Origin of the sequence: Streptomyces sp. NPDC005402 (genome assembly GCF_040606575.1) — a bacterium.
Lineage (GTDB): Bacteria > Actinomycetota > Actinomycetes > Streptomycetales > Streptomycetaceae > Streptomyces.
In genome coordinates, this window is the sequence record NZ_JBEXFB010000024.1 from 55,705 (window position 1) to 139,648 (window position 83,944).

At 68.9% G+C, this 83,944-nt stretch carries 71 protein-coding genes and 12 pseudogenes (1 of these 83 cut by a window edge); 52 read left to right on the forward strand and 31 right to left on the reverse strand.

All coding sequences use genetic code 11. The features are described from left to right. Window positions 1-482 carry the 3' portion of an LLM class F420-dependent oxidoreductase gene (locus tag ABZT02_RS35930; RefSeq protein WP_356025275.1) on the forward strand. The gene continues 475 nt to the left of window position 1, outside the view, so 482 of the gene's 957 nt are visible here — the last part of the coding sequence; the start codon falls outside the window, past its left edge; its stop codon occupies window positions 480-482. Next, the gene (locus ABZT02_RS35935) at window positions 479-1,516 is read left to right on the forward strand and encodes a CoA transferase (RefSeq protein ID WP_356025277.1); all 1,038 of its coding nucleotides are present in this window, start codon (window positions 479-481) and stop codon (window positions 1,514-1,516) included. The genes ABZT02_RS35930 and ABZT02_RS35935 overlap by 4 nt, the downstream gene beginning before the upstream one ends. A gap of 25 nt (window positions 1,517-1,541) precedes the next feature. Here ABZT02_RS35935 and ABZT02_RS35940 read toward each other — a convergent pair whose 3' ends face one another. After that, window positions 1,542-2,309, reverse strand: coding sequence for a glucose 1-dehydrogenase (locus ABZT02_RS35940; RefSeq protein ID WP_356025279.1), 768 nt, complete (start codon window positions 2,307-2,309; stop codon window positions 1,542-1,544). 173 nt (window positions 2,310-2,482) lie between these two features. Here ABZT02_RS35940 and ABZT02_RS35945 point away from each other — a divergent pair, with 173 nt between their 5' ends. The 4 genes from ABZT02_RS35945 (at window position 2,483) to ABZT02_RS35960 (ending at window position 6,408) form a co-directional block, all read left to right on the forward strand. Next, window positions 2,483-3,244, forward strand: a complete 762-nt coding sequence (locus tag ABZT02_RS35945) for an SDR family oxidoreductase (RefSeq protein WP_107447309.1) — start codon at window positions 2,483-2,485, stop codon at window positions 3,242-3,244. Between the two features lie 49 nt (window positions 3,245-3,293). Next, window positions 3,294-3,950, forward strand: coding sequence for a TetR/AcrR family transcriptional regulator (locus ABZT02_RS35950; RefSeq protein ID WP_356025282.1), 657 nt, complete (start codon window positions 3,294-3,296; stop codon window positions 3,948-3,950). Between the two features lie 71 nt (window positions 3,951-4,021). Further along, window positions 4,022-5,347 carry an acyl-CoA dehydrogenase family protein gene (locus ABZT02_RS35955; protein WP_356025284.1) on the forward strand — a complete coding sequence of 442 codons (1,326 nt, stop codon included), beginning with the start codon at window positions 4,022-4,024 and terminating at the stop codon, window positions 5,345-5,347. Next, window positions 5,344-6,408 (forward strand): phosphotransferase family protein, encoded by a 1,065-nt coding sequence (locus tag ABZT02_RS35960; protein ID WP_356025286.1) that lies wholly within the window; start codon window positions 5,344-5,346, stop codon window positions 6,406-6,408. Before ABZT02_RS35955 ends, ABZT02_RS35960 begins: the two co-directional genes overlap by 4 nt. A 170-nt stretch (window positions 6,409-6,578) precedes the next feature. Here the strand turns inward: ABZT02_RS35960 and ABZT02_RS35965 are convergent, their stop codons facing one another. Further along, the gene (locus tag ABZT02_RS35965) at window positions 6,579-7,346 is read right to left on the reverse strand and encodes an SDR family oxidoreductase (RefSeq protein WP_307040286.1); all 768 of its coding nucleotides are present in this window, start codon (window positions 7,344-7,346) and stop codon (window positions 6,579-6,581) included. Window positions 7,347-7,399: 53 nt separating this feature from the next. Between ABZT02_RS35965 and ABZT02_RS35970 the strand changes: the two genes are divergently transcribed. Genes ABZT02_RS35970 through ABZT02_RS35980 form a run of 3 tightly spaced genes read left to right on the forward strand, consistent with a single transcriptional unit; the run spans window position 7,400 to window position 10,144 of the window. After that, window positions 7,400-8,833, forward strand: a complete 1,434-nt coding sequence (locus ABZT02_RS35970; RefSeq protein ID WP_356025288.1) for an AMP-binding protein — start codon at window positions 7,400-7,402, stop codon at window positions 8,831-8,833. Then, complete coding sequence (locus tag ABZT02_RS35975) at window positions 8,826-9,971, forward strand: thiolase family protein (RefSeq protein ID WP_356025290.1); 1,146 nt, start codon at window positions 8,826-8,828, stop codon at window positions 9,969-9,971. The genes ABZT02_RS35970 and ABZT02_RS35975 overlap by 8 nt, the downstream gene beginning before the upstream one ends. Next, window positions 9,968-10,144 (forward strand): hypothetical protein, encoded by a 177-nt coding sequence (locus ABZT02_RS35980; protein ID WP_159083364.1) that lies wholly within the window; start codon window positions 9,968-9,970, stop codon window positions 10,142-10,144. Before ABZT02_RS35975 ends, ABZT02_RS35980 begins: the two co-directional genes overlap by 4 nt. A gap of 438 nt (window positions 10,145-10,582) precedes the next feature. Here ABZT02_RS35980 and ABZT02_RS35985 read toward each other — a convergent pair whose 3' ends face one another. From ABZT02_RS35985 to ABZT02_RS36000, 4 genes are all read right to left on the reverse strand, one after another. Continuing rightward, window positions 10,583-11,920: a right-handed parallel beta-helix repeat-containing protein gene (locus ABZT02_RS35985; RefSeq protein ID WP_356025293.1), complete on the reverse strand. Its 1,338-nt coding sequence runs from the start codon at window positions 11,918-11,920 to the stop codon at window positions 10,583-10,585. A 65-nt stretch (window positions 11,921-11,985) separates the two neighbouring features. Beyond that, window positions 11,986-14,175, reverse strand: a complete 2,190-nt coding sequence (locus ABZT02_RS35990; protein WP_356025295.1) for a glycoside hydrolase family 2 TIM barrel-domain containing protein — start codon at window positions 14,173-14,175, stop codon at window positions 11,986-11,988. Window positions 14,176-14,423: 248 nt separating this feature from the next. Beyond that, window positions 14,424-14,546 carry a hypothetical protein gene (locus tag ABZT02_RS35995; protein WP_356025297.1) on the reverse strand — a complete coding sequence of 41 codons (123 nt, stop codon included), beginning with the start codon at window positions 14,544-14,546 and terminating at the stop codon, window positions 14,424-14,426. 173 nt (window positions 14,547-14,719) lie between these two features. Next, window positions 14,720-15,103: a hypothetical protein gene (locus ABZT02_RS36000; protein ID WP_356025299.1), complete on the reverse strand. Its 384-nt coding sequence runs from the start codon at window positions 15,101-15,103 to the stop codon at window positions 14,720-14,722. Between the two features lie 1,182 nt (window positions 15,104-16,285). Between ABZT02_RS36000 and ABZT02_RS36005 the strand changes: the two genes are divergently transcribed. The 8 genes and pseudogenes from ABZT02_RS36005 to ABZT02_RS36040 all read left to right on the forward strand — a co-directional run. Beyond that, window positions 16,286-17,827, forward strand: a complete 1,542-nt coding sequence (locus tag ABZT02_RS36005; protein ID WP_356025301.1) for a family 43 glycosylhydrolase — start codon at window positions 16,286-16,288, stop codon at window positions 17,825-17,827. A 421-nt stretch (window positions 17,828-18,248) separates the two neighbouring features. Continuing rightward, window positions 18,249-19,130 carry an alpha/beta hydrolase gene (locus tag ABZT02_RS36010; RefSeq protein ID WP_356025303.1) on the forward strand — a complete coding sequence of 294 codons (882 nt, stop codon included), beginning with the start codon at window positions 18,249-18,251 and terminating at the stop codon, window positions 19,128-19,130. Next, a pseudogene (locus tag ABZT02_RS36015) lies at window positions 19,109-19,426 on the forward strand (rhamnogalacturonan lyase); the annotation flags it as partial. The gene ABZT02_RS36010 and the pseudogene ABZT02_RS36015, both read left to right, overlap by 22 nt. A 323-nt stretch (window positions 19,427-19,749) precedes the next feature. Continuing rightward, window positions 19,750-20,775: a glycosyl hydrolase 53 family protein gene (locus tag ABZT02_RS36020; RefSeq protein WP_356025305.1), complete on the forward strand. Its 1,026-nt coding sequence runs from the start codon at window positions 19,750-19,752 to the stop codon at window positions 20,773-20,775. Between the two features lie 118 nt (window positions 20,776-20,893). Next, window positions 20,894-21,916: a rhamnogalacturonan acetylesterase gene (locus ABZT02_RS36025; RefSeq protein ID WP_356025307.1), complete on the forward strand. Its 1,023-nt coding sequence runs from the start codon at window positions 20,894-20,896 to the stop codon at window positions 21,914-21,916. 410 nt (window positions 21,917-22,326) lie between these two features. Further along, window positions 22,327-23,166, forward strand: coding sequence for a rhamnogalacturonan acetylesterase (locus ABZT02_RS36030; protein ID WP_356025309.1), 840 nt, complete (start codon window positions 22,327-22,329; stop codon window positions 23,164-23,166). Between the two features lie 67 nt (window positions 23,167-23,233). Next, entirely contained in the window at window positions 23,234-24,241 is a 1,008-nt protein-coding gene (locus ABZT02_RS36035; protein WP_356025311.1) for a pectinesterase family protein, read from the forward strand. Window positions 24,242-24,369: 128 nt separating this feature from the next. After that, window positions 24,370-24,515 (forward strand): annotated as a pseudogene (locus ABZT02_RS36040) (IS630 family transposase); the annotation flags it as partial. A gap of 138 nt (window positions 24,516-24,653) precedes the next feature. Here the strand turns inward: ABZT02_RS36040 and ABZT02_RS36045 are convergent. Then, window positions 24,654-24,794 (reverse strand): hypothetical protein, encoded by a 141-nt coding sequence (locus tag ABZT02_RS36045; RefSeq protein WP_356025413.1) that lies wholly within the window; start codon window positions 24,792-24,794, stop codon window positions 24,654-24,656. A gap of 563 nt (window positions 24,795-25,357) precedes the next feature. Between ABZT02_RS36045 and ABZT02_RS36050 the strand changes: the two genes are divergently transcribed. The 5 genes from ABZT02_RS36050 (at window position 25,358) to ABZT02_RS36070 (ending at window position 32,884) form a co-directional block, all read left to right on the forward strand. Then, window positions 25,358-26,437, forward strand: a complete 1,080-nt coding sequence (locus ABZT02_RS36050; RefSeq protein WP_356025313.1) for a LacI family DNA-binding transcriptional regulator — start codon at window positions 25,358-25,360, stop codon at window positions 26,435-26,437. Between the two features lie 130 nt (window positions 26,438-26,567). Further along, window positions 26,568-29,189 (forward strand): carbohydrate-binding protein, encoded by a 2,622-nt coding sequence (locus ABZT02_RS36055; RefSeq protein WP_356025315.1) that lies wholly within the window; start codon window positions 26,568-26,570, stop codon window positions 29,187-29,189. Between the two features lie 152 nt (window positions 29,190-29,341). Next, the gene (locus ABZT02_RS36060) at window positions 29,342-31,810 is read left to right on the forward strand and encodes an RICIN domain-containing protein (protein WP_356025317.1); all 2,469 of its coding nucleotides are present in this window, start codon (window positions 29,342-29,344) and stop codon (window positions 31,808-31,810) included. 442 nt (window positions 31,811-32,252) lie between these two features. Continuing rightward, entirely contained in the window at window positions 32,253-32,471 is a 219-nt protein-coding gene (locus tag ABZT02_RS36065; RefSeq protein ID WP_356025319.1) for a hypothetical protein, read from the forward strand. 176 nt (window positions 32,472-32,647) lie between these two features. Further along, window positions 32,648-32,884, forward strand: coding sequence for a hypothetical protein (locus ABZT02_RS36070; RefSeq protein WP_356025321.1), 237 nt, complete (start codon window positions 32,648-32,650; stop codon window positions 32,882-32,884). A 44-nt stretch (window positions 32,885-32,928) separates the two neighbouring features. Here ABZT02_RS36070 and ABZT02_RS36075 read toward each other — a convergent pair whose 3' ends face one another. The 4 genes from ABZT02_RS36075 to ABZT02_RS36090 are packed head-to-tail and all read right to left on the reverse strand — an operon-like array spanning window position 32,929 to window position 36,108. Then, complete coding sequence (locus tag ABZT02_RS36075; protein WP_356025323.1) at window positions 32,929-33,726, reverse strand: acyl-CoA thioesterase domain-containing protein; 798 nt, start codon at window positions 33,724-33,726, stop codon at window positions 32,929-32,931. Between the two features lie 10 nt (window positions 33,727-33,736). Then, window positions 33,737-34,594 (reverse strand): acyl-CoA dehydrogenase family protein, encoded by an 858-nt coding sequence (locus ABZT02_RS36080; RefSeq protein WP_356025325.1) that lies wholly within the window; start codon window positions 34,592-34,594, stop codon window positions 33,737-33,739. A 6-nt stretch (window positions 34,595-34,600) separates the two neighbouring features. Continuing rightward, window positions 34,601-35,695: an acyl-CoA dehydrogenase family protein gene (locus tag ABZT02_RS36085; RefSeq protein ID WP_356025327.1), complete on the reverse strand. Its 1,095-nt coding sequence runs from the start codon at window positions 35,693-35,695 to the stop codon at window positions 34,601-34,603. Then, a complete protein-coding gene (locus tag ABZT02_RS36090) occupies window positions 35,692-36,108 on the reverse strand; it encodes a nuclear transport factor 2 family protein (RefSeq protein ID WP_356025328.1) in 417 nt (138 codons plus the stop codon). Before ABZT02_RS36090 ends, ABZT02_RS36085 begins: the two co-directional genes overlap by 4 nt. 95 nt (window positions 36,109-36,203) lie before the next feature. Here ABZT02_RS36090 and ABZT02_RS36095 point away from each other — a divergent pair, with 95 nt between their 5' ends. The 6 genes from ABZT02_RS36095 to ABZT02_RS36120 are packed head-to-tail and all read left to right on the forward strand — an operon-like array spanning window position 36,204 to window position 41,730. Beyond that, on the forward strand, window positions 36,204-38,312 hold the full coding sequence (locus tag ABZT02_RS36095) for an ABC transporter permease (RefSeq protein WP_356025330.1): 2,109 nt from the start codon (window positions 36,204-36,206) through the stop codon (window positions 38,310-38,312). Continuing rightward, entirely contained in the window at window positions 38,290-39,009 is a 720-nt protein-coding gene (locus ABZT02_RS36100) for an ABC transporter ATP-binding protein (protein ID WP_319669924.1), read from the forward strand. Before ABZT02_RS36095 ends, ABZT02_RS36100 begins: the two co-directional genes overlap by 23 nt. Next, window positions 39,006-39,716: an ABC transporter ATP-binding protein gene (locus ABZT02_RS36105; RefSeq protein WP_356025332.1), complete on the forward strand. Its 711-nt coding sequence runs from the start codon at window positions 39,006-39,008 to the stop codon at window positions 39,714-39,716. Before ABZT02_RS36100 ends, ABZT02_RS36105 begins: the two co-directional genes overlap by 4 nt. After that, window positions 39,713-40,120, forward strand: coding sequence for a hypothetical protein (locus ABZT02_RS36110; RefSeq protein WP_356025334.1), 408 nt, complete (start codon window positions 39,713-39,715; stop codon window positions 40,118-40,120). The genes ABZT02_RS36105 and ABZT02_RS36110 overlap by 4 nt, the downstream gene beginning before the upstream one ends. Beyond that, window positions 40,083-40,403 carry a hypothetical protein gene (locus ABZT02_RS36115; protein ID WP_356025336.1) on the forward strand — a complete coding sequence of 107 codons (321 nt, stop codon included), beginning with the start codon at window positions 40,083-40,085 and terminating at the stop codon, window positions 40,401-40,403. Before ABZT02_RS36110 ends, ABZT02_RS36115 begins: the two co-directional genes overlap by 38 nt. A 25-nt stretch (window positions 40,404-40,428) precedes the next feature. Beyond that, window positions 40,429-41,730 carry an amidohydrolase family protein gene (locus tag ABZT02_RS36120; RefSeq protein ID WP_356025338.1) on the forward strand — a complete coding sequence of 434 codons (1,302 nt, stop codon included), beginning with the start codon at window positions 40,429-40,431 and terminating at the stop codon, window positions 41,728-41,730. Window positions 41,731-41,823: 93 nt separating this feature from the next. Here ABZT02_RS36120 and ABZT02_RS36125 read toward each other — a convergent pair whose 3' ends face one another. From ABZT02_RS36125 to ABZT02_RS36145, 5 genes and pseudogenes are all read right to left on the reverse strand, one after another. After that, window positions 41,824-42,501 (reverse strand): response regulator transcription factor, encoded by a 678-nt coding sequence (locus tag ABZT02_RS36125; protein WP_107447335.1) that lies wholly within the window; start codon window positions 42,499-42,501, stop codon window positions 41,824-41,826. Window positions 42,502-42,524: 23 nt separating this feature from the next. Further along, window positions 42,525-43,709 carry a histidine kinase gene (locus ABZT02_RS36130; protein ID WP_356025341.1) on the reverse strand — a complete coding sequence of 395 codons (1,185 nt, stop codon included), beginning with the start codon at window positions 43,707-43,709 and terminating at the stop codon, window positions 42,525-42,527. Window positions 43,710-43,800: 91 nt separating this feature from the next. Further along, window positions 43,801-45,996, reverse strand: a complete 2,196-nt coding sequence (locus ABZT02_RS36135) for an MMPL family transporter (protein ID WP_356025343.1) — start codon at window positions 45,994-45,996, stop codon at window positions 43,801-43,803. 672 nt (window positions 45,997-46,668) lie between these two features. After that, window positions 46,669-46,971, reverse strand: coding sequence for a DUF1330 domain-containing protein (locus ABZT02_RS36140; RefSeq protein WP_356025345.1), 303 nt, complete (start codon window positions 46,969-46,971; stop codon window positions 46,669-46,671). Window positions 46,972-47,060: 89 nt separating this feature from the next. Further along, window positions 47,061-48,670: pseudogene (locus ABZT02_RS36145) on the reverse strand (cation acetate symporter). Between the two features lie 29 nt (window positions 48,671-48,699). Here ABZT02_RS36145 and ABZT02_RS36150 point away from each other — a divergent pair. Continuing rightward, window positions 48,700-48,969 (forward strand): hypothetical protein, encoded by a 270-nt coding sequence (locus ABZT02_RS36150; protein WP_356025347.1) that lies wholly within the window; start codon window positions 48,700-48,702, stop codon window positions 48,967-48,969. A gap of 104 nt (window positions 48,970-49,073) precedes the next feature. On the opposite strand, the gene ABZT02_RS36155 is transcribed toward ABZT02_RS36150, so the two are convergent. The 4 genes and pseudogenes from ABZT02_RS36155 to ABZT02_RS36170 form a co-directional block, all read right to left on the reverse strand. Beyond that, a complete protein-coding gene (locus ABZT02_RS36155; protein ID WP_356025349.1) occupies window positions 49,074-49,793 on the reverse strand; it encodes an SDR family oxidoreductase in 720 nt (239 codons plus the stop codon). 98 nt (window positions 49,794-49,891) lie between these two features. Further along, complete coding sequence (locus ABZT02_RS36160; protein WP_356025351.1) at window positions 49,892-51,127, reverse strand: acyl-CoA dehydrogenase family protein; 1,236 nt, start codon at window positions 51,125-51,127, stop codon at window positions 49,892-49,894. A 169-nt stretch (window positions 51,128-51,296) separates the two neighbouring features. Further along, window positions 51,297-51,452: pseudogene (locus ABZT02_RS36165) on the reverse strand (ATP-binding protein); the annotation flags it as partial. Between the two features lie 13 nt (window positions 51,453-51,465). Further along, window positions 51,466-51,552: pseudogene (locus tag ABZT02_RS36170) on the reverse strand (PAS domain-containing protein); the annotation flags it as partial. A gap of 290 nt (window positions 51,553-51,842) precedes the next feature. Here ABZT02_RS36170 and ABZT02_RS36175 point away from each other — a divergent pair. The 13 genes from ABZT02_RS36175 to ABZT02_RS36235 all read left to right on the forward strand — a co-directional run bounded on the left by ABZT02_RS36175 (window position 51,843) and on the right by ABZT02_RS36235 (window position 63,235). Next, window positions 51,843-52,847 carry a helix-turn-helix domain-containing protein gene (locus ABZT02_RS36175; protein ID WP_356025353.1) on the forward strand — a complete coding sequence of 335 codons (1,005 nt, stop codon included), beginning with the start codon at window positions 51,843-51,845 and terminating at the stop codon, window positions 52,845-52,847. 217 nt (window positions 52,848-53,064) lie between these two features. After that, the gene (locus tag ABZT02_RS36180; RefSeq protein ID WP_356025355.1) at window positions 53,065-53,559 is read left to right on the forward strand and encodes a nuclear transport factor 2 family protein; all 495 of its coding nucleotides are present in this window, start codon (window positions 53,065-53,067) and stop codon (window positions 53,557-53,559) included. 19 nt (window positions 53,560-53,578) lie between these two features. Continuing rightward, the gene (locus ABZT02_RS36185; RefSeq protein ID WP_356025357.1) at window positions 53,579-53,866 is read left to right on the forward strand and encodes a hypothetical protein; all 288 of its coding nucleotides are present in this window, start codon (window positions 53,579-53,581) and stop codon (window positions 53,864-53,866) included. A gap of 7 nt (window positions 53,867-53,873) precedes the next feature. Then, the gene (locus ABZT02_RS36190; RefSeq protein ID WP_356025359.1) at window positions 53,874-54,536 is read left to right on the forward strand and encodes a response regulator; all 663 of its coding nucleotides are present in this window, start codon (window positions 53,874-53,876) and stop codon (window positions 54,534-54,536) included. A gap of 32 nt (window positions 54,537-54,568) precedes the next feature. Continuing rightward, complete coding sequence (locus ABZT02_RS36195) at window positions 54,569-56,083, forward strand: PAS domain-containing protein (protein WP_356025361.1); 1,515 nt, start codon at window positions 54,569-54,571, stop codon at window positions 56,081-56,083. Window positions 56,084-56,196: 113 nt separating this feature from the next. Beyond that, window positions 56,197-57,357 carry an acyl-CoA dehydrogenase family protein gene (locus tag ABZT02_RS36200; protein WP_356025363.1) on the forward strand — a complete coding sequence of 387 codons (1,161 nt, stop codon included), beginning with the start codon at window positions 56,197-56,199 and terminating at the stop codon, window positions 57,355-57,357. Between the two features lie 93 nt (window positions 57,358-57,450). Further along, window positions 57,451-57,834 (forward strand): hypothetical protein, encoded by a 384-nt coding sequence (locus ABZT02_RS36205; protein ID WP_356025407.1) that lies wholly within the window; start codon window positions 57,451-57,453, stop codon window positions 57,832-57,834. Then, window positions 57,831-59,096, forward strand: coding sequence for an aromatic ring-hydroxylating dioxygenase subunit alpha (locus ABZT02_RS36210; RefSeq protein ID WP_356025365.1), 1,266 nt, complete (start codon window positions 57,831-57,833; stop codon window positions 59,094-59,096). Before ABZT02_RS36205 ends, ABZT02_RS36210 begins: the two co-directional genes overlap by 4 nt. Beyond that, entirely contained in the window at window positions 59,086-59,610 is a 525-nt protein-coding gene (locus ABZT02_RS36215; RefSeq protein WP_356025367.1) for an aromatic-ring-hydroxylating dioxygenase subunit beta, read from the forward strand. Before ABZT02_RS36210 ends, ABZT02_RS36215 begins: the two co-directional genes overlap by 11 nt. Beyond that, a complete protein-coding gene (locus tag ABZT02_RS36220; RefSeq protein WP_356025369.1) occupies window positions 59,607-60,386 on the forward strand; it encodes an SDR family NAD(P)-dependent oxidoreductase in 780 nt (259 codons plus the stop codon). The genes ABZT02_RS36215 and ABZT02_RS36220 overlap by 4 nt, the downstream gene beginning before the upstream one ends. A 42-nt stretch (window positions 60,387-60,428) precedes the next feature. Continuing rightward, on the forward strand, window positions 60,429-61,382 hold the full coding sequence (locus ABZT02_RS36225; RefSeq protein WP_356025371.1) for a PDR/VanB family oxidoreductase: 954 nt from the start codon (window positions 60,429-60,431) through the stop codon (window positions 61,380-61,382). Between the two features lie 66 nt (window positions 61,383-61,448). Continuing rightward, window positions 61,449-61,973, forward strand: a complete 525-nt coding sequence (hpaC, locus tag ABZT02_RS36230; protein WP_356025373.1) for a 4-hydroxyphenylacetate 3-monooxygenase, reductase component — start codon at window positions 61,449-61,451, stop codon at window positions 61,971-61,973. 38 nt (window positions 61,974-62,011) lie between these two features. Next, a complete protein-coding gene (locus tag ABZT02_RS36235) occupies window positions 62,012-63,235 on the forward strand; it encodes an amidase (protein ID WP_356025375.1) in 1,224 nt (407 codons plus the stop codon). A gap of 335 nt (window positions 63,236-63,570) precedes the next feature. Here ABZT02_RS36235 and ABZT02_RS36240 read toward each other — a convergent pair whose 3' ends face one another. The 11 genes and pseudogenes from ABZT02_RS36240 to ABZT02_RS36290 form a co-directional block, all read right to left on the reverse strand. Continuing rightward, window positions 63,571-64,026, reverse strand: a complete 456-nt coding sequence (locus ABZT02_RS36240; protein ID WP_356025377.1) for an SDR family oxidoreductase — start codon at window positions 64,024-64,026, stop codon at window positions 63,571-63,573. A gap of 20 nt (window positions 64,027-64,046) precedes the next feature. Further along, window positions 64,047-64,523, reverse strand: a pseudogene (locus tag ABZT02_RS36245) (transposase); the annotation flags it as partial. A gap of 15 nt (window positions 64,524-64,538) precedes the next feature. Then, window positions 64,539-64,919: pseudogene (locus tag ABZT02_RS36250) on the reverse strand (transposase domain-containing protein); the annotation flags it as partial. 661 nt (window positions 64,920-65,580) lie between these two features. Further along, complete coding sequence (locus ABZT02_RS36255; RefSeq protein ID WP_356025379.1) at window positions 65,581-67,026, reverse strand: aldehyde dehydrogenase; 1,446 nt, start codon at window positions 67,024-67,026, stop codon at window positions 65,581-65,583. A gap of 378 nt (window positions 67,027-67,404) precedes the next feature. Next, the gene (locus tag ABZT02_RS36260; protein ID WP_356025409.1) at window positions 67,405-67,671 is read right to left on the reverse strand and encodes an ATP-binding protein; all 267 of its coding nucleotides are present in this window, start codon (window positions 67,669-67,671) and stop codon (window positions 67,405-67,407) included. Window positions 67,672-67,704: 33 nt separating this feature from the next. After that, a pseudogene (locus tag ABZT02_RS36265) lies at window positions 67,705-68,480 on the reverse strand (PP2C family protein-serine/threonine phosphatase). Window positions 68,481-68,632: 152 nt separating this feature from the next. Further along, window positions 68,633-68,710 (reverse strand): annotated as a pseudogene (locus ABZT02_RS36270) (hypothetical protein); the annotation flags it as partial. Between the two features lie 302 nt (window positions 68,711-69,012). Next, on the reverse strand, window positions 69,013-69,453 hold the full coding sequence (locus ABZT02_RS36275) for a hypothetical protein (RefSeq protein ID WP_356025381.1): 441 nt from the start codon (window positions 69,451-69,453) through the stop codon (window positions 69,013-69,015). A 670-nt stretch (window positions 69,454-70,123) separates the two neighbouring features. After that, a complete protein-coding gene (locus ABZT02_RS36280; RefSeq protein ID WP_356025383.1) occupies window positions 70,124-71,197 on the reverse strand; it encodes a maleylacetate reductase in 1,074 nt (357 codons plus the stop codon). A 43-nt stretch (window positions 71,198-71,240) separates the two neighbouring features. Beyond that, the gene (locus tag ABZT02_RS36285) at window positions 71,241-72,362 is read right to left on the reverse strand and encodes a muconate cycloisomerase family protein (protein WP_356025385.1); all 1,122 of its coding nucleotides are present in this window, start codon (window positions 72,360-72,362) and stop codon (window positions 71,241-71,243) included. 66 nt (window positions 72,363-72,428) lie between these two features. Beyond that, window positions 72,429-73,187, reverse strand: coding sequence for a dioxygenase (locus ABZT02_RS36290; RefSeq protein WP_356025387.1), 759 nt, complete (start codon window positions 73,185-73,187; stop codon window positions 72,429-72,431). Between the two features lie 261 nt (window positions 73,188-73,448). Here ABZT02_RS36290 and ABZT02_RS36295 point away from each other — a divergent pair, with 261 nt between their 5' ends. The 10 genes and pseudogenes from ABZT02_RS36295 to ABZT02_RS36340 form a co-directional block, all read left to right on the forward strand. Next, window positions 73,449-74,243, forward strand: coding sequence for an IclR family transcriptional regulator C-terminal domain-containing protein (locus ABZT02_RS36295; RefSeq protein ID WP_356025389.1), 795 nt, complete (start codon window positions 73,449-73,451; stop codon window positions 74,241-74,243). A 50-nt stretch (window positions 74,244-74,293) separates the two neighbouring features. Beyond that, window positions 74,294-75,340 carry a cyclase family protein gene (locus ABZT02_RS36300; RefSeq protein WP_356025391.1) on the forward strand — a complete coding sequence of 349 codons (1,047 nt, stop codon included), beginning with the start codon at window positions 74,294-74,296 and terminating at the stop codon, window positions 75,338-75,340. Continuing rightward, window positions 75,337-75,801, forward strand: a complete 465-nt coding sequence (locus ABZT02_RS36305; protein ID WP_356025411.1) for a transposase — start codon at window positions 75,337-75,339, stop codon at window positions 75,799-75,801. The genes ABZT02_RS36300 and ABZT02_RS36305 overlap by 4 nt, the downstream gene beginning before the upstream one ends. A gap of 207 nt (window positions 75,802-76,008) precedes the next feature. Further along, window positions 76,009-76,782 (forward strand): annotated as a pseudogene (locus ABZT02_RS36310) (IS630 family transposase); the annotation flags it as partial. Window positions 76,783-77,018: 236 nt separating this feature from the next. Beyond that, complete coding sequence (locus ABZT02_RS36315) at window positions 77,019-78,071, forward strand: IS110 family transposase (RefSeq protein ID WP_356025393.1); 1,053 nt, start codon at window positions 77,019-77,021, stop codon at window positions 78,069-78,071. A gap of 59 nt (window positions 78,072-78,130) precedes the next feature. Then, window positions 78,131-79,384 carry an IS256 family transposase gene (locus tag ABZT02_RS36320; protein ID WP_356025395.1) on the forward strand — a complete coding sequence of 418 codons (1,254 nt, stop codon included), beginning with the start codon at window positions 78,131-78,133 and terminating at the stop codon, window positions 79,382-79,384. 161 nt (window positions 79,385-79,545) lie between these two features. Then, a pseudogene (locus tag ABZT02_RS36325) lies at window positions 79,546-79,842 on the forward strand (transposase); the annotation flags it as partial. A 12-nt stretch (window positions 79,843-79,854) separates the two neighbouring features. Continuing rightward, window positions 79,855-81,093 carry a helix-turn-helix domain-containing protein gene (locus ABZT02_RS36330; RefSeq protein ID WP_356025397.1) on the forward strand — a complete coding sequence of 413 codons (1,239 nt, stop codon included), beginning with the start codon at window positions 79,855-79,857 and terminating at the stop codon, window positions 81,091-81,093. A gap of 241 nt (window positions 81,094-81,334) precedes the next feature. Next, window positions 81,335-83,161 (forward strand): AMP-binding protein, encoded by a 1,827-nt coding sequence (locus ABZT02_RS36335; RefSeq protein WP_356025399.1) that lies wholly within the window; start codon window positions 81,335-81,337, stop codon window positions 83,159-83,161. A gap of 338 nt (window positions 83,162-83,499) precedes the next feature. Beyond that, window positions 83,500-83,799, forward strand: a pseudogene (locus ABZT02_RS36340) (tannase/feruloyl esterase family alpha/beta hydrolase); the annotation flags it as partial. Window positions 83,800-83,944 lie beyond the last annotated feature (145 nt).

The window sequence follows — 83,944 nt, forward strand, 5'->3', positions numbered from 1 at the left end:
CGGTTCTGATGGCCGCGCTGGGCCCGGTGATGCTGCGCATCGCGGGGGAGTACACCGACGGCACGGTCCTGTGGATGGCGGACGAGCGGTCGGTCGCCGAGCACGTCGCCCCGACGATCACCAAGGCTGCCGAGACCGCGGGCCGTCCGGCACCCCGCATCGTCGCGGGAATCCCGGTGTGTCTGTGCGCACCACACGAGGTCGACGCCGCGCGCGAGCGGGCCAACCGCATCCTCGGCGAGGCCGAGGTGTCCCCCAACTACCAGCGCCTGCTGGAGTACGGCGACGCCCGCGACGTCGGCGACCTGTGCGCGGCGGGTGACGAGGCGGCCATCAGGGCCCGCTTCAGGCGGTTCGCGGACGCGGGGGTGACGGATCTGTCGGTACGGCTGCTGCCCCTGGGGAACGGGCGGGACGAACTGGTCGCCTCGAAACTGCGCACCCGTGACGCGGTGGCCGCGATCGCGGCGGACCTGCGGTGAACGGCCCGCTGGCCGGCCTGCGCGTGCTGGAGGTCGGCCACATCCTGGCCGGCCCGTACGCCACCATGCTGCTCGCCGACCTGGGCGCCCGGGTCACCAAGGTCGAACCGCCCGGCGGCGACCTGTCCCGGCAGGTCTCCGACGCCTACTTCGCCAGCCTCAACCGGAACAAGCGCTCGGTCCGCGTGGACCTGAGCGCCCCCGCCGGCCAGGACCGCCTGCACGAGCTGGTGCGCGACGCCGACGCCCTGCTGGTCAACCTCAAGCCGTCCGCCATCGAGCGCTTCGGCCTGACCTACGAGGCCCTGAAGCCCTACAACGAACGCCTGGTGTGCGTGGCCCTCACCGGCTGGGGCATGGACGCGGGCGACCTGCCCGCCTTCGACTACGTCGTCCAGGCGGCCACCGGCATCGCGGCCATGACGGGCGACCCGGACGGCCCGCCCGCGCTGCCCGGCTACTCCTCGGTCGACAACTCGGCCGGAATGGCAGCCGCGCTGGGCCTGCTGGCCCAGATCGTCTCCGGACGCGGCGGCCAGATCGAGGTGTCGCTGCGCGACGTGATGCTCTCGCAGCTGAACTACCACGCCGCGGCCTGGCTCAACGACGGCAAGGCTCCGCGCCGCCTGGGAGGCGCCCACGCCCACTACGTCCCCGCCCAGCTCTTCCCCACCGCCGAGGGACACCTGGCCCTCTTCATCACCCACGACGGCTTCTGGCGCTCCTTCGCCGCGGAGGCCGGCATCGAGGGCTACTTGACGATGGCCGAGCGCGCGGCCCGCCGCGACGAGGTGGTCGCCGCGGTGACCAAGGCGCTCGCCGCCGACTCGGCGGTGGACTGGGAACGTCGGCTGCGCCCGCTGGGCGTCCCCGCCGCAGCCGTACGCACGCTGCCCCGGGCACTTGTCGAGTTTCCCGACGCGGTCGTGCGGGCCGGCGAACACCGCCTGGTCGCAAGCCCGTTCCGGATCGCCGGGCACCAGCCGTCGTACGGCCCGCCGCCTCGCCTCGGGGAGCACGACGACACGGCTTAGAAGCCGCCCGGGCTCAGGGGGGCCGCTACGGCATCCCGCCGTCCACCCGCAGCGTCGCCCCGCTGGTGTACGACGAGGCGTCCGACATCAGGTACAGAGCGGCGCCCACCACTTCGTCGGGGGCGCCGACACGTTGCAGCGCGTGCGGGCGCACCCCCTCGGCGAGCTGTTCGGGGTTCTCCTGCCAGCCCCGGGTGGCCCACGTGGCGAACGGGCCGCACATCAGCGTGTTGACCCGCACCGTCGGCCCGAGCGCCTGTGCCAGACCCACGGTCACCGCGTTCAGCCCGGCCTTGGCGGCCGCGTACGGCACGATCGCCGGGCGCGGCCGGATCGAACCGGTGGAGCTGACGTTGACGATCGCACCGCCGCCGGCCTCGGCCATGCCCTTCCCGGCCAACACGGACAGGCGGAAGGGACCCTTGAGGTTGAGGCCCAGCACCGAGTCGAACATCTTCTCCGTGACCTCGCCCAGATCCTCGTACACGGGGGACATGCCCGCGTTGTTGACCAGTACGTCGATCCTGCCGAACCGCTCGTGGACCGCGTCGACCAGACCGGGCAGTTCGTCCCAGCGGCCCACGTGTACGGCGTACGGCAGTGCCGCACGCCCTGTCTCCTTCTGGATCTCCGCACTCACCGCGGCGCAGGCGTCGTATGTCCGGCTGGCGACGACGACGTCGGCTCCGCAGCGTGCCGCCGCGAACGCCATGGCCCGTCCGAGCCCCCGGCTGCCGCCGGTGACGAGGACCACCCGGCCGGTGAGATCGAACAACGCGTCTGCGTACCCCATCCCATTCCCGTCCTGTTGAAGTGCCCGAAGCCGCCTGTTCCCTGGCGCACTCCGGCGTGAGATTAGTATTCTCGGTATCGTAGAACATCATTCCCGCATTGTGATGATGGGCGTTCGCGGAAAGTTCAGGCGCTCGCCTGCCCGGGGAGCCCAGGAGAGCGGAGGCGGACATCGTGCGAGGTCTGAAGGACAAGGTCGTCCTGGTGGCGGGTGCGGCCACCGGGCTGGGTGCCGCCTCGGCGCGCAGGCTGGCGTGGGAAGGAGCCAGGGTCGTCGTCGGCGATCTGAACGCGGACGGGGCCGAGGAGACCGCCGACGCCATCCGCGCCGGGGGCGGCGAGGCGGTCGCGGTGGAGTTCGACATCTCCGACGACACCTCGGTCGGGCACCTGGTCGAGGCCACGCTGCGAACCTACGGCGGTCTGGACGCCGTGCACGTCAACGCCGGGGACATGGGCGCGGTCCAGAAGGACACCGATGTCGTCGACATGGACCTCGCGATCTGGGACCGCACCGTCGCCGTCAACCTGCGCGGTCACATGCTGGTGTCCCGTCACGCCGTGCCCGCGCTCCTCGCCCGCGGCGGAGGCGCGATCGTCTACACCTCCTCCATCGCCTCGTTCACGGGTGACGCCAAGCGGCCGGCGTACGCCGCGACCAAGGCGGGCATCAACGCGCTCACCCGCCACGTGGCCTCGCGCTGGGGACGGGACGGCATTCGGGCCAACGCGGTCGCACCGGGACTCGTCCTGACCGCCGACATCGAACGGGGCGCACCCCCGGAGATGTTGCGGAGCATGCTCGCCCGGACCCGCAGCACACGTCATGGCCGGGCCGAGGACATTGCAGGCATGGTGGCCTACCTGCTCTCCGACGAAGGCGAATGGATCAACGGGCAGGTCGTGAACGTCGACGGCGGGACGGTCCTTCGCTGACGCCGCTGGCCTGCGCTCCGATCGCCCACTTCCCGGACGGTGAGCGCCTATGAAATCCGAGACCAACTCATCCCCGCCGGTCCGATCGGCTGCGCCCGGCCGAGTTGGGGAGCCGGAAGAAGCCACCGGTGACGAGGCTGCTCTGGCGCTGCTGGACGCCGGGCTGGCGCTCATGGTGGCGGCCCCCGGGCGGCGCCCGCGCGTGGCCGACATCGTGGCCGCGGCCGGTCTGTCCAACGACGCCTTCTATCGCTTCTTCGCAAGCAAGGACGCCCTGGTAGAGGCCATCGTCGAGCGGGGCGCACGCACGGTCGTCGGCTATGTGCGCCACCGGATGGCGCGGGCGGCCGACGGTGGACCGGAGGCCAGGTTGCGCGCCGGGATCGAGGCGGCGCTGCGGCAGGCCTCCGACGAGGATCGGGCCCGGCAGACCCGGGCCGTCCTGTCCAACGCCACCGGCCACACGCCCCGAGCCGCGCACGTCACCGTCGCTCTCGTGGACGCCCTCGCCGCGCTGTTCGCGCAGCCCGCGGCCGAGTTGGGTGCGGGTGATCCGATGCGTGCCGCCCGCACCACGGCGGGTGGGGTCGTCGCGGCCTTGCAGTACTGGTCGTTCACTGAAGAGGCGCCCGGGCGCGTCGAGACCGAGCACCTGGTCGGCTTCCTCCTTGCAGGCGTGCGAGCCCCCGACTGCCGTCGGCGGTAAGGGTGATAGCTGTACGTGAGAATGGCATTCTGCTAAGTTCAGAATCGTATTCTGATGGAGGTGGGTGCGTCATGTGGGACTTCAGTACCGATGCCGCGTTCCAGGAGAAGCTGGACTGGGCCGCGGCGTTCGTCCGTGAGGAGATCGAGCCGCTCGACGTGCTGTTCCCGGGCAACGCCGAGCCGTACGACCGGGGCAGCGAGGTCTTCCGTGAAGTCGTCCGGCCGCTTCAGCGGCGGGTGCGGGACCAGGGGCTGTGGGCCGCCCACCTGCCGCCGTCGCTGGGCGGCATGGGCATGGGTCAGGTCAACCTCGGCCTGCTGAACGAGATCCTGGGCCGTTCGGGCTGGGCCCCGATGGTGTTCGGCACTCAGGCCCCCGACTCGGGCAACGCGGAGATCCTCGCCCACTACGCCACCAAGGAGCAGCGAAAGGAGTACCTGGAGCCGCTGCTCGACGGACGGATCGTCTCGACCTTCGCGATGACCGAGCCCACCGGCGGCGCCGACCCGGGCGGTTTCACCTGCCGCGCGGTCCGTGACGGCGACCAGTGGGTGATCGACGGCGAAAAGTGGTTCGCCTCCAACTACCCCCACGCCGCCTTCGTCATCGCCATGGTGATCACCGACCCGGACGTGCCCGTGCACAAAGGCGCGTCCATGATCCTGGTCCCGGCCGGCACCCCGGGCATGGAGATGGTGCGCGGCACGGGCCTGGCCGGCGAGCCACTCGGCCAGGGCGTCCACGCCTACCTGCGGTTCACCGGCTGCCGCGTACCGGCCGAGAACCTGCTCGGCGAGCCCGGCTCCGGCTTCCTGATCGCGCAGACCCGGCTCGGCGGTGGCCGGTTGCACCACGCCATGCGGTCGGTCGGCCAGTGCCGGCGTGCCCTGGAGATGATGACCGAGCGGATCGCCTCCCGCCGCACCCGGGGCGGCCCGCTCGCCGACCAGCAGTCCGTGCGCCACCAACTGGCCGACACCTGGATCCAGATCGAGCAGTTCCGCCTCCAGGTCCTGCACGCCGCCTGGCACATGGACCGGGCGAACGACACGGGCGACCCGGCGGACGCCCGCAGCGCCCGGCTCCACGTCTCCGGGGTGAAGGTCGCCACGCCCAAGGTGCTCGTCGACGTCGCCTACCGCGCCCTGCACCTGCACGGCGCGCTCGGCGTCTCCAACGAGCTGCCGCTGGCCAGGATGTGGCAGGCCGGTCCCACCCTCGGTGTCGCCGACGGCCCCACCGAGGCACACCAGGACGTCGTCGCCCGGCTGTTGCTGAAGGAAGCGGTCCCGGCGGACGACCCGCTGTTCGGCTCGGAACATCTGCCCACCCGGCTGGCCGCGGCCCGCGCGAAGTACGCGGACCGCCTGAACGAGACGACGGTGACCCGGTGACCTCGCAGAAGGAAAGCACCGCCGACGACACCACGCCCGACCTCGACCGTCTCAACGCCTGGCCCGGCCTCGCCGACCTTCCCGGTGACGGCCCCGTCACCGCCCTCGACACCCTCACCGGCGGGGCCCAGAACCTCCTGTTCACCCTCCGCCGGGCCGACGGCACCGAACTCGTCCTGCGCCGCCCCGGCCGCCACCTCCGGTCTGGCGCGTCCGACGCCTTCCGGCGTGAGAGCCGCGTCCTGACGGCTCTCGCCGACACCGACGTACCCCATCCGCGCCTTCACGCGAGCGTGCAGGACGATGCGGTGCTGGGCGCACCCTTCTCCGTCCTGGAGAAGATCGACGGCTTCATGCCCCGGGGGCAGCTGCCCGGCCGGTACGCGCAGGACGCCGGGTGGCGGCGCTCGGTCGCCTTCGCCCTCATCGACGGCGCCGCGCGCCTGGCCGCCGTGGATCCGTCCGCGCACGGCCTGGCCGACCTCGGCAGGCCGGAGGGCTGGCTGGAGCGGCAGACCCCCAAGTACCTGAGGATGCTGCACGGCTACCGCACGGAGCCCGCCTACCGCGAGACCGAGAACCCGCAGGTGGACCTCGTCGCCGACTGGCTCGCCGCGCACACCCCGAAGCAGGGCGCGACCGGGATCGTCCACGGCGACCTGCAGTTCGCCAACGTCATGTTCGCCCACGACGCCCCGCGCCTCGCCGCCATCGTCGACTGGGAGATGGCCTCCCTCGGCGACCCCCTCCTCGACCTGGCCTGGATCCTCACCGCCTGGCGCGAGAAGGACGACCCGACCGGCAGCGACCCTCAGTTCCAGCCTTGGGACGGGATGCCAGGCCGTGCCGAACTCGTCGCGCACTACGCCGAGTCGACCGGCCGGGACGTCTCCGCCTTCCGCTGGTACCAGGTTCTGGCCTGCTTCCGCCTGGCCGCCCTCCTGGAGGGCAGCTATGCCCAGGCGCTCGCCGGGAAGATGAACCGCAAGCTGGGCGACGGGCTGCACGCCTACGCGGGATGGCTGTGGGCCAAGGCCCGCCAGGAGATCGAGCGTGCCTGAGTCCTGCAAGGTCTCAGGCGCCGTTCGCCGGCGGTGCTGCGTCCGGCCGCCGACCGTCGTGGTGGGCGGCCCGTGCGGCCTCGCCGGCCTGCACCCCGGTGGTGATGCCGGCCAGGGCCACCAGGACGATGAGCCTCTGGCGCCGGTACCCAGAGACTCCTTCAGGGAGGCTATTTCGGTGGGAACCTCAACGCGCCGTCCAGGCGGATCACCTCACCGTTGAGGTAGTCGTTCTCGCACAGGTGCTGGACCAGTGCGGCGTACTCCTCCGGGCGTCCCATGCGCCGCGGATGCGGCACCTGGGGGCCCCAGTGCGCCTCCAGGCGGTCGGCTGCCTTTCCGTACGCGGGAGTGAGGACGGTGCCCGGGGCGACGGAGACCACACGGATGCCAAGGGGCGACAGGTCCCGGGCGGCGACCAGCGTCATGGCACTCACCCCGCCTTTCGCGGCGGCGTACGGTAGTTGGCCGATCTGGCCCTCGTACGCGGCGATGGACGACGTCGTGACGATCACGCCGCGCCCGCCGTCCGCGTCGTGGGGGGTGGTGCGTGCGAGTGCCGCCGCGGCCATGCGCATGACGTTGAAGACGCCGGTCAGATAAATGTCGACGGTGGCGCGGAAGCCGGCGAGATCCAGAGGTGAGCCGTCCTTGCCGACGAGCCGGCCGCCGCTCGCCGGGCCGCCGTGACAGTCGACGGCGATCCTGAACTCGCCCGCCTGCTCGGCCGCCGCCACCGCGGTCGCCACCGAGTCCTCGTCCGTGGCATCGGTGCGGACATATCCCGCGCCGAGTTCCTCGGCCAGGGCCTTGCCCTTGTCGTCGGCGAGGTCGGCGATCACCACCCGGGCGCCCGCCGCGCGCAGTCGCCGCACCGTGGCTTCACCGAGGCCGCCCGTGCCTCCGACCACCAGGGCCGCCGAACCTTCGATCCGCACGTCATTCCCCTCCCTTGCGAGTGACGCTCTGAGTGTATGAGAATGACGTTCTCATGAATATAGCCGTGATCCTGGAAATGGCCGCCTCCGCGGGGAGTCGGCCGGCCGTCACGGAGGGCGGCCGCTCGCTCTCCGCGGCCGAGCTCCATCGTCTCGCACAGCACGCGGCCGACCGCTTCCGTGGCCGCACCGCGGTTCTTTACCTGGGGCCGAACCACCTCGCCTACCCCGTCGCCCTGTTCGGCGCGGCGCTGGCAGGTATCCCCTTCGTCCCTCTCAACTATCGCCTCGCCGAAGAGCAGTTGGATTCCCTGGTCCTCCGGCATCCTGGAGCCGAGGTGCTGCACCCGGCCGATCTCGACGCGCTGCTGACTCCGCCGCAGGGGGAGGCCGAGCGACGACCCGTCCCCGAGGACCGCGACGCCACCGCAGTCGTCCTCTACACCAGCGGCACCACTGCCGCCCCCAAGGCGGCCCTGCTGCGCCACCGCCACCTGCTCGCCTACGTGTTCAACACCCAGGACTTCGGCTCGGCGGAGGTGACCGACGCGAGCCTGGTGGCCCTCCCGCCCTACCATGTGGCCGGCCTGATGAACCTGCTGACGAACCTGTACGCCGGCCGGCGCGTCGTCTACCAGTCGGCCTTCGGTCCCGCCGACTGGCTGGCCACAGTGCGCCGCGAGGGCGTCACCCACGCCATGGTCGTCCCCACCATGCTCGCCAGGATCACGGCGGAGCTGGGGGACGCGCAGGCCGGTGTGCCGACCCTGCGCAGTCTTGCCTACGGCGGAGCGCGCTGCCCCCGCCCGGTGGTGGAGCGGGCCCTGCGGCAGTTCCCGCAGACCGGCTTCGTCAACGCCTACGGGCTGACGGAGACCGCCTCGTCGGTCTGCGTGCTAGGGCCCGACGACCACTGGCGGGCGGTCGCCTCCGACGACCCGGCGGTGCGGGCCCGCCTCGGCTCCGTGGGCCGTCCGCTGCCCGGCGTCGAGGCTGAGATCCGGGGCGAGGACGGAAAACCCCTCGGACCGGGCGAGACAGGACTCGTCTTCGTGCGCGGGGAGCAGATCTCCGGCGAGTACGCGGAGACGAGCGGCAGCGACACGGACGGCTGGTTCGCCACCCGCGACCGGGGCCGGCTGGACGAGGACGGCTACCTCTTCATCGAGGGCCGCGCCGACGACACCATCATCCGGGGCGGGGAGAACATCGCCCCCGCCGAGATCGAGGATGTACTGCTCCAGTACCCGGGCGTGCGCGAGGCCGCCGTGCTGGGGCTGCCCGACGCGGAGTGGGGCCAGCGCCTGGTCGCGGTGCTGGTCGGGGTCGGCGATCCGGACGAGATCCGGTCCTTCGCGAAAGAGCGACTGCGCTCCTCCAAGACGCCGGACACAGTCGTCTTCCGCCCCGAACTGCCCCGCACACCCACAGGAAAGCTGCTGCGCCGCACCCTGGTCGCCGAACTGGAAGAGGCCACCGATGCCTGAAGCCGTGCTCGTCGCCGCCCTGCGCACCCCGATCGGCACCGCCTTCAAGGGGAGCCTGCGCGCCACGTCCGCCTACGACCTGGCGGACCGTGTGGTCACGGCCGTCGCCGAAGGGCTGGACCCGGACCTCGTGGACGACCTGATCCTCGCCGAGTCGCACTACGGCGGCGGGGTCGTCGCCCGCCACGCGGCCGTGACGGCGGGCCTGCCACAGGTGCCGGGGCTCGCCCTGAACCGGCACTGCGCGGCCGGACTCGCCGCGGTCTCGACCGCGGCGGCATCCGTCCGGGCAGGCATGGACCGGCTGGTGCTCGCCGGTGGCGTCAACTCCGCCTCCACCGCGCCCAGGCTGTCCTACCTGGGCGGTGAACGCTGGGTGCCACCCTCCCACCCGGACCGCCCGGACGCCCCCAACCTCGACATGTCGATCACGGTCGGCTGGAACACCGCCGTACGGGAGGGCCTCACCCGCGAGGAGATGGACGCGTGGGCGCTGCGCTCGCACCGCAACGCTGTCCGGGCACTGGACGAAGGCCGCTTCAAAGACGAGACCGTGCCGGTCGCGACCTCACACGGCCCCTTCGAGAGCGACGAGCACCCGCGGCGTGACACCAGCCCCGAGAAACTCGCCGCGCTCAAGCCGCTCCACCCGGAGATCGAGGGCTTCTCGATCACGGCGGGCAACGCGTGCGGCGCCAACGACGCGGCGGCGGCCGTGGCGGTGGCCGACGAGCGTCTCGCGCGGGATGACCTCGGACTGCCCACCCTGGCCAGAGTGCGGTCCTGGGCTTCCGTGGCCAGGGACCCGGCCGAGACCGGCCTGACCCCCACGCACGCCATCCCCAAGGCGCTCGGGCGGGTGGGCATGACGCTGTCCGACGTGGATCTGTTCGAGATCAACGAGGCGTTCGCCTCGGTGCCACTCGCCGCGGTCCGCCGCCTCGGCCTCGACCCGGACACCGTCAACGTCAACGGCAGTGGCTGCTCACTGGGCCACCCCGTCGCCGCCACGGGCACCAGGATGGTCGTCACGCTCGTCCACGAGCTCCGTCGCCGGGGCGGGGGTGTGGGCGTCGCGTCGATGTGCGCGGGCGGGGGGATGGGTTCGGCGCTGGTCCTGGAGGTGCCGGGGCTGTGACGGTACCTGAGGAGGGCGGGGCGTCACACGATCAGCAGGCTGGATTCGACCGCAACCTGCGGCTCCTCAGGCTTGGCCGTTCCTGTACAGGGCGTGACCGTGAGGGCGACTGCACCCGGCTGACCGGCGCGCTGAGTGACATCGACGAGGCGCTGCACGACGCCGCCGACTGACATCGCACGCGGCGGGGTAACGTCCGGGCGGTCCGACCGGGCGAGAGCGACCACGCCGACGCGGCTCCCGCACCACTCCCGGCACTCCGGTTCGACGTGTCCTCAAGAACCGGTTTCCGCTCGGTCTCGCCGGCTCGATGTGCTTGCCCGTGGCGAGGCCACGGGCGGGCCCGAAGTCCTGGCGGGCGGGCAGCGTGTATGTCTCGTCGGGGCCGGTGAGTCCATTGGGGGCCGCTGCCGAGGATCGTCGCCGTTGGGGAGCGGTTGCATGCCTGACGATGGCTCAGGACCGGCTTCGGGAAGCCGTACTCGGAGCGGGCGGCGGAGCCACCCCACCGAGCGGTCGGCACCAGCCCGTCGAACTCGGTCCTTCGCCCCGCGACCCCCGGGCGCGGTAGCGGTCAGGGCGTCCAGGGGCCGTCGTGCGGGCGGCGCGGGTCAGCGTTCGAAGGCGCCGAGGTCGGGGGCCGAACCGTTGAAGGGCAGGCCGACGTTGACGCCCTTGTCGATCAGGGCGCTGTTCGACGCGAGGCGCAGATACGGCAGTACCGGCAGGCTCCCGTCGGCTTGGCGGGACGCGTCCCAGCCTGATGTCGACACGCTCTGGAACTGGGAGTTGGACAGGTTGACGTTCAGATTCCAGGAGTTGTACGAGGCGCTGGTCCCGGTCATGTTCGACAACAGGGTGCCGGTGTAGGCGATGTTGTTACGCAGGTTGCCCAGGCCGATGGCGGCACCGGTCCGGGAGATACCGAGCATGTTGAAGTCGGGGTGGTTTCCGTAACTCGTGTTGTTGAAAAAGTCGTCCGCGACGGTGTGGTGGTTGGCGTAGAAGCCGGAAGACCGGTTGTTGAACGCCACGGAGGTGCGGACGGTGTGCTTGGCCCCGTTGGAGACGTACTTGCCGCCGTAGCCGCCGGCTTTGAAGCCGTTGCCGTTGCCGGACGGGGTGGTGGTCCCGGGCAGGTATCCGTTGAGCCATGCCCAGGAGTTCTCGATGGTGACGGACGAGAACGCGTTGATGAGGTCGAAGCCGTCGTCGGAGTTCCACCAGGCGCGGTCGCCGCGGAAGACGTTGCCGGGATGGTTGGCCGAGATGTGGGCGCCGAAACCGTCGGCGCTCTCGCCGGCCCCGTTGGAGGTGTGCGGGTCGTAGTTGTGGTGGGAGTCGGAGTTGAGGACGAGGTTGCCGCCGCCGTCCTGGATGAACAGACCGGGGCCCATGTTGTGGTGGAGGTCCAGCTGTTCGAAGGTGTTGTTGTTTCCGGAGATCCAGATTCCCCAGGACTCGTGGTTGAGGTTGTTGTTCTGCGGTACGCCGGTGACCGTCAGTCCCTTGAGTCGGATCCAGTTGCCGGTGACGTCGATGCCCTTGATCCGGCAGTCGTCCTTCATCTGCGAGAAGTCGAAGGCCGGCTTTTCTCCCGGATAGGCCACGTAGTTGATGAGGCTGCCCGAACTGCCGCTCTTGTTCAGGGTGATGGCGTCGACTCTGTCGGTCTGGCTCTTGCAGCCCGCGTTCGCGCGGGAGTAGGCGTACGTGCCGCCGCGGAAGTAGACCGTGTCACCGGCCTGCGCGACGGACTGGGCGTGGCCGAACGTCTTCCAGGGAGCCGCTTCGCTTCCGGCGGCGCTGTCGCTGCCGGTGGGGGAGACGTAGAAGACCTTCCCGGCTGCCGCGTTGCCGGATGCCGCCGACCCGACGACCGTCGTGGCGACGGCCGCCAGGACCGCGGCGACCGGGAGAGCGAGCCTCCCGTGCTTGGAACGTTTCATTGCTTTCTCCAGTTCGCTCGGAACGCAGGTGGGTGAACTTGGGTCCGGTGCTGCGCCGTTGTGGGTCAGTCGCAGGTTCCCGAGCACGGCACGAAGGGTGCCGTTGTGCCGGTCAGGGTGGTCGTGCCCAGGGTGAGGCCGTCCGCTCGGGCGGTGACGGTGATGGTGCCCGGCCCGGTCGCCCGGACGAGGGCGTACGCGAGCCCGTGGTAGGCCTTGCGTACGGTGCCGCGGTAGCTCTCCTGCGTCTGGCTGCCGCTGTCGACCGCCACGATCACGCCCGGCCCGCTGATGCTGAAGGTGACCGGAGCGGACGAACCGGTCACGACCCGGCCGGAGGAGTCGGTGACGGCGGCCTGTACATAGGAGATGTCGTCGGTGTCCGTCGATACGGTGCTGTGGTCGGGCTTGAGCACCACCCGGCCGGCCGTCGTCCCCGTAGGTGGCGGTGAGGTGTGGGGAGCGCCCCAAGTGCTCTGCCACGCGTACCCGATGGGCCGTACCGTGCCGACCGCGTCCATGAGACCGGAGCTGCTTCCCACGGTGGGCCACAGACCGTCGGCCTCCCCGAGGTAGTCGGCGCCGGTCCAGAGGAACTCGCCGATCAGGCCCGGGTTGTTCTTCACCGTCGTCCAGGACGAGGTGTCGGTGCCCATCTCGGTGAGCAGACCTGGTCGCTTGGGCGACATGCCCATCGCGGCCACCACCTCGTCGGGCCGGTAGTTGCCGCCGAAGACGTCCAGCGTGGTGCGGGTGGCGCCGGTGACGTCGCCGCTGTCCTTGGGCCGGAAGAGCGCCTGGGTGACAGGGCGGGACGGATCCAGGGCGTGCGCGATCGACACCATCCTGCTCAGCAGCGGCTGCCGGGTGGAGAGCGGGTCGCGGATCTCGTTGCCGGCGCTCCACATCACCACGCTGGGGTGACCGCGGTCGCGCATGACGATGCCGGTGGTGTCGACCTGGTACCAGGGCGCCGATCCGCTCGCGCCCGGGACGGCCGGTGTGCCGGTGGGCGAGGACGCCGTGCGGTTGAAGTAGGTGGCGTAGTCGCCGGCGTCGCTGTACTTGTGCTGTGTCCAGGTGTCGAAGAACTCGTCCAGGACCAGGAAGCCCATCCGGTCGGTGAGTTCCAGGAAGGCCGGGCTGGGGGGTTCGTGCGCGGTGCGGATGGCGTTGACCCCCAGGGCCTTGAGCTGGGCGAGCCGCCGCTGCATTGCGCGCTGCGGGGCGGCGGTCCCGAGGGCGTGGTAGTCCTGGTGCAGCGCGGTCCCCTGCAGCTTGACGCTGTGGCCGTTCAGACTCATCCCGCCGGTGGGGCTGAAGGCGAGGCTGCGGATGCCGACCGGAGTGAGGTCGTCGTCGACCGGGATGCCGCCGACGTCGATGTAGGTCGCCAGCTCGTACATATTCGGTGTTTTCAGGTCCCACAGCCTGGGGTTGGTGACGGGAATGTCGTAGCCGAAGGTGGCGGAGGCGCCCGCGGGGACGGTCCTGGCGGCCGTGGTGCCGGCGGGGAGCGCGGTGCCGTCAGGATCGCTCAGCACCCCTCGGACGCTGACGCTCGCAGCGGTGGTGCCGTTGTTCACCACGGTGGTCTGCGCGTGGACTGTGGCGGCGGAACTGCTGACGTTCGGCGTGGTGACGTAGGTGGCCCATTGGTCGATGTGCACCGGGTCGGTCGCGATGAGGCGCACGTCGCGGTAGATGCCGGCCCCCGTGTAGTACCGGGAGGCCGGCTGCAGGCTGGTGTCGGTCTTGACGGCGATCACGTTGTCGGTGTCGCCGGCCTTCACCGTGCCTGTGATGTCGTAGCGGAAGCTGGTGTAGCCGTTGGGATGGGTGCCGATCAGTTTGCCGTTGACGTACACGCTGGCATTGGCCATCACGCCGTCGAACTCGATGTACACCTTGCGGTCGGCAGGCACCCCGGCCAGTGAGAAGTGCTTGCGGTACCAGCCGATCCCCGAGGGCAGATAGCCGCCGCGGCCCGTGCTCGACGCCGTCTGGGAGAACGGGTCTGACGGCGGGGTCCGGCCTTCGATGCTCCAGTCGTGCGGCACACTCAGCCCGTGCCAGCCACTGTCGTCGTAGGAGGCGGCACTCGCGCCGCTCGTGTCGCCATAGTGGAAGAGCCAGCCGGGGTCGAAATTCGTGACCGTGCGGTACCTGGTCGCGGTGCCGGTGCTGGTCACAGCCGCGGAGGTGGCGCCGGCCGAGGCGGCGCCTGTCGTGCAGGCGAGGGCCAGCGGTGCCATCAGCAGGAAAGCGAGCGCGCAGACTCGGGCTCTCCAGATCAGGGAATCGGCGGGTGGGGTGCGAACTGCGAGCAGCGTTCGGCGGGTGATCCGCCCGGAACCTGACGAGGGGGATGGAGAAGGCACATCGGGTCCTTCCAGCCCGCCGATCGCGCGCGGTTGCGCGGTCGGCGGGCAGTTGGTCAGCGGGGACCGGAACGTCCGGAGTCCGGTCCGGCTCAGTGGGGGCCGCTGCCGTCAGGGCGTGGCTACCTGAGGTAGGTGGCGAGCGGGAGGTCCTTGCGGCGTATGTCGTCGGCGACAAGGCGGGCGATACGCTGAGCGCAGTAGGTTTCGAAGTGGGTGTGGTCGTTGCAGAAGAACGCGCCCAACGGGCCTGTTCCGTAGTCACCGTTGTTCGGGCAGAAGCGCAGGCTGTTGTCGAGCCAGACGCTCAGTGTCTCGAGGTCGACGACGGGTGCTTCGGTGGCTGTTCCGGCCGCGAACGTCTGGGGGACGAAGGCCCGGTTCTTGGTGGCCGTACCGCCGGAGCAGGTGATGGCGGCTACCGAGGTGAGCAGGATGAGGTGCGCGCCCGGGCCAGGGCGGCCTGCGCGATCATGGTCATCAGCACTTGGAAGCGGGGCCTGCCGACGTGCTGCGGGCAGGCCGAGGCGGTGTCGTTGATGCCGAACTGGATGAAGAGGTAGTCGCCGGGCTTCATCCCGGTGGTGGCGTTCAGCATTGACTGCCGGCGCGACGAGTACGCGTCGGACCTGAGCCGGCACTCGCCGTCGGGGCCCTTGGTGTTGCTCACGTTCGACTCGTACAACCAGGTCTGGATGCTGCGACCGCCGACGGCCCGGTTCTTGACGACGACTTCGCTGTTGAACAGGGCGTCGAACTGGCTGCCCCAGCCGACGGGGCAACGGCTACTGGGATTGGCCATGGTGGAGTCACCGGCCAGCCACACGGTGATCGGCCGGACAGGCGCCCACCCCGCCGGTGCCGCCGCAGGGCGGTACCGGAACAGTGTTTCGCGGCGCTGCCGGCCGCTGAGGCACCGCGGATGCCGAATGCCGACAAGGCGACCACCATCGTGGTCGTGAGAAGGATCCGAAGGCTCTTCATGGGTTCTCCGGGCGCGGGCACGGGTGCCGGTCTGTGAAGGCTGGACGGTCAGCGGCGCAGATTCAGCCCACCCAGGTCTGTGTTCGTTCACAGATCGGACCTGACGGTGGGGCAGAGCCCTAGGCGTCGATGAGCGTGGGATGTGTCACGCAGCTTCCCGGCAGGACGCGTACCTGTCAACGGGATCTGGCGGATTGGCGGGTCGCGCATTGCTTGAGAGCTGCTGGCGTAGCGCGGTGGCAAGGGGCCTGACTGGCTACGATCAGGAGAGGGAGGTGCAGGTCAGATGCACTTCGCAGGAGCACGGGATGATGGTGGGGCGCTGGTCTGCCGGGTGTCGTGAGTTGTCGCGTTCGAACATGACTGAACAGCAGAGTCGGACAAAATCCTTGACGACGTGTCGGAGCTTTCCTACTCTCACCGACGTGGGAACGCTCCCACGCCTCCAGAGTGAACGATCACCTCTCACCTCGGGTGCCGCGTCCACTCGCCCCCACATCGGAGGTCATCGTGCCTGATTCACGCGGGCGTTCACGCACGGTGTCGCGTTGGGCGCGCGCTGCGCGACGCGGCAGGTGGAGAACCTGTTCGCTCTCGACCCCGCCGGCGTGCGGATCGCGACGACGCTGACGCGCCGGCACATGAAGCTGGCACGACATGAGTCCAGCACCGCGACACGACAGTCGACTGCACACCGGTCCGCACTCAACTCGACGTCTGCGACCACGGATCACCTGTGACGACCGGATCACCGCATCATCCTCGGCACGTCCGTCGGCAGTAGGTGACGGGTGGCCGGAGAGACCGGTGCCGAGGCGGGCTCGCCAGCCATCGACACGGGCGTCAGCGTGACCGACAACGGCGGTGTCGACTACACGGGGGGCCACAGTCCACAACCGCCTGCCGGACATCGGGGCCTTCGAGAACCAGACCGGTACCGCCCACCATCTCGGAACCTCGACCGAACAGCCTGGAGAGCAACCGAAGCGGAGGATGTGAAATGCTGGAAAAACTTCCCCGATGGGCGATCGCTGCACTGCTGTTCTTCTGCGCGGTCGCCTTGGCCTTCTTCGGCGACTTCGCCGACGCGAGAGCCGCGGCCCCTCTGCCCCGGAAAGCATCGGCCGCTGCCGCCCCGGTGCTGCAGAACGACGTCTTCTGGAAGGACACCTCCGGGAACCCGATCTATTCCCAGGGCGGAGGCGTGCTGAAAGTCGGCAACACGTACTACTGGTACGGCGTGAAGTACAACGGAGCCGTCAGCTACTACAACAACCCCGCCGGCGGGAAGAACGGCAACACGTCGTTCAACGCCATCACCTGTTACTCCTCCACCGACCTGGTGCACTGGAAGTTCGAGGGAAACGCGATGACCTCCTCGGACATCGGCGGATCATCCTGGGTCGGCCGGGTGGGTGTCGCGCACAACCCCAACACCGGCAAGTACGTGCTGGTCTCCCAGCTCAACAGCGGGCTCGTGTTCGGCACGAGCAGCACTCCGGCGGGCCACTTCAGCCGCGCCGGCACGCAGTCGAGCATCGGCAACGTCAGCACCGGCATGTCCGGCGACCAGTCGGTCTTCACCGATGACGACGGACGGGCCTACCTGATCTTCAGCAACAAGAGCGGCCGCTCGAACCTGTACGTCGCCCCGCTGCGCTCCTCCGACTACCTGCACGTCGACAACGCCACACGGATCTACAGCAGTTCATCGGGCGGGCGTGAAGGCAACATCATGTTCAAGCATGCCGGGACGTACTACTTCTGCTCCTCCGATCTGCACGGCTGGAACGCGTCCCACACCTACTGCATCAAGTCGTCGAAGATAAGCAGCGGATATTCTTCGGAGTTCGTTCTCCAGGGCACGGACGCCGACTTCTCACATGTGACGCAGACGGGCCTGGCGTTCGAGGTGAGCGGTTCATCGGGATCGTTCGTCATGTTCGGAGGCGACCGCTGGAGCGACTTCGCCGGCAACGGCATCGGCTACAACCAGTGGGTTCCGGTCACCTTCGACGGGACGACGCCGGCCTTCCATTCACTGAACCAGTGGAACGTCGACGCCGCCGCGGGTACATGGTCCGTCGGCAGCGGCAACAACCACGTTCTGAACCCGAGCGTCGAGGCCGACCGGGTCTCCCAGCAGAAGCTGGCCGGCTGGACGAACTCGTCGAACATCAGCAGCGATCCGAACAGCAACCACCTCGGCGGACACACCGGACGCTGGGCGATTGCGCAGTCCTACGCCTCCGCCTACAAGGTCACCATGTACCAGAACATCACGGTCCCGAACGGCACGTACACGCTCTCGGCCTGGGTCAAGAGCAGCGGCGGGCAGAAGGCGGCGAACATCTTCGCCAAGAACTTCGGCGCCGGCGAAATGGACCGCGCGGTAAACCAGGCGATAGGCACCTGGACGAAGGTCGGCATCTCCGGCATCACCGTGACCAACGGGTCGATCCAGGTCGGCGTGGCCTCCGACGCGAATCCGGGCAACTGGGTGAACGTCGACGACTTCGAACTGGTGCAAACCGGCCAGTGATCTGGTCCTGAGTTCGCGTCTCGCCAGGTGAGGCGTGGTTCGTCTCGGTCCGGCCCGGTCGGTCACGGCAGCTGTCGGCTGCGGTCTGCTGGAGGAAATAGGCGACAGCAGGCTGAATCCGCTGGTGTTGACCGAGGACGAGCGGCTGACACCGCAGGGGTGAGCCAACCGCCGGCCAACCGCACAAGGTCCGGTTCTGTTATTCGACTGGCATGGGAGCGTTCACAGACATGTGGCGGGCGAGGCATCTCCATGTGTGTGTCACGGCAGGTCGGTTCGACCGTTGCGGTCGCGCCTGGACCGGCGAGCGCGTTGGCGAACGACGTCGTGACGGACTGCCTCAAGCGCGACGGGTGCTCACCCAAGAACCAGGCTCACATTCCCCCTCCGAGCAATCCCCCCACTCACACAGGAGTCATCCATGAGCATGCAACGGCGTACTTTCCTGACCCTGAGCGCGGCCGGAGTCGCCGGCGTGGGCGCGTCCCTGCTCGGCACCGGGCAGGCAGGCGCCCTCGTCAGGCCGCAGGGCGCGCCGACCACGCCGTATGCGGTTGGCGTGCGCCGGTACAACTGGACCCGCGGCAGCCGCCCGTGCACCACCTACGTCTACTACCCGGCCACCGGCACCCCCGGCGGCAGCCCGGTGACGGATGCCCCGGTCGCAGGCGGGGTCTTCCCCATCTACAACTTCACCCACGGCTACGGAAGCAGCCCGCAGAACTCCCTGTTCATCATCCGGGCCCTGGCCTCGGCCGGCTTCATCGTCCCCGCCCCGCACTTCAACCACAACTTCAACGACGTCAACAACGGCAACACCTCCAAGGACGTCTCGCAGATCCTCACCAACACCCTTGCGCTCAACGCGAGCGGACCGCTGGCCGGGCACATCAACACCGGCATCGGCGTCGGCGTCTCCGGCCACTCCCTGGGCGGCATGGTCACCCACGGTCTGCTGACCTCCTGGCCCGACAGCCGGATCATCTCCGCCAACCCGCAGTCCTGCACCGACATGGGCAACCCGTCCCGTTCGGTCTCCGCCAAGGTCCTGTTCGTCCACGGCGACCGGGACTCGACCACGCAGTACTCCTCTGCCCGGCAGGCGTACAAGGAGATCACCTGGCCCAAGGCGTTCCTCACCTTCGTCGGCGGCACCCACACCAGCTTCTGGAGCGACAAGCGCTTCCCGAACACCGTCGTCGACTGGGCGCGCTGGACCATGTACAGCGACACCGCCGCACGGGACCGCCTCCCTGTCGACGCGGCCGGGCCCAAGACCAAGTGGGAGTCCGTCCTCGGCTGAGGGTTAAACCGCTCACCGCCAGCGCACAGTATCAGGTCTCGGGCTTCCGGCTGCATCCGGTGGTCTACGCCGGCAGCCCGGGCGCCGACTCATGGTCCGCCTCCGACACCACCCCGCGCTCGACCGCCGGCGCCTCCCCGGGCCGGGAGCCGTCCAGCACGAACTTCGTCAGCCGGCGGCACGGCGACACGGTGCGCGAACTCCTCGGCGGCACCCACATCGACAAGTACGGCACGTCCAACGACACTCGCCCGCTGACCGGATCCGGGGTCCACTCAAACAACGGCACCAAGGCCAACCGTCTACACCCCTGAACCCCGCCGTGTGGCCGACCGTGCTGCACCGCATGGGCGGCCGACCAGGTGCGGGGCAGGGCGGTTCGCAGTGAGACCCGCTGCGGCCGTCGTATGGACGGCCCCTCAGAGGAGCAGCTCCGCCCTATCGGCGCGAAACACGTCCCACGGCGACCCACCGCCCCGCTCACCTGCACCAAGCCCTCGAAACACGCACCCCCAACCCAACCCACTATCAACCGCCCGTCGGCCGCCACGACTCACGTGCGGTCGTCGGGTGGAGAGGAGCGACCATGTCTCCGAGCCAGTCATCCGGCTCTGGTTCGATGAGCCGCCGTACTCTGCTCAAGGCCACCTCCGCGACGGCCGGTGCGATTGCCACCGCCGCCGCGTTCGCCGAACTCGAGACGCCGGCCAACGCCGCCGCAGCGCCTTTCGTGAAGGGCGTCGACGTCAGCTGGGCGCCGCAGATGGAGGCGCGCGGCTTCTCCTGGAAGAACGCGAGCGGTCAGAAGCAGGACCTGCTGACGATCCTCAAGGGGTACGGAATCACCGCCGTGCGGTTGCGCACGTTTGTCAATCCCTCCAGCAGCCCGACCGACGGGCACTGCGGCATCAACGAGGTCGCCGCCTTCGCCAAACGGGTCAAGGCCGCAGGAATGTCGATCATGCTCGACTACATGTTCGGCGACACCTGGAACTCCGTCGGCGTGCAGAACCCTCCGGCCGCGTGGAGGGGCATGAGCTACAGCCGGATGCTCACCGCGATGAGTACGTACGTGAACCAGAGCATGACGGTCATGAAGAGCAACGACGTGCTGCCCACCTGGGTGCAGATCGGCAACGAGACCAACAGCGGGATCTGCCGCCCCGTCGGCAGCGTCTCCAACCCGGCGCAGATGACCGGGCTGTTCAACACCGCCTACACCCAGGTCAAGGCGGTGTCGCCGGCCTCGACGGTGTGCATCCACCTGGCCCAGCCGCAGAAGTACGACTCGATGACGACGTTTTTCAGCCGCTACGCCGCGGGCGGCGGCAAGTGGGACATGTCGGTGTTCTCCTCCTACGGCAGCGCCAGCCTCGCCCCCGGGATCGTGGCGAACATGAAGAAGATCTCCGCCGCCTACGGCAAGCCCTTCATGCAGACCGAGTTCGGCGGACGGGTGGACAGAGCCTCCTCCACTCAGGCCGCGCTGGTCGCGTACATCAAGGCCCTGAAGGCCAACGGTGGACAGGGCATCTTCTATTGGGAGCCGGAGTGCATGTCCCCGTTCACCGGCTACGGCAACGGCGCCTGGGACTCCTCCACGCAACGGCCCACCGGCATCATGAGCGGCTTCACCCAGGCCTGAGCGTCGACCGTGAACCTCAACTCGGGCATCACCCGGTCAAGGATTGGAACTGGTGATTGAAATGCGTATGACATTCGGCCCGGAACGGTACGGGGTCAGACTGGGAGCAGCGGGTCTTTTGACCCTTGCGACGCTGGTCGGCACCGGTGCGGCGCATGCCTATGCGGCCACGCGGGCTGTGCCGGCCGGCTGTTCAGGCACCTCGCCGATCAAGTGTCACTACGCGGTCTCACCCGGCAACTACGACGTGACGGTCTCCATCGGGGGCGCCGCCTCCGCCGGGCAGACCGAGATGTGGGTGGAGGCCCGGCGCCTGATGCTTCCGGCGACCACGACGGCGGCCGGTGCCGTCGCCACGTACTCGTTCACGGTCAATGTGCGGCAGCCGGAAGGACAGCCGACCGGTCAGGGAGGCACCGGAAACCCGGGTCTGGACATCCGGTTCGCAGGATCCAACCCGCAGGTGCCGGCCGTCTCGGTGAGGCCGGCGACCCAGCCGCTGGTCGCCTACCTGGCCGGTGACTCGACCGTGTGCGACCAGCCGGCCGCCCCGTACACCGGATGGGGCCAGATGATCACGACTGCGGTGGGTCCCGGCGCCGCCGTCGCCAACTACGCCGACTCAGGGGAGAGTTCGGGCAGCTTCCTGTCCAACTCGGCGCTCTTCCCGGCCCTGCTGGCGAAGGTCAGGGCGAACGACGCGGTCTTCATCCAGTTCGGCCACAACGACAAGCAGACCACAGCGTCCGCTTTCCGGAGCAACCTCACCTCCATGATCACGCGGGTCCGTGCGAAGGGCGGCGTCCCGGTCCTGGTCACCCCGCCGGTCCGCCGGCTGTTCAACGGCAACCGGCTCACGCCCACGGCCCTGCACATCAACGGGGTCGGTGTGAACCTGCCCGCCGAGATGCGCGCAGTCGGCGCGGCACAGAACGTGCCGGTGATCGACCTGACCGCCAGGAGCAAGACGCTGGTCGAGTCCCTCGGCCCGTCCGCCTCCGCACAGCTCTACCTCCGCTCCTCCGTCGACGGCGTCACGGACAACACCCACTTCTCGCAGTACGGTGCGACGCGGATCGGCGGTCTGGTGCTCCAGAGCATCCGGGAGCAGCGTCTGCCCCTGGCCGCGTACCTGCGCTGACCGACGCTCGGCGGCGCCCGTCCGTGAGAGCAGCGGCGGGTTGAGGGCCGCGGCCCAGCAGTCGGCGTGCGCGCGGATTTCGAGCTGGACAGTGTCGCACAGGTTGTTGGGTCTGACCGGGGCGTCCTGCCGGGATTACTCCCGGTTAGTTTCCCTGGCCCGCTGCTGAACCTGGCGTGCGGTTGGGTAGGCCGCCGGCGAGGTGCCTGTGACCAGGCCAACCGGATCTCACAGGTGGCGGCACCAGACGCCGCGCCGTGCGGGGCCAGGCTGCCGGTCAAGTCGCCCGGCAGCGGCAGCCCCATGTCCCGGTTCATGAGCGCAGACCTGCTGCTCGTGTCATCCCTCCCGCAGACACCTCCGACAGTCCTTCTTCCGAAAGGTGGAACATGCCCTTCTCCAGACGCCCGTTGGGGCAACAGCCGGCGAGCCGACGGTTCGTCCTACGCGCCGCAGCGACCGGTGCCGCAGCCATCCTGGCGATCGCTCTGCCGGGCGGTGCTGCGGCGCGCGCCTCGGCGGCGACCCCCGTTCACGTCTACGTCGCGGGAGACTCCACGGCCTCCACTTACGTTTCCTCGCTGGCTCCCCGGGCCGGCTGGGGCCAGGCGCTGCCGGTGTTCCTCACCGCTGACGCCTCGGTGGTGAACATGGCCAAGTCGGGCGCCAGTTCCAAGAGTTTCATCGATCTGGGCCTGCTCGACCGCATTCTGGCTGTGATCAAGCGCGGTGACTATCTCCTCATCTCGTTCGGGCATAACGACGAGAAGATCGACGACCCAAGCCGTTACACCGAGCCGTCGACGACGTACAAGCAGTACCTCTCCCGGTACATCGACAAGAGCCGGGCCAAGGGTGCCATCCCCGTCCTGGTGACGTCCGTGGAACGGCGCCACTTCGACGGCGCGGGGCGCATCTGGCCGTCGCATGCCGCCTATCCGGCAGCGATGCGCGAACTCGCCGCGGCCAAAGGCGTATCACTGGTCGACCTGACCGCGTCCAGCACCGCGCTGTGGAACCGCGTAGGGGTGGAGGGAACGAAGAAGTACTTCATGATCCTCAAGGCTGGGCAGTACCCCAACTATCCCGACGGCAGCCAGGACAACACACACTTCCAGGCCTTCGGCGCGATCGAGGTCACTCGACTCGTGGCCACTGCCCTGCACAACCAGGGCGTCCTGCCGTCAGCCGATTTCCGGCGGCTGACCGACAACATCCCCACCAGTTCGATCGTGTGGCCCACGACTTGACCATAGCGAGGATCACCAACCGCTCACCGCGCTGACCACTTCCCCGAAGATCGACGAAAGGTCACACATGCACTCGCTCGGCAAACCACGGCCCCTCGTGGCCTGCGCCCTGGCCCTCTTACCGCTGGCCGCCCTTGGGCTGACCACCCCGGCGAACGCCGCCACCACGATAACGGTGGCGAGCGACGGCTCCGGAAGCTACACCACCATCCAGGCCGCGATCGCGGCAGCTCCCTCCGGCGCGATCATCAACATCAAGCCGGGCACCTACCGTGGCCAGGTATCCATTCCGTCGGGCAAGTCCGGCCTCACCCTGCGGGGCATGACCGGGACCGCGACCGACGTCGTGATCACGGGAAACGCTCCCGCGTCCACCGCCGGCACCTCGGGCAGCGCGACTGTACTGAACATGGCCAAGAACACCACGGTCAACGGCGTGACCATCGCCAACACCTACGACCGGCACGACAGTCAGGCACTGGCTCTGTATGCCGGCGGCGACCGGCAGGTCTATCGCAACGTACGGCTGCTGGGTTACCAGGACACGTTCCTCTCCTGGGGCGGTACGGGGAGTTCGCAGGTCCGTCAGTACGTCTACAAGAGTTACATCGAAGGCGCCGTCGACTTCATCTACGGAAATGGTGCCCTGGTCGTCGACTCCACGACCATCCGCTCTCTGGACCGCGGCAGCGCCAACAACGGCTACATCACCGCCGCGGCCACCAGCTCCAGCAACCGGTACGGCATCCTGATCACGAGGTCGACGCTGGTGAGTTCGGCCGCGCCGCGAACCGTCGCCCTGGGGCGCTGCTGGCATGCCGGTGGCGCGGCCGACGCGATCGGTCAGGTGCTGGTGCGTGAGTCGACGCTGGGGGCGCACATCCGTCAAGCCGGTGCCTGGCAGGACATGGGCGGTTTCTCCTGGAAGACCTGCCGGTTCAGTGAGTACAACAACACCGGTGCCGGAGCCGGTGCCGGCACCGGCGACCGTCCGCTGATGAGCAGCGCGACCGCGGCGAACTACACCGCGCAGAAGTACCTCGCCGGAAGCGACGGCTGGAACCCCGTGCAGTAGTCCGTCGCCGCTCGCCAGGCCCGCAACTCCGCGCGCTCCTGCGTTCTCCGTTCACGAGACGATGGCCACGTGCGTTGGCGTGCACGGTGGCGGCTGTCCGGGCGGTGTCGAAGATCGCGTCCATCTTCATGACGCCGCCCACCGCCCGTACCTGGCCAGGCGCGGACATACCCCGGTCATCCGAGTGCGGGGACGCTCTCGGCGGCGCTTCTCCATCGCCGCTTTGGCCTGCTACAAGCCTGTCGAGCGCTCACGGCAGATCTATCGGCCCAAGAGCTGCAGGTCGGCGGGTTTCCGGGCTGAGCCGGTACGGGCCGTCGAGGGCGAGGTCGGGATTTCGCTCCGAACTGTCACATCGGTTGGTGGCGCTGGTGGGCGGCCGGGCCGACCGTCCGTCAGGGACTGGATGAGATCACGGAAGCGGGATGGCCACCGCCTTGAACTCGGCGGCCGGATTGCCGATGTTGGAGAAGCTCTCGCCGAAGTTGGCGTCGACCACGTAGAGGCGGCCGCCGAACGTCTTGTCCGTAGACGGCCATGAGACACCCGGCACCTTGGTGGAGGACCTGTCCGGCGGTCAGGTCCGCCTGAGGGCGATCCCTGTCGGCCGGTAGTCACCCGTAATTGATCTTTGTGACACCTCTTGACGCCCAAAGTGTGAACGGTAACACTCGATCACGCCGCTGGCGGACAGCCGCGCAGCCGCACGCCGGCGTCTCGTCCGGCGTTTTCAGTCCCCCTGGTTTCCTGACCGTTGCTCCTTCCGAATTCGGACGGGCCGCTCGACGGAGCGAAATGTGACCGCTGACATTTCTACTGCCGCGTCTTCGCCAGCGGATCGCCGTAGTCGGTGTCCCAGGCATACGCGCCTTGCGGCGCGCACCGGAGGCGGGCCGGATCCGAGCGGAAGTGGAGACATACCTCTCCGCCACGTCAAGCAGTACGGCCTCGCCGTGTCGTACGACGTCCGGGCAGGACGCCTTCAATCAGACCCCTGGCTGGGCCGGCGGTCCGCAGGAGGGCGGCGGACCACGTGAACGGGAAGTCCAGCACCGCGGTCAAGCCGCAGCCGCGCACGAGTAGCCTCCGACGACCAGCTGGCAGGAGCCGACCGGCATGAGGGAAGCAACCCCGTCTCGCCGTGACGTGGAGCCGTCCAGGGACGGTGCGGAACGCCACCGGTCGGTGAGTCTCCGTGATGTCGCCACGGCGGCCGGAGTCTCCCACCAGACCGTCTCCCGCGTCGTCAACGGCAGCCCGAGGGTCAAGAGGGACACACGAGACCGAGTGCTCCGGGCCATCGAGGACCTGGGCTACAAGCCCAACCGCCTGGCTCGGGCGCTGGCCGGGGGACTGGTGCGTTCGGTGACCGTCCTCACCTCGGACACCACCCTGTACGGGGCTGCCCTCGCGCTGCGGGGCATAGAGGAGGCGGCGCGGGCGGAGGACTTCACCGTGTCGGTCAGCGTCCTCGACGAGCGGGCCCGCCTGACGCCGGACGACGTCGTCGACCGACTCGCCCGACCGGGGGAACCGGTCCTGGTCATCGCCTTCGACGCGGCCGGCGAACGGGCCTGGCGTGCGTTGCCCGCCGAGTTCCCGGCCGCCGCGGTGGTGGAGCGGCCGCAGCAGGAGCACCCCGGCGGCAGGCCGGAGGCATGGCTGGACGACCGTGCGGCTGCGGCCCAGGCCACCAGGTACCTGCTCGGCCTCGGGCACCGGACCGTCCACTACCTGAGCATCCCGTCGTCGACGGCCCGCGTCGGGCAGCGTGCCGTGGGCTGGAGGGACGCGCTCCTGAGCGCCGACCGTTTCGTCCCCGAGCTCCTGGAGGGCGGGTGGAGCCCTCGGTCCGGGTATCTGGCCGCCCGGAGTGTGGTCGCCGATCCGCAGGTCACCGCAGTGCTCTGCGGCAACGACGACCTGGCGCTCGGTGTGCTCCGGGCAGCCCGGGAGGCGGGCCGGGACGTGCCGGGCGACCTCAGTGTCATGGGCTTCGACGACGCGCTGTACGCGGCGTACACCCATCCCACCCTGACGACCGTACGGCTGGACTTCGAAGGGCTGGGGCGCGGCGCCTTCGGGATGTTGCACCGCTTGCTCGACCCGGACAACGCACCGACGTTACCGGCCTGGGACGAACCGGAGTTGATCGTCCGGGAGAGCACCGGCCCGGCGCCGCACCGGTTCCTCTGACAGTCGTCCCCAGGCCCACGGCCCTTGGCGGCCGACGCCTGCAGCGCCCGACCCGCTGTGCGAAATGTGAACGGTAACATCCCCCGATCCTTCCTCCCGCCGCGTCGTGGGAGGGGAAAGCCAGGCTTTCATGGCCCTCGTCACCCGCACCCCGGGCGCCGCCCGGCCCGGCCGTAGAAGAGCGACCTGGGTCAGAGCAGTGCTTGCCGTCACCGCCCTGGTGGGCACGGCCCTCGCCGTGCCCGAGACCGCCGAGGCCGCCGATCAGACGTTCACTGTCGACCTCGGTACGACCACCGGCAGCGTCCTGCGCGGCTCGAACGGCGCGCTCTACGGCCAGAGCGACGACGGCGTCCCCAGCGACAACCTGCTGGCGCCGCTGAAGCTCACCACCGGATCGCAGAAGCCCCCCAACGGCGCCCAGCACCCCAACGGGGACATCCTGGACGTCGCTCCGTCGTTCTTCCGCAACGGCGGCGGCACGATGTACACCAACATCCAGGACGAGTACTCCGACTGGCCGTACCAGAACCTCGGCATGACCGACTACCTGACCAAGGTCGATGCCGCGGTCAACGCGATCAAGGGGACCTCGTACGCCGGCAAGGTCGTCTTCGTCCCCTTCAACGAGCCCGATGGCAACTGGTACACCGGCCTCGGCAGCAGCGACACCACCGCCTACCAGAACGCCCTCACCAAGTTCGAGTCCGACTGGAGCACCGCCTACGACCGGATCCGCGGCGACCTGCCCGGCGCGAAGATAGGCGGACCCAACACCGCCAACTACCTCAGCAGGTTCTTCGGCGACTTCCTGACCTACGCCAAGTCCAAGAACCAACTGCCGGACGTCTTCACCTGGCACGAACTCGGGCCCGGCTCCCTCTCCTCCTACCGCGGCCACTACGCCACGTACCGGTCCCTGGAGAACGCCCGCGGCATCAGCCCGATCCCCATCAACATCGACGAGTACGCCAACCGGCGCGACCTGTCGGTGCCCGGACAGATGGTGCAGTGGGCCACGATGTTCGAGGACACCAAGGTCTACGCCCAGCAGCCCTACTGGGACATGGCCGGCAACATGGACGGCAACACCGTCCGCACCAACGCGGGCAACGGCGGATGGTGGTTCTGGCACTGGTACGCCGGGATGACCGGGCAGACCGTCAGGACGGCGCCGCCGCAGCCAAGCGTCCAGGACACGCTCCAGGGCATGGCCTCGCTGGACACCACCCGCAAGCAGGCCCAGGTGATCCTCGGCGGGTCGGCCACCGACACCAACGTGGTGATCAGCAACATCCCTTCCGCCACCTTCGGCAGCAAGGTCGAGGTCACCGTCCAGGCCCTGGACTGGAGTGGTTACGACGGTGCCGCCGAACCACCGCAGACCATCTCCCGCGCCGCCTACACCCCGTCGAACGGCTCCATCACCGTGCCGCTGACCCGCCTGAATGCCATGTCCGCCTACCGCATCACGGTCACCCCGAACGGCGGCGGCACGGCTGCCACGCCCAGTGTGCCGTGGAGCGCCTCCTACGAGGCCGAGAACGCCGTCATCACCAGCGGCACCATCGTCACCCAGGGCAACGGCGCCAATTACAACGAGGCCCAGAAGTATGCGACTTCCGGCACTAAGGACGTCGGTTACCTCTCGCAGAGCACCAGCAAGGTCGACTTCACCGTCAGCGTCCCGTCCTCCGGCTCCTACAACCTGCGCATCTTCTACGGCAACCAGAACGACTCGCCCTCCCAGCAGGTCCTGCGCATCGACGGCGCCAACCCCCGGTTCGTGAACTACCCGTCCACGCTGAACTGGCAGTACCGCTCCACCGTCACCGTGCCGGTCACTCTCAGCGCCGGCAGTCACACCGTCTCCCTCGCCGTCACCGACCCGACCCTCGGCACCTCCAAGGGACAGGTCACCCTCGACAAGATCGACCTTGAGACCGCGCAGAGCAACCCGGAGACGCTGTACGAGGCCACCTTCGCCGACACTAGCGGCAGCCCCAGCTGGTGGTACGGGAACGTGGGCGAGGGCGGGACCGGCGCCGTCGTCCTGGACTCCGGCGACAGCACCACGTTCGACGCCAACGCGCCCACCGACGGCTACTACACCGTGAAGACCGACTACTCCTCCACGGGCGGGACGGCCGCCCTGGCGCTGAACGGCACCACCGTCGCCACCCTGGCGAACACCAGCGGCGCCACGACCACCACGAGCAACCGTCTCTACCTGGTCGCCGGCATCAACCGGATCAAGGTCAGCCCGAACAGCGGCGCCACGGTCACCCTGCGGGACCTGAAGGTGGCCGGCTCGGGTGACACCACCGGCGTCACCAAGTACGAGGCCGAGAACGGCACCCGGGCGGGACAGGCGATGGTGCAGTCCGACACCTGGGCCTCCGGTGGCAAGAACGTCGGCTGGATAGGCAACGGCAGTGGCAACACGCTCACCTTCGGCAACGTCAGCGCACCGGCGGCGGGCCGCTATACGGTCGTCGTCCACTACGCCCAGAACGACCGCGCGGGCACCGGCAACTACAACACCAACGTCGAGTCCCGAACCGCGCAGCTCTCGGCCAACGGCAGCACCGCCAAGACCCTGGCTTTCCGCAACACTTACAGCTGGCACGACTACTGGACGCTGGCCACGACCGTCACGCTCAACTCCGGCACCAACACCCTGAAGCTTTCCAACCCCTCGGCCTGGGCGCCCGACATCGACTACATCGAAGTCGCCCCCGTGAACGGCTGACGACCCCACTTCCAGGGGTGCAGGACCGCGCCCACCCCGCGGCGCGGTCCTGCACCCCTGGTACCTCACACCCCCACCGCCCTTTCCCTCTCACCCGTGCGCCCCGTGCCGAAGCCCTGGCGCGGAAAGCAACACCCCAGGAGAACCCACCCATGCCCGACATCCTGCGTCTGCCCGACAGTCGCCTCAGACGGATAGCGACCGCCGCCGCCCTGTTCCTCACGCTCGCCCTGCTCTGCGGGCGGTTCCCGTCCACCGCGTACGCCGCCACCAACACCGCGATCACGGTGGACGGCACCAGCAGCGGCCGCACCTTCGACGGCATCGGCGCGATCAGCGGCGGCGGCGGCAACAGCCGCCTGCTGTTCGACTACCCCGCCACGCAGCGAAACGAGATCCTGGACTACCTGTTCAAGCCCGGCTACGGCGCCTCCCTGCAGATCTTCAAGGTGGAGATGGGCGGCGACACCAACTCCACCGACGGCGCCGAGATCAGCTTCCAGCACGCCCGCGGGCAGATCGACTGCAACGCCGGCTACGAGTGGTGGCTGATGGAGCAGGCCAAGGCCCGCAACCCCGATATCAAGCTCTACGCCATGCCCTGGGGCGCCCCCGGCTGGGTCGGCAACGGCACCTTCTACAGCCAGGACATGATCGACTACTACGTCTCATGGCTGGGCTGCGCCAAGCAGCACGGGCTGACCATCGACTATGTCGGCGGCTGGAACGAGCACGTCTACGACGCCACCTGGTACAAGAACCTGAAGGCGGCGCTGATATCGAACGGCTACACCTCCACCAAGCTGGTCGGCGGCGACAACTGGGGCACCAACGCCTGGACGATCGCCACCGGCATGAAGAACGACAGCGCCCTCTACAACGCCGTGGACATCGCCGGCGCCCACTACCCGTGCGGCGGCATCGGCGCGATGACCACCTGCACCTCCACCACCGACGCCCAGACCCTCGGCAAGCCGATCTGGGCCAGCGAGAGCGGTTCGCAGGGAGCCGAGGTCGGCGCGGCCCCGGTCGCCCGCGCCCTCAACCGCGGCTACCTCGACGCCAAGATGACCGCCTACATCAACTGGCCCATCGTCGCGTCGATCTACAACAACCAGTCCTTCAACTCCACCGGTCTGGTCAGCGCCAACCAGCCGTGGTCCGGCAACTACACCGTGGGCCGCACCGCGTGGGTCATCGGCCAGACCACCCAGTTCACCTCTCCGGGCTGGAAGTACCTCGACACCGCCGGCGGCTACCTCGGGGGCGCCCGCGCCAACGGCAGCTACGTCAGCTACGCCGCACCCGACAAGAGCGCCTGGAGCACGGTCTTCGAGACCATGGACGCCACCGCGTCCCAGACGGTCACCCTTAACGTCGCCGGCGGTCTGCCCGGAGGCACCCTGCACGAATGGTCGACCGACCTCTCGCAGCCCAGCACGGGCAACCCGCGCAGGGTGAAGAACGCCGACCTGACGGCCACCGGCGGCACCTACACCCTCACCCTCGACCCCGGTCACGTCTATACGGTGACCACCACCACGGGTCAGGGCGCCGGCAGCACCACGCCGCCCCAGCGCTCCCAACTGGCACTGCCCTACTCCGACTCCTTCGCCGGCTACAGCACCGGCCAGGAGGCCAAATACCTCGCCACCATGAACGGCGCCTTCCAGTCCGCCCCCTGCGCCGGCGGCCGCACCGGCCAGTGCCTGCGCCAGACGGCCCCGAGCACGCCGATCAGCTGGGTCAACCAGCCCAACCCCCAGCCCTACACCCTCATGGGCGACACGGGCTGGAGCAACTACACCCTCAGCTCCGACGTGCTGCTGGAGAAGAGTGGCAGCGCCGCGGAGATCCTCGGCCGGGTCGGCACCCAGGCCACCAACAACGGCGGGCTGAACGCCTATCACCTGCGGCTGTCCGACACCGGCGCCTGGTCGCTGCTGAAGACGAACGGCTCGTGGACGTGGACGACCCTGGCGAGCGGCACGGTGACCGCGCCCGGCACGAACACCTGGCACAAGATGGCCCTGTCCTTCCAAGGCAGCACCCTCACCGCCAAGATCGACGGCACGACCGTCGGCACGGTGACCGACAGCAGCTACGGCGGCGGCCTGGCCGGTCTCGGCACGGCCGGCTACTACCCCGTGCAGTACTCCAACCTGTCCATCACCTCCGGGACCCTGCCCGACCTCTCCGGCACCTACAAGATCGTCGGCGTCCAGAGCGGCAAGGCGCTGGACGCGGTCGGGGCCGCCACCGCCAACGGCACGAAGATCGACCAGTGGACCTACGGCGGAGGCACCCACCAGCAGTGGAAGCTGACCCGCAACACCGCCGGCTACTACAGCATCGTCGGCGTCGGCAGCGGCAAGGCCCTGGACATCGACCACGCCACCACCTGGCCCGGAACTCAGCTGCAGCTGTGGACCCCCACCGGCAGCCCGAACCAGCAGTGGCAGATCGCCCCGACCGACAACGGCAACTACATCATCGAATCCCGCCTGGACGGCTACCGGATCGACGTCCTCGGCAACTCCACCGCGGACGGAGGAATCATCGACCAGTGGCCCGCCGGAGGCACCACGAACCAGCAGTGGACCCTGGTGAAGATCGCCTGACCCGCACGCAGAGAGCCCCAGGGCGGGGCAGGACCGGGCCCCGCATGCCCCGCCCAGACGGCCGGTAGCAGAACCGGAGTTCGCACGTCGAATGCGTACCTTCACGGGAGGCGCTCGTTGGCCGACAACAGCCCCTGACCAGCACTCCTTCGGCCGCCGCACGGGCTGCCGTCACCCACCGGGCTGGCGTGGCACGCGGCGAGCCTCGGGCCGCTTCTCCTGGTGGTGAACCCCTGGGCGGATGACCCCCTAGTTTGTATACAGAAATGTGTGCGGAAGGATCAGCGAGGAGTTCCGTGGCTCGGGCAACCGGTAAGAGCGAGGCGGTCTACGAGCGGCTGAACACTGACATCGAGTCGCTGCGGCTGCGGCTGCGGCCGGGAGCCAACCTGAGCGAGGTCCAGCCGAGCGAGGAGCTGGGTGCCTCGCGATCGGGACGCCGGTGCGGGAGGCGGTCCGGCGGCTGGCCCGTGAGGGGCTGGTCGATTTCGTGCCGGGAGAGGTGGCTCGGGTGGCCGCGATCTCACTGGGTGGGGTGCGGGCCCTGTTCGAGTTCCGGATGCTGCTGGAGCCGCGTGCGGCCCATGAGCGCCTGCTGGTGCCGTTCCGTGAACTGCTGAAGCAACTGCAGGCGTTCGACGAGTCCTTCCGTGTGCGCTGAGCCCCTCCACGCAGGCGCGGTCCTACCAGGAGTTCTACGAAGACCTCAGGGTGACGCTCGATCGCCATCAGCTATGCCGGCGCCCAGGTCGCCGCACGCACGTGTTCCAGCCCGACTCGTGACCTCTGCAAGTCACGGCCCACCACCCCACCGGAGCCCGCAAGGCCGGACCACTGGTGGCACAGGACATCGCCGGTGACCTGATCGCCCGAGCCCGTCCCCTGCCCGCTCTCGCGGCGGACGATGTCATGGCGATTCTCGACATCGGCGCCTACTGCTTCTCCCCCTACCACTTCAACACTCTGCCCGAACCCGCCGTCCACGGAGTCCGCACCGGTCCTCGCGGAGATGTCCGATTCGAACTCCTCCGGCCTGCCCAGACCATCGACGATCTCCTCACCCGGAGTCGATGACCCACCTCGGCCCCGACGGGGAGCCGCACGGCGTTCGCCACTCTTCACGTGGTGAACCGCACCAACGCCTCCTGCGCGTACGACGCGAGCAGCGTGCCGTCCGCCGTCAGGACGTCCCCGCGGCCGAAGCACCGCCCGTGCGCGGCGAGCGGGCTGTGCTGGCGCAGCAGCAGCCAGTCCCCGGTGGTGAACGGCCGGTGGAACCATACGGTGTGTGCGGTGACGGCCGAGGTGAACGCACGGCCCGCGTCCGCCTGCGTCACGCCCTCCACTGGACGTAGCGCGGTGCCGATGGGCGTGAGGTCGGTGGCGTAGGCGAGGAGGCCGGGGGCGAGGGCCCGGGGAGCGTCCGGGATGTGGGTCCACAGCTCGTACTCGGGCGGCTCCGACTTCGCGGTGTCGAGATCGGCCGCCGCCCTCGACTCCCAGGGCAGCAAGCCCAGCGCGACGGCGCGTTCGGGCCCGGGCAGCGTCGGCACGGGGGTTGCCACCTGCCGGTCGGGCCCCTCCTCCCACACGTGCAGGTTCGCGTTCGCCACCGCGACGACTCCCCGCTCCTGGCGGGCGGTCAGCCGTACGGTCGCGAAGGTCCGCCCCTGCTGCGGCACCTCGGTCTCGTAACGCACCGGTTCACCCGTGCGCCCTTCCCGCAGGAACTGCGTGTGGAGCGACTTCAGCCCCTTGCCCGGCGCGGCGAGCTGTGCCGCCCCTGCGAACTGGGCGAGCAACTGTCCGCCGAACAGCCGCCGGTACTCCAGTTGTTGCGAGCGGCCCTCGTAGGTGCCCGGCCCGCAGGGAGCGAGGGCGAGGCAGCCGAGCAGGTCGCTCCACAGGTCGGTCACGAGGTGCCCCTCACAGGTCGACGAGGCGAGGGGCGCGCGTCTCACGCAGCAGCAGCCGACCGGCCTCGCGGGTCAGTTCACGGGTGGAGCCGAGCAGCCCGTCGAGCACCAGGGCACGTTTGACGTGCCGGTGGAGGGCGTGCTCGGCGGTGAAGCCGATACCGCCGAGCGCCTGCTGGCAGTGGCGGGCAGCGGTGAGCGCGGCCCGGCCGGCGGCGGCTTTGGCGAGCAGCGCGCCGGTGTGATCCAGGGCATCGACGCTGTCCGGCGCTTCGGTGTTCTCCCTGGCGGAGCGGTCCGTCTCCGGAGCCGCGGACGCGACCAGCACCGCCTCCGCCGCCTCCAGCGCCACGTACGTCTCCGCCAGCCGGTGCCGCAGCGCCTGGAAGGAAGCGAGGGGGCGGCCGAACTGCTCGCGGTCCAGCACATGTTCGCGGGCGAGCGCCAGCATGGCCCGTCCGGCGCCCAGCAGCCACCAGCCCAGAGCCCGGCGGCCCGCCGCCACGGCAGGTGCGGGAAGGTCACCGGGTTCGGCGTGGCGCAGCGGAAGTCCGGGATCCAGCGGACCGGTCGGCGCACCGTCCCCCCGGGCCCACCGCACCCAGGCCCCGCCCGCGTACGGCAGCGGCGGCGTACCCCCGAGAGGGCGGCCCGCCGCCAGCAGGACGACGTCGTTGAGGACCGGCGCCTGCGTGCCGGTCTCCCCGAGCAGCCGGAACACCAGCGGGATCGCGGTGTCCGGTTCCTCTGCGAGCATCTCCGCCCAGCCCAACTCGGCCAGGGCGGCGCCCGGTTCGGCTTCCGGCCTGCTCGTCGTCAGGGACTTGCGCAGGGCATCTTCCAACAGTGCGCGTTCAGCGGCGTCCACCGCGTCTCACTCCTTCCCGAGGTCCAGCAGACGGCGGGCGACGATGTTGCGCTGGATCTCGGCGGTGCCGCCGTAGATGGTCGCGGCCCTCGAGTAGAGGTACTCGGTGCGCCACGTCCCGTCCGGCGCCAGCTCCACCGACCCCGGCAGCAGGTCCCGCGCCGTGTCGAAGAGCCGTTGCTCGGCGCCGGCCAGCAGTATCTTGTTCACGGAGGTCTCCGGGCCCAGCCGCCCGCCGTCCGCCAGGGCCCGTTGGGTGGCGGCCGAGCGGCAGCGCACGCTGTGCAGGTCCAGCCAGACCGCACCCAGCGCGTCCGCGTCCGGCTCGCAGCCGTCGGCCAGGAGCCGGTCGAGGCGGCTGTAGAGGTGGGCCACGCGGTGCCAGAAGCAGGTGGACCGCTCGTGCGGCAACAGGTCCATCGCGAGGCGCCAGCCGTCGCCGGGGGAGCCCAGCAGCCGCCCCGCGGGGACCCGCACGTCGTCGAAGAACACCTCGGCAAACTCGTCCACGCCGTGCATCGTGCGCAGCGGCCGTACGGTGATGCCGGGGGAGTCCATGTCGACGAAGAAGGCGCTGATGCCGCCGTGCCCCGGCCCTCCCGTCCGGGCGAGCAGGACGCAGCGGGCCGCGTACTGGGCGAGGCTCGTCCACACCTTCTGCCCCGTCACCACCCAGTCGTCCCCCCGCGGGACCGCACGCGTGGACAGGGACGCCAGGTCGCTGCCCGAGCCGGGCTCGGAGAAGCCCTGGCACCACTGCTCCTCGCCGCCGAGCAGCCGGGGCACCATTTCGGCGGCGAGCGCGGGCGGCGCGTAGTCGATCAGTGTGGGGACCAGCACCTCGACCATCGACCACAGGCCGGGCTCGGCGAGGTCCCGCGAGGCGACCTGCTCGCCCAGTACCGCCCGCAGCACGCTCGGGCCGCCGAGTCCGCCGACCGCGTCCGGCCATCCGTGCCGCATCCAGTCCGCCGCCCACAGCTCCCGCCGGACGCGGGCCAGCTGCGCGACCTGGGCGTCCAGGGAGTGGTCCGTACCGGGGGACAGGTCGTGACGGTCCAGCCAGGCTCCCAGCGCCTGGCGGAACTCCTCGACCCTCACGAGCGGGTGCGCTCGAATGCGTGCGGGCGGCCCGAGTCGTGGGCGCCGCTGCGGCGGATGAAGGTCATGGCGCGGGTTCGCAGCCGCCAGCCGTCCGGGGTGCGGACGTAGGTGTCGTTGTAGTAGCCGATGCGCAACTCGTGCGTGGAGTGCTCGACGAAGCACAGCGGCTGAGTGCCGGTGGCCGCGTCACCGTCCAGCTCGATCACCGGCGTGCCCACGAGGAACAGCCCCTTCGGGGCGGCGGAGACGAGTGCCGGGAACTCGTCGAGCGGGTAGGTGTCGCCGAAGGCGCTGTAGCCGCCGTCCGGCGCGAACACGGCGAGCACCCGGTCCACGTCACCGCGGGTCATGGCGACCGCGTAACGGGCGAGGAGCTGTTCGATCTCCATCAGGTCGTCGGTGACGCTCAAGGGCCTCGTCCTCTCGTACGAGAATGTAATTCTCACTGAAGGAGTATTGCTCCGGATGGTTGCTTCTCCAATAGGGAGAAGCTAATTTCCAAGTCATGGATCAATTCCTGGCCTTCACGGTGGTCGGCCTGAGTACCGCCGCCGTCTACGCCGTGATCGGCACCGGTCTGGTGGTCACGCACGCCACCACCGGTGTGTTCAACTTCGCCCACGGCGCGGCCGGAATGCTGTCCGCCTTCGCCTACTGGCAGCTGGCCGTCGGCTGGGGCTGGCCGGTCCCGCTCGCCCTCGCCTTCGTCCTGCTCGTCCTGGCCCCCGCCTTCGGCCTGTTCGTGGAACGCGTGCTCATGCGGCCGGTGCAGGCGCTCGGCGAGGCCGAACGCCTCGTGATGACCGTCGCGCTGCTCACCGGGTGCATCGCGCTCGCCCGCTGGGTGTGGGACCCCAACACCGCGCGTCCGCTCACGCCGTTCCTCGCCGACCGGCCTGCACTGCGCCTCGGCCCGGCCGCCGTCACCTGGCACCAGGCGATCACCATGGCCGTCGCCCTGGCGATCGCCGCGGCCCTCTGGGCACTGCTGCACCGCACCCGCGCCGGCACGGAGATGCGCGCCTCCGTCGACGACCGGGCTCTCGCCGGCCTCACCGGCGCCGATCCGCTACGTGCCACCCGGCTCGCCTGGGTGCTCGGCATCCAGCTCGCCGCCGTCGGCGGCATCCTCATCGCGCCCGCCGTCGCGCTCGACGCCCAGCAGCTGTCGCTGCTCATCGTCAGCGCCTACACCGCCGCCGTCTTCGGCCGACTGCGCAGCCTGCCGCTCACCTTCCTCGGGGCCCTCGTCGTCGGCCTGCTGGAGGCCTATCTCGCCGGCTACCTGCCGCAGAACGACTACCTTCCAGGCCTGCGCCTGGCGGCCCCCGCCCTGCTGCTGTTCCTGGCCCTGCTCGCCTTCCCACACCGCAGACTGCGCGGCCGTGACCGCACCCCCGTACGGGTGCCGCTGCCGTCGGCACGCGGGAGCCTCCTCCTCGCGGGCTCGACCGTGCTGTTCGCGCTCGTCCTGGTGACGGTCCTGGCGGAGGACGCCGTCCTCTCCTACGGCACGCTCTTCCCGCTCGGCGTCATCGCCCTGTCCTTCGTGCCCCTGGCGGGATACACCGGGCAGATCTCCCTGTGCCAGCTGTCCATCGCCGGCATCGGCGCTGTCGTGTGGGGACACCTCGGCGCGCACGGCGAGCTGTGGGCGCTGCCCGTCGCCATGCTGGTCACCGCGGCCGTCGGCGCGCTGATCGCGCTGCCCGCCCTGCGCCTGTCGGGCATCTACCTCGCGCTCGGCACCGCCGCGTTCGCCGTCGTCCTCGACCGCTGGATCTTCACCTTGCCCGCCTTCGAGGTGCTGGGTGTGCGCGTCACCTTCTTCGACCAGGGTTCGGTGACCGTCACCGGCGCGGACCTGTTCGGCCTGCACCTCACCTCACCGGCCCAGCTGCTGGTGTTCTCCGCCGTGTGTCTCGCGCTCGTCTCGGTCGGCGTCGCCACACTGCGCCGGGGCCGGTTCGGCCGCCGACTGATCGCGCTGCGCGACAGCGAGGCCGCCTACGCCACCCTCGGCGGACGGCTCCTCGTCACCAAGACGGCCGTCTTCGCCCTGTCCGCCGGGATCGCCGGACTGGGCGGTGCCCTGTACGGCATGCAGCTGCAGACCGTCACCGCCGACCAGTTCAACCTCGTCGCCGGGCTGCCGATCTTCCTGATCGCGGTCATCGGCGGCCTCGGCGCGGTGGGCACGGGGCTGTTCACCGGCATCGCCTTCGTCCTGCCGGCGCAGCTGATGAGCGGCCTCGGCTCCTGGGTGCACGACGTGACCGCCCTGCTCGTCGCGCTCGCCGGCATGGGACTCGCGCACAGCCCGAGCGGCGTCCTGGTCCGGATGCGCGCCGAATGGGCGCCGCTGGGACGGAACCGTCCGCTGCTGAGCGGGCTGCTCGGCGTCCTCGGCGTGTGCTGGCTGCTCGCGGCGCTCGACGTGGCGGACGGATGGCTGCTCCTCGCGATCGCCCTCGTCACGGCCCTGCTGCTGCGCTTCCGCGCCGCCGCACAGCGGTCGCCCACCGACATCCCGCCCGAGTGGTGGGGCGTACGCCGCCCCTGGCGAGCCGAGGACGGGGAGGTGCTGAGCCGTGCCACCACTGCTGCGGGCTGAGGAGATCACCGTCTCCTTCGGGGGACGCCGCGCCCTCGACGGCGTGTCGCTGACGGCCGAGGCGGGCCGGGTAACAGGCCTCATCGGCCCCAACGGTGCGGGAAAGTCCACGCTGTTCGACGTGGTCTGCGGGCTGCGCCGACCCCGCACCGGCCGTATCCGTCTCGACGGCCGCGACATCACCCGGGAAGGCCCCGCCCGTCGCGCCCGCCGTGGGATGTCCCGCACCTTCCAGCACCTGGAGCTCTTCGGTCGTCTCTCCGTGCGCGACAACCTGCTCGTCGCCGCCGAACTCGGCCCGGGGCGCCGCCACGCCGCCCGCACGGCCGACGCCGTACTGGCACGGCTCGGTCTGACCGGCGTGGCCGACGACGCGGCCGACGCGCTCCCCACCGGCCTGGCCCGCCTGGTCGAGGTCGGCCGCGCCCTCGTCCTCGGCCCGCGCGTCCTGCTCCTTGACGAACCCGCCGCCGGCCAGGACGCGGAGGAGACACAGCGGTTCGCCGCGTTGCTGCGCTCCCTCGCCGACGAAGGCACGGCTGTCCTGCTCGTCGAGCACGACATGAGCCTGGTGATGAGCGTCTGCGACGAGGTGCACGTCCTCGACCTCGGCTCCGTCGTCGCCAGCGGCCCGCCCGCCCGAGTGCAGACCGACGAGACGGTCCTCGCCGCCTACCTGGGGGAGGCACGACCATGAGCGGACCCCTGCTGGAGCTGGACGGCATCCGCGCCGCCCACGGCGGCATCACCGTGCTGCACGGCGTGGACCTGGCCGTCGAGGAGGGCCGCGTGGTGGCCCTCCTCGGTCCCAACGGCGCCGGCAAGACCACCCTGCTGTCGGTCGCCGCCGGCGTGCACCCGCCCAGCGCCGGCCGGTTGCTGCTCGGTGGCCGGGACGCCACGGGCATCCACCCGCGCGCCATCGCCCGCGTCGGCGTCTGCCTGGTGCCCCAGGGCCGTGGTGTCTTCCCCAACCTGTCCGTGCGCGACAACCTCCGGATGATGACCTTCACGGGCCGCGCCCAGGAGGAGATCGAGGAGATCGCCTACGCCCGTTTCCCCATCCTCGGCACCCGGCGCGCCCAGCCGGCGGGCACCCTCTCAGGCGGCGAGCAGCAGATGCTCGCCCTCGCCCGCGGCCTCGCCACCGACCCCGCCGTCCTGCTCCTCGACGAACTCTCCATGGGGCTCGCCCCGCTGGTCGTCGCCGAGCTCTACGAACTCGTCGCCGGCGTCGCCCGGCAGGGCGTCGCCGTGCTCGTCGTCGAGCAGTTCGCCGCCGCCGTGCTGGCGATCGCCGACCACGCCGCCGTCCTCGCCCGCGGCCGCGTCCAGTGGCAGGGGCGCCCCGACAGCTCCCTGCACGCCGAACTCTCCTCCTACTACCTGGGGAGCCCGACATGACCGCACCTCCCGAAGCGCGTGCAGAACGGTTCGTCCGTGAACTGGCCGAGCTGAAGATCCCCGATCCCGCCGCCGCCCGCGCCACGCTCTGGCTGCGGCTCGGCGGACTGCTCATGGCCGCGGGACTCGTCCTCGGCGCGCTCGCCTTCCCCCTCGCCCACGCAACCGACAACTCCCTCGCTCAGGGCGACGCCCTCGCCATCGGCCTCGGCGGCATCGCCGCCGCCGTGGTGGGCGGAGCCCTGTTCCTGCGCTACTCGCTCACCGGCTTCCTGCGCTTCTGGCTCGCCCGCCAGTCCTACGACCTGGACCGGCTGGGGGAGAGGCTCACCCCACCGGCACCCGCACCCCAAGGAGAACCGCGCCATGCCGTCACCCCGCACACCGGCCCTGCGCCCCGGTGACCAACTGGCCTCGGCCACCGGCACCACCCGCGTCATCGTGATCCGGGCCCCGCAGGAGGTCACGGGCCCGGTCGAATGCGGTGGCAGCCCGATGGTCCCGGCCCAGGACGCGCCGGCCGCACAGCCGGCCGGTCAGACACCGGACACCCTCATCGGCAAGCGCTACGTCGACCCCGCCGACACGCTCGAACTCCTCTGCACCGTTTCCGGCACTGGCCACCTCACCTACGGAGGAGAGCCACTGGCGGTCAAACCGCCCAAGGCCCTGCCCGCCTCGGACTGATCCGCCCACAGCCACAAGGAGTCCCATGCACCGCGATGACATGATCCTCATCAGCGTCGACGACCACATCATCGAACCGCCGGACCTGTTCGCCAACCACCTGCCGGCCCGTTACAAGAAGGACGCGCCGCGGCTGGTGCACCGCGAGGACGGCAGCGACGTCTGGCAGTTCCGGGACGCCAGGATCGGCAACGCCGCGCTCAACGCGGTCGCGGGCCGTCCCAAGGAGGAGTACGGCATGGAGCCGCAGGGCCTGGACGAGATCAGGCCCGGCTGCTACGACGTCGACGAACGCGTCGCCGACATGAACGCCGGCGGTGTCCTCGCCCAGCTGAACTTCCCCTCCTTCCCCGGCTTCTCCGCCCGGCTGTTCGCCACCGAGGACTCCGACTTCTCGATGGCCCTGGTGCGCGCCTACAATGACTGGCACATCGACGAGTGGTGCGCCGCCCACCCCGGCCGGTTCATCCCCATGGCCCTCCCGGCGATCTGGGACGCCGAGCTGTGCGCCCAGGAGATCCGGCGCGTCGCCGAGAAGGGCTGTCACGCCCTCACCTTCCCGGAGAACCCGGTCCCGCTCGGCTACCCCAGCTTCCACTCCGAGTACTGGGACCCCGTATGGCGGGCGCTGACCGACTGCGGCACGGTCATGAACCTGCACATCGGATCCTCCGGCCGCCTCGCCATCACCGCGCCAGACGCCCCGCCGGACGTGATGATCACCCTCCAGCCCATCAACCTCGTCCAGGCGGCCGCCGACCTGATGTGGTCCCGCGTCCTCAAGGAGTACCCGGCCATCAGGATCGCCCTGTCGGAGGGCGGCACCGGCTGGATCCCCTACTTTCTGGAGCGTCTGGACCGCACCTACGAGATGCACGCCACCTGGACGCTCCAGGACTTCGGCGGCAAGGTCCCCTCGGAGGTCTTCCGCGAGCACTTCCTGACCTGCTTCATCAGCGACCCGATCGGGGTGAGGCTCCGTCACGACATCGGCATCGACAACATCTGCTGGGAGGCCGACTACCCGCACAGCGACTCGATGTGGCCCAACGCCCCCGAAGAGCTCCACGACGTACTGACCGCGAACTCCGTGCCGGACGACGACATCAACAAGATGACGCACGAGAACGCCATGCGCTGGTACTCCTTCGACCCGTTCGCCCACGTTCCCCGCGAACAGGCGACCGTGGGAGCCCTGCGCAGGGCCGCGGGCGGCCACGACGTGTCCGTGAAGTCCCGCAGCCGTCAGGTCGTCGCCCCCGCCGAGAAACTCGCCGTCTACCGCAAGAAGGCCGAGGCGGCGCTCGCCGCCGCGCAGCCGAAGTAAGGCCGACGGCCCGCTGAGGGGCACGTGCCGATGGCGCGTCCTTCCCGCGTGTTCTCCGGGAGACCTGGGAACCGGTCGTGGTCGGCCGGTGCCTCAGCCCTGTCGTTGGCCCGCGCGTACCAGGCCGGTCTCGTAGGCGATGACGACGAGCTGAGCCCGGTCGCGGGCGCCGAGTTTGGCCATGGCACGGTTGGCGTGCGTCTTGACGGTGACCGGGGTGACGAAGAGGCGTTCGGCGATCTCGTCGTTGGCCAGGCCGGTGCCCACCAGTGCCAGTACCTCCCGTTCCCGGGGAGTCAGCGTGGCCAGGCGACGGGGGTCGACGAGGTCGCCGGGTGAGGGCTGGGCGAGAACCCGGGAGATCAGGCCCTTGGTGGCTGCCGGGGAGAGAAGCGCCTCGCCGCCGGCCACCAGGCGGACGGCGTCGAGCAGTTGCGCCGGTTCGACTCCCTTGCCCAGGAATCCGCTCGCGCCTGCCCGGAGGGCCTCGATGACCAGGTCGTCCTCCTCGAAGGTGGTGAGGACGAGGACCTTGACCCCGGCCAGGTCCTCGTCCTGGGCGATCAGCCGCGTCGCCTCGATGCCGTCGACCTCGGGCATCCGGATGTCCATCACCACCACGTCGGCGCGCTCGGACCGGGCCAGTCGGGCTGCCTCCCGCCCGTCGGAGGCCTCCGCGACGACTTCCATGTCCGGTTGTGCGCTGATGAGCAGCCGGAAGGTGCCGCGGAGCAGAGCCTGGTCGTCGGCGAGCAGGACGCGAATGGTCATGTGCGGTGTTTCCTCACGGGGTGTCAGGCAGGTGCGGGAGAGAGCGAGACCGGCAACTCGGCTACGACCTGGAAGCCGCCTTCGGAACGCGGGCCGGCGGTGACGGTACCGCCGATGGCGGTGGCCCGCTCGTGCATGCCGATCAGTCCGTGGCCGGTGCCCGCGCCCTTCGGCGCGCCCGGGCGTCCGTCATCCGTCACCGTGACCCGGAGTGAGTGCACGCCATACTCCAGGACCACCGAGGCCGAGGAGGTGGACGCATGCTTGTGGGTGTTGGTGAGGGCTTCCTGGATGATGCGGTAGGCGGTCAGGTCGGTTGCGGGCGCCAGCGGCGAGGGGCCGCCCGTGCGGGTCACCGACACGGACAGGCCGCTCGCCTCGAAGCCGGTGACGAGGGCGTCGAGATCGGCCAGGCGCGGGATGGGGGCCCGCGAGCCCGGCGCGTCGTCGGGCTGGCGCAACAGGCCGACGGTGGCGCGCAATTCGTCGAGGGCGGCTCGGCTGTTGTCCTTGATGTGAGCGAGCGCCTCGTACGCCTGGTCGGGGTTGGCGCGCATGAGGTGGTGGGCCACACCGGCCTGGGCGTTGACCAGGGTGATGTGGTGGGCGACGACATCGTGCAGATCGCGCGCGATGCGCACGCGTTCCTCGGTGACCCGGCGCCGGGCCTCTTCCTCCCGGGTGCGTTCGGCGTGTTCCACGCGTTCCCTGGCCGCCGCGAGGCTCTCACGGCGGCTGCGGACGGTGCGGCCGAGCGCGGTGGCCGCGATCGCGAAGTCCAACCGCAACAGACTGGCCCCCGCCACCAGGGACTCGGAGTGGGTGGCGGCGTAGACACCGGTGATCGCCACGGCCGAGGCTACCCCGACCGTCCACGCGGTGCGCCGGCTGCCGAGGAGGGCGAGGGTATACAGGGCGATCAGGCTCGCTCCCGGGGCCGGCGAGATGTGTGAGGCGACGGCCATCAGCGTGAGGTCACCCGCCAGGGTGAAGAGGGCGACGCCCAGGGGCCAGCGGCTTCGGAAGGCCAGCGGCAAGCACGACAGCGTCGTCCACACGACCTCGTGCCAACGAGGCTCCTGCCAGGAGTCCTTGCCGACGGCGGCGGTCGCCGCCGCGGCGATCACGATCAGCGGTACCGCCGGCAGCGCGTCTTTGATCCGGTCATGACGGGCCAGCCACCGTTGCCACACCATGGGCAGTTCCATTCCCTCACTCTAAGCAGCGCCGACCGGTGGAAGGCGAGGTCCCCCCGCCTTCCACCGGCCCGCCTGCGATGTCGGTCCGTCGTGGCGACGGTCAGTTGGCCAGGCCGGAAGACTCCGGTTCCCGCACGGCGTACAGCGGATGCGCGGGCTCGTCGGCGGGGCCTTCCACGGACACGTTGGGCAGGGCCTTGTCCAGTCGGCGGGGCAGCCACCAGTTGGCCCGTCCGCACAGGTGCATGAGCGCGGGGACGACGATCATGCGGATCAGCAGGGCATCCACAGCGACCGCGACCGCGAGGCTGACGCCGAACTCGGAGATGACCCGCATGCCGCCGAAGACGAAGGAGCCGAAGACACAGACCATGATGGTGGCGGCGACGGCGATGACCTTGCCGGTCTCGGCCTGGCCGACCCGGACCGCGCGGTGGCTGTCGCCGGTGTGGGCCCACTCCTCGCGCATCCGGCTGACGAGGAAGACCTGGTAGTCCATGGACAGGCCGAACATGATGCCGACGACCAGGATCGGCACGAACGACTCGATCGGTCCGCCGGCACCGAGACCGAGCAGTCCGGCACCGAAGCCGTACTGGAAGACCACCACGATCGCGCCGAAGGCCACTCCGATGCTGAGGATGTTCAGCAGCGCGCCGACCGCCGGGATGAGCAGGCTGCGGAAGGCGACGGTCAGCAGCAGGAAGCCGAGCGCGGCGATCACCAGCACGAAGACGGGCAGCTTGCCCATCAGGACCGAGGCGAAGTCGTCGTTGCTCGCGGTGACGCCTCCCACGTAGACCTTCATCGACGTGCCCTGTTCGGCTTGCGGGATCACGTCGTCACGCAGGTGGTGGATCAGGTCGGAGGTGGCTTCGGACTGTGGGGAGGTCGTCGGGACGACGGAGACCACCCCGACGGTCTGTCCGTCCTTCATGGCCGCGGAGTTGGCACTGGCGACACCGTCGACCTTCTCGAGGGCGGTGACCAGTTTCCCCTCGGCGGCCTTGCCGGCGGCGTCGGGGGCCTGGACCGCCAGGACGAGCGGGCCGTTGAAGCCAGGCCCGAACCCGTCGGCGATCATGTCGTACGCCTGACGGTTCGTCGAGGTCGTCGGCAGGTTGCCGTCGTCGGACGCGCCCAGACGCAGCGACAGCGTCGGCAGCGCGAGCGCCGCGAGCACGGCCAGGGCGACGAGGGCCAGCGTCTTGGGCCTGGCCTGCACCCGCTCGGCCCACCGGCCCCACAGCCCGGTCCGGCTCGAGGAGCGCGGCCGGGTCCAGCCGGACATCTCGCGGCGCTGCTTGCGGCCGAGGACGCGCGGGCCGATCATGCCGAGCAGCGCCGGGAGCAGGGTGATGGCGGCCAGCACGGTCAGTGTGACGGTGATCGCCGCGCCGATTGCCATGCCGTTGATGATGCCGACGTTCAGGGTGAGCATGCCCAGCAACGCGACGACGACGGTCAGCCCGGCGAACACCACGGCCCGACCGGAGGTGTTGAGGGCCTTGGCTGCCGATTCGGCGACGCTCATGCCCGCCATGAGGTTGGTGCGGTGCCGGTTGACGATGAACAGCGCGTAGTCGATGCCCACGCCCAGACCGATCAGCGAACCCAGGGTGAGCGTGGTGTCGGAGAGCGTGATGACGTGGCTGAGCAGGATCACCGTGACCGCGGAGGTGCCGACACCGACGATGGCCGTGATGATCGGCAGCGCCGCCACCCAGACGGCCCGGAAGACGAACAGCAGCACGATGAAGGCGAGGACGATGCCCATGACGTCGGCGACCGGGTTGGGAGCGGGGTTGACGGTGAACGCCTGCCCGTTCAGCGCGATGTGCAGGGTCCCCGACTCCGGGCCGGTGGCGATTTCCTTCACGTGGTCGACCTGGGTGTCCTCCACCTCCCGGTCGAATGAGACCGAGGCGTAGGCCGTCTGGCCGTCCTTGCTGATCTGCCCCTTGCCGAGCGGTGTGTAGGGGCTGGTCACCTCGGCGACGCCCGGTGCCTCGGCTATCTCCTTCAGAGTCCGGGTCATCACCTGCTTGGCGGCGGGCTCGGTGACCTCACCGCCGTTCACCTGCCAGACCACCCGGCCGCTCTTGCCCGCCGCACTGTTGGAGGCTTGCCGGAGCAGTGCCGTCGCCTTGGCCGAGTCGGTGTCCTGCGAGGTGGGGCTGTCGCCGAAGGCGCTGCCGGCCGCACCGACTCCGGCGCCGAGAGCGAGCAACAGGCCCACCCAGACCAGGACGACGGCGAGCCGGCGCCGGTGGCACCAGCGGGCGAGAGGGGACATCGACGAGCCTTTCCAGGGGACTGTCATGCGTGCGGGCCGACGATCACGGCCCACTCGAACACTCGCAGTTCTCCGGTCTCTCGTCATTGGCCGTTCGCAGACACTTGCGTCTACTGCGATCGCAGCAGAGAGGGGGCAGGCGTCTGCCGTCGACGGCTCCGATCGGAGCACCAGAACGGCCCTTCCATGCGGTTGATCACGTAGGTGATGCCACTGTCGGGGATGTGAGGTCACCGACGAGCCGGAGTTGCCGGATCGCCTCGTCCGGGGCGGCGCGACAGTGATCGTGGTGAGCTGGTGAAGGCCGCTTACGAGGCGAGGTGTGCCGACTGCCAGTGCGGCCGGTTGACGGGTAGCACTCCGCTGGCTCCACGCCTCCCGGAGGGTCGACGACCGCATGGTGACCCCGGCCAGCCGGCTCCGTTCGCACGAGGAGTCACGTCGCCGCGCAGCGACTTGGGGACCGTGAACCGCTACAGCATCCGTTCGTCGACCAGGCGCGAGCCGCTGCCGGCATGCGATGGCTGAGAAGGCATCAGCCCAGGGGCGGGACCCTGGGCTGACACTTCGCCGGGCCGCGTGCGCGCGGCCACTGTGATCTGCTTCCGCCCCGGCGACCGCGCGTAACCGTCCTACCGGCTGCGCCACCGGGTTCCGGCCGGCGTCCGGTTGTCACTGGGCGTCGCGGAGCCCTTCCATGATGATGCCCGTGCCCTCGGCGCTGACGAAGCGCATCTGCTTCAGAGGCTCGTAGTCCGAGGATTCGTACCACGCCTTGGCCTGCTCGAACGAAGGGAACTCGATCATCACGAGGTGCGAAGGACTCCAGTCGCCCTCGACGACCGACGGATTCCCCCCCAGGACCCGGTACCTTCCGCCGAACTTCGCTATCGTGGCGGGTACCAGATCCTTGTATTTTTCCAGCTTTTCGTTGTCGATGATTTTCGTGCCCTCGAAGAGAACGAATGCGCTCACGTCAACACCTCGGTAATGGGAAAGTGCATGCGAGGTGGAATTCCTCGGGATGCACGACGGTCGACCAATTGTTTTTCGGGCGTCGTCGGCTAGGCGCCGTGGTGCGCCCGGGGTCGCAATCCGTGATCGGCAGTGGTTCGCCTCCGTGTGCCCACAGCATTTCCAATCGAACCCAGCAGGAAGGCTGTCGGAACCGAAATGAGGCTGGCGGTGTGCAGCGGGAACCAGGAGAAATCCTGATGGGGAAAGAGCGCGGCTCGTTCACCGGAGAAGACCGGAGAAAAGAACTGAAGGGCGAGCGTGCAGAAAAGCCCTCCGTACAGCATCGACAGCAGCCCGGCTCTGGTGCACCGGCGCCAGTACAGGACGTGCAGCACTGCGGGCAGTATGCAGGAAGCGGCAATCGAGAAGGCGATGTTCGCAAGCCAGCGCAGGTTCACCTCCACCGCCGCGACAGCCAGCATGATGCCGAGGGCACCGACGCCCAGCGCGTCGCCGAGACCTCGTGGGCCTGGTTGACCCTGCCCCCGCCCAGCAGCTTGGCGTACAGATCGTGTGAGATCGTCGTTGCCGCGGCGAGCGTGATTCCCGCCACCACCGCGAGTGTGGTGACGAATGTCCCGCAGGCTACGAGCACGATGAGCAGGGCGCCGCCCGTGGAACTGGACAGACCTCGTACCAACTCCATGATCAAGAGGTCCACCGTGGCGTTTCCGCTGGGGTCGGTGGCGATGATCGTCTCGTTGCCGACCAGAGCGGAGGCTCCCAGGCCCACCACTCCCACGAAGACAGCGAACACGGCGACGACGAAGATGCTGCGACGCACCATGGACTGCGCTCTACCCCCGTCCGACACGGTCGTCAGGTGCATGGTCACATGAGGCATGAACGCCGCCCCGAGAACCGTCGTGAGTACGAGACAGGCGAGGTCCAACCTGCTCAACGATCCATCGGAGTTGGAGAGCCCGAGGCCGGTCCGGAAGATGGCACCCGGTTGACCATTGCTGACGGCGGCTGAACCGAACAGTGTGCCGACGCCCCCGTCCAGGCGCCAGAACACCAGGAAGGCCAGTGTCCCAAGGCCCATGAACAACACGACCGTCTTGACGATCTGCGGGCTACGAGTGCCTCGCATCCCGCCGAAGATGGTGGCGAGGACAATCAGACTGCCGAACAGAACGATAACCGTCTGCTCGGCTCCCGTTCCGGACAGTCCGAGGAAGCGGGCGATGCTGACCCCACCCCCGACGAGTGTCAGGATCAGCAAAGGGAGGACGGCGCACAGAGTCACGACGGCTCCGGCGAGTCTCACCGCGGGCCCAGGAGCACGCTCGACGAGTAGATCGCCGAGCGTGTAGCGCAACCGCCCGCGCAACCGAGCCGTCAGCAGCAGAAGGACGAGCAGGGACATCACGCTGCACAGCGCGACGAACAAGCCGTCGTACCCCGAGAACGCGACGAAGCCTCCAACAGCCACGACCATGTCGGCGGAGACGAGCGCGCCGGCGATGGCGAGCGCCCCACCCAGCGCCCCACCTCTGCGCCCGGCCGTGTAGAAGCCGTCGACGTCGTTGCCCTCCGGGCCGATGAAGACACCCATGAACAGGATCGCCACGATGAATACCAGAAACACCACCAGGACGAGTCCACGGGTGTCGCTGTTCGTCGGTGAGACCGCGAGCAGGACGTCCGGTCTCATGTCCGCCTCTGCGTAGTGAGGGTGAGGCGGTGCCCGGTGGGACGGTCGTACCGGACCGCTGCGGCGAGCAGGAGAAGTACCTGCGCCGCCAGCAGGACGAGGCCGATGGTCACTTCGCCGAGGACACGAGTGCCCACGAAGCCCGGTGCCGTGAGGATGAGCAGCAGTTGTGCTGTGAGGAGGGCCCCGCTTCCCATGACGAGGGACACGCCCGGACGACGGGAGTGCTGCCGGTGACCGCCGAGCGGACCAGGCCCCGGTTGGGCGATCCCGGCCTGTTCTTGCTGATCCATCTGTAGCGATCCTCTGTGCGCTGGATCCTGGTCCAGCCCGTGTTGTTCCGTCTGGCGAGACGCACCGGACAGTTCTCGGTAGGGGAAGAGCGACCGACGTACCGCCGTTTTCATCGTTTTCCGCCGTCGACATCGAGGGTGATGCCGGTGGTGAAGGTGTTCTCCATCAGATAGAGAACGGAGTGGGCGAGTTCCTCGGCCGTTCCGGGGCGGCCGGCCGGGAGTTGGGCGGAGACCGCCTCGCGGAAGGCGCGGTGTTCGTCGGTGCTCATACGATGCGCATGAGTGTCCACGGGGCCGGGCGCGATGGCGTTGACGCGCAGCGGTGCGAGTTCGATGGCGAGAGACTTGACGGTGGCCTCGACAGCGCCGTTGACCGCGGCGAACGCGAAGCAGTTGAGTTCGATCTTCCGGTAGAGATATCCGGACGTCAGGGTGATCGAGCCTGTCTCCTTCGGTATGTGCGGAAGCGCGGCCATGACACACCGGTACTGCCCCCACCACTTGGTCTCGAAGAAGTCCCGAACCTGTTCTTCGCTCAGTTCGGTGAACGGGGCCATGGTGATTCCCGCTGCCGGAGTGAACAGGTGGTCGATGGTTCCGATCGATCCCATGACGTCGTCGATGGCATCGGAGTCCGTGACATCCAGCACGCGGTAGGAGGCACCGGTGCCGATTTCTTCCGCAGCCTCTTTGATGCGGTCCTCGGTGCGGTCAGTGAGAACGACATGAGCTCCGCGTTCGGCGGCGAGGTACGCGGTGGCCAGCCCGATCCCGGAGCCCGCACCCGTGATCACGACGGTTTTTCCGGACAGATTCCCGTTCAGCATGATTCGCACCCTTCTTACTGTTTGTGGAAAGAGGCCGGCTGCTCACTGAAAGTGTTCCGGCCTCACCCATGGGAATGTCTGGTGCAGCAGTCGGCGCGTCAGGACATGCCTGAGGCGGCCAGGGGGTCGTAGCCCGGCGTACGGAACAGCTCCTGCATCTGCCGGCGGCGCACTCCGATGTTGCTGCCCTCGATGATCGGGTAGGACAGCGCGTCCGCCAGATAGGCCAGGATCGGGAAGTTGTTGTCGTACGCCGAGACACCGACGACCTTGATGAGATCGTTGATCACCTCGACGCCGGTCTCCGACCCGTAGATCTTCGAGTGCAGTGCCAGCTCCACTGCTGCCGGGTGCTGTGACACCACGGCGTCCAGCGCACGCCAGGACAGAAGCCGGACGGCCTCGATCTTGCCCTTGGCGTCAGCGAGTGCATCGGAAACGGCCTGGTGATCGATGATGGGCACGAGGCCCCCGCGCTTCTCGCTGACCGCGAACCGGTAGGCGATGTCGAACGCCTGCCGCATGGCGGCAACGGCGAACGTACCGATGGATGCGCCACTGATGAGGAAGGCGTTGCGGGTCAGCGCCACGCCCTGGCCTTCCTCGCCGAGGAGGTTTTCGCGCGGCACGCGCACGTCCTCGAGCCGGATGCGCGTCGTCAGACACCCCTTGAGACCGGGCAGGTCGTAGTACTCCTCGACCTCGATGTGGCCGGCCAGGTGCTCTCGCTCGGCGACGATCAGCGAGACCCCTCCCGGAGTCCTGCAGACGATCGTCATGACGTCGGGGCCGTCGCCGTCCCAGCCGCACAGGTGCGATGACCACGCTTTGCGTCCGTTGATGACCCACTCGTCGCCATCGAGAACGGCCGTGGTGCGGGTCCCCTCGGCCGGGGCCTCGGCGTCGAAGTTCGCACTGCCCCCGGGCTCGCTGTAGGCCATGGCCGCGACCGGCGAGCCGGATTCGACCAGGAAGGGCGCGACGAACCGCTTGATCTGCTCGGGGGTGCCGACCTCGAACACGGGAGCCAGGGCGATCAGCGGTCCGGCGAAGGAGATCGTGAGGTCGGGGCTGTGACTGGCCCACTCCTCGATGAAGATCGCGGCGTCGATGCCGCTGGTGGCTCCGCCGCCGAAGGGAACGGGGATCAGACTTCTGAGGAAGCCTGCTGCGACGGCCTTCTCGAAGACCGGCCGCATCAGGAGGGCACGGGTCAGCGGGTCGGGCTCCGCGTTCACCCGCGCGGTGAGGTCGGCCAGGTGATCCTCGCCGAACCTGCGAGCGGTGGCCTTAATCTGCTCGTGCTCTGGGGAGAGCAGGAAGGAAACGGTCATGGTGTGACTCCTCGCTGAGGTCGAGGCTGCCCCTGAGGTGGATTGATCGGACGTTGGCCGTGAGCGGGTTCTGTCTGTGTGCGGTCAGCCTCATGGTTGGTGGGGTCCGCGACCAGTCAGGGAGTGCACGGTGAAGTCGCACAGCGTGCACAGAGGCGCCAGATGCCCTTCAGACGGCGTCCTGCTCGGCCCAGATGGTCTTGCCATGGTGGGAATGGCGTGTGCCCCACCGCTGGGTGAGCTGGGCGACGAGAAGAAGGCCGCGGCCGCCCTCGTCGAAGACGCGGGCCAGACGCAGGTGTGGTGTGGTGCTGCTGGCGTCGGAGGCCGACCGCCGGTCGCCCCAGCACCTCCTCCTGCCGATAGCCGAGCAGTTGCTCGGCTCCCTCGCTCCACCTGGTGATGACACCGCGCCCGCTGAGGGTTGCTGCGGCGGCGTATGCCTCATCAGCGGGCGCTGGTTGCTAAAGGCCACTAATCGTGAAATCTTACCAAGGTTCATTTATCTCTCCTTTGGTAGATTCCTCCAGTCGCCCGTCGTGGGCTGGAGACGGGCCCTTCCTCGGCGACTTCCAGACGGTGCGAGGGACGGCCCTGCGAGCCGGCCGCCGCGCCGGGGCGCCGCCGGGGATTCGCGTCCGAGGCCTATCGGGCGATCCCTGGGGAAAAGCTGAAGCTACGGTGAACATGCAACTTCGACAGGTGGAGCGCGTCCATGCAAACCGTCCTGACTACCGACCAAGTTTCCCCGGGTGAGCGCTTCGACTTCTGGTCCGACGAAATATCCCGCGCGATGCCCGTCTCTCTCGCCGCCCACCCGGGTGCGGCAGGCCCCTTCCACGCCAAGGCCATCAGCAGCCAGGTCGGCGCTCTGCAGCTCAGTTCCATGAGCGCGGCACCTCTGCGGGTGCGGCGAACGGCGGCGCTGGCGGCAAGGCGTCAGGAGGACTTCTACAAAATCAACCTGCAGCTTTCAGGCACCGGACTCGTCGAACAGGATGGCTCCCACGGCCGGCTGGGCCCGGGTGACCTGGCCATCTGCGACACCTCGCGCCCGTACTCGTTCACGTATGAGTGCGATTTCCGTGCCCTGCTGGTGCTTCTGCCGCGCCCGATGATCCCTCTGCGACCGGACATCCTGCGCGGACTGACGGGGCAGCGCATCGCGGCCAGGGAGGGCCTCGGGGCGATCGTCTCCCCTTTCCTGAGTTCACTTGGCGAGCAGGGTGCGAAGTGTGACGGCCCCGCGACGGCGCGTCTGGTCGACGGAGCCGTCTCCCTGGTGACCGCGCTGATGTTCGAGCGGCTTGATGTCGCGGCGCCGACGCCCCACCAGGCGATGACGCTCCGTATCCGTGACTACATCGAGCGTGGCCTCTCCGACCCCGATCTCTCGCCGGATGTCATCGCCGAGGCGCATGGCATCTCACGGCGTTACCTGTTCAAGCTGTTCGCGGCGGAGCAGACGACGGTCGCCGGCTGGATTCGCGCCCGGCGTCTGGTGCACTGTGCACGCGAGCTGGCCGAACCGGCGACCAAGGACCAGCCCATCGCCATGATCGCCGCGCGGTGGGGGCTCCTCGACGGCCGTCACTTCGCGCGCGTTTTCAAGGCGGCGTACGGCCACACGCCCCGCGAATACCGTCGGCAGGCGCTCCTGGGGCATGTGCCGGCACCGATGCCTGTGGTCATCGGTGACCGGCTTTCCGCTGGAGAGTGAACTGCCTGCCTTGGTACGCCCCTCCGTGACGGCTCGCCCGTTCCCGTGGGACGTGGCAGTCATACGGCGCCGACGCCGTCCACAGCGGTATCGCCGGCCGAGGTCCCCTGCGACGCCGCATGTGTGCCCAGCTCACTCGCGTGCGGTGCACCCATTGGCGACAGCCCGTGCACCCGGTGCGACATGATGCGTCGAGACCCGCCCTAGCGTTTTCAACATGTCTACGCACAATGACTCGGCGGCCGCAGCCACAGCTCGGGCGGTGGAGTGCCTGACCCGCTATCTGCGGCTGTGTGACCTGCCCGCCCCGGAGAAGCCCGACGCCGTGCTCGCCGAGCTGGCTCAGCTGTTCACCGAGGACGCTGTATGGGAAGGAATCGGCGGCCATTACGCCGAAAAATTTGGCCGCAGTGAGGGCAGGACGGACGTCATCCGGATGCTGGCCGGTTATCTCCCGCCGCACGACCACTTCGCTGCCAACGTCCATCTGCTGCTTCCCGGGACAACCGAATGCGACGGGTCCGTCGTCAGGGGGAACTGGCTCATGCAGCAGCTGGCCCGTTACGCGGACGGCAGCAGTGAGATCATCGTCGCCCGCCTCGACGTTGTTTTCCGAACGGGCCGGGCTCAGGCGCAGATCTCCGAGTTTCGCACCGAGCGGCTGTTCAGTGCTCCGCTCGGCGGCGAGTCCATGACACGAGGAACACGCTGAGCGAGGAGCTATGACCGGTATGGCAGAGGCTACCCACGGTACGGACGGGGCGGCGCACTCTCTTTTGCTCACCTGTTATGCCGACACCCACGGCTACGGCTGGCACCACGTGGATCTGTTCATGCACGACAATGCCGGCAACGAGGTCAATTGGGTGCACTGGCAGGTCGAGGAGGACGGCCCCGACGGTGCTGACGCCGCGACCGCGAAGGCCGAGCCCAAGCTTCGCCGCACATCCGAGTGGCAGCGTGGTATCAGTGCCGACGGCAGCGAGTACTGGACCGCGCGGGCGGCCTGGAGTCAGTGAGACGACCGTGACCGCATGGGCAGCCGAGAACGCCGGGGCGGCGCAGACCGACGAGCGTGGAATCGCCTACGTCCTGGACGACGACGAGCAGTTGTGCGCCTCGTTGGCATGGCTGCTGGACTCGGTGAACATCCGGGCGGAGTGCTTCACCGACGCCGCCTCGTTCCTCGCCGCCTTCGACCGGGAACGTCCCGCCTGTCTCATCCTGGACGTACGGATGCCGGAGGTCGGCGGGTTTCAGGTGCAGGAGATCCTCAACTCCTCGGGGATCCCGCTCCCCGTGATCTTCGTCTCCGCGCACGGTGACATCCGGATGTCGGTACGGGCGCTGCAGCAGGGTGCGGTCGACTTTCTGGAGAAGCCGTACGATCCCCAGCACATGCTCGAAGTGGTGCAGCGTGCCCTCGGCACCGCACGCGAACGTCATGCCGAGCTTGCCGGGCGGCGCGCGTTGGAAGACCGTCTCGCTGTCCTGACCCCCCGTGAACGGGAGATACTCCGACTGGTCGTCGTCGGCGTCCCCAGTAAGGCCATTGCGGGCCGGCTCGGGATCAGTCTGAAGACCGTCGACACACACCGGGCGCGTATCCGGGAGAAGACCGGAGCCGAGACCCTGGGCGCGTTGGTGGGGGACATACTCCGTTCCGGCGTGCGGCTGCCCGAGATGTGACCGCGAACCGCTCGTGTGCCGAAGGACATCCCATGCCTGACATCACGCTCGCCGACTGCGGACGGCTCTTCGCCGCGCTCCATTACTGCGTTCTGGTGCATGACGCAGACACGAAGGAGATCCTCTGGGCCAATCAGGCGGCCTGTGACGTCCTCGGCTTCACCCTTGACGAGATGAAGCCGCTGAAGGCGCCCGACATGAGTTCCAACGCCCGTCAGTACGCGCGCGAGATCGGCGTCAGCTGGCTGCAGCGAGCCGTCGACGAGGGCACCAGCGCCATCGAATGGTGCTACCGGTCCAAGTCCGGCGTGGATATCCTCACCGAAGCCATCGCCGCCCGAGTGGACCTGGAAGCAGGTCCGGTGGTGATGGTGCAGTTCCGGGACATCGCGGAGGAGAAGGCCACCCGGCGCGATCTGTTCCGCACGGAGGGGCGGCTGCAGGCCTTCCTGCGAAACCTCGACGAGGGCATCGTCGTGCTCGACGACAACGGGCGCATACTGTTCGCCAGCGAGTCCGCGGGTGCGCTGCTCAGCACCGATGCCGGCGCTCTCCTGGGTGAGACCTTCACGCGTTTCCTCGATCCGGAATCAGCAGAGGTGCTGCGCGCAGTCCTCGACACCACCTCGCAGAGTGGGCTACCGAGCAACCGGCGATTTCGGCTGAGTACTTCCGGTGAAGACAGCCGTTGGTTCGCGGTGCGATGCCAGCACATCGACATCGAGAACGATCTCCGCGGCCGGCTTCTGCTCTTCCACGACATCACGGACCGCGTCCGTGCGGAGGAGGAGCATCGGCGAGATGCCCAGTATCTCAACCATCTGGCCAGGTACAACGCCATGGGAGACATGGCGATGGCAATCGCCCACGAGGTGAGCCAACCAATCGCCGCCGCACACAACTTCGTGGCAGGCGTACGAAGGCGGCTGGACGCAGGCAGGACGGAACGCGAACCCCTGAGCTGGGGGCTGAAGAACGCCACCCTGCAGATCGACCGGGCGGCACAGATCATGTCGAGTCTGCGGCACTACGTCGTACGTCTCGAACAGTCGGAACAGGCCGCCGACCTCAACGACATCGTCGCCGACTGCGCCTACTTCGTCGACATACGAGCCCGGGAGAACGGCGTCGCCCTGCGCTGGGAGCCCACGTCCGAACCCCTCCCCGTACGGTGCGAGAAGGTTCTCATCGGACAGGTGGTGATGAACCTTGCCTTCAACGCCGTGGAGGAAATGGCCCGGTGGCCGGCCGAAACGCGGACGGTGACCGTGGCGACGCGCCGGAGCGGCGCATACGCCGAAGTCATGGTGCGTGACAACGGGGAGGGCCTGCAGGCCTTTCCGTCGGGGCAGATCTTCGACGGCGCCTTCAGCTCGAAGGACAGCGGCAACGGTATCGGCCTGGCCCTCAGCCACCGCATCATTACCCGTCATGGTGGCAGAATTCACGCGGTCGAGAACCTGCCCCGAGGTGCCGTGTTCAGTTTCAGGCTGCCCCTCATCGTCGGAGAAACGGCAGATCGTTCCCACAGCACCGGTCACACGTAGGGGAAATCCCCTACGCGGTTCATCGAAATCCCAATTTTCGCCCGCCGCTCCGCAGCATAGCCTTAGAGGAAGGCGGGAGGAGGAACCGCTCGGCAATGCGAGGAGAATTTCTTATGACGCAGACGCTGGATTCTCGGGGTTCACCCGGAGCCGGGTCGCCGTACCGGTCGAATTTCGACCACGTACTTGCGGTGGTGGCGGAGCGGCGCGCCGAATTCGAGGAGAAGCGGCATGTTCCGCGGGATGTGATCGCCGATTTCAAGAAGGCGGGGATCTACCGGGTCGGCACTCCGAAGCGATTCGGTGGGGATGCGTTGCCACCGGCCGAATTCCTCCGGATCATCGAGCGGATATCGATGGTCGACGGATCGGCCGGCTGGGTCGCCAGCTTCGGCTCGTCCCTGATCTATCTGGCGGCACTGCCCCTGGAGAGCCAGGCCCAGTTGTACGCCGACGGGCCTGACCTGACCTTCGCCGGCGGTCTGTTCCCCACGCAGCCCGCCGAACTCGTCGAGGGCGGGTACCGGGTCTCGGGTCGCTGGAAGTTCGCGAGCGGCTGCAAGGGCGCGGATGTCCTCGGCGTGGGCATCAAGGCCGACGGGGAGAAGCCCGGCCCGCCGTTGACCGCCGTGCTGCGACCCCAGCAGGTGCAGATCGCCGAGAACTGGGACGTCATCGGAATGCGGGGAACCGGCAGCCACGACCTGGTGGTCGACGGCGTCGTAGTGCCCGAGGAGTGGACGTTCGTCCGCGGCAGCGAGCCCACCGTCGACGAACCCCTTTACCGCTACCCGGCCGTCCCGTACGCCGCGCAGAGCCTGGCCGTCGTCGGCCTCGGCATCGCCCGAGCCGCCCTCGACCTGGCCATCGCCAACGGCGGCCGCACCGGCTACACCGGTGCCCCCAAGCCCGCCGAGCGCGCCACCTACCGCATCGCGGTCGGACAGGCCGAGGCCCAACTCCGCTCCGTACGCGCCTTCTTCTACGAGACCACCGAAGAGGTCTGGGCGACGGTCGAAGCGGGGAATCCCGCGACCGCTGGCCAGGCCAGCCTGCTGAGGCTGGCCTCCGCCCACCTCGCCAAGACCTCCTTCGAGGTCGTCCGGGCCGCATACCAACTCAGCGGCATCCCCGCCATCGCCGACGGTCATCCCATGCAGCGTTACCTGCGCGACGCGTCGGTCGTCCCGCAGCACGCCTTCCTCCAGGAGGGCATGTACGACGGCGCCGGCGCCGTCCTCATGGGTGCCCAGCCCTTCCCCGGCTACCTCTAGCCGCTCCTTCCCACGGCGTTCGCCACCAACGACTTCGCCACCAACGACAACGAAGGACTCTCCATGTCCCAGACTGCTTCCGCGCCCTTGCGAGTGCTCTTCTGCATCGGCGTCAACCAGAACTTCTTCGACTTGCCCACGGGGCAGACCGGTATGACCACGGGGCAGGACGGCATGGCCTGGGAAGGCTTCATCACCATGCTGACTGAACTGTCCCAGCTGCCCGGCGTCACCGTCCTCGGCACCATTGACGACGATCAGAGCGTGGTCGGCCCTGCCTACACCTGGCCGTGGACCTGTTACATCCTGGCCGAGGTGCCCGACCACCAGACGGTCGCGGCGGCCTGCAACCTCCTCCGCACCATCCAGGTCGGTGAGAGCGGCCTTTGGCGGTACATGAAGATCGAAGCCCGCGTCGGCCGCCCGCTGCCCGAACCGTGGACCAACGCGTCCGCTTCCGAAAAGAAGCCTTCATGACCACGACCCCCGACATCGACTCCCTCGCCCAGGACGACCGGGTGTCGTCCGCCCTCTACACCGATCCGGCGCTGTTCGACCTGGAGATGGACCGCATCTTCCACCAGACGTGGGTGTGGGTCGCGCACGAGAGCGAACTGCCCACGGCGGGCGACTTCCGGACGGCGTACGTCGGCCGACAGCCCGTGATCGTCACCCGCGACCGCCGTGGCGGGATCAACGTTCTGGTCAACCGCTGCCGGCACCGCGGCGCCAGCCTGTGCGAGGTGCCCAAGGGTAACGGCAACGGCTTCACCTGCCCTTACCACGCCTGGTCGTACGCGCTGGACGGCAAGCTGCGCGGCATCCCCTACCCGGACGGCTACGAGGACGTCCTGGAGAAGAAGGACCTCGGTCTACGGCGCCTCAAGGTCGGCGTCTACGCAGGCATGGTCTTCGCGAGCTTCAACGAGGACATCGAGCCCCTGGAGGACTTCCTCGGTGGGGCGCGGCTGTGGATCGACCGGTTCATGAAGCAGGGTGCCGGCTACCCGATCAAGGTGCAGGGCGAGCACCGGTTCCGCTTCCGGGGCAACTGGAAGATTCAGCTGGAGAACACCACCGACGGCTACCACTTCCCGATCGTGCACCGTTCCTGGATGGCCTCGGTGGACGCAGAGACGGCGAACATGCTGTCCTTCATGACCGACGAGAAGGCGGTCACCCACGCCCTGGGCAACGGCCACAGCGTCGCGGTGATGGTCCCCGAGCACGTCGACCTCGACGAGGACGACGGAACGGAGCAACTCCAGGCGCGCTTCGGACACATCATCGAGGAGCTGTCCCACGAGTTCGACCCTGACCGGGTCCGGCGCATCGTCCGGTCCCTTCACGGTGCCGGATTCAACCTCAATCTGTTCCCGAACGTCGCGATGTCGATGTCGTTCTTCCGCGTCCTGCGGCCGGTGTCCGTCACGGAGACCGAGATCCGGCACGTGGCCCTGGGCCTGGACGGCGGCCCGGAGATCGTCAACCGCGAACGCCTGCGCATCCAGGAGCACTTCCAGGGTCCCTTCGGCTTCGGCAGCCCCGACGACTCCGAGGCCTGGGACCGGGTGCAGCGCGGCGTCACAGGCGGCCCCAGCACACCGATCCTGGTCAATCGTGGCCTCGCCCGCGAGAAGCCCAACGACCTGGGACAGCCCACATCCCACACGACCGACGAGACCGGCATGCGGCAGGCCTACGCGATGTGGAAGAGGATGATGACCGATGGCAAGTGAAGCCCCAGGCACGGCCGCCCTGGACACCGCACTTTTCCTCGACGATCCGCGCGCCCTGGCCGCGGTGTCGCTGATCTGGCGAGAGGCCCACCTGCTGGACGCCCGCCGCTACGAGGAATGGGACGGACTGTGGGCCGAGGGCGGCGAGTACATCGTCCCCATCGACCGGGAGGCGACCGACTACGCCGCCCACCTCAACCTGGTCTACGACGACGACCGGATGCGACGGATGCGCATCGAGCGCCTCACCAGCGGTTTCTCCATCTCGGCGGCTGCTGCGGCCCGCACGGTCCGCTCGGTGTCCCGGTTCGTGGTCTCCGGGCACGAGGAGGATGCGATCGAGGTGTGCTCGGCACAGATCCTGGTCGGCTACAAGCGTGACGAGACCTTCGTCCTGGCCACCGACGTCACCCACCGCATCGTCTTCGGCGCGGACGGCCCCCGCATCTCCCGGAAGATCGTACGGCTGGTCAACTCCGATGAGGCGGTTACGGCATCGGGGTTCCTGCTGTGAGCCCGCAGGGAACCGCGGAGACCTGGGAGGACGACGCCCACCATGTCGCCCTCGTCACCGGCGCGGCGCGCGGCTTGGGCGCCTGCATCGCTGCCCGTCTGTACGACCGGGGCTATCGCGTGGCGCTGACCGACTTGGACGAGGAGGCCGCCGTGAAGACGGCGGCGGAGCTCGACCCGGAGGGCCGCAACGCCATCGGGCTCGCCCTGGACGTACGGGACAAGGACGCCTTCCTACGGGTCCGCGACCAGCTCGTCGACCGGTGGGACGCCGTCAGCGTCCTCGTGAACAACGCGGGGTACTACACGACCGAGTCGCTGATGGACATCACTGCCGACGACTTCACCTCGGTGGTGTCGACCAACCTCAACGGCACCTTCTTCGGCTGCCAGGTCTTCGGCGCCTACTTCGCCACACGCGGCTACGGACGCATCGTCAACATCGCCTCGCTGGCCGGTCAGAACGGCGGCACAGCGACCGGTGCGCACTACGCGGCGGCAAAGGGCGCGGTGGCCACCCTGACCAAGGTGTTCGCCCGCGAACTCGGTCCGCAGGGGGTGACGGTCAACGCCGTCTCCCCGGGGCCGCAGGACCTGCCCGTGGTCCGCCAAATGCTTGCCCCCGACAAGCTCGCCCAGATCGAGGCATCGATTCCCATGGGCCGGCTCGGCCGCCCCCAGTTCATCGCCGACATGGTCGTACTGCTGGCCGCCGAGCACGCGGACGCGGTCACCGGAGCGTGCTGGGACGCCAACGGCGGCCTGTACATGCGCTGACAGCCCCTCTTCAGCACCACCCACGAACGCGAAGGCAGACGGATGCTCACTGTCACCGTCACCGAGACCGTCCGGGAAACCGACGCGGTCAAGGTATTCCGGCTCGCCCGTTCCGACGGCGCCGCCCTCGCCCGTTACCCGGCCGGCGCGCACATCGACGTGACCGGGCCCACCGGGATCACCCGCCCCTACTCGCTCTGCGGGCCGCCGGACGACACCGGCAGCTACACCATCGCGGTCAAGCGAGAGGAGAAGTCGCGCGGTGGCTCGCAGGCCCTGCACGACAAGGTCGAACCCGGTACGGAGCTGACCATCGGTGAACCCCGGCAGCTTTTCGGCATAGCCCCGATCGCAGTCGAACACCACCTCGTAGGGGCGGGCATCGGCATCACTCCGCTGCTGGCGATGGCGTACGAACTGCATCGGCTGGGCGCGGAGTTCCGGCTGCACTATGTCGCGCGGAGCCGGGACGAGGCGGCCTTCGCGGGACTGCTCGAGAACTCCGCGTTCGCCGATCGGGTGGACTTCCACTTCGGGCGTGGCCGCGAGACGGTGGCCCGCGAACTCGCCGGAGAACTGGCGGAGCTACCGGCGGCCGCGCATGTGTACACATGCGGCCCACAGGGCTTCATGGAACAGGTCGCCGTGCTCGCGACCCGCGCCGTGCCGGCGGATCAGGTCCACTCCGAGTTGTTCCAGGCGGGCGAGCAGCCGGATGCCGCACCCTGCGAAATCTTCGAGGTCGAACTGGACACCGGTGAGGTGTACACCGTGCCCCCCGGCAAGAGCATCGCCGACGTGCTGGAGGAGAACGGCGTTCCCCTTGACACCTCCTGCCGCGAAGGCATCTGCGGAACCTGTGTTCTGCGGGTCATCGAGGGCGAACCGGACCATCGCGACCACTGTCTGTCGGCCAAGGAGAAGGCGGCCGGAGACCAGATCGCCGCCTGCGTCTCACGATCCAGGTCTCCTCGTCTCGTGGTGGAGCTGTGGTGAGCAGTGAGCAGGCCCGTCCGGCACATTGGCGGCACCGCAGATCGGCGCTGAGAGGAACAGATCACCGTGAACACGAATGAAGTCCAGCAGAGTCCCTCGCAGGCCGAGTTCCGGGAGGCGATGGCTCACCTCCCGACGGCCGTCAACATCCTGACGACGGACGGCCCCAACGGTCGCTGTGGCATCACCGTCAGTGCGGTGTGCTCGGTGACCGACGATCCGCCGACCGTACTCGTCTGTGTGAACCGCAAGAGCGCCATGCACGACGTCTTCCGTGCCAACGGCAGAGTGTGCGTCAACGTCCTCGGCGGTGATCAGCAGGAGTTGGCCATGCACTTTGCCGGAGCCACGAAGATATCCATGGAGGAGCGGTTCACCTGGGACGTCTGGGACCGCACCAAGGACGTGCCGGTGCTCAAGAACGCCCTGGTGACCGCGGTCGGCACCATCAAGGACACCATGCCCATGGGCTCCCACACCGTGCTCTTCGTCAACATCGACCAGATCAACACCCGGTCGGGGGGGCAAAGCCTCGTCTACTTCAACCGTAGCTTCCACCGCTTGGACTCGGCGCCGCCCGTGCCCTGTTGAGCACTTGGGCTCCAACCCTCTAACGAAAGCAGCTTGGAGTGTCCTCTCTCATATCCGTTGACCACGCCCCGTCAGATGCCGTTTCCAGAGCCCTCCGAAAGGTGCAGGAGACCGAAGCGACCATCCATGCCTGGACTCTGGTGGACGCGCAGAGCGCTCGCACGGCGGCCGAGCGTGTGGTCGACGGTCCGCTGCGCGGTGTGCCGTTCGGTGTCAAGGACCTTATCGACGTCGCAGGGCTGCCCACCGAATGCGGCTCGTCACTGCGCCGCGGACGGATAGCCCAGACCGATGCCTGGCTGGTGGACCGCCTGCGCGGGGCGGGCGCCGTGCCTCTGGGAAAGACGGTCACCACCGAGTTCGGCTACTTCCACCCCGGACCCACCCGCAACCCGCACAACCCGGCCCACACCCCAGGCGGCTCATCCAGCGGATCGGCTGCTGCCGTGGCGGCGGGGGTGGTGCCCTTCGCGCTGGGCTCGCAGACAGCCGGCTCCCTGACCAGACCCGCCTCCTTCTGCGGTGTCGCCGGGTACGTCCCCCCCGTCGGCGCTTGGTTCACGCGAGGCATCAGCGGACTGAGCCCGAGCCTGGACGCGCCGGGAGTGCTTGCCCCAGGAGTCGCCGATCTGGCGGTAGTGGTCAAGGCCGTCGACGGCACCACGGCCGGCGTCCCGGAATCCATCCGGGTGTTGGTGTGGCCAGGTACCGAACTGGCCGATATCGAACCGGCGATGCTCGACCTGCTCAACCGTACCGGCCAGGCACTGGCGTCAGCCGGGGCGCAGACCGACGACCTCGGAGGCCAGGGCCACACCCCCGAACTCGCCGATACCCACGCCACCGTCATGGCCTATGAGGCAGCGCGTTCCCTGGCCGCGGAAGCAGAGCATCCCCAGGCGCTGAGCAAGCCCCTGCGCGCACTCCTGGAACGCGGACGAACGACTCCGGATGCCGACTACCGGGCAGCGCTGGGCACTGCTCGTACTGCTCGTGAGCGCATCCTCGATCTACTCACCCGAGTCGACGTGATTCTCGGCCCGGCCGCCATCGGCCCTGCTCCGCGAGGGCTGGAGCGCACCGGAGACCCCGTACTCAGCCGCCCCTGGCAGTTGCTCGGCCTGCCCGTCGTCACCGTCCCCGGGCACCGGGACCCTCAAGGCATGCCCCTCGGTCTCCAGCTCATCGGCCACCCGGAACAGGTGGGACGCCTTCTCGGCATCGCGGAACACGTGGAGAACCTCATCCGCGGGGCCGTGTGAATTCAACGCCTCAGTCTCACGTTCGGTGGTGACGGAGGGTGGGCCATCCCGGCTTCCGGCGGTTCCTGGAAGCCGCCCAGCTCTTGTCGGTGGGACCAGGAGCCAAGGGCGGACGGCTCTCCGACCGGGTCGGCGTCCGTCTTCCTTCCGTGGACGAGTTCGACAGCGCGGAGCCCCACAGGCAGCGGCGGATGCTCGCCCACCGCAGCATCCGCAAGCCCGATGACGTCGCCTACCACGCTGCAATCCACACCGAACCCGGAAGGCCTTCACCCGTTCAAGATCCCTCAGCCGAGACCTCGCTCACCTGTCCACAACCTCCCCGGACAGAACACCTAGGGCATGTGCACGCCGCCGTTGACGTGCACATTCTGGCCCGTCATGAACCCACTGGCGTTACCGAGCAGAAAGGTGACGGCTCCGGCTACGTCAGCCGGTTCGGCCACCCGGCCGAGAGGCGTCTGCTTCGCTCGATCCCGGACGCTGTCATCGCTGAACAAGCCGGCGTTCATCTCCGTGTTGGTGAACCCGGGCGATACCGCGCTGACCCTGATGCCATGGCACCCCAGTACGCGTGCCGCGGCGCGCACCAGACCCAGCGCCCCTGCCTTGGCCGCCACACAATGCGCCTGATGCACCGGGCCGAGTCCGGCAGCCACCGACGACGCGACGTAGACGATGGGGCCGCCCCGGCCGCCCCTCGCGATCAGAGCACGGGCCATTGACCGGATGCACAGAAAGGCACCGGTCAGATGAACGGCGAGCATGTCATCCCACTGCGCGCGAGTCATCTCCAGAAGCGGCACGTGCAGGTCGCCGCTGCGTCCTCCTTGTCGGAGTGGGCGATCACGAGGACGCCGTCGAGATCGACGACGACCTGGCCGTCGGCGTCCGGGGCGTTCTTGCCGGCCAACGACCAGGCACGATGGCCAACTTCAGACCGTGCGGACCGGATGGCATGCAGGGCTTTGTCGCCGGAGGCGGCGAGGGTGTCGATCAGGCGGGAGATGGTCGGGTCGGAGGCGACCGGGCCGAAGACGGCCGGCTCGCACCGCAGCATCGCCACGTCCGCGAGGCAGTCCCCGCCCAGTGCGACCGCCAGGGCGACGTCCAGGAGGGCCTTGCCGGGATCGTGAACGGCCCGCGGTTTGCGCCACGGAGCCAGGGCCTGGGATATGGCCTGGTCGAGACCGGTCTTGCGGGCCGTTTCGACGAGCAGGACCGACCCGGCCTGGGAGACGACCTGGTGGCCCCCGTCCTGGACACGGACACGGGGGTAGGACCCGATTGAAGCTTCCCCTTGATCTTGGGCGACCGTGCGCCAGCGGCGGTAGCGCACTCCGGGTGTGGACGGCTGGGCCAGCGGCCCGGCCAGCACGTCGAACAGCCGCTTGAGCGGGGCCGCCCCGACCCGCGACGCAGATCGCGAAGTGCCTTCTCCGAGGGCTGCGGCACCCGGGTGGCCAGTCCGGCTGCGAGTTTGCCCCACACCAGTCCGGCGCCCAGATGCTCGAACAGCCCGAGCGCGAGGACGAAGTACACCCGGACGCGAGAGGGGAGCTTCCGAAGCCGTCGCTCGCGAGCCCCGGTCTCCTCCAGTAACCGCATCGACCAACTCGGGCGGGATGACCTGTGTTGACTCACCAATATGACCAAGCACGAACACGTCATCGGTTCCGCCCATGACAGACTTGGCCACTGGGCCTCTGCTTTCTCAGGAAGATCTTGGTCGATCCCCTGGATAGCAGAGGCCCCTTCTGTCTCCGGCACGCTTGGCACCGCCAACAGGGCCTTAACTTCGCGGCATTGGATGAGCGACCATCGCTGATGGCCGCCGACCGGTACGGGCTGTCCGGAGGGACGTGGCACACGCGATGCCTCCGGTAGGTCCGCCGCCGACAACGAGGCCGTCGGGCACTACATCTGCCTGGCGGCCTCGACCGGCAGTGCGAGTGACGCGCTGCGTGCGCCCGGGCTGCCGAGCCCCAGGAGTTGAGCCGGACGCTTCGCAGGCGCAGCTCCCTCGAGCGCCTCCGCAAGGTCCGCCGACCGGGGGCGGGCACGTTCTTCCTCGTTTCCCGGCATCTCTGCCACGAGGGTGTCACCCGGTTCGGCGTCACCAGCGCGAACACCTTCGTCACATCAGCGGCTCCACCCTCGTCGTGGCCAGGGCCAAGATGACGGCACGGGTGGTCCGGGCTTGTACGAAGGCGAGCACTGCCTCGGTCAGAGCCAGAGCGGACAGCTCGTCCTGTGCGGGGAGGGAGTCCCTGTCCGACTGGTCATCCGCGCCCGAGACGGTCCCGTCCGTAGGGCACTTCCCACCTGCGCCGTCACCGTGCTGCTCAGAGATACACCGACTGGAACTGGAGGTACGCTTCCAAGCCCTCCGGGCCGAGCTCGCTGCCCAGGCCGCTGGCCTTGACACCGCCGAAGGGAGCCGCCAGGTCGGGCAAGTAACGGTTCACACCGATGGTGCCGGTGCGCACCCGGCGAGCGACGGCTGCTCCGCGCTCGGGGTCCGAGGTCCACACGGTACCAGCGAGACCGAAGTCGGAGTCGTTGGCGATCCGGACGGCCTCGTCAACGCCGTCGTACGGCAGCACGCAGAGCACCGGGCCGAAGATCTCCTCCTGGGCTATGACAGAACGGTTGTCCACGTCTGCGAAGACCGTCGGCTCGACGAACCAGCCCTGGTCCAGACCCGCAGGACGGCCGCCACCGGTGGTCAGACGCGCACCCTCACTGCGTCCCTTCGCGATGTAGCTCTCCACCCGGTCCCGCTGCTGAGGCGTGGCCATCGGACCTACGAGAGTGCTCTCGTCGAGCGCGTTGCCGACGGGGAGGCTACGGGCGAAGTCGGTGAAGAGGTCGACGAACTCGGCGTACCGGCTTCGCGGAGCCAGGATGCGCGTGCTGAGGAAGCAGGTCTGGCCGTTGTTCACCAGTGTCGAGATCATCAACTCCTGTCCGAGCTTCGCCGGGTCCAGGTCTGCGTCCTCCAGGATGATCGCGGCTGACTTTCCGCCCAGCTCCAGTGTCACAGGCCGCAGCAGGCGCCCACAGACCTCGGCGATGGCACGCCCCGCCGCCGTGGATCCTGTGAAGGCGACCTTGTCGACCTGCGGGTGGGACACCAGGTGGGCACCCGCCTCCCGGCCACCCGGGACAATGTTGATCACGCCCGCAGGAACTCCCGCCACTTCCGCGGCCTCGGCGACCAGGAAGGCGTCCAGGACCGTCTCCGGGGACGGCTTGAACACCACCGTGCATCCGGCTGCCATCGCGGGCGCGATCTTGAAGGCGGAGAGCACCTGCGGGAAGTTCCACGGCACGATGGCCGCGACCACTCCGACAGGCACCTTGCGTACCTCGACAGAGCCCCCGAAGAATCCGCTTCTGACCTCGGAGAAGGGGATCTCGCGGGCCAGCCCGGCGTAGTAGCGCAGGACCGAGGCCGGCAAACCGCCCTCCAGCTGCCGCGAGGTCGAGATCGGCATTCCGTTCTGGCTGCTGACCGCCTGCGCGATGTTCCCGGCACGGGCTTCGAGCTCAGTGGCGAACGCCTCCATCACGTCGGCCCGGCGCGCCGGCTCCCACGTGGCCCAGCCGCCCGGCTCGTCAAACGCCCGGCGCGCCGCAGCGACCGCCGCGTCGACGTCCTGTTCCACGGCCTCGGGAACGCTGCCGAGCGAAACCCCGGTGCTCGGGTTGACCGGAGTGATGACACGGTCAGTGCTGGGGCGAACCCACTCGCCGCCGATGAACAGCTTTTCATAGCCGCGATCCATCAGTGCTCTCCTCGTGATCCGGACCCGCGCCGTCCTCGGGGATGCGGGTCTCGGCACGACCCTCACCCGAGTGGGACGTCGCAGGTCACCCCTGGGTGCACGGAGATCCGCCAGAGGATGCACAGGGGGTGCCGCCGTGAGCGGCGGTCCCGCATCACGGGGAAGCCGTGCCGGTCGGTATCCCGGCCGGTCAGGTACAGGGTTCCAAGCGAAGAGGGGAGCGGTGTCCCCTCCTGTCTGGTGAAGGGGGCACCCGGCGCTCGTCGGCCGCGGAGGCCGACTTCGGTCTGCCCCTGGTCTCTCTCCTGGTGGTCGGACTCCTCGGAAGGCGGCGGCCGAGTTCCGCACCCACGCGTCCCACACCCACAGGTGCCGGCACTACCGGAATGCCTGCTCCTGTGACAGCTTCACTTCGACCCAGATGGTCTTGCCGTTGCGCGTGTAGCGACTGCCCCATCGATGGGCGAGCTGAGCCACGATGAGAAGGCCGCGACCGCCCTCGTCGAAGACCCGGGCGCGCCGCAGGTGGGGTGCGGTGCTGCCGGCGTCGCTCACCTCGCAGATGAGCGCGGTGTCGCGGATCAGCCGTAGCCCGACAGGAGGGTGTCCGTAGCGGATGGCGTTGGTGAACAGCTCGCTGACGATGAGCTCCGCGGTGAAGGCGACTTCCTCAAGGTGTCAGTCGGCCAGGCGCGCGCAGGTCAGCTCACGCGCATGAGCGACAACCGCGGGGTCGGCGGTCAGCTCCCAGGAACCGACCTGATCGGTGCTCAACGTCTGCGTCCGGGCCAGTAGCAGGGCGGTGTCGTCGGCTCGACGTTCAGGGAGCAGGGCATGCAGGGCCCTGTCGCACGTCTCGTCCAGAGGGCGAGCCGGGTCGGCGAGCGCGTCACCGAGCGCGGCGCGTGCCGCGTCCATGTCAAGGTCCGGGCGTTCGATCAGACCGTCGGTGTAGAGGGCGAGGACGCTGCCCTCGGGACTTCGAAATCCGCGACTTCGAAGAGCAGACCACCCAGGCCGAGCGGTGGGCCGGCCGGAAGGTCCAGGAAATCCACGGTGCCGTCCGGAGTGATGAGCGCCGGAGCGGTGTGACCGGCTCGGGCCATGGAACAGCGCCGGGAGATCGGTTCGTACACCGCGTACAGACATGTGGCCCCCACCTCACCCGTAGTGCATTCGGCCGTGAGTTCGCCGTCCGACACCTCTTCGTCATCCAAGCGCAGCACGAGGTCGTCAAGTTGGGTGAGCAGCTCGTCGGGAGCCAGATCCACGTCGGCCAGGGTGCGGACCGCCGTACACAGACGACCCATCGTGGCGGAGGCTTGAATGCCGTGGCCGACCACGTTTCCCACCACGAGCGCGACTCTTGCCCCGGAGAGTGGGATGACGTCGAACCAGTCACCCCCGATACCGATGCCCGGATCGGCGGGCAGGTAGCGGGACGCGACCTCCACGGCCGCCTGGTGCGGCCCGTGGTGCGGCGGCGGAGACTTGCTTGCAGAGTGAGCGCGATTTCCCGTTCGCGGGTGTACCGGCGGGCGTTGTCGACGTACACCGCCGCCAGGCCCGCGAGCTCTTCGGCCAGCCGGAGGTCCTCGTCGTCGTAGGGCTCTGGTGTGCGGTGACGGCTGAAGAACGCAAGCCCCAAGGTCGTGCCCTGCGCGCGCAGCGGTACGACGATCACCGAGTGGATCCCGTGGGTTCGGATGCTCAGTGCCGAGTTCGGCCAGTTCCTCCGCGGTGCGGGTCAGACCGAGTGTGGTGCCGATGCGTGAGCCGGCCGCGATCAGCAGGCTCAGCCGCTGACGGGCGCGGAACTGCTCGGTCGAGTCCATCGCGGCGACCGACAGGGCGCGGGTACGTCCCGTGTGGTCCTTGACCGGGTACAGCGACGCCAGCCAGGCATGGGCGCGGGTCTCACCGGGGGTACGGACGTACGACTCCTGAAATACCACTTCTCCGGTCCGCCAGACCCACTCGGCGATCTCACCCAGGTTCTCCAGGCCTTTGATGGGCCGGCCTGTGTCGGAATGACCGAGGGGTACTCCGAGCAGTTGCGCTTCCGGCTTCCCCAATGATGCGTGTCATCGCCGTGTTCGCCGCGAGGCAGAGTCCTTGTCGGTCGAAAAGCGCCATGGGAAGCGGGAGCTGCTCCAGTGCCCACTGCTTGAGGACGGACGTGGCGGGTACGCCGTCCGCACTCGTGAGCGAATCCGCAGGCGCGCCGGGCAGAGAGACGGTGGCGAACCACCGCACTTCTCCCGACGCTTCCAGCAATGGCTGTGCCTGGCGGTGTATCCGCAGAGGGTGGCCCTCGCGGTGCAGCACGGTCAGCGGGGCGGCCCAGGCCTCCCGTTCCGCCCAGCAGCGCCGGACGGAAGGCGGAAGGGGCTCGGCGAGCAGCCGTGCCGCCGCCGTCCCCAGCACCTCGACCGGCTCGTATCCGAGCAGCTCACGTGCGCCCCTGCTTCAGGCGGTCACCACTCCCCGGGCATCCACTGCGAGCGACGCGGTCAGCCCCGGGAGCAGTTTCAGGTGGTGAGGATCGTCCGGTACGGTGACACGCTCGTTCATGACGCACCTCTCGCGGGGCTGCGCTGCCGCCGGTGATGCGGTCGTATCACCGCGGCCCTCACCCAGAGGGCTCTCCTCACCGTGTTTTCTCCAGCCATGGTGGGCGCAGTCGTGGCAGGACTCGGCCAGGCAGCTCGGACGAGGCGGTGACCTCGCCGGGCCGGATGGGGCGTGGACTCCTTGATCATCTAGGCGAGGTGTACGGGCAGCAGGCGGCCGGCCCTTCTGCCGGCGGGCAGAACCCGCACCAGTCAGACCAAGAGCCGGGTGCCTGTCAGCACCCGGCTCTTGGTCTGGGCTTCCCCGGAGATCCGCAACTTCCTGGGGAGGCACCGTCACGTGATCGGTGTGCGCCGCGCGCCATGCGACTGTCGGGCACGGGGCTGTACGGCCGAGGCCCACAGCACGTGTGCACACGCAGGGCCACGGTCGGGGGCGACGGAGAGAAACGTTTCCCGCCCCACCCCGCCGAGGCGGGGCGTCCCCTCTGTGAACGCGAAGTCGCACACTGTAGGCGGCGCCGCTACCCCTGACCAGGCCGTCGGCCATGGTAGGCGCCGTCCAGGATGAGCCGGAGCGCGGTCTCGTCGACAGCGCGGGGGTTCTCGTCGTAGCGCTTGGCCATGAGCAGGTCCACGGCATGCTCCACCTGGGTCGCCTGCATTCCCAGCGCAGCCAGGCTGGTGGACGCGCCGATCCGGTCGATGAGGCCGGCGATCCCCTCGGCTGCGGTCCGGGCGCCGAGTGCGGCCGCGATCCGGGCCGAGGCATCGACGGCCGCAGGCTCGTTGAAGGCCACGACATGCGGCAGCACGGCTGTGTGCACCTCGGCATGCGGAAGATCGAAAGCCCCACCGAGTACATGGCAGATCTTGTGGTGGAGACCGGAGCCGGTGGCCGCGAACGCCATACCGGCCAGGTGGGCACCGTAGAGAGCGTCCGAACGCGCTGCGACGTCCGCGCCGTCGCGGACGGCGGCGGGCAGCGCGCGGCCCAGTGCCAGCACCCCCTCCTCGGCGGTGAGGCGGGGGATGGGACCGATGTGGGGGAACCACAGGGCTTCGACACAGTGAGCGAGCGCGTTGACGCCGCTGGTTGCGGTGAGGGAGGGCGGGAGCGAGAAGGTGAGTTCGGGATCGTAGACAACCACGCGGGGCAGGACGGCCGGGTTCCGGCCGGTGGTCTTCTTCTCTCCGTCGGTGAGTCCCCACACCGGAGTCATCTCGGAGCCGGCGTAGGTGGTGGGTACGACGACGATGGGCAGGGGGAGGTCCAGTGCGATCGCCTTGGCGGTTCCCGTCGTCGAGCCACCGCCTATGGCGAGGACGCAGTCCGCGCGGATGTCCTTGGCCGCCGCGACGGCCGCCGCCGCGACGTCGACGGGAACATGGGGTCGGACGCCGGTGAAGATTCCGGCGACTCGTTCTCCGAGCGGGGCGGCGAGCTCTTCGGCCATGGGACGTTCGTGCTCCGTGGCCAGGAGCAGGATGTTCCGGGCTCCCAGATGGTCCATCTGGTCGGGCAGCGCGTGCCGTGCGGCGCCGGCGCCGAACACGACACGACCGGGCAGGGCATCGTAGGAGAAGGATACGGGCATATGGGGTTCTCTCGGCTTGTCTGGCGCGGACAGGTAGGGGAGGTCAGTTCCGGGTGTATTTGGCCATCTTCGCCTCGTCGAGGGAGACGCCGAGTCCCGGTGCCCGCGGTGGCCTGAGCTCGCCGTCGGTGTAGGTGATGGGGTTCTCCACGAGGTCATCGGCGAGCAGCAGGGGTCCGAAAAGCTCTGACCCGGCGCTGATGCCGGGTGCGGCGCAGAACAGGTGCACGCTGGCGGCGGTGCCGATGGAACTTTCGATGGTGGTGCCGCCGTGACAGGGGATACCGGCGGTTTCGGCGATGGTGGTGATCCGCTGGACCGCGGACAGGCCGCCGGACTTGGCCACCTTGACGGCGAAGACGTCGGCGGCACCTTCCTGGGCCAGCCTGGCGGCGTCCTGGGGGGTCAGGAGGCTTTCGTCCGCCATGAGGGGGATGGTCAGCTTCTGGGCGAGCCGGGCCATGGCAGCGGTGTTCCAGGCCGGTACGGGTTGTTCGATCATCTCGATCCCGGCGTCCTGCAGCTCCGGCAGCCAGCGCGTCGCTGCCAGTTCGTCCCACGTCCCGTTGAGGTCGACGCGCAGGCTGGTCCGGTGGGCCAGGGTCTTGGCCACGGTGGTGATGCGCCGTACGTCATCGGCCGGGTCCGCGCCCCCCATCTTGACCTTGAAACTCTGGTGGGCGCCGGTGTCCAGCCTGTGCTCGATCTCTTCGATCACCACGTCGGCGGGCTCTGCGCCGAGGGCCCAGGTGACGGGTATGGCGTCGCGGCTGAGCCCGCCGAGGAGTTCGTACAGTGGTACGCCGAGTGCCTTGCCCCGCGCGTCCCACAGAGCCATCTCGACCGCGGCCTTGGCGAAGCGGGCACCGGCGAAGGTCCGGTCGAGGAGACGGGCGAGTTGTTCGACGCGGCTTGCGTCACGGCCGGTCAGCAGCGGGGCCAGGTAGCCGTCGATGAGGTTCTTGACACCCTCGATGGACTCCCCGCCCCACCAGGGGCCGCCGGGGACGACGGCCTCACCGATTCCCTCGATCCCGTCGGCCGTACGGATCCGGACGATCACGAAGCTCTGGTGGGTGATGGTGGTGACCGCGACCTTGTGGGGCCGGATCAACGGCACGTCGAGCAGGGTCGTCCGGGCGGACTCGATCAGCAGAGAACTCATGGGTTCCCTTCCTTCGTGAGGAGTCCCCTGCGCGGTGCGCGGGGCGTGGGCGTGGTGCACCCCCGGTTACCGGCGCGGCGGCTCCAGCACGAAGTCGTAACGCGCCTCGTAGCCGCTGTCGGTCCGCTCCAACTCGACGACCAGGCCGTCGCGGACGGCGCTGGCGACATCGCTGCCGAGATAGTCCCCGTCCTTGAAGTAGAGCTGGGAGGTGAGTTCGCGGAACCCGTCGGCGCGCACCTTCAGGTGGAGGTGGGCGGGGCGGAAGAAGTGCCGGCCGAGCCCGTTCAGAACCCGGCCGGTCGGTCCCCCCTTGGGGATCTCATAGGGCGGCGGCACGATCGTGGTGACCTCGAACGAACCGTCCTCGGCGGTGGTGAAGCGTCCCCGGAGGTTCCAGTCGGGGATGTCGGGGTGGATGTTGGAGTACAGGCCGTCGGCGTCCGCTTGCCACATGTCGAGCTCGGCGCCGGCCAGCACGGTGTTGTCGGGGGTGCGGACGGTGCCCCGGAAGACCAGGGTGTCGCCCTTCTCGGCGGGTCGCTGCGGCAGGACGTGCGGGGCCTGGAGCAGCGGTGCTCCCTCCAGGTAGAACGGCCCCTCGATGGCGGCCATGCTGCCTGCCAGGTCGGCGTTGTCCACGTCGGTGGCCCCGGCCTCGAAGAACACGTCGAGGAGCAGCGACTCCTCCCCGGCCTTGATGCTGTCGATGATCAGGTCGGTCGCCTGCCGGTACTCGCTATGGGTGACACCGTGCTTGCGGATGAAATCGAGGAGCGTTCGTTCGAGATCCTCGACCACCTCGACGAATCGGGAGTTGCTCATGGCGGGCCCTTCTGCATGGGAGGGGAAAGGAGTGCGCGGGGCCGGTGCGCTGCTGGAGCCTGTCGATCCTAAAGACGCCGTCGGGACGATCCGCTCGAGGCGGGTGCGCAACTCGCGTGCGCGGGTGGCCACTGTCGTCGGTTTCCTTCGTCGCATTGCAGAACACACCTTCCGTGTGTACGCTAGGCGGACGAATAATCCGCTGTGCGTACGTACAAGCTCAGTGGAAGGCCTGTCACCATCGACTGTCAAGGGGGTCCGATGCGGAAGCCGGATGAGGAGAAGGATCTGATCCGGGCGTTGTCCCGGGGCCTTGACATGATCCTGGCCTTCTCTCACCATCGAGTCCGCATGACGCTCACCGAGGCGGCGGAAGCCACCGGGCTGAGCCGACCCACCGCCCGGCGGATCCTGCTGACCCTGCAGGACCGCGGCTATGTGCGCACCGACGGCAAGACCTTCGCGCTCACCCCGCGCGTACTGGCGCTCGGATACGCCTACCTCAGCTCGCTGAACCTCACCGAGATCACCCAGCCCTTCATGGAACGCGTTGTGCAGGCCACGGGGGAGGGCTGCTCCCTGGCGACCCTCGACGACACCGACGTGGTGTACGTGACCCGGGTTCCCACCCACCGGGTCACCAGCATCACCTTGGCGACCGGTACCAGGCTGCCCGCCCACGCCACGTCCCTCGGACACATCCTGCTGGCCGACCTCACCACCGCCGAACTCGACCGTTACCTGTCCCGCGCGGACCTGCGCCCACTCACCGCACGCACCATCCGAACCCCCGCCGAACTCATCGAACGCCTGAACCTGGTCCGCGAACAGGGCTGGGCCATGGTCGACCAGGAACTTGAGGAAGGCCTGCGCTCGATCGCCGCACCGGTGCGTGACGCCAACGGGCGGGTGATCGCGGCCATGGGCCTGTCGTCCCTCATCGCCACCACCGACGCGGACGCCGTGCGGGAGCAACTGCTGCCACCACTGCTGACCGCCACGAACGGCGTCAGCACCGAACTCGGCGCCGGACTCAACCGGATGGGGGAGCGCTGAGCCGACTGTGAGGCGAGCCATGGGACAGGCGCCGACAGAAGGAATCATCCATGCCCGACACCGACGATCACCATCCGGCCGTGAACAACAGCGCCTTCCGCGGCTTTCCCAGCTATGCCGAACTGCGTAGCCGTACTGATGCCCCCGCCGGCTCGGCCTGGGGCGTGTTCGGCTCCGACGACGAACTCGGCACACTCAACCACCTCACCCCCGAGCGCGTCCGGGCCGCGGCAGGCCTGGTACGGACCGGTGACGTCATCACGCTGGACCACCCTCTTGACGCCTTCACGCCGCCGCTGGTCCCCACCCGCAAGCCGGTGCGGCACACCCTGTTCGCCAACAACCCGTGTCACCGCGACGAGTACCTCGACAGCTTTTACACCCAGTCCAGCAGCCAGCTCGACGGCTTTCGGCACATCGGCCACCCCGAGGCGGGCTTCTACAACGGGGCCGACCCCGCCCGCTTCGTCGAGGGAGAACCGTTCCTGGGGATCAACCGCTTCACCGAGCACGGCATCGTGGGGCGTGGCGTGCTGATCGACGTCGACCGCTACCTCAAAGACCGCGGCAGTCCCATCGACCACGCCGCCGGCGAGGCCATTCCCATCACCGCGGTCGCGGAAGCGACAAGGGCGCAGGGCACCGAGCTGCGCGTCGGTGACATCCTCATGATCCGCACCGGTTGGGCTCGCTACCACCTGCACCAGCGCAGCCTTGAAGAGAGGCGGCGGAGCACCGGTCCGATCAGAGCTTCCGGGCTGGAGGCCGGCCATGACACGGTGGAATGGCTGTGGGACAACCGGTTCTCGGTCGTAGCCACCGACAACTTCGCCGTCGAGGCCTGGCCGGCCCCACCGACGTCCCCTTTCGTCACCGACTCCGAACGTCGCGGCGACATCGCCCGAGACGGGCACACCGGCCTGATGCACCGCGTGCTCATCCCCCTCCTGGGTATGGTCCTCGGCGAGCTCTGGGACCTGGACGCCCTCGCCACCCGCTGCGCCGCAGACGGCCGCTGGGACTGCATGGTGGTCTCCGCACCGCTGCACCTCACGGGTGGTGCGGGATCACCCAGCAACACGGTGGCCATTAGATAGGAGACCTTCTTGGGCACCGCCCGCGGACCACAGCCGAGGAACGCGTCCGCGCCGCGGAGGCCACGGGCCTGAGTGCCCCTCCGCTGCGTGACGGCGTCCAGAACCAGATCTGGCTGGACATGGTTCAGATCGCTCTGGGCCTGCTGGCCCGGATGCCGATGCCGACCGGCGCCAGCGGCTGGCGGGAACCCCGCTTCCTGCGACTGCGGCTGTCCTCCGCCGCTGTCCGGCTCGTCACCAGCGGCCGTCGCCACATCCTCCGCCTGGCACAGCACCAGCCCTGGACCGACAACGTGAACCGCCCCGGGTTCGCACAGACAGAGCACAGCGGCCCGGGCAGTTGCGCATCGGCGTCCCGTCTGGTTCCGAGGCCGAACAACCGGCAGTTGCGCCGGAGTCCGCCCGGTGACCGGCCCCCCGCTGTCGTCCCGCCGGCCCCGATTCCGGACGGCCCGCCGTGAGCGAGGCTCGCCCCACCAGCCGTGAGCCGTTCGCGCTGAACCAGACCTCCGCGCCGCCCGCCTTACAGGCGGTAAGTGGTGCCGCGGCGCGTGCATTGTTGGATGAGCTTGCCTTCATCGCCTACTAGTGTCCTGCGCCAGTAGTTGATCGTTAGTAGTTGCGTGACTTCTGCTGCTGGTGCGTCAGTTTCTCGTCGGGGCCCGAAGCTGGAACCGTTGCTGCTGTCTGATGACGAGCGGGCGGTGTTGGAGCGGTGGACACGGCGGGCGTCCTCGGCTCAGGCGCTGGCCCTGCGCGCGCGGATCGTGCTGGCGTGCGCGGGACCGGAGATCCCTCCGATCGTCGCGGTCGCCCGCGAATTGCGGGTGACCGCCGACACCGTCCGTAAGTGGCGGCGCCGGTTCCTCGCCGAACGGCTGGACGGCCTGGTCGACGAACCGAGGCCGGGCCGGCCACCCACCATCGGCGTCGACCAGGTGGAGTCGGTCGTGGTCACGACGCTGGAGGAAATCCCGAAGAACGCCACCCACTGGTCGCGGAAGTCGATGGCCGAACACAGCGGGCTGTCGAAATCCACCGTCGGCCGGATCTGGCGGAAGTTCCAGCTCAAGCCGCACCTGACAGACACGTTCAAGGTGTCGACGGACCCGCTGTTCGTCGAGAAGGTCTACGACGTCGTCGGCCTGTACTTCAACCCGCCCGAGGGCGCGGTGGTCCTCTCGGTGGACGAAAAGTCCCAGATCCAGGCGCTGGACCGGTCGCAGCCGGTGCTGCCGATAATGCCGGGGATGCCCGAGCGGCGCACCCACGACTACGTCCGCAACGGGCTGACCACCCTGTTCGCCGCGTTCGATGTCGCCACCGGCGAGGTCATCAGTGCCCTGCACCGCCGGCACCGGGCGGCGGAGTTCAAGAAGTTCCTGATCAGGATCGACAAGGAGGTGCCCGTACACCTCCAGGTCCATCTGATCTGCGACAACTGTGAGACTCGTGGGGTGCCGTCGGGGGCCGGAGCCTGACCCGTGCGACAACTGGCCTCAGCTGCCTTGGAGTAGATCTGTCGGCTCCGGTCCCCTGCGGCGCGCGCTGCCGCCGACCCGCTGGACGTGTCCCGATAGGGGCTTTGCTGCACAAAGCACCGTCACAGTTCTGACCGCCCACCGGACCGGCGTCGGCCACCAGCCCCAGTCCGAGGAGCCTTGTGACCGTCACCAGCATGCCCCAGCCCACGCTGCCGACGCAGCATGTCCCGGACCTGGCAGAGGACGTGATCTTGGGGGTCGATACCCACAAGGACGTCCACGTCGCGGCCGTGATCACCACGCTGGGAGCCTCACTCGCCCACCAGGAGTTCCCCACCACCGCCGTCGGATATCGCCAACTCATTGCCTGGGCAGGGTCGTTCGGCGTCGTGCGTCGTGCCGGTGTCGAGTGCACTGGATCTTACGGGGCCACACTGACCAGGGCTCTGAGTCGGGCGGGCATCGACGTCGTCGAGGTCAACCAGCCCGACCGCGCCACCCGGCGCAAGCGCGGCAAGACCGATGCCATCGACGCGGATGCGGCCGCTCGCGCAGTCCTGTCGGGACGCGCCACGGTCACCCCCAAGACCGCGGACGGCCCTGCGGCGGACATGCGTGTCCTGCGGCTGGCCAAGGAATCGGCGATCAAGGCCCGCACTCAGGCGATGAACCAGCTCAAGGCCGTCCTGCTGGACATCGACCCCAACCTGCGCGATCTGCTCACCGGCCTGACCAACCCGGCTCTGGTCGCCACCTGCGCGGCACTCGTCGACGAGCGGGACGCGGCAGTCTTCACCATGCGCCTGCTCGCTATACGGATCCAGCACCTGTCCGCGGAGGTCAAGGAGCTGACCCGCCGCACCACCCAGGCCGTCCGCTCCTGCCGACCTCAGATGCTGGACCTGGTCGGCGTCGGCCCCGACAGCGCCGCCGTCCTACTCATCGCCGCAGGTGACAACCCTGACCGCCTCACGGACGAGGCATCCTTCGCTGCACTGTGCGGCGTCAGCCCGGTCGAACAGTCCTCCGGCAAGACCCAGCGCCGGCGCCTGAATCGCGGTGGTAACCGGCAGGCCAACGCCGCCCTCTACCGCATCGTGATGACCCGCATACGCTGGGACGAACGCACTCAGGCCTACCTGCAACGACGCACCGCCGAAGGCATGTCCAAGCGCGAGAGAGCAATGCTCAGGACTTGTGGATCAGCTCCTCTGGAGGACGCGCGAAGGGCGTACCTTCCCGAGTGAGTGATCGTCAAGTCACCGAGTAGGCCCGCGCTGCGAACGCGGGTCGGGAAGGCACGCCCGTGCTCAGCGTAGTCAACGAAGACGGCACCACCGAGGCCGGTTCCCTGATCGACGAGATCGTCCGCGAGGGTGCTCGGCGGATGCTGGCCGCCGCCCTGGAGGCGGAGGTGGACCAGTACATAGCCGAGCTCGCCGGGCAGCGTGACGAGGCCGGTCGCCGGCTGGTGGTCCGCAACGGGCGGCACCGGCCGCGGACCGTGACCACGGCTGCTGGGCCGGTCGAGGTGGCCGTCCCGCGCGTGAACGACAAGCGGGTCGACGAGACGACGGGTGAACGTCAGCGGTTCTCCTCGAAGATCCTGGCGCCGTGGTGCCGGAAGTCCCCGAAGATCAGCGAGGTGCTGCCGCTGCTCTATCTCCACGGCCTGTCGTCGGGCGACTTCGTGCCCGCGATGGAACAGTTCCTGGGCTCCTCGGCCAGGCTGTCGCCGGCCACGGTGACCCGGCTGACGCAGCAGTGGACCGCCGACCACGCCGCCTACCAGCGCCGTGACCTGGCCGGATCCGACTACGTCTACGTCTGGGCCGACGGCGTCCATCCCAAGATCCGCTTGTCCCAGACGCACTCCTGCCTCCTGGTCCTGATGGGCGTCCGCGTCGACGGCACCAAGGAACTCATCGCGATCACCGAGGGCCTGCGCGAGTCCACCGAGTCCTGGGCGGACCTGCTGCGCGACTGCCGGCGGCGCGGGATGCGCGACCCGATGCTCGTGGTCGGCGACGGTGCGATGGGCATGTGGAGGGCGCTGGCGGAGGTGTTTCCGCAGGCCAGGCACCAGAGGTGTTGGGTTCACAAAACAAGGAACGTCTCGAACGCGCTGCCGAAGTCCGCACAGCCCGGCGCGAAGAAGGCTCTGCAGGAGATCTACAACGCCGAGGACCGTGCGCACGCCGAGAAGGCGGTCACCGCGTTCGAGAAGGCGTACGGGGCGAAGTTCCCCAAGGCCGTCAAGAAGATCACCGACGAGGTCGACGAGCTGCTGGCGTTCTACGACTTCCCCGCCGAGCACTGGGTCCATCTCAGGACGACGAATCCGATCGAGTCGACCTTCTCCACCGTGAAGCTTCGGACCAAGGTCACCCGCGGCGCCGGCAGCCCGGCCGCGGCCCTCGCGATGGTCTTCAAACTCGTCGAATCCGCCCAGGCCCGCTGGCGAGCGGTCACCGCACCGCACCTCGTCGCCCTCGCCCGAGCCGGCGCCCGCTTCGAGAACGGCCTCCTCGTTGAACGAGACGAGACCCACGCAGCGTGATCCACCTCAACTGATCCACAGGTCTTGACAATTACTCGCGCGAGAGAGATCACCCGCTGCCTCAAACGGTATGTGGCCCGCGAGCTCTACCGGCACATCCAGCCTCCGCCGGTCACACAGGCACCTTCAGCCGCTTGACGAAACATAGGGGCATCTACGGCACCCACAAGACCCCCGCGGTCAAGACCTGGCTGGCCAGACACCCGCGGTTTCACATGCACTTCACTCCGACCGGATCCTCCTGGATCAACTAGGTCGAGCGGTGGTTCGGCTTCCTGGCCGACCAGAAGATCCGCCGCGGCGCACACAAGAACGTCCAGACTCTCGAGGCCGACATCCGCGCCTGGGTCAAGGAGTGGAACGAGGACCCCAAGCCGTTCATCTGGACCAAAACAGCCGAGGAAATCCTCGAATCCCTCGCCCGCTTCTGCCGACGAATCTCTGGCGCAGGACACTAGGCTGAGGCCGTGATGCGCCGATCAGGTCAGGCGGCCGCCCTCAGCGAGGTGGCCGACATCATCGCCGCTCAGCGGCAGTCGCTGGCCGAGGCGGCTCTGGAGGCCATGCGGGCAGAGATTCCCGGCTACGCCGCCCTCGCGAACGAAGCGCTGCTGGCCGACGTGGTGGCCCACGTGACGGAGGCGGTCGACGCGCTCAGCGACAGCCTGGCTCGCGGCCGTCCGGTCACGGACGACAACGTGGCGTTCGTCCGCCCGCATGCCGCGCGGCGGGCCCGGCAGGGCATGCCCCTCGTCGATTTCATGCACGCGCTGCGCATCGCGCACCGCCTGATGTGGGAGGCGATCGCCGACTGGGCGGTGCACACGACCGGCGGGCGTGACGTTGCGCTGGAAGCGTGCGGACTGGTCATGGAACTGATCAATCGGGGCAGTACGGTCGCGGCCCGGGCTTATCTGACCGAGGAACAGTTCCTGGCCGTGGAAGGCGACCGGGTGCGCCGGGACCTGCTCGAAGATCTGATCGCAGGACGGGAGCCGACGCCGGGACCACGACTGACCGCGGCCACGAAGGCCGGGCTGCATCCCGACACGGCGTGCGCCGTGGTGGTCGCGGTCCCCGTGGGTCCCGTCGACGACCCCTACAGCCTCCGCTCCGCCGCCTCGCTTCTGGGGCAGGCCACAGGCGACCCGGCTCGTGCGCTGACCGTGCTGCGGCAGGACGAGATCGTGATCGTGCGGGCCCTGCGTGACGGCGCCGGCAGCGTGTCCGGGGAACCCGTGAGGACGGCCTGGCGGACGCTCGCCGACCGGGGGACACGGCTGGCGGTGGGCATCAGCACGCGGTACGACACCGTCATCGACCTGGGGAAGGCGTACCACGAGGCCGTCTCCGCGCTGGGCACTCTTCCGCCGGAGGGTGGTGTTGTCTGCCTGTCCGATCTCAGCGTGCTCGACTACCTGACGCTCCGAGCGGACGAGACCGCCGCTCGGATCGTGCCGGCGGCGCTCCGCACCTTCGTGGCCGAGGACTCCAGGGGAGACGGCACCCTGATCAGGACCGTGGAGGAGTACGCGGCCAGCGATCTGAACGTGAAGGCCGCGGCCCAGCGACTCGGTGTCCACATCAACACCGCGCATCACCGTCTGGCCCGTGTCGAGGAACGGACGGGGTGCGACCTGCGCAGACTCACCGACCTCCAGCAGTTGCTGATCGCGATCAAACTGTTCGGGTGCGGCTCCGGGGGGTGACCCGATCACCTCAACCGGTGGAGGCCCGATCACTTCCCTCCACAGTGGTGTGATCCGATCACAGCGCATCGGCTGCTTTGTTGGGTGTCATGCCCGATGCCCTGCGCGCCACGGATGTCTAGCGTTGCCGTCGTCGAACCCGCGCGTCACGCCGCGGCTCTGTCGGCGCCGCCGTATCCGTGCGCGTCGGGCCTGTCGAGCGTGAGTTCCGGGACGAGTCGATCGACGGGAACCGAGCCAGATGACCGACCCCACCTCCGTACCCGCCTCGCTGTGCGACGCCTTCCAGCGCACGGCAGCCGTCGCGCCCGACACGGTGGCTCTGCGCACCGTGAACGCGACGCTGACCGTCACCTGGCGGGCCCTCGCCGAGGACGTACGCCTCCTGGCGGCCGGACTGGCCGAGCTCGGAGTCAGGCGCGGTGACACCGTCGCACTGCTGATGACCAACCGGGTCGAGTTCTTCCCCGTCGACCTCGCGGCTCAGCATCTGGGCGCCATCCCCTTCTCCGTCTACAACACTCTGCCGGCGGCCCAACTGGCCCACGTCCTGCACAATTCCGGAAGCAGGGTGTTGGTGTGCGAAACCCAGTACCTCCCCGTCGTCCGGGAATCCGGCATAGCCGTCGAGCACCTCATCCTGGTGGACGACGAAGAGGCGAAGCCGGCGGCAGGCACCCTCAGGTTGGAAACCCTCCGTGCCCGGGGCCGGGCGAACACCTCGTTCGACTTCGACGCGGCCTGGCGCGCCGTCCAGCCGGACGACGTGCTCACCCTGATCTACACCTCGGGCACGACCGGCCCATCGAAGGGCGTCGAGATCACGCACGCCAACGTGCTCGCCCAAGCCGCGGGAGTGGCACAGGTACTGGACTTCCGCTTCGGCGACCGGACCACCTCCTACCTTCCTTCCGCGCATGTCGTCGACCGCTTCACCTGCCTGTACGCACAGGCGATCTTCGGTGTGCAGGTCACGGTGGTGCCCGACATCAAGGAGATCGGCAAGGCGCTGCCGGACTGTCGGCCGACGATCTGGTGCGCTGTTCCCAGGGTCTGGAACAAGATCAAGCAGGCCGTGGAGCTGGGCATCGAGAACGAGCCGGACGCGGCCCGGCGGGGGGCTGTCGGGACGGCGCTGGAGACAGGCCTCAGACGTACGCGCCTGCTGCAGGCGGGCAAGCCGGTCGACGACGAGCTCGCCGCCGCGTATGCCGAGGCGGACGCCGGCGTCCTGTCGGCCCTGCGGTCCCGTCTGGGGCTGGACCAGGTGCGGTGGGCGGTGACCGGCGCGGCACCCACGCCGCCGGCGACCCTCGAATTCTTGGCGGCGCTCGGCGTCCCCATCTGCGAGGGCTGGGGCATGTCCGAGCTCAGCTGCTTCGGTGCCGTCAGCCCGCCCGCGCGGGCACGCTTCGGCACCATCGGCACGCTGCTGCCCGGCCTGGAAGCACGCCGGGCCGCCGACGGCGAACTCCTGGTGCGGGGGCCGTCGATGGCGAAGGGGTACCGCAACGACCCCGACCGGACCCGCGAAGCCTTCGACCGGGACGGCTGGTTCCACACCGGCGACGTCATCGTGTCCGACGCAGACGACTACCTGACCATCGTCGACCGCAAGAAGGACCTGATCATCAACGAAGGGGGCAAGAACATCTCGCCCGTCACGGTCGAGACGGCCCTCACCACCGCCAGTCCCCTGATCGGCACCGCAGTGGCCATCGGCGACAGCCGCCCCTACATCACCGCGCTGCTCGTCCTGGACGCCGAGGCGGCAGCGGCCTTCGCCGCCGGGCACGGGCTGCAGCCGGACCCGCGCTCCCTGGTCCGCAACCCCCTGCTGATCGGCGCCTTGCGAGCCGCGGTGGCCGAGGGCAACAGCCGGCTGGCACGTGTGGAGCAGGTCAAGCGCTTCCGGGTGATTCCTGCGTATTGGGACGCGACGAGCGATGAACTCACCGCCACCTTGAAGCTCAAGCGGCAGAAGGTCGCCGAGAAGTACGACACGGACATCGCCGCACTGTACGCCGACCCGATCCCCTCCGACATCCACGAGCCGGCCGACCGCTGACCGGCCCCAACCGCCCAGCCAAGAAAGAAAGAGGGAGGTGAGCGGGCATGAAGTGGAAGCCTTCAGCCGGCAGCGCCGAGCATGCACCATCCCCGCGAGGCCCCGTCCGACGCCGGCTCGCGATCTCAGGATCTCTGATCCTCGCGGCAGGGCTCTGCGCCGTGCCGGTCCACGGGGCGAGCGCAGCCGCAAACACAAGGCCCGGCCAGCCGGTCCGGTCCTGCGAGAGCCTCACGGCTCTGCGCTTTCCGGACGGCACGACGGTCACCAGCGCCTCGCAGACCACCACCACTCCGGCGATCTGCAACGTCGAACTGCTGGTTCCCCAGAACATCCACATGCGCGTGTCACTGCCCGTCGACACCTGGAACGGGCGCTTCCAGGGCGTGGGAGGCGGTGGCTTCGACGGCTCCATCCCGGACACGGAGAGCACGGCGAAAACCGGTTACGCCGCCGCGGGTTCCGACTCCGGCCATACCGCCGACTCCAGCGACGCCTCGTGGGCCTGGTCCCCGACCGGCATGAACGCGTCCCTGATCAACGACTTCATCTCGCGTGCGCTGCACGAGACGACTGTCAAGGGCAAGGCCGTCACCCAGGCGTTCTACGGCAAGTCGCCCACCTACTCGTACTGGAACGGCTGCTCGAACGGCGGCAGGGAAGGTCTCCAGGAAGCGCAGGTCCAGCCCCGCGACTATCGCGTACTCGGTGTCCCTGTCGGTGATCGTGGCCGTGCTGGTGATGCCCCTGGTGGGCGCCGCCGCCGACCGCAGCGGCCGCAAG

Bases quoted from the DNA above. Each gene is read 5' to 3' on its own strand.
- ABZT02_RS36335 (WP_356025399.1), top strand. From the start codon at position 81,335: ATGACCGACCCCACCTCCGTACCCGCCTCGCTGTGCGACGCCTTCCAG.
- ABZT02_RS36155 (WP_356025349.1), bottom strand. From the start codon at position 49,793: ATGCTGAACGGGAATCTGTCCGGAAAAACCGTCGTGATCACGGGTGCG.
- ABZT02_RS36180 (WP_356025355.1), top strand. From the start codon at position 53,065: ATGTCTACGCACAATGACTCGGCGGCCGCAGCCACAGCTCGGGCGGTG.
- ABZT02_RS36105 (WP_356025332.1), top strand. From the start codon at position 39,006: ATGAGCGGACCCCTGCTGGAGCTGGACGGCATCCGCGCCGCCCACGGC.
- ABZT02_RS36050 (WP_356025313.1), top strand. From the start codon at position 25,358: ATGAGGGAAGCAACCCCGTCTCGCCGTGACGTGGAGCCGTCCAGGGAC.
- ABZT02_RS36175 (WP_356025353.1), top strand. From the start codon at position 51,843: ATGCAAACCGTCCTGACTACCGACCAAGTTTCCCCGGGTGAGCGCTTC.
- ABZT02_RS36315 (WP_356025393.1), top strand. From the start codon at position 77,019: ATGCCCCAGCCCACGCTGCCGACGCAGCATGTCCCGGACCTGGCAGAG.
- ABZT02_RS36095 (WP_356025330.1), top strand. From the start codon at position 36,204: ATGGATCAATTCCTGGCCTTCACGGTGGTCGGCCTGAGTACCGCCGCC.
- ABZT02_RS36130 (WP_356025341.1), bottom strand. From the start codon at position 43,709: ATGGAACTGCCCATGGTGTGGCAACGGTGGCTGGCCCGTCATGACCGG.
- ABZT02_RS36115 (WP_356025336.1), top strand. From the start codon at position 40,083: ATGCCGTCACCCCGCACACCGGCCCTGCGCCCCGGTGACCAACTGGCC.
- ABZT02_RS36240 (WP_356025377.1), bottom strand. From the start codon at position 64,026: ATGACTCGCGCGCAGTGGGATGACATGCTCGCCGTTCATCTGACCGGT.
- ABZT02_RS36300 (WP_356025391.1), top strand. From the start codon at position 74,294: ATGCCCGACACCGACGATCACCATCCGGCCGTGAACAACAGCGCCTTC.
- ABZT02_RS36055 (WP_356025315.1), top strand. From the start codon at position 26,568: ATGGCCCTCGTCACCCGCACCCCGGGCGCCGCCCGGCCCGGCCGTAGA.
- ABZT02_RS36000 (WP_356025299.1), bottom strand. From the start codon at position 15,103: ATGGCCAATCCCAGTAGCCGTTGCCCCGTCGGCTGGGGCAGCCAGTTC.
- ABZT02_RS36010 (WP_356025303.1), top strand. From the start codon at position 18,249: ATGAGCATGCAACGGCGTACTTTCCTGACCCTGAGCGCGGCCGGAGTC.
- ABZT02_RS36280 (WP_356025383.1), bottom strand. From the start codon at position 71,197: ATGCCCGTATCCTTCTCCTACGATGCCCTGCCCGGTCGTGTCGTGTTC.
- ABZT02_RS36020 (WP_356025305.1), top strand. From the start codon at position 19,750: ATGAGCCGCCGTACTCTGCTCAAGGCCACCTCCGCGACGGCCGGTGCG.
- ABZT02_RS36330 (WP_356025397.1), top strand. From the start codon at position 79,855: ATGCGCCGATCAGGTCAGGCGGCCGCCCTCAGCGAGGTGGCCGACATC.
- ABZT02_RS35975 (WP_356025290.1), top strand. From the start codon at position 8,826: ATGCCTGAAGCCGTGCTCGTCGCCGCCCTGCGCACCCCGATCGGCACC.
- ABZT02_RS36135 (WP_356025343.1), bottom strand. From the start codon at position 45,996: ATGTCCCCTCTCGCCCGCTGGTGCCACCGGCGCCGGCTCGCCGTCGTC.
- ABZT02_RS36035 (WP_356025311.1), top strand. From the start codon at position 23,234: ATGCACTCGCTCGGCAAACCACGGCCCCTCGTGGCCTGCGCCCTGGCC.
- ABZT02_RS36185 (WP_356025357.1), top strand. From the start codon at position 53,579: ATGGCAGAGGCTACCCACGGTACGGACGGGGCGGCGCACTCTCTTTTG.
- ABZT02_RS36210 (WP_356025365.1), top strand. From the start codon at position 57,831: ATGACCACGACCCCCGACATCGACTCCCTCGCCCAGGACGACCGGGTG.
- ABZT02_RS36060 (WP_356025317.1), top strand. From the start codon at position 29,342: ATGCCCGACATCCTGCGTCTGCCCGACAGTCGCCTCAGACGGATAGCG.
- ABZT02_RS36290 (WP_356025387.1), bottom strand. From the start codon at position 73,187: ATGAGCAACTCCCGATTCGTCGAGGTGGTCGAGGATCTCGAACGAACG.
- ABZT02_RS35970 (WP_356025288.1), top strand. From the start codon at position 7,400: ATGAATATAGCCGTGATCCTGGAAATGGCCGCCTCCGCGGGGAGTCGG.
- ABZT02_RS35990 (WP_356025295.1), bottom strand. From the start codon at position 14,175: ATGGCACCGCTGGCCCTCGCCTGCACGACAGGCGCCGCCTCGGCCGGC.
- ABZT02_RS36200 (WP_356025363.1), top strand. From the start codon at position 56,197: ATGACGCAGACGCTGGATTCTCGGGGTTCACCCGGAGCCGGGTCGCCG.
- ABZT02_RS35985 (WP_356025293.1), bottom strand. From the start codon at position 11,920: ATGAAACGTTCCAAGCACGGGAGGCTCGCTCTCCCGGTCGCCGCGGTC.
- ABZT02_RS36225 (WP_356025371.1), top strand. From the start codon at position 60,429: ATGCTCACTGTCACCGTCACCGAGACCGTCCGGGAAACCGACGCGGTC.
- ABZT02_RS36255 (WP_356025379.1), bottom strand. From the start codon at position 67,026: ATGGATCGCGGCTATGAAAAGCTGTTCATCGGCGGCGAGTGGGTTCGC.
- ABZT02_RS35955 (WP_356025284.1), top strand. From the start codon at position 4,022: ATGTGGGACTTCAGTACCGATGCCGCGTTCCAGGAGAAGCTGGACTGG.
- ABZT02_RS36005 (WP_356025301.1), top strand. From the start codon at position 16,286: ATGCTGGAAAAACTTCCCCGATGGGCGATCGCTGCACTGCTGTTCTTC.
- ABZT02_RS36160 (WP_356025351.1), bottom strand. From the start codon at position 51,127: ATGACCGTTTCCTTCCTGCTCTCCCCAGAGCACGAGCAGATTAAGGCC.
- ABZT02_RS36110 (WP_356025334.1), top strand. From the start codon at position 39,713: ATGACCGCACCTCCCGAAGCGCGTGCAGAACGGTTCGTCCGTGAACTG.
- ABZT02_RS36285 (WP_356025385.1), bottom strand. From the start codon at position 72,362: ATGAGTTCTCTGCTGATCGAGTCCGCCCGGACGACCCTGCTCGACGTG.
- ABZT02_RS36125 (WP_107447335.1), bottom strand. From the start codon at position 42,501: ATGACCATTCGCGTCCTGCTCGCCGACGACCAGGCTCTGCTCCGCGGC.
- ABZT02_RS36195 (WP_356025361.1), top strand. From the start codon at position 54,569: ATGCCTGACATCACGCTCGCCGACTGCGGACGGCTCTTCGCCGCGCTC.
- ABZT02_RS35950 (WP_356025282.1), top strand. From the start codon at position 3,294: ATGAAATCCGAGACCAACTCATCCCCGCCGGTCCGATCGGCTGCGCCC.
- ABZT02_RS36215 (WP_356025367.1), top strand. From the start codon at position 59,086: ATGGCAAGTGAAGCCCCAGGCACGGCCGCCCTGGACACCGCACTTTTC.
- ABZT02_RS35940 (WP_356025279.1), bottom strand. From the start codon at position 2,309: ATGGGGTACGCAGACGCGTTGTTCGATCTCACCGGCCGGGTGGTCCTC.
- ABZT02_RS36120 (WP_356025338.1), top strand. From the start codon at position 40,429: ATGCACCGCGATGACATGATCCTCATCAGCGTCGACGACCACATCATC.
- ABZT02_RS36295 (WP_356025389.1), top strand. From the start codon at position 73,449: ATGCGGAAGCCGGATGAGGAGAAGGATCTGATCCGGGCGTTGTCCCGG.